This is a genomic window from Luteibacter sp. RCC_6_2 (genome assembly GCF_041360655.1).
In the GTDB taxonomy this organism is placed as follows: Bacteria; Pseudomonadota; Gammaproteobacteria; order Xanthomonadales; family Rhodanobacteraceae; genus Luteibacter.
Map to the genome: position 1 here is coordinate 57,672 of NZ_JBFUPQ010000010.1, position 115,343 is coordinate 173,014.

Here is a 115,343-nt window from a genome sequence, read left to right on the forward strand (position 1 = left end):
TCCTGGCAAGCACCCATCGCCGCTGAAGCGGCTCCCACAAAGGTCAGGCCGCCCCTCAAGCCAGGTAAGGGTCCGCAATCCCCAGTCCCGCCAGCACACGGGTCTCCAAACCCTCCATCGCCTCGGCTTCGGCCTCTTCGATGTGGTCGTAGCCGAGCAGGTGCAGCGTGCCGTGGATGGTGAGGTGTGCCCAATGATCGGCCGGCTTCTTGCCTTGTTCGGCGGCCTCGCGGGCCACCACCGGAGCGCAGATCACCAGGTCGCCGATCAGCGGCAGGTTCAGGCCGGGTGGCAGGTCGGCGGGAAACGAGAGGACGTTGGTGGCGTAGTCGCGCCCGCGATACTGCAGGTTCAGCGCGCGGCCCTCATCGGCATCGACAATACGGATCGACACCTCGGTGGCCTTGCGCCGCCGCGCTCCTTTGAGCGCAGCCTCCACCCATCGGCGAAAACTGACCGGCGCAGGCACGCCGCGACGCGACGTGGCATAGCCCACGGCCACATCCGGCGAACTCACCGCTCGTCGTCCTGCTTCTGCTCGAAGGCCTCGTAGGCGCGAACGATCTTCGCCACCAGCGGATGGCGAACCACGTCGCGCGAGGTGAAGAAGGTGAAGCTGATGCCCTCGACGCCGCGCAGCACCTCGATGGCGTGGCGCAGTCCGGAGCGGACATGACGCGGCAGGTCCACCTGGGATACGTCGCCGGTGATGACCGCCACCGAGCCGAAGCCGATGCGGGTCAGGAACATCTTCATCTGCTCGACGGTGGTGTTCTGCGCTTCGTCGAGGATCACGTAGGCATCGTTGAGCGTGCGGCCGCGCATGTAGGCCAGCGGCGCGATCTCGATCACGTTGCGCTCGATCAGCTTGGACACCTTCTCGAAGCCGACCATCTCGTAGAGCGCGTCGTAGAGCGGGCGCAGGTAAGGATCGATCTTCTGGCTGAGGTCGCCGGGCAGGAAGCCGAGCTTCTCGCCCGCTTCCACCGCCGGGCGCACCAGCAGCACGCGCTGCACGCGGTTGGCTTCGAGCGCCTCCACGGCGCTGGCCACGGCGAGGTAGGTCTTGCCCGTGCCGGCCGGACCCACGCCGAAGTTGATGTCGTGCGTGGTGATCGCGTGCAGGTAGCGGGCCTGGTTGGGGCCACGGCCCTTGATCACGCCACGCTTGACCTTGATGACCACGTCTTGCGCGGACTCGGCGGCCTGCTCGTTCAGCGCATCGATGCCGGATTCGGCCAGGCGGACGTTGATCGTCTGCCCGGTGAGGGTCTCGGTCTCGGTGGCGTCGTAGAGCACGCGCAACACCTGTTCGCCGGCCTTGGCCGAGGCTTCGTCGCCGATCACGCGGAACAGGCTGCCGCGATGGTCGATCTCGATGCCCAGGCGCAACTCGATCTGCCGGATGTGCTCGTCGAGCGGTCCGCAGAGATTGGCGAGGCGGGTGTTGTCTTCGGGATCGAGGGCGAAATCGCGCTGGGAAAGGGTCATGGCGTTCACGAGGCGAGCGCCACCTCGTCGTCGAGGCGGACACGGCCGCGCAGCGAGTTCGACATCGCTTCGGTGATCACCACATCGACGAACTGGCCGATCATCCGCGCATGGCCAGGGAAGTTCACGTAGCGCATGTTTTCGGTGCGTCCGGTCATTTCGTTCGGATTCTTCCGGCTGGGTTTCTCGACGAGCACGCGTTGCACCGTGCCGACCATCGCTTCGTTGATCTTGCGCGCGTTCTCGTTGATCGCCGCCTGCAGGCGGGACAGCCGCGCATGCTTGACCTCGGCCGGGGTCTCGTCGGCGAGGTTCGCCGCCGGCGTTCCGGGACGCGACGAGAAGATGAAGGAGAAGCTCTGGTCGAAGCCGACGTCGTCGATCAGCTTCATGGTCTTCTCGAAGTCTTCGTCGGTTTCGCCGGGGAAGCCCACGATGAAGTCGGACGATACGCAGATATCCGGGCGCACCGCGCGCAGCTTGCGGATGCGCTGCTTGAACTCGAGCGCCGTATAGCCGCGCTTCATGGCCGCGAGGATGCGATCGGAGCCGGCCTGCACCGGGAGGTGCAGGTAGTTGGCCAGCTGCGGCACGTTGGCATAGGCCTCGATCAGCGAGTCGGAGAACTCCAGCGGATGCGAGGTGGTGAAGCGGATGCGGCCGATGCCTTCGATCTGCGCGATGGCGTGGATCAGCACGGCGAGGTCGGCGACGTCGCCGTCGTGCATGGGGCCGCGATAGGCGTTGACATTCTGGCCCAGCAGGTTGACCTCGCGCACGCCCTGTTCGGCGAGCTGGGCCACTTCCACGATCACGTCGTCGAAGGGGCGGCTGATCTCTTCGCCGCGGGTGTAGGGCACCACGCAGTAGGAGCAATACTTCGAGCAGCCTTCCATGATCGAGACGAAGGCGGTGGGGCCTTCGGCGCGCGGCTCCGGCAGGCGATCGAACTTCTCGATCTCCGGGAAGCTGATGTCCACCTGCGCCTTACCGCTGGCGCGCTGCGCCTCGATCATCTCGGGCAGGCGGTGCAGGGTCTGCGGACCGAAGACGAGATCGACGTAGGGCGCACGCTTGATGATCGCCTCGCCTTCCTGCGAGGCCACGCAGCCACCGACGCCGATCAGCACGGGCTTGCCGCCCTGCTTGTGCGCCTTCCAGCGACCCAACTGGCTGAAGACCTTTTCCTGGGCCTTTTCGCGGATGGAGCAGGTATTGACCAGGATGACGTCGGCCTCGGCCTCGTCCTGGGTCAGTTCCAGCCCATGCGACGCACGTAGCACGTCGGCCATCTTGGCCGAGTCGTACTCGTTCATCTGGCAGCCGTGGGTCTTGATGAAAAGCTTGCCGCTCATGGGCCGGGATACCGTGATTCGTGGGAGTTGACCGAACCGCGCAGTTTACGCCGCCCCCGGCCGCCTTGCCAGATGCCCGCCATGGATCAATGACTTGCGTGAACATCGTCACGTTCACAGCCCTTGGCAGGGGAGGGACCCTCGGGCACACTCGCGGCCATGGTCCACGACGCGACGCCAGGGGAAAGCGCCGGCCATGCCGCCCGCCGTTTCCTGACATGCCGGCCCGCATTGCGCAGGGCCGCGGGCGCCTGTGTCTTGCTGCTGGGTCTGCTGTCCGCGCCCGCCGTGGCCGGTTCCCTCTATAGATGTGTCGGCAGCACGGGCGAGACCGTGTTCTCCGGCAGCACGGCGGGTTACAAGGACTGCAAGCGCCTCGCCAACATGGGGCCGGCGCGTCCGGCGAAACCGGCCGCCGTGGCCGTGGCCGCGAAAGCGCCCGTCTTCGAACCGGTGGCCGAGGCGCCTTCATTGAAGGGCGTTTCCGGCAGTGTCGTGTCGGCCCCTGTGGCCGCTTCATCGCTCGCCGGGGTGACCGGTTCGGTCGTGGGTGCCGAGGGCGATGCTCCCGCACTGCCGCCGGTGACCGCACCCAAGGGCAGCTGGGATTACCGCGAATCGGCCACCAGCGACCTGACCGCCGCGGCGGCGCCCGCGTCACCGAAGGGGTCTCGCGTGTTGCGCGGTGCCGTCTACCGGATCACGCGCGCCGATGGCGGTGTCGAATACACCAATATCCCGCCGGGCGGTGGCGCGAAAGGGCAGAGCATCAAGATGCTCTTCACCTATATCGCCACCTGCGCGGCCTGCGACGTCCATTCGAAGATCGACTGGAACAGCGTGGCACTCAACCTGACCTCGTATGGCGATGCGATCCATGCGGCCAGCAACGAGTTCGGCGTGGATGAAGCCTTGCTGCGTGCCGTGATCCATGCCGAGAGCGCGTTCAATCCGCGGGCGCTATCGGTCGCGGGGGCGCAGGGACTGATGCAGTTGATTCCGGGCACCGCGCGCGACATGGGCGTGCTGGATGCCTTCGACGCCGATCAGAACATTCGTGGCGGGGCGCGTTATCTCGCCTTGCTGTTGCGCAATTTCAACGGCAACGAACGTCTCGCTGCGGCGGCGTACAACGCCGGGCCGGGTGCGGTGCAGAAGTACAACGGCGTGCCGCCGTATGACGAGACCCAGGTCTATGTCGAGCGCGTGGGCGTGCTGCGGAAGCGCTATGGGGAGACGTTGCGGCATCGGGCGAGTGCCGGGGTGCCGTTGGCCGAGCGGGGGGCTTGAGGAAGAGCATCGCCGGCCAGCCGGCTTCCCACCAAGGGCTAAAGGGCATTACCGGCCAGCCGGCTTCCCACCAGGGGCTTAGGAGCATCGCCGACAGGGTCGGCTCCCACCAGATCACGGCTACCCCTGTGGGAGCCGACTTTGTCGGCGATCCCGCGGCAGCGGGCAAGCTTGCCGCCAGCCTGCTATCGCCGCTGAAGCGGCTCCCACAGTCGGCGAATCAGGTCACAGTCGGCCATCGGGTCACAGTTGGCGAATCGGGCCACAGTCGGCGAATCGGGCCACGGTCGGCGATCAGGGTTGCCGCAGGGCCTGCATCGGCGCGCTGGGTGGCCGCTGTGTCGGGGTGACCGTGGTGGCGAACGGCGCGCCCGAGCGCAAACCCGACACCTGCACCGGAACGCCCGGCTTCAACGAAGCCTCATGCCGGCGCAGGTCCGACGGGTCGAGGATGTCCTCGTCGCCCAGGCGCAGCAGCACGTCGCGCTGCTGGATGCCGGCCAGGGCGGCCGGGCCACCGGGCGAGACTTCGTTGACGACCACGCCGCGCGCCGCCGAGGGCAGGCCGCTGTCCGCCGAAACCGGGACGGCACCATAATCCGCGCCGATCCACCCGCGCACCACGCGGCCGGTCTGCACGATCTGGTCGAGCACGTCGCGCGCGCTCTGCACGGGAATGGCGAAACCGATACCCTCCGCACCCACCGCCTGGCCGATCAGCGAGGTGTTGATCCCCACCAGCTCGCCATGGGCGTTGACCAGCGCGCCACCGGAATTGCCGAAGTTGATCGCCGCGTCGGTCTGGATGAAGTTTTCCAGGCTGGAAAGGTTGAGCTGGCGGCCGATGGCGCTGACGATGCCCATCGTCACCGTCTGCCCGATACCGAAGGGGTTGCCGATCGCCAGGACCACGTCGCCCACGCGGGGGCGGCTGTCCGCATCGGTCATGCGGATGGCCGGGAGGTTGCCCGCATCCACCTTGAGCACGGCCAGGTCGGTCTCGTCGTCGGAGCCGACCACGCGGGCCTTGGCCACGCGCCCGTCGTACAACAGCAGCTGGATGTCGTCGGCGTTGGCGATGACGTGGTTGTTGGTCAGGACGTAACCATCGTCGCTCACGATCACGCCCGAGCCGAGGTTCTGCTGCCGCCGCGTACGCGCCGGACCCGTGGGAACGCTGAAGATGCGCTGGAGTACGGGGTCCGAATACAGCTCGCGCGGCTGCTCGGTCACCAGCTTGTTGGCGTAGATATTTACGACCGAAGGGGCGGCCTTGGCCACGGCATCGGCATACGATGCCGGCCCGCCGCTGGCGACGGAAGTGGTCGTCGAGGCCTGCCCATCCACCGGGGCGGGAGAAAAACGCTGACGGAGAAAAGCGCCGCTGCCGGGCCAGAACAGGCCGATCACGAAGGCGACGGCGAGGCCGAGCACGACGAAGCGGGCGACGAAGGCGAGCGTGCGGGCGGCGTGTTTCATGAAAGAGCGAAGGGGTCCTGTCGTCGTCGCATCGCCTTGCCCACGCGGTTCCGTGGCGGCCCCGACCCCCGTAGGGGACAGGGTGGCGTTCAGTTTATTGTACGTGGCTGGTGCTGACGTTACACTGACGCGATTTGCGGAAGCCGATTTCCGAAAAGAGCCGGCGTTGGGGTCCGCATTCTCAATGGCATAAGTTCCGGAGAGCCTGATGGCGAACGAAGTCGTCGATCACGGGCGCCGTCGCTTCCTAACCGTTACGACAGCAGTTGTCGGCGGGGCGGGAGTGGTCGCGGCGGTCGTGCCCTTCATCAAGTCGTGGGAACCGAGCGCAAGGGCAAAGGCAGCGGGGGCGCCTGTCACGGTCGATATCAGTGCCATCGAGGCCGGCCAGAAAGTCACCTTTTCGTGGCGCAGCCTTCCGGTCTTCGTCGTCAATCGCACCAAGGACCAGCTGGCCCAGCTGAAGGGCCTCGAGCCCCGCTTGCTGGACCCGCAGTCGTCGGATGCGGCGCAACAGCCCAAGTACGCGACCAATGAAAACCGCTCCATCAAGCCCGAGTGGCTGGTGGTGATCGGCCTGTGCACGCACCTGGGTTGCGTGCCCGACTTCGTGCCGGACATCAAGCCGGAGCCGTTCGACGCGAACTGGAAGGGCGGCTTCTACTGCCCCTGCCACAAGTCGCGCTACGACTTGTCCGGCCGTGTCTTCAGCGGCGTGCCCGCGCCGAAGAACCTGCCCGTGCCGCCGTACCACTTCGTGGACGACACGCACATCCAGATCGGCGTCGATCCGAAGGAGGCAGGCTGATGGCTAACGTCCTTACCCGCATCGGCGACTGGGTCAACGAGCGCGCGCCCAACCTGGCGCCGACGTACCGGAAGCACATGACGGAGTACTTCGCGCCGAAGAACTTCAACCTCTGGTACTACTTCGGCTCGCTGGCGCTCCTGGTCCTGGTCAACCAGATCGTGACCGGCATCTTCCTCACCATGAACTACAAGACGAGTGCGCTGGAAGCGTTCAACTCCGTCGAGTACATCATGCGCGACGTGGAATGGGGCTGGCTGATCCGCTACATGCACTCCACCGGGGCCTCGCTGTTCTTCGTGGTGGTGTTCCTGCACATGTTCCGCGGGATCATGTACGGCTCGTTCAAGCGTCCGCGCGAGCTGGTCTGGATCCTCGGCATGCTGATCTTCCTGGTGCTGATGGCCGAGGCCTTCATGGGCTACGTGCTGCCGTGGGGCAACATGTCGTTCTGGGGCGCCAAGGTGATCATCTCGCTGTTCGGCACCATTCCCTACATCGGCAGCTCGCTGGTGGAATGGATCATGGGCGATTTCCTGCCCGCCGATGCCACGCTCAACCGCTTCTTCGCGCTGCACGTGATCGCGTTGCCGCTGGTGCTGCTGCTCCTGGTGGTGTTGCACCTGGCCGCGTTGCACGAGGTGGGTTCGAACAACCCCGACGGCGTGGACGTGAAGCACGGTCCGAAGGGCAACCGCTGGAATCCGGAAAAGCCGGCCGATGCCATCCCGTTCCACCCGTACTACACGGTGAAGGACCTGGTGGGCGTGGGCTTCTTCCTCACCATCGCCGCGTTCATCATCTTCTTCGCGCCGACCTTCGGTGGCTGGTTCCTCGAGCACGACAACTTCACTCCGGCGAACAACCTCGTCACGCCGAGCCACATCAAGCCGTCGTGGTACTTCACGCCGTTCTACGCGATCCTGCGCATGATCCCGTCCTTCTTCGGCACGGCGATCTGGGGCGTGATCGGCATGTTCGGCGCGATCCTGCTGCTGGCCCTGCTGCCCTGGATCGACAAGGGCGAAGTTCGCTCGGTCCGCTATCGCGGCCTGGGTTTCCGCATCGCCCTGGGCGTGCTGGTGTTCTCCTTCCTTGCCCTGGGCATGGTCGGCGCCGGCGTCACCGCCGAGCTCATCCCCGAGTGGTTCCCGGGCGCGGACGTCACCACCTGGGAGAACGCCTTCGGCCGGCTCATGGTGCTGGGCTACTTCGGGTTCTTCGTATTCCTATGGATCTACACGCGCTTTGGCTTCGAGAAGACCAAGCCGGTTCCGGAACGGGTGACGCTGCATGATTAAGCGCTATATCTACTCCCTCGCCCTGGCGCTGGGCCTCGCGGCCGCCACGATTCCCGCCCTCGCCGCCGAAGGCGAAGAGGGCCTGGCGCCCGCCGGCACCAACGTGTCCGACCGGGCCTCGCTGCAGCGTGGCGCCAAGCTGTTCTTCAACTACTGCGTCGGCTGCCACTCGTTGAAGTACGTGCGCTATTCGCGCCTCGCCACCGACCTGGGCCTGTCCGAAGAAGAGGTGATGACCAACCTCAACTTCACCGGCGCGAAGTTCGGCGAGCCGGTGATCTCGCACATGCCGGCCGACAGCGCCAAGACCTGGTTCGGCAAGGATCCGCCGGATCTCTCGCTGGAAGCCCGCGCCAAGGGCGTGGACTTCATCTTCAACTACCTCAACTCGTTCTACCTCGACCCGAGCCGTCCGGTCGGCTGGAACAACACGGTGTTCCCGAACGCCTCCATGCCCAACCCCCTGTGGGAGTTGCAGGGTTTGCAGTCCGCCGTCCATGGCGAGGCCAAGCCGGGCGAGGAAGCGGTGGTGGAGAAGCTGGAAATCACCACGCCGGGCCGGATGACGCCGGAAGAGTTCCGTGGCGCGACCCGCGACCTGACCACCTTCCTCGAATACGCGGCGGAACCCGCGGCGCTCGAGCGCCAGTCCATCGGTGTCTGGGTGATCCTGTTCCTGGCCGGCCTGACCTTCCTCCTGTACCTTTTGAAGCATGAGTACTGGAAGGACGTTCACGAGAGTCACTGATTGATGTCCCGACGGGGCGGCTTCGCAGTCGCCCCGTTTTCGTTCAGGTAGCAGGGAGGGAGATCGAAAGCATGGTCCAGAACGCACGTTCGCGCTCGGCACTGACGCTCTATACCAGTGCCGACGATATCCATTGCCACCGTACGCGCCTCGTGTTGGCCGCCAAGGGCGTCGCCTACGACCGGATCATCCTGAAGCCCGACGAGCCCACGCCGGACCTGCTCGAACTCAATCCCTACGGCACGCTGCCGACCCTGGTCGACCGTGACCTCACCCTCTACGACCCGGCCGTGGTCGTCGAATACCTCGACGAGCGCTACCCGCATCCGCCCTTGATGCCGATCGACCCCTTGTCCCGCGCCCGCCTGCGCCTGGGCACGTGGCGGATCGAGAACGACTGGCTGCCCGAGATCGAGGCCATCGGCGAGGGTGGCAAGGCGGCCGACGGCGCGCGCAAGCGCTTGCGCGAACACCTGTTGCTGTCCGTGCCCCTGTTCAGGGCGTCGCGGTTCTTCCTCAACCCGGAAATGAGCCTGATCGACTGCCTGGTCGCCCCGGTGGTCTGGCGCTTGCCCCATCTGGGCGTGGACCTGGGCAAGGAGGGCAAGCCGATCGTCGACTATGGCGAACGCCTGTTCCACAGCCAGGGCTTCGCCCGCAGCCTCACGCCTGAAGAGCGCGATATGCGCCCGGACTTCAACTTCAGCGCCGGTTAGTCCTCAGGCGGCTCGTATCCCGTAAACTCTCTTCTTGGCCTTGCCCTGCCGGGGCTGGTGATTCCCGACCGACCGGCGGGTACGACGAGGACACTTTCCATGGATACGAACGAAAACGCGGGCATGACTTCGAACCGGCCCTACCTGCTGCGCGCCATCTACGACTGGATCAGCGACAACGGCTTCACGCCGTATGTACTGGTCGATGCCGCCCAGCCCGGCGTGCAGGTGCCGGCCCATGTCGTGAAGAACGGGCAGGTCGTGCTGAACCTCGCGATGCGGGCGGTGGCCAATCTCGACCTGGGCAACGACCGCATCACCTTCCAGGCACGGTTTTCCGGTGTCAGCCAGTCCATCGTCATCCCGATGCACGCCGTGCTTGCCCTTTATGCGCAGGAAAACGGCCAGGGCATGATGTTCCCCGCCGACGAGAACGAAGCGCTCTCGGCGAGTACGTCCGAACCGGGCGACGAAGCCAATGAAACCCCGCCGCAGGCCGGTGGCGACGACGACCGCCCGAAGCGGGGCGCGCCGCACCTTCGGGTGGTCAAGTAATACGCGGGCGGCTCAGTGGAGCCGCCGACGGTCCGCCAGCGAGATGACGTTGCCGGTGTGTACCACCGAGTCGGTCGCCACGACGGTCTCCAGTTCCGGCGACCCCGACAGCGGCAGCGAGAAACTGGCCACCTCGTTGCCGGCCATCCACAGGCGTGCCGCCTGTCGCGATTGGCCATCCTCGCTCACCTCGAACCCGTAGCAGCGTTCCAGCCGGCGCACGCCGTCGACTCCTTGCCAACGGATCGAGCGCAGGCCGACGCTCTGGTCGAGCAGCTGCAGTCCGTGCCGCTTGCACAATGCCGTCGCCGCCTTCACGGCGACTTCGCGTGCACGGGTCAGCCGGTACCAGCTTGCGATGCCGGCGGCGAGGGCGAATAGCCAGAAGAGGTCGGTGAAGGAAGACATGGGGTCAGTGTGTGGCCCGGTTGCGCCGACCACAAGCCCCCGGGGCGCCTCAGTGCTTCACGTCCAGCCGCAGGGAAAGGTCGATCGCCCGGACATGCTTGGTCAGGGCGCCGCTGGAGATGAAATCCACTCCCGTTTCAGCGATCGCACGCACGGTGTCGAGCTCCACGTTGCCGGAGACCTCCAGCGGAATGCGTCCCGCGGTGTAGTCCACGGCTTCCTTGAGCATGGCGGGCGTGAAATTGTCCAGCAGGGCGCGGTCGGCGTCGGCGGATATCGCCTCGGCCAGTTCGTCCAGGGTTTCCACTTCCACGATCAATGGGAGGGAAGGGTGGATCATGCGCGCGGCGCGCACGGCGGCCGGGATGCCGCCGGCGGCGATGATGTGGTTTTCCTTGAGCATCATCGCGTCGAACAGGCCGATGCGATGGTTCGTGCCGCCACCGCAGCGCACGGCGTATTTCTGCGCGCGCCGCAGGCCGGGGATGGTCTTTCGCGTGTCGAGGATGCGCGTGCGGGTGCCCGCCAGCGCATCCACGTAACGCGCGGTAACGGTCGCCGTCGACGACAGCAGTTGCAGGAAGTTGAGCGCCGAACGTTCGGCCGTGACCAGTGCCCGCGCCTTGCCCGCCAGGAGGCACACCGTCGCTCCCGCCGCCACGCGGTCGCCATCGTGGGCCAGCCATTCGACCCGCACGTCCGGATCGAGCTTGCGGAAACACGCCTCGAACCACGCCGCGCCACACAGCACGGCGTCCTCGCGGCAGGTCAGCACGGCGGTGGCGGTCGCCTTGGCATCGAGCAGGTCGGCCGTGGCGTCGCCCGGTCCCACGTCCTCGGCGAAGGCGCGTTCGACATCGGCAAGGATCTCGCTCGCCGGCGGTAGCGCGTCGGCCAGGTGTCGCGGATCGGCAGGGCTCATCGGCTGGAGGCGTCCGTGGAAGAGGCCGCTACCTTATTCGGGTTGGCGAAGCTTTTCCACGATCGCGTCCATCGCGCGGTCGAACAGCAGCGTGGAATCGAGCACGCGCGCCGTGCCGCTGGCGAAGGCCTGCGCGAGCCCGGCAAGGCTGTGGTCGGCGACCTTCAGGCCGCGACGGTTCACGAACAGGTAGCGGCCGCTGATCGGGCTGATCCACGACAGCTTGGCGCGATCGGTGGTGCCATCGGCGGCGGTGAATTCCAGCCACTGGCCCACCTTCAACTCACGCGCCTGCGCGAGATTGCGCTCGTCGAAGGCTTCGTCGAGCAGGGACTCGACCTCGTCGTCCGGTTCCGGTTCGGCCACCGGTTCCTCGATGGCCTGGATGGCCTCGGGCAATGGCATCACGCTGGCGACGATGGTTCCCGATACGGTCTCGCCCACCGCTTCGCCGAGTTGCTGGCGGTAGAAGGCGTGCAACTGGCCCAGCAGTTGTTCCGTGTCCGTTTCCTGGAAGGCCACGGCGGCGAGGCCGCGGCGCAACGAGCGTTCGATGCCGGGAAGCATCGCGCGGAGGTCGCGCCGGCCATTGAGGTCGTGCGCCGGCCGCGCGCTGGCGATGAAATCGTCGATGAAGCGCAGCGAGTCGCGGAATTCCTGGGATTCCTCGCCCTGGCGCAGCAGGGTGAGCACGATGTAGTTGGCCCATGCACGGGTCAGCACGCCATAGATGAGCGGCGGCAGCGAAGCCCCGCCGATACGGCCGACGATTTCCTGCGCGGCACGGCGGCGTGCCTGCTCGAGCTTCTCGCGGCCGCGCGTGGATTCGGCGACGCGTTGCTCGGCCAGTTCGGCGCGCTTGCGGCTGACGTCGAGGAAATCCTGCAATTCGGCGGCGAGGCGGGTGAAGATCGCGGTGTCGTCGTCGAAGTCGTGCAGCAGGCGTTCGACGATCGACTTCATCTTGTCGAACAGACGTCCGTCGCGGTCCGCTTCGGCCGACCATCCCTTGGCCGCATCGGCGAGCGCATCGAGCAGCTGGCGCGCGGGATGCGACTTGTGCGCGAACATGCGACGGTCGAGCAGGGCCACCTTGAGGTAGGGAATCTGCAGGCGCGCGAGCAGCACCTGCATTTCCGTCGGCAGGTTGTCGTCCTCGAGGATGAACTCGAAGAGCATGCCGACGAGATCGATGGTGTCCTCGTCCATGCCCGACACATGCGCGGTCTGCTGGCCACGCAGTTGCCCGATCTGGGCGAGAAGCTGTTCCTTCAGCTGGGCGACGTCACGACTGACGTCGGCCTGGGTGGCGAGCGGCGCGGCGGTGTTCGGCAGCGTGGCGATCTGGCTCTGCAGCAAGGTCAGCGCGCCGAGCAGTTCCGCCGGGCTGGGCAAGGGGCCCGTCGGCAGCGGCGTTCCCATCGGTCCGCCCATCGCCGGCACGCTGTCGCGGCGCGCCGAGAACAGCGCGTGCAGCGATTGCATGAACTCCGCGGCGGCGGCATCCGTCACGGGCGTGGCGGCGGCCTGCGGCGCGGCGGCGGTGGAGACCGGGCCGATCGGTGCCGGGGCATCGCTGCGCCGGGTCGAAATCTCATGGCGCAGCTGCGGCAGCACGCCGGCGCTGGCCAGTTCGTTGTTGATGTCGTCGTAGAGCTCGTCGATGCCGGCGAGCACGTAGCGATCGAACAGCTTGTAGATGATCAGCTTGACGCGGACCTCGACCATCAGCTCGCGCATGGCCTGGCGGAAGGCGCCAGCCAGCGAGGCCGGCCCGACGGGGTTGGACGCGTCGTCCATCTTGTTGCCGCCGCAGATCACCGACAGCCGCTGGTTCACGGCGAACAGGGCGCGCGCCAGGCGCTGCTCGTTCTTGCCGATCATGCTGGTGATCGCGAGGGATTCTTCCAGTTCGTTCTCGCCGACGAGGCTGAGTTCGATATTGGCGAGCGGGCGGCCGGCGCCGTCGGCATCCGGGGCCCGGGTGCGGCCCGCGGAAAAATCGGCCAGGTCGCGCGCGACCTGGCCGAGGAAGGTGCGCTCGACGATCGCCCGCTTCTTGCGGACCTCGCGCATGCCGTCGAAGAACTGGGTCTGGGCCGCGTTGTTCTCGGCCTTCTCGGCGAGGTCGAACAGGGCGTCGTCGATGTTCTCGAACATGTTCGACGCCAGCGCGTGCAAGCGCTTCGTGGCCAGCCCACGCACCGTCACCAGCAACGCGCCCACGCTCTCACTGCGCGGGTCCAGGCGCTGACTGAGATCGACGACGTTGGACGGCTCGCTCGCGTTGTTCATCGCGCATCCTGGATATTCTGGCCCCCGCCTGAAGCGTCATTGTGCGGGAACCAATGCTTTATAGCGTGACTCGCGTCACGGAATTCAGGCGCGACCCGTTTCTGGCGCGAAGCCCGACAACTGGAGGGTGCCGATGCCTGCCTCGGGCAACATGACGGGGATGCCGTCTTCCACCCGGTAGACCAGCTGGCCGTCGGTGGTGATGAGCCCCTCGGTGATCGGCTCGGCGACTTTCTCGCCGGCGACCGTGTCGACCGCCCCGGCGCGGATCGCTCCGTTGAGTTGGTCGCGCTCGGCCGCCGTGAGGGGGCGCAGCGGGCGTTTGCTGACAGGGCAGCAGAGGATGTCGAGTAGACGCTTGTCCATGGGAAGTGGCCGCCGGCGGCCAACCTGATAAACGGGAATGCCTTTACAATAGCGACTTTTGGGTGCTCCGGCCATGACTTCCAACGAGGGTAACGAAGCGAACGCGCCGCGCGTGGGCGTGGTGATGGGTTCGCGTTCGGACTGGGAAACCATGGAGCACGCCTCCACCACGCTGACCCGGATGGGCATCGTCCATGAGGTCCGTGTCGTGTCGGCGCATCGCACGCCCGACTTGCTCTTCGACTACGCCGAGACGGCCCGCGCCCGGGGCATCCAGGTGATCATCGCCGGTGCCGGCGGGGCGGCCCATCTGCCGGGCATGATCGCGGCGAAGACGGCCCTGCCGGTGTTCGGCGTGCCGGTGCAGTCCAAGGCCCTCAACGGCATGGATTCCCTCCTTTCGATCGCCCAGATGCCGGCCGGCGTGCCGGTCGGCACCCTGGCCATCGGCCGCGCGGGCGCCACCAACGCGGCCTTGCTCGCCGCGTCCGTGCTCGCCCTGCACGATCGGGCCGTGGCCGAGGCCCTGGATGCCTTCCGCGCCGCGCAGACCCGGTCCGTCCTCGACCATCCGGACCCGCGCACGTGAGCCGCACGCTCCCCACCGTCGGCATCCTCGGTGGCGGGCAGCTCGCCCGCATGCTGGCCCTGGCGGCCGCCCCGCTGGGCATCCGTACGCTCGCGGTCGACGGCGCCGCCGATGCCTGCGCCGGGCAGGTGTCCGGGCTGGTGGTCGCCGCGTGGGACGACGAGGCGGCATTGGCGGGGTTCGCCAGGCAGGTGGACGTGGTCACCTTCGACTTCGAGAACGTGCCCGCGGCGACGGCCGAACGGCTCGCCGGGCTGGTCGACGTGTTTCCGAACCCCCGCGCCCTGGCCGTGGCCCAGGACAGGCTGTCCGAGAAAACCTTGTTCCGCGAGTCCGGCCTGAATACGCCGGAATTCGCCGTGGTCGATACCCGCGACGACCTGGTCGCGGCGGTCGGGCGCATCGGCCTCCCCGCGATCCTCAAGACGCGCCGCCTCGGCTATGACGGCAAGGGGCAGTTCCGGTTGAAGGTTCCGGCGGATATCGATGCCGCCTGGGCGGCACTCGGCGACGCCGCGTCCCGGCATGGGCTGATTCTGGAGGCCTTCGTCCCGTTCGACCGCGAATTGTCCGTGGTGGCCGTGCGCGGCCGCGACGGTGCGTTCCGCACCTGGCCGCTCACGCGTAACTGGCATGTGGATGGCGTGCTCTCGCTGAGCCTGGCGCCGGCGCCGGGTACCTCCGATGCGTTGGAACACGAGGCTGTCGCGCATGCGCGGGCCATCGCCGAACGGCTGGACTACGTCGGCGTCTTCGCGCTGGAATTGTTCGTCCGCGGTAACGAGCTACTGGGCAACGAGATGGCGCCGCGTGTGCACAACTCGGGGCACTGGACCATCGAGGGCGCGCATACCAGCCAGTTCGAGAACCATATCCGCGCGGTGCTGGGTCTTCCCCTGGGGGATACCGGCGTGCGCGGGGCCAGCGCCATGCTCAACTGGATCGGCGAGATGCCCGATCCGGCGCCGGTGCTGTCCGTCGTCGATGGCCATTGGCACGACTACGGCAAGGAGGCTCGGCCCGGGCGCAAGGTAGGGCACGCGACGATCTGCGCCACCGATGCAGGGAGCCTGCGGGCGAAGCTGGTGGAGGTGGGCGCGGCATTGGGGCGGGAAGGGCAGGTGGCGCCGGCTGTCGAGGCGCTGGGCTAGGCGGTCGAGGGCTTGGGCTAGGTGGTGAGGCCTTGGGCCGAGAAAACCTCTATGAAAAGCCCTATGGAAGGCCCCTATGGAAAGCCCTGTGGGAGCCGCTTCAGCGGCGATGGGTGCTTGCCTCAGGCTGGCCCGCTAGCGCGGGATCGCCGCTGAAGCGGCTCCCACAGAAGTAGTTCCTACAGAAATGGCTCCCACAGAAGTGGTTTCCACAGAGGTGGCTCCCACAGAGGTGGTTTCCACAGAGGTAACGAAAAGGCCGGGTCTCGCGATCCGGCCTTTCTCATTTCGTTGCCGGGGCTCTAAAACCGCCCAGGCGGAATCAGGACCCTCCAGAGGAAATCAGGCGAGGTTCTTCGCCGCGAAGTCCCAGTTCACGATGTTCCAGAACGCTTCCAGGTACTTCGGACGGGCGTTGCGGTAATCGATGTAATACGCGTGTTCCCACACGTCGGCCGTGAACAGCGGCTTGTCGCTACCCGTGATCGGGGTGGCGGCGTTCGACGTGTTGACGATCGCCAGGGAGCCATCCGGGCGCTGCACCAGCCAGGTCCAGCCCGAGCCGAAGTTGCCGGCGGCCTGCTTGTTGAACTCTTCCTTGAACTTGTCGACCGAGCCGAAGGCCTTGGTCAGCGCGTCGGCGAGCTTGGCCGGCGGCTCGGCGCCGCCTGGGGCCCGCATCGAGTGCCAGTAGAAGGTGTGGTTCCAGATCTGCGCCGCATTGTTGAAGATGCCGCCGGACGAGGTCTTGATGATGTCTTCCAGGCTCTTGCCCTCGAACTCCGTCCCCTTGACCAGGTTGTTGAGGTTCGTGACGTAGGTCTGGTGGTGCTTGCCGTAGTGGAACTCGAGGGTCTCAGCGGAGATGTGCGGCTCGAGGGCATTCTTTTCGTAGGGGAGCGGGGGAAGTTCGAACGCCATTGCGGGACTCCTTAGCGGTGGCTGGGGGGAAAGGGCGTAGGCAGGGGGCCTGAGGCCGTGCGCTGCTACACTATGCAACTAGTCGCATTCTAATGATGAAAACCGAGCTATGGACGTCGTAGACGAGATCAAGGCCATCGTGGCGGCCCACCCGATCGTGCTTTTCATGAAAGGCACACCGGAATACCCGACCTGTGGCTTCTCCGATCGCGCCGTGAAGGCCTTGCAGGCCGCCGGTGCGGCGTTCCATTCGGTGAACGTGCTGGCCGATCCACGCATCCGCGCCGGCCTGCCGCATTACTCGAACTGGCCGACATTTCCGCAGCTGTTTCTGCTCGGTGAGTTCATCGGTGGTTGCGACATCGTCGAAGACCTGCACGCCGCGGGCGAGTTGAAGCGCATGGCGGCGGACGTGGCCGGGGCCGCGACGTGAACGCCTCGCACTCCGCACGGCTGCCCGAGGACTGGTCCGTGGCGCCGGGAGCGCTCGCGGGCCGCGTGGTGATCGTCACCGGCGCCACTGGAGGCCTCGGCGGCGAAACGGCGAAGGCGGTGGTCCGCGCGGGAGCCACGGTGGTGATCACCGGGCGCAAGGTCCGCGCGCTCGAGAAACGCTACGACGAGCTCGTCGCGCTCGGGGGTAACGAGCCGGTGATCCATCCGCTGGACCTCGAAAGCGCCACGCCCGCGGATTACGCCGCGCTGGCCGAAGGCATCGAGGGCGAGTTCGGCCGTCTCGACGGCATCGTGCATGCCGCCGCGCATTTCAACGAATTGACCCCCATCGCGATGCACAAGCCCGACGACTGGCTGCGCGCGATGCAGGTGAACGTGTCGGCGCCGTTCGCATTGACGCAGGCATGCATGCCCTTGCTCACGCGAGCCGATGACAGCGCCGTGGTTTTCGTGCTCGACGATCCGGACCTGCTTTCGCGCGCCCACTGGGGCGGTTATGGCGTCTCCAAGGCCGCGGTGGAACGCATGGCCGCGGTGCTGCACGCCGAGAACGGACGCGGCCCGATGCGCGTGCATACGCTGTTGCCGATGCCGATGCGCACGGCCTTGCGCCGCGCGGCGTACTACGGCGAGAACACGCTGGAAAAACCGCTGCCCACCGCCGCGGCCGACGCCATCGTCTACCTGCTTTCCGGTGCCGGCGCGGATGCGCGCGGCGCCGTGCTCGATCTACGCCCCACCCACTGACCTACCGCAGGAGTTCTCCCCCATGGAAGCGCAGATGACGACGTTGTCCGCGGGCATCCTGCTGTTCCTGATCATGGATCCGCTGGGCAATATCCCGTTGTTCCTCGCCCTGCTGAAGGACGTGCCGCCGCAGCGCCGGCGCAAGGTGATGGTGCGCGAGCTGCTCATCGCCCTGGCCGTCCTGGTCGCCTTCCTGCTCGGCGGCCAGTACATCCTCAAGGTGCTGCAGCTGCGCCAGGAATCGGTGAGCATCGCCGGCGGTATCGTGCTGTTCCTCATCGGCATCCGCATGGTCTTTCCTCCGGTGGAAGGCGGCGTGTTCGGCAAGACGGGGGAGGGCGAGCCCTTCATCGTGCCGATGGCCATCCCCGGCGTCGCCGGCCCCTCGGCCATGGCCGCCCTCCTGCTGCTGACCAATTCCCAGCCCGGCCGCACGGCGGAATGGGGCATCGCCCTGTTCCTGGCCTGGCTGGCCACCGCGATCATCCTGCTCAGTTCCACCTTCCTGTTCCGCTGGCTGGGCGAGAGCGTCCTCACGGCGCTGGAGCGGCTCATGGGCATGCTGCTCATCGCCTTGTCGGTGCAGATGTTCCTCTCTGGGATTTCGGCCTATCTGCACCTGGCGGTTTGATACGTAAGGGTGATTGCCGCAAGAACATACGTGGCGGTAGGGTTACTGTCATAATTGCCCGCGAGCATGGCCGGGGTCAGGAACGCTCCTGGCACCGGGCATGGGTCGAGAGCCCTCTCAGGGGCAAAGAGGATGTTCGAAGGCACTATGAGAAATCACGACTCCGCACCGGCCCGGCAAGGTAGCCATCGTTCGACGTCAAGGGATCCCAAGTCATGCTGAGCATCGATCAGACCCTGCTGGAGCGCATGCCATGGCTGGCCCAGCACCCTCGTCTCCGCAAGCCGCTCGTCGGCATGCTGGAAACCCTGGCCCACGAAGACCGCTTCAATCGCACGCTGGCGTTCGCCGGCCCCGCGCAAGGCTTCGAATTCTGTGAGAAGACGCTGGATTACCTCGGCGTCAGCTGTCGCGTCACCGAACGCGAGCGCGAGAACATTCCCGTCGAAGGGCCGCTGATCGTCGTGGCCAACCATCCGCTGGGCATGGTCGACGCGATCGCCCTCATCCAGCTGATCGGTTCGGTTCGCCGTGACGTCCGCATCCTCGGCAACGACGTGCTGTCGGCGGTGCCGCAGCTGGGTTCGTTGCTGCTGAAGGTGGACGTCTTCGGCAAGGGTGCCACCTCGAAGATGCGCGCCGTATTCCGCGCGATCGAGGCGGGCGAGGTGCTCATCATGTTCCCGGCGGGCGAAGTGTCGCGCATGCGCCCCGGTGGCGTGCGCGACGGCAAGTGGTCGGACGGCTTCGCGCGCATCGCCCTCCGCGCCGGCGTACCGGTGCTTCCCGTGCATATCGCCGCGCGAAATTCGGTCGCGTTCTACGGGCTGTCGATGCTGGCCAAGCCGCTGAGCACGGCGATGCTTCCGCGCGAGGCCACCTCGGGCAAGCAGCGGGTGGGTTTCCGCATCGGCAAGCTCGTCGACTCCGAGGAATTGAAACAGGCCAGTGGCGGTTCGTCGGAGCGTGCGGCCAAGCTGATGCGCCGGCACGTGTATCGCGTCGCACGCCAGCGTGGTCTCGTGTTCGGTGGGCAAACCCCGCTGGCGCACCCCGAACCCGTCGAGCGAGTGGTCGCCGAACTGGACAAGGCCGAGTTGCTGGCCGAACTTCCCGATGGCAAGCGCATCCTCCTGTTGCAAGGTTCCAGTGACAGCTACGCCATGCGCGAGATCGGACGCTTGCGTGAGTTGACCTTCCGACGTGTGGGCGAGGGTACCGGCAAGCGCCGTGACCTCGACGCCTACGATCCGCTCTACGAGCACCTCGTGTTGTGGGACGCCAAGGCCTTGCGCGTCGTGGGCGCCTACCGGTTCGGTCATGGCGGCCGTCTCATCGAAAAGCACGGCATGAGCGCGCTGTACACCTCCAGCCTGTTCGATTATTCGCCGGCGCTGGAGTCGCGCCTCGCCCAGGGCCTGGAGCTCGGACGCAGCTTCATCGCACCCGCCTACTGGCGCTCGCGTGCGCTCGACCAGCTCTGGCAGGGTATCGGGCTCTACCTGCAACGGCATCGCGAACTGCGTTACCTGTTCGGACCCGTGAGCATGTCGGTCAGCATGCCGCGCGAGGCGCGCGAATGGATCGCCGCGGCGCACCAGCATTTCTTCGGCGTGCAGGGCCTGGCCGCCGCACGCCAGCCGTTCGTGATTCCGGAAGCGACCATCGAATCCGTTCGCCGCGAACTCGAAGGCCTCGATCCCGCCGAAGGCCTCGGCAAGCTGAAGCATCGCCTCGACGCTTTGGGCGTGACCCTGCCGGTGCTTTACCGCCAGTACGTCGACCTGGTCGAACCGCAGGGCGTGCAGTTCCTCGCGTTCGGTGAGGACCCGGATTTCGCCGGCTGCGTCGATGGGCTCGTGATGCTCGACCTCGCGTCGCTCAAGCCGGCGAAGCGCTCGCGTTATCTCGGGAAAGACTGACTCGTCTTAACCGACCGGCCGGAAGGTATTCCGGCCGGTCTTTTTTTTAGGTTCTTCGCGCATTTCCGGAGTTCGCCTAGTGGGAGCTCGGCAGCTCCCCCGCGACGCCGCACACGGGTGGGAAGCGGGCTGGCCCGCGAGTCCTCAGTTCTGTGCAAGCGAAAGAAGCTTTGCAATCTTTTTAGCGGCGCGTTTTCTCGTGTAGAAATAGCCTATTTCCCGCCGATGGGAAGTGTCGGATAATCGCTAAACTGTCATTCGGCAGTGTTAGGGTATTGCCTCGCTAAGAGATAAATGTCGCCCAGGTCAGTGACTTGGGCGCTCAGTGGATCATTCGGTGTTTTTTCGTCCCGGCCATGCCGCCGGGCGATTCGCCGTGTCCGGAGAAAACGTTTTTTCTTGCGCAAACGTAATAACTATCGACGCAGAGATAATCGCCAATTAATTACGAAAACCATTATTTCCAGTGATGGATCGAATGATTTCGCGCGGCCTCGGGAAGGGCCGCCACCAAACAAAACATCCTCTTCAGGAAACCAGTCGATGAACCGCAATTCCCTTTCGGCCGCGATCGCCGTGACGCTTTTCGTGGCCGCAGGCACCGTGCTGGCCCAGGACGCGCAGAACGCCCAGGCCAACGACACGCAGCCACAACGCTCCAACGTGGCGAGCAGCTCGAACACGACGAACGACAACGCCACGCGCCGCGCGACGCAGCAGATGAGCGAGGTACAGGTGAAGGCCAACTCCCTGGCCCTCGGCGGCGGCCTGATGTCCATCCAGGACGCGCCGAAAGCCGTTTCCACGGTGTCCCGCGAGGCCATCGTCAAGGCGGCGCCGGGTGCCACCTTCGTGCAGGCGATAAATTCCATTCCGGGCGTGGTGTCGTCCACCGACGACTACACCGGCCTCAATGACGGCAACGCCAGTGTCCGCGGGTTTCCGCTCGACGAGGTCGGTGTCACGGTCAACGGTGCGCCGATCAACGACAGCGGCAACTACAAGATCTACTCGTCCGAATACGGTGATACCGAGAACATGGGCGACATCACCGTCCAGCAGGGATACCCGGACAATGATTCCCCGATCGCCGGTGCCGCCGGTGGCTCCATCGCGTGGGTGACCGTCGACCCGTCGCACCAGGCCGGCCTGGACTTCAGCCAGACCCTCGGCGGTAACAGCTACCACCGCACGTTCATGCGCCTCAATACGGGCGACCTCGGTCCCGTGCGTTCGTGGTTGTCGTATTCCAACAACGAGACGAACCTGTGGCGCGGGCGCGGCAAGTCGAAGGTGACCAAGGTCGACGGCAAGTCGGTCTGGCAGATCGACGACAAGAACTCCATCTCGTTCTCGTTGCAATACAACCGCGAGGTCAAGACGAACTACGAGTCGCTGACCAAGGCCCAGGCTGCCGCCGACTACAAGCAGAGTTACCTCGGCACGTATACCCCTGGCAGCACCAGCAGCAATTACTACGCGCTGCACCAGAACCCGTTCCGCAATTACCTCGCCAGTCTCGACGGCGAGTTCACGCTCAGCGACAGCACGCGCCTGTCCGTGGTGCCGTACTTCCAGTATGGCTACGGCGGCGGTGGCAGCGGCAGCACGGTCACCGAGAACCCGCTGGCCAACGACAACTACTTCAAGTCGGTGAACGTCGACCTCGATGGCGACGGCAAGATCAGCGGCACGAAACTGGTCAACTCGCTGAGCTATTCGTACACCTACCGTCCCGGCGTGATCGCGAAGCTCAACCAGGACCTGAGCGATAACAACAGCCTGGAATACGGCGTGTGGTACGAGCGTCCGCGCCAGCAGCAGGGCCAGGTGCTGGTTCCCGTGGACCCGGCCACCGGCATACCGGTCGATACCTGGGGCAAGGACGTGTTGATCCGCTATCCCGATGGCAAGGTGCAGAAGGTCTACGACCAGTACACCACCACCACGAACGAGAAGGCTTTCATCACCGACAACTGGACGCCGAACGACCAATGGACGTTCTCCGGCAGCCTCGCGTATGTATGGACCAAGCGCGATGGTTATATCGCGGAGTATCCGAACTCCATCGGCTCGATCAGCGCGGCAGGGAAGGTGACCGCGACGAATGCGCAGTTCGATGCGTCGCCGACGGCGACCTTCCACAAGTTCACGCCCACGGCGGGCGCGAAGTACCAGCTCGACGACGAGAACCAGTTCTACTTCGGCATCGGCAAGACATTCCGTGCGCCGATCAATGGTGCGCTGCTGAGCAATGCCCTGTACGGCTACGGCACGTCGGCAGCCGCCACGCTGCCGAACAAGCCGGAAACATCGACCACCGCCGACCTGGGCTGGCGTTTCTACGGTGAGCGCATCTCGGCGAACGTCGACGCTTATGCGTCGAACCTCAATAACAAGCAGGTCTCCGGTTTCGACGAAGCCACGGCGCTGACTGTTTACACACAGCTGCCGAAGGTGCACATGCGCGGCCTCAACGCCGAGAGCAGCTTCAAGCTGGACGACCACTGGACGGTGTACGCGAACTATTCGTACACGCGTGCACTGATGCAGGGCAACCTCGACTCGTTGGGTGACGGCATCTACAACACGAAGGGCAAGACCTTGCTCAACGTGCCGAAGAACTCGGGTTATGTCGCGGTCGACTACGGCAACGGGCCGTTCTGGGCCTCGCTTAGTGCGAAGTACCAGGGTGCGATCTGGGGCGACTGGTCGAATACCGAACGGGTGGGTGGGTACGCCACGATCGACCTGGGCACCGGCTGGAATTTCGACGACTTCTCGCCGTGGTTCCGCAAGCCGTACATCAAGGTCAACCTGTTCAACCTGGCCGACCGCAAGGCGCTCACGTACGCCGGCAACGTTTCCGCTTTCCTGGCCAGCAACCCGGCCAAAATCAAGGATGCGAACGGAACGACGCTCTATGCCTCGGCCCCGTACTACTCGATCCTGCAGGAACGCACCTTCATGGTGACCTTCGGCGCCTCGTTCTTCTGACGAAGCCGCCAGCCGCTGGCCGCCTATAGCCATAGGGGCATTACGCAGGTCCACGCGACCGACCACCGACGCCCCTCGAAAGAGGGGCGTTTTTTCTTAGTGGGCTCCACCTCAAGTGGGGCTCGCCTAAAGTGGGACCCACCTCACCCTGGTGGGAACCGCCTCAGTCTGGTGGGAGCCGACCTTGTCGGCGATCCCGCGGCAGCGGGCCGGGTTACGGCAAGCACCCATCGCCGACAAAGTCGGCTCCCACCCAAGCTGACCCCCACCAAGCTGACCCCCACCGAGAAGGACCCACCGCCAATGCCTGCGACTGCCCCGCGAAACCTCGTGGGCGGGCGGAAGGACCTTGCGACGGTGGCCCGATGTGACACCCTACGAGGGCGTACGGTGGCTTCTCCTCCCTCGCTAACAGCCTTCTCGGGTAAAAATAAATATCCATAAATAACAATAGAATAGGAAGAAAATCAGCCCACGTAGGAAAAAGTGGTATTTATCAAACTGGCGTGAAAACGTTACAAATCTGTCATACAATGCCGTTAAAGTTGGCTTAACAACTGTCGCCACCGGGCTCATGGATGTGACCGGGATCACACGAGACGACACAGCCAAAGATTGGGGAAAGCTCAAACGAACGCAGCACCCGGCCCACCGCCAGGTAGCCATTCGTTTGGCCAAAACTTTTTTCGTTGCAAGCCACAGGGTCGACCATTAGATGAATAGCCGAATCCGCGCCAAACTCCTGCCGCTGGCGATCGCATCGCTCTTCGCGGTACCTGCGTTCGCGCAGGAAACGTCCTCGACGATCAGCGGCCGCGTGCTGGACGCCGCCGGCCAGCCGGTGGCCAATGCCACCGTCGTGATCGTCCACGAGCCCTCGGGCACCACGAAGACCACCACCACGGACGCGAGCGGCCGTTACTCGGCACAGGGCCTGCGCGTCGGCGGTCCGTTCGACGTGACCGCGACGAAGGAAGGCAGCCCCTCGGTTCGCCAGGACAATGTTTACCTGCAGCTGGGTAGCGACACCGCCGTGAACCTGACCGTCGGCGCAGCCAGCGCCGCCGATGCCACCGCGCTGGGCGCGGTCACCGTGTCGGCCGTCTCGGGTCAGTTCACTTCGGAGAACAAGGGCCTCGGCACCAACATCTCGCAGCGCGAGTTGAAGGCCGCTCCCTCGCCGAGCCGCAACATCGCCGACATCGCCCGCCGCGACCCGCGCGTCAACGTCGACCACGGTACCGGCGCCATCTCGGCCAACGGCCAGAACACCCGTCTCAACAACATCAAGGTCGACGGCCTTGGCGTGGGCGACCCGTTCGGTCTGAACTCCACCGGCATGCCGACCGTCGGTTCGCCGGTGTCGCTCGACACGATCGACTCGTTCAACATCTCGACCGCCAACTACGACGTCGCCTCCGACACCGTCGGCGCCGAAATCAACGCGGTGACGAAGTCGGGTACCAACGACTTCCACGGTTCGGTCTACTACGGCTTCAAGAACGCCAGCAGCATGGTCGGCAAGGCCGGCTGGCTGGACGACAACCGCGATTACACCGAGTTCGATCGTAACTGGACGGCCGGTGCCACTGTCGGCGGCCCGATCATCAAGGACAAGCTGTTCTTCTTCGCGGGCTACGAGAAGGAAGAAGTCACCGGCCTGAGCTCGGGCGCAGTCAATGGCCTCGATCCGACGCTGAGCCGCTCGACGATCAACAAGGTGTCGCCGGGCGACCTGCAGAGCATCATCAACGCCGCGAACGGCCTCGGCCTCGTCCCGGGTTCGACCGGTGCCAACGCCGGCACGCTGGAAGACAAGCGCTACATTGCGAAGATCGACTGGAACATCACCGACGGTCACCGCATGAACCTTGCGTACTCGCGTACCAAGGAAACCAAGCCGAACCCGCAGGGCAACGGCACCTCGTCGATCGGCCTGTCGAGCTACTGGTACACGGTCAACACCGATATCAAGAACTATACGTTGCAGTCGTTCGATGACTGGAACGACGTGTTCTCGTCGGAGACCAAGGTCGGTTACAGCGACTACCAGCTCAACCGTTCGGTGGACAACCAGCAGCCGCAGATCACGGTGCGCCTGAACAACACCGGTTTCGGTAGCAGCGCCACCGGCCCGACGATCAACCTCGGCGAAGACCAGTTCAGCCACTACAACTCCGCATCGGTGAAGAGCCTCAACGCGATGTGGGCGGGCACGCTGTACCTCGGCGACCACACCATCAAGGGTGGTTTCGAGTGGGAGCGCAACCGCATCTACAACCTGTTCGGCCGCACCGAGTTCGGCGCGTACACCTTCGGCAACAACGGCCTCGCCAACTTTGGTAACGGCCTGTACAGCAACTACTCGCTGTACCAGCCGGCTCCGGGTTACTCGCTCAACGATATCGCCGCCAAGTGGGAACTGCGCCGTCATACGTTCTTCCTGCAGGATACCTGGCAGGCTACGGACAACCTGTCGGTGCAGTATGGCTTCCGCGTCAACAAGTACCTTACCGACGATAAGCCGCTTTACAACGCGTCCTTCGAGCGGAAATTTGGCTTCAGCAACGCCAACACGATCAACGGCAGCCAGCTGGTCGAACCGCGCCTGTCGTTCAACTACACCTTCGACAGCGAATACAAGACGCAGCTGCGCGGTGGCGTTGGCTTGTTCCAGTCCGACCCGCCGACCGTGTGGATGACGAATCCGTACCAGAACAACGGTATCAACATCGTCACCTACTCGTACGACCGGCAGGCCAATGGTCTGTGCAACCTCGGGTCGCAAAGGAATATCGCTTGCCCGGTGTTCAGCCCGGACCCGCACAACCAGCCTACCAGCGGTGCGGGCACGATTCCTCAGCAGGCCGTCGATACGGTCGACAAGAACTTCAACTTGCCGAGCGTCTGGAAGTCGTCGTTGGCGTTCGACCGTGAGTTGCCCTGGCAGGGCATCATCGCGAGCATCGAGTGGCAGCACCTCGACGTCCGCGACGGTATCCTGTATCAGAACCTCAACCTCGGTGCCCCGACCGGCGTCATGCCGGACGGGCGCTACACGTACGCCGGCTGCATCGGTGGCTCGACTGCCGTCGGTGGTCCGACTGGCGCGAACTGCGGGACGAACCTCAGTGGCTCGAACACCGGCGGTTCCTTTGCCCGTGCCCGTGCGGATGGCCGCTTCGCCCAGGGCGTCACCTACCTGACCAACACGAAGAAGGGTGGCGCGGACACCGTCACGCTCTCGTTCTCGAAGCCGATGGCCGATGGCTGGTCCTGGAGCGTCGCGGCGACCGGCGGTCACTCGACCGAGGTCAACCCGGGCACCTCCAGCCAGGCCACGTCGAACTACTCGAACAGCGCCTGGTACAACCCGAACGAAGACGTCGCCTCCACGGCGAACACCAACATCTCGAAGCGCCTCAACGCGTCGATCACGTGGCAGCACAACTTCTTCGGCGATTACGCCACTACCGTCAGCATGTTCTACGACGGCCACACGGGCGTGCCGTACAGCTGGATCTTCGGCAACGATTCGAACGGCGACAGCTATTCGAAGGATCTGGCGTACATTCCGACCCGCGGTGACGGTACGATCTTCCGCAACTCCGGTGGTACGGCGGCGGCTTCGCAGCAGCTGGTCAACCAGTTCTACGACTTCATCCAGAACGACAACTACCTGCGCAAGGAGCAGGGCAAGGTTGCCAAGCGCAATGGCGCCACGTCGGCCTGGGTCAACCAGATCGACCTGAGCCTGAGCCAGGAAGTGCCCGGCATCTTCAAGGGCAACAAGGGCGAGATCCGTCTCGACATCTACAACTTCCTGAACCTGGTGAACAAGGATTGGGGCCAGCAGTCGTACATCGGCTTCCCGTACACCCGTAACCTCGCCAACTTCGGTGGCGTGGACCCGACCACGGGCAAGTACATCTACAACCTGCCGACCGATGCCAACGGTAATTACCAGCCGGGCCTGAAGGGCATCTACGACGCCCCGACCGACAACAGCGCGACCAAGGTCAACCCGGTCTCGCGTTGGTCCGCCATGCTGACCGTGCGCTACACGTTCTAAGCGAAGGATTCGCTGCGTGATCCAAAGGCCGGTACCCGCGAGGGTGCCGGCCTTTTTTTGCCTCTTCCCCGTCACATGGGTGGGATGCGGGCTGGCCCGCGAACCCTCGACATCTCCGCTGGCGAACGAGGCTTTGTGATGATCGGGCGAGGCCTGTCACCGCTGGCTTGACGCGATGCATTGCTCGTTCGCTCGTCCTAGGGTGACGGTTCGCGGGCCAGCCCGCTTTCCACCCCACGCGGTCTCGGCAACTGCGCTGTTCCCCCGCCGGTCTTGACCCCTTGGCGCCGGACGCGTGATCCTAGGCGGTCCGCTCCCACCCCGGGGCGGGGTTCGCCGCTAATTCGCGGTCAGAAGGACAGTAACTCCATGAATGCCATCCAGTTCGGGGATCCGGTTTCCGGCAAGACCGTCAGTGCGCGTGTCTCGCCGGCCGGCGGTCTCGACATCCTCTCCCGCAACGAAGTCGCGCGCCTGCGCGACGCGAGCGGGTCCGGGCTGCATCAGCTGCTGCGCCGTTGCGCGCTGGCGGTGTTGACCTCGGGCAACCTTTCCGACGATCCGGGCTCGATGTTCGAGCAGTACCCGGACTTCGACGTGCAGGTGCTGCAAGAAGACCGCGGCATCAAGATCGAACTGAAGAATGCACCCGAGCAGGCCTTCGTCGATGGCCGCATCATCCGCGGCATCAATGAACTGCTCGTGGCCGTGGTACGCGACATCGTCTACGTGTCGACGCAGCTGGAAACCGGCGGCTTCGACCTGGACGACACCGTCGGCATCACGCATGCCGTGTTCGAGATCCTGCGTAACTCGCGCATCCTGCGTCCGCAGGTGGACCCGAACCTCGTGGTCTGCTGGGGCGGCCATTCCATTTCGCGTGACGAATACGAGTACACCAAGCGCGTCGGTTACCAGCTCGGCCTGCGCAGCCTGGATATCTGCACGGGTTGCGGCCCGGGCGCGATGAAGGGCCCGATGAAGGGCGCGACCATCGCGCACGCGAAGCAGCGCCGCAAGGGCAATCGTTACATCGGCGTGACCGAGCCGGGCATCATCGCGGCCGAGTCGCCGAACCCGATCGTCAACAACCTGGTGATCATGCCGGACATCGAGAAGCGTCTCGAGGCCTTCGTACGTCTTGGCCACGGCATCATCGTGTTCCCGGGTGGCGTCGGCACGGCGGAAGAAATCCTCTACATGCTCGGCATCCTCCTGTTGCCGCAGAACAAGGGCATTCCGTTCCCGCTGATCTTCACCGGCCCGCAGAACTCGGCGGCGTACTTCGAGCAGATCGACCGCTTCCTGCGCCTCGCACTCGGCGACGACGTGGCGAAGCACTACAAGATCATCATCGACGATCCCGCCGCGGTGGCGCATGCCATGGTCTCGGGCATCGACAAGGTGCGCAACCACCGGCTGGACAACAAGGACGCCTTCTTCTTCAACTGGGCGCTCGATATCCCGCTGTCCTTCCAGCAGCCGTTCCGCCCGACCCACGAGGCGATGGCCGGGCTCGCCCTGCATCGTGATCGTCCGCGGCACGAACTAGCCGCGGATCTTCGCCGCGCGTTCTCGGGCATCGTCGCGGGCAACGTGAAGGAAGAGGGCGTCAAGGCCATCGAGGCACGCGGCCCCTTCGTGATCGACGGCGAGAACGACATCATGCGTGCCCTCGACGACTTGCTGAAGGCCTTCGTGGAACAGCACCGCATGAAGCTCCCCGGCGGCACGGCGTACGAACCCTGCTACGTGGTTCGCACCTGATACGCCGGCCGGCGCCCTGTCGGCGCCGGCCGTCCGTTCGCTGAACGTGATGCGGAACAAGGCGTTCCGCGTCACGCGTCCTAGACGGTGACGCGCGCGACGATGCGCTCGCAGCCTCACCGCCGGGAGACAGTCATGCTCGTCACGATCCTTATCATCGTCCTCATCATCGCCCTCATCGGCGGCCTGCCGACCTGGGGCTATTCCAGTTCCTGGGGTTACGGTCCCAGCGGCGGCATCGGCGTCATCCTGGCCATCATCCTGATCTGCTGGCTGCTTGGCGTATTCTGATCGGCGCACGCGCCACAGGAGAGCCCCATGCCACGACCGCATCGTCCCGTGCCGGACAGCGAGATCCCGCTGCCCGGTACCTCGCCGCCGCCTTACGACCACGAGCCGGTGGAGCGGCCGGGGCCCGATCCGGATACCGATGGCGAGACGCCGGAGACCTGATGGCACCCCGTCGACCTCGCTGGCCCGGTGACATCCTTGCCCGCTCGTTCTTCCACCGTGATCCCCGGATCGTGGGGCCGCAGTTGCTCAACAAGGTGCTTGCCTGCGCCGACGGACGCGCGGGACGCATCGTGGAGGTGGAAGCCTATTGCGGTGCCATCGATCCCGCCGCTCATACCTATCGCGGCAAGACGAGACGCAACGCGGTCATGTTCGGTCCGCCCGGGCATATGTATGTGTACTTCACCTATGGGATGCACTGGTGCTGCAACACCGTCTGCGGCGATGACGGCGAGGGGGCGGGCGTGCTCATCCGCGCGCTCGAGCCACTGGCCGGGATCGAACTCATGCGTGAGGCGCGGCCGAAGGCCCGGCGAGATCGGGAACTGTGCAGTGGGCCTGCGCGACTGACCCAGGCGCTGGGGATCACCGGGGCGCAGAACGGCATCGACCTCGTGAAGGCGCGCGAGGGGTATACGGTGGTCGACGACGGCATGCCGCCGCCGGAGTTCGTGCCGGGTTCGGCGCGCATCGGTATCCGCGAAGGCACGGACCTGCTCTGGCGCTGGTTCGTCGCGGGCAATCCCCACGTGTCGAAGGCCTGAGCCCGGCTTTACAAAGGGTGTCGCCATCTTGGCCGAATGGTCACCGGGGTATACGCTTCGTGCCAACGCAGACAAGGAACCCGCCATGAAGCGTGTCGCCGCTATCCTCATCCTCGCCGTGTTTTCCATCGGTGCCGCCGCCGCGGATACCTACCGCTTCGGCTCCCAGGTCATTTCCACGGGCGACAGCGAAGGTCGCCTGCGTCAGGTGGCCGGCAAGCCGGATCGCGAGACGCCTATGGAGACCCGCCACGGCGGGTTGGAAGGCTATCGGCTGGAGTACTTCCAGCGCGGCAAGTCGATCCAGTTCGAAGTGGTCAAGGGCCGGGTGACCTCGATCACCCAGATCGACAGCTGATCCTGATTGGCCCGGCCGTGAAGACGCCTTCACGTTTTCGTGAGTGGGGCGCTATTACGTTGCCGCGCTGAGCCAGGGGCCTCCGATGAAGCACGACGATCTAGAAGAACTCCGACGCAGCCACGAACAGTTCCGCCTCCTCGTCCAGGGAGTGGCGGACTATGCCATCTACATGCTCGATCCCGAGGGCAACGTTTCCAGCTGGAACTCCGGCGCCGAGCGGATCAAGGGCTACCTGCCCGACGAGATCATCGGAAAGCATTACTCCGCCTTTTTCTCGCCGGACGATGTCGCCCGCCGGGAGCCCTGGTCGAACCTGCAAGCTGCGAAAGAGGTGGGCCGCCTGGAAACCGAAGGCTGGCGCGTCCGCAAGGACGGCAGCCGTTTCTGGGCCCACGTCGTGCTCGACCGCATCGACGACGAGTCGGGCAAGTTCGTTGGCTTCGCGAAGGTAACGCGCGACGTCACCGAGCAGCGCAACGCGGCCCGAGCCCTGGAACAGGCCCGCGAGGCCCTGTTCCAGTCGCAGAAGCTCGAGGCGGTAGGCCAGCTCACCGGTGGCGTGGCGCATGACTTCAACAACCTGCTCATGGCGATCCACGGCAACCTCGAACTGCTGACGCAGCGCGAGGATCTTCCGGCGAAGGCCCGGACCCTCGTCACGAACGCCTTGAGCGGTGTCCGCCGCGGCGTCGCGCTCACCCAGCGCATGCTCGCTTTCGCGCGGCGGCAGCAATTGCACCTGGAGCCGGTGAACCTGGCGGACCTCGTCTACGGCATGGCCGACCTGATGCGCACGTCGCTCGGTCCCTCCATCGTCGTCGAGGCCAGTTTTCCCTTGTCATTGCCGACGGTGCTCGTCGACCCGAACCAGTTCGAACTCTGCCTGTTGAACCTTGGCGTCAACGCGCGCGACGCGATGCCGGACGGCGGAACGGTCACGATCTCGGGACGCCCTGAAGTTGTCCGCGATCCCGATGCGTTGGCTATCGCTCCTGGTGACTACGTGCGACTTTCCATCTCAGACACCGGTGAGGGCATGGACCCGGCGACACTGGCCCGTGCCACCGAACCCTTTTTCACGACCAAGGGCGTGGGCAAGGGCACCGGCCTGGGACTGTCGATGGTGCATGGCATCGTCCAGCAGTGCGGAGGTGCCTTGCGTATCAGCAGTTCGCCGAATGAGGGCACCACCGTCGACATGTGGCTTCCCGTGGCCAACCAGGTGGTGCGGCCGGGTGAACAGACATCGGCCGGCAAGACGGGTGTATCGATGCAGGAATCGTCCTCGGCCGCTGCCATGCCCGTTGCCGCCAACGCCACCTCCGTCCTGGTGGTCGACGACGACCCGCTCGTGCTGTCGACCACGGTCGAGATGCTCTCCTTCGAGGGTTACGACGCCGTGGGAGCGTCATCCGCGTTGCAGGCACTGAAGCTGATCGACGGGACGTCGCCGTTCTCCATCGTGGTCACCGATCACGCCATGCCCGGCATGACGGGTGCGGAACTGGCGTCGCATCTCGCAGATTCGCACCCGGACATCCACGTGATCCTGGCCAGCGGTTACGCCGAATTGCCTGGCGACACGCCTGGTGTTCGTGCGCGCTTGCAGAAGCCGTATGGGCGGGCGGATCTGCTCGCGGCGGTGCGGGCGGAATAGACGGACAGCCAAAGAAAAAGGCCGTGCATCGCTGCACGGCCTTTCAAAACCTGGCGCCCGAAGTTGGACTCGAACCAACGACCCCCTGATTAACAGTCAAGTGCTCTAACCGGCTGAGCTATTCGGGCGGGGAGCCACGTATTTTGTGGAAGTGGGGAGGGGCTGTCAAGCGCTCTTAACGTTTTCGTGACAGCTGGGAGGCGCATGCGGCGGCGTCCTCGGGCGTGGCGGTTTTGCGCCGCGCGCGGCCCGACTTGGCGACGACGATCGAGATGGCGGTGGCGGGACGGCCGGTGACGCAGAGGGTGATCGTCTGGTTGCTTGCCGGGCAGGTGCCGTTCGGATCGAACGTGAAGGCGTGGCGGCCGGGGCGGCGCCCGACCGATAGCCTGCCGTCGAGAGGCCCCATCGCCTCGAAGATCGTCGATAGTTCCTTGTCCTTCCCGATCCACCCCTGGGTCCAGTCGGAGGAGGGCGCACAGGCACGGCCGTCGCGACTGGCGCAGAGGGTCGTCGGGTGATTCCGGCGGACCGCCGTGGCGCGAGTCCTGGCCAGGGCGTCCATCATGTCGTTGGCGGCGGCGCGGAGGTGATGGCGGGCAAGGGCTTCACCCAAGGCCGGCAAGGTGACGCCAGCGAGGATGCCGGCCACGGCCAGGACCGCCAGCAGTTCCGTCCAGGTGAATCCATGGGGGCGAGGAAGGGGCATGGGTGGGGCACGAGAGCGGCGCCCGAGCTTGCCCGCCACCCCCAAAGGCAGCCATCGGTGCGGCGCGTCACGGCGTGTAGGCCGTGACGCTTTAAACTTGGCATCCAAACCTGCATATCGTCAGCCATGACCGATCGCTTCCAGCTCGTCTCCCCGTACAAGCCCGCCGGCGACCAGCCCGAGGCCATCCGCCGCCTCACCGAGGGCTTCGAGTCCGGACTGGCCGCGCAGACCCTCCTGGGTGTCACCGGCTCGGGCAAGACCTTCACGATCGCCAACGTGGTCGAGAAGATCCAGAAACCGACCATCGTGCTGGCGCCCAACAAGACGCTTGCCGCGCAGCTGTACGGCGAGTTCAAGGAGTTCTTCCCGCACAACGCGGTGGAGTACTTCGTCAGCTACTACGACTACTACCAGCCGGAAGCCTACGTCGTGGCCTCGGATACCTTCATCGAGAAGGATTCGAGCATCAACGACCATATCGAACAGATGCGCCTGGCCGCGACCAAGGCCCTCCTGTCGCGGCGCGATTCGCTGATTGTCGCGACGGTGTCGGCGATCTACGGCCTGGGCGATCCCGAAGACTACATGAGCCTTCGCCTGATCCTGTCGCGCGGCGAGCACATCGAGCAGCGCGCGTTGATCCGCCAGCTCACCGAACTGCAATACGTGCGCAACGAGATGGAACTGCGCCGCGGTACGTACCGCGTGCGCGGCGAGGTCATCGATGTGTTTCCGGCGGAGTCGGAATCCGAGGCCCTGCGCATCGAGTTGTTCGACGGCGACGTGGAAAACCTCTCGCTGTTCGATCCACTGACCGGCGAGGTGCTGCGCAAGGTGCCGCGCTACACCGTGTATCCGAAGACGCATTACGCCAGCACGCGGCAGAGCGTGCTGAACGCGATGGAGACGATCAAGGTCGAGCTTTCCGAGCGCCTGGAGCAGCTGTACCGCGACAATAAACTGGTCGAGGCCCAGCGCCTGGAACAGCGCACGCGATTCGACCTGGAGATGATGGCCGAGGTGGGCTTCTGCCAGGGCATCGAGAATTACTCCCGCCACATGACGCGCCGTGGCCCGGGCGAGCCGCCGCCGACGCTGTTCGATTACCTGCCGCCGGACGCGCTGATGGTGGTGGACGAATCGCATGTGACCGTGCCCCAGCTGGGCGCGATGTACAAAGGCGACCGCTCGCGCAAGGAGACCCTGGTGGAGTTCGGTTTCCGCCTGCCTTCGGCGATGGACAACCGGCCGTTGCGCTTCGAGGAATGGGAGCGTCGCGCGCCGCGCGCGATCTACGTGTCGGCGACGCCGGCCAAGTACGAGCTGGAACGTTCCGACGACAACGTCGTGGAACTGGTGGTGCGCCCGACCGGCCTGATCGATCCCGAGGTGGAGGTGCGCCCGGTACGTACCCAGGTGGACGACCTGCTGGGCGAGATCCACAAGCGGGTCGCCTTGGGCGACCGCGTGCTGGTGACGACGCTGACCAAGCGCATGGCCGAGAACCTCACGGACTACCTGTCCGAGCAGGACGTGAGGGTGCGCTACCTCCACGCCGACATCGACACCGTGGAGCGCACCGAGATCATCCGCGATCTGCGCCTGGGTGAGTTCGACGTGCTGGTGGGCATCAACCTGCTGCGTGAAGGCCTCGACATGCCCGAGGTCTCGCTGGTGGCTATCCTCGATGCGGACAAGGAGGGCTTCCTGCGCTCGACCCGTTCGCTCATCCAGACGATCGGCCGTGCGGCGCGCAACGTGCGTGGCAAGGCGATCCTCTACGGCGATGAGATCACCGGTTCCATGAGGGACGCGATCGACGAGACAGCCCGCCGCCGCGAGAAGCAGATCGAATACAACGCCGCCCACGGCATCACCCCCACGACCGTGGTCCGGCGCATCGCCGATATCATGGAAGGGGCCCGCGCCGACGTGGGCTCGCGTGGCGGCAAGGGCAAGAAGGCCCGCGAGGCGGCGAAGAAGGTGGCCGAGGAGGCCGCCGATTACGCGGCGCTCAGCCCCGAGCAGGCGGGGGCGACCATCAAGAAGCTCGAGGCGCGCATGTACAAGCATGCCCAGAACCTGGAATTCGAGGAGGCGGGCAAGATTCGCGACGAGATCCACCGCCTGCGCGAGCGGGCGCTGCGCTGAGTCCCGGCCGGGCAAAAAATCCCGGCCGGACCCTTGCGAAGCCGTGCGGCGGCCGGTAAACTGCGCAGCTCTTCGGGCGGTTAGCTCAGCGGTAGAGCACTACCTTGACATGGTAGGGGTCACAAGTTCGATCCTTGTACCGCCCACCACTTTCCCTCAGGCGAGTGGCACGAAGATCGCAAAAAGGAGCCCTCGGCTCCTTTTTTATTGCCTAAACTATGGCCTTTCCCGACGGAGCGCTGCCGGTGCTGGCCTACCCGCTGATCAAGTCCCTGCATATCGTCTTCGTGATCGCCTGGATGGCGACCGTGTTCTACCTGCCGCGCATCCTGGTCAACATCGCCGAGGCAGGCAGCGAGCCCGCGGTGAAGGCGCGGCTCGAACTCATGGGCCGCCGCCTGTACAAGTTCGGCCACAACATGTTCGGCCTGGCCTTCCTGTTCGGGCTCGTCCTCTGGCTGTACTTCCATATTTCCGGCGGCTGGCTGCACGCGAAGCTGGCGCTCGTCGTCGTCATGCTCGGCTATTACATCTGGTCCGGCCGCCTGCTCAAGCGCAGTATCGCCGGCGGCGCGCTGCCGCCGACGAAGACGCTGCGCATCTTCAACGAACTGCCGGTGCTGGTGCTGCTCGCGATCGTCTTCCTCGTCGTCGCCAAGCCGTTCTGAAATCTCGCCCGGCGAGACGTGGATCGGCGATGATCCACGCTGACGTTTTTCGCCCTGGAGCCGCCCGTTGAGCGACGTGGACGACATCGCGCCGGGCCTGATGGTCCTGCACGGCAACCGCCTGGAGGAACTGCGCGACGTCCTGGTCGCGTGGCTTCGGCGCGCGCCGCTGGCGCCGCTCGAGGACGAGTGGGTGCTGGTGCAGTCCAACGGCATCGCGCAGTGGTTCCAGATGGCCCTTGCGCGGGCGGTCGATGAGGGCGGGCTGGGTATTTCAGCGGCGGTGAACGTGCAGCTCCCGGGCCGGTTCCTCTGGAAGGCCTATCGCGCGGTGCTCGGGCGCGATGCCGTGCCGCAGGAATCCCCTTTCGACAAATCACGGTTGGTCTGGCGCTTGATGCGCCTGTTGCCATCGCTCTCGCAGGAACCGGATTTCGACTCGCTCGCCGCCTACCTGGGCCACGAGGACGATCCGCGTAAATGCCACCAGCTCGCCGAGCGCCTGGCCGACCTCTACGACCAGTACCAGGTGTATCGGGCCGATTGGCTAGATGACTGGGCGGCCGGGCGCGATGTATTGCGCGACGCGCGCGGCGGTGCGCCCGCCATGGCCGCCGGCGACCGCTGGCAGGCCGTGTTGTGGCGGCGCCTGCTGGACGATGTCGGGCCGCTCGACGCCCACGGCCATCGTGCCGCCGTGCACGAGCGGTTCCTGAGCGAGATCGCCTCGGCGGGTTCGCGACCCGCGGGGCTGGCGAGGCGGATCGTGGTGTTCGGCATGTCGTCGCTGCCCCGGCAGACGCTGGAGGCGCTGTCCGCCATCTCCCGCTGGTCGCAGGTGCTGCTGGTGGTGATGAATCCGTGCCGACACTACTGGGCCGACATCGTCGACGATCGCGAATTGCTCCGCGCGGAGCGCCGGCGCCAGGCGTTGAAGCCCGGCATGCCCGCCTTGCCCTCCGATGCCGACATGCACCTGCATGCGAACCCGTTGCTGGCGGCGTGGGGCAAACAGGGGCGCGACTACATCCGCATGCTCGACGAGTTCGACCATCCGGAGAGTTACCGCGAACGCTTCACCGCGTGGGACCAGCGTATCGACCTGTTCGCCGAGCCGTCGTCACGGCGCCTGCTCGGGCGGGTGCAGGCGGCCATCCTCGATCTGGAACCCGTGCCGGCGACCCCCGCGACGGTCGATCCGGGCGACACCAGCATCGCCTTCCACGTCGCCCACGGCCCGCAGCGTGAAGTGGAGATCCTCCACGACCAGTTGCTGGCGCGCTTCGAGGCCTCGGCGCGAGAGGGCGACCCGATCCTGCCGCGCGACGTGATCGTGATGGTGCCCGATATCGAGACCTATGGTCCGCATATCGACGCGGTGTTCGGCCGCGTGCCGCGCGACGATCCGCGCTACATCCCTTTCAGCGTGGCCGACCGTGCTTCGCGTGGCACCGTGCCCCTGGTGATGGCGCTGGACATGTTGCTGGGCATGACGGAGTCGCGCTTCGCCGCCGGCGATCTCGCCGACCTGCTCGACGTGCCGGCCATACGGAAGCGGTTCGGGCTTGGCGAAGACGACCTCTCCCTCGTGCACCGTTGGATCGAGGGCGCCGGCATACGCTGGGGACTGGACGCCGCGCAGCGCGCATCGCTGGGATTGCCTGCGCTCGAGCAGAACACGTGGCGTTTCGGCTTGCGGCGCATGCTGTTGGGCTACGCGGTCGGGCGCGGCGACGCGTGGGGCGACATCGAGCCCTACGACGAGGTCGGCGGGCTCGACGCCGAACTTGTGGGGCCCTTGTCCGATCTGCTGGATAGCCTCGGGGCGTACTGGCGATCGATGGCCGAACCCGCGCCGCCCGCGGTGTGGGGTGCACGCCTGCGAGCGATGATTCGGGAATTCTTCGAGGCCGCCGAGCCCGATGACAGCATGCGCATCCAGCGCCTGCAGGAAGCCCTCGACACCTGGGAGCGCGCCTGCGCGGAAGCGGCGTTCGAGGAACCGCTTCCCGTGGACGTGGTGCGCGAAGCATGGCTGGGACAACTCGACGACGATGGTCTGTCGAAACGCTTCCTCGCCGGTGCGGTGAGTTTCGGCACCTTGATGCCGATGCGCGCCATCCCGTTCCGCCTCGTGTGCCTGCTGGGCATGAACGACGGCGATTATCCGCGCGCGCGTCCGCCGATGGATTTCGACTTGATGTCGCGTCCGGGTGCCTGGCGTCCGGGCGATCGCTCGCGACGCGAGGACGACCGCTACCTGTTCCTCGAAGCATTGCTTTCCGCACGCGACGCGTTGCACATCGGCTGGGTCGGACGTAGCGCACGGGACAATGCCGAGCGCGCGCCGTCGGTGCTGGTGGGACAGCTACGCGATTATCTCGCCGCCGGTTGGCGGGCAAGCGATGGCGGGCCGTTGTTGCCGCACATCACGGTCGAGCATCCACTGCAGCCTTTCAGCCGCGCTTATTTTGGACTCGGCGACGAACGGCTGTTCACCTATGCGCGCGAATGGCGGCAGGCCCACGACGGCGGCGAACGGGTGGTGGACGAGGCATTGCCACCTGTTTCCATCGAGCGGCCGCTCGGTCTGGCGGTACTGCGTCGTTTCCTGCGTCATCCCGTGCGTGAATTCTTCCAGTCGCGCCTGGGCGTCCGCTTCGATGCCGCCGAGGTCGCCACCGATGAGCTCGAGCCGTTCGCCATCGACGGGCTCGGCCGGTTCAGCATGACCGACGCGGTGTTGCGTGCCGCGATCCACGGCGAGGGTGACGCGGCTTCGTCGATCGATGCCGCCGCCGCCCGCCTGCAACGCAGCGGCGTGTTCCCGATGGGCGGTTTCGCCGGACCGGTCCGCCGTGAAATCGAGGCCACCGCGACGACCGTGTTCGCTCGCTTCGTCGCCGAACGACGCGCATGGCCGGTCGATGCCGGCAAGCGCGAGGTTCGCATCGAGGCCGCCGGCATCGTCATCGAGGACTGGCTGGCGGATCTTCGCGCCGATACCGGCGGGAGGCTCGCCGCCTTCCTGTTGTCGCCGTCGAACGTGCTGGATAACGAAGGGGCGGTGCGCGCGCACCGCCTGGTGATGCCCTGGGTCGATCACCTCGTGGCCCAGGCCGCCGGCCTCGCCTTGGAGACGCGTTATATCGGGCCGGACGCCACCGTGGTTCTTGCGCCCATCGATGCCGGCCATGCCACGCGCATGCTGGAGACCTTGGTGAGCGCCTGGCTCGAAGGCATGCGCGCGCCTCTACCGGTCGCCGTGCGGACGGCGCTGGCGGCGCTGGCCACCGCCTCGCCGGACGACGCTATCGCCTCAGCGCGCAGGACCTACGACGGCGTGCACGAGCGTTCGCGTGGCGAAGTGGACGGCGATCCCTACCTGCTTCGCGCCTATCCGGATTTCGCCGCGCTCGAACAGGCGGGCTTCGAGCATGGGTTGCAGCCGTACCGTGATTTCATCGGCAGCCTGCGCGTGGAGCCCGCATGAGCGCGGACGTGCTGCCGCTGCAACCCCTGTCGATGCCCCTCGATGGCGTGCGCCTGATCGAGGCGAGCGCCGGCACCGGAAAGACCTGGACCATCGCCGCGTTGTACGTGCGCGCCGTGCTCGGCCATGGCATCGCGGAGCCACTGCTGCCCCCGCAGATCCTCGTCGTGACATTCACCGAGGCGGCCACGCAGGAACTGCGCGAACGCATCCGCACGCGCCTTGTGGATGCGGCGCGCGCCTTCCGGGAAAACCACGCCGACGAACCCTTCCTCGCGGGATTGCTGGATGCCCAGCCTGCGGAACGCCGTGCGGCGTGTGCGCGCCGGTTGGAACTGGCCGCGCAGTGGATGGACGAAGCGGCCATCTTCACCATTCATGGCTGGAGCCAACGCATGCTGACCCAGCACGCGTTCGGCAGCGGCCATGCGTTCGCGCAAACGCTGGAGCCCGACGAAAGCGAGTTGCTTGCCGAATGCGTGCGCGATTACTGGCGACAGGCTTTCTACCCGCTCGACGAGGCGCGGCTGGCGCCGATCATCGAGGAATGGACCTCGCCCGACGCCTTGCTGCGCTCGCTGCGGCCACTCCTGGCGGGCGGGGAGACCACCTTGCGGGTCAATGGCGAGGTACTGCCCGAGGCGGTCGATGTCGCCGCCACCCTTGCCGGACGGGCTGCCTGGGACGAGGAAGCGGTGCGCCGGAACGCCGACGCTGCCGCGGCATGGGCGGCGGACGTCGACGTGATCGAGGCAACGATTTCCACGGCCGCACGCGACAAGGTCCTGCACAACGGTTGGTACAAGCCGGAGCGCATGCCAGCCGATCTCGCCGCGATGCGCCGCTGGGCACTGACCGGCGATGCGGCCGGTTTCGACATCGCACGTTATTCCGCGACCCGCCTGGCCAAGGCCACCGGCAAGGGCAAGACCTCGCCGGCGCATCCGGCGTTCGCGGCACTCGATCGCTGGCAGGAATGGCAGTCGGGAAAGGTACCCGTTCGCCACGCCGTGCTGGCGGATGCCTTGCAATGGGTACGCGAACGTTTCGCCGCGCAGAAGCGCCGCCGGGCGCAGATCGGCTTCGACGACCTGCTGCTGCGCCTGGACCGTGCCTTGGCATCGCCGTCGGGAGCCAGCCTGGCGGCGACCCTGCGCCAGCAATTCCCGCTGGCGTTGATCGACGAATTCCAGGATACCGACCCGCTCCAGTACCGGATCTTCCGTGCCGTGTATGCGGGTGCGCCGGCGGTGGGGTTGTTGCTGATCGGCGATCCGAAGCAGGCGATCTACGCGTTTCGCGGCGCGGACATCCATACCTACCTCGCCGCGCGGGGCGAAGCGCAACCGCCGCACTACAGCCTCGATACGAACCATCGATCCAGCGAAGGCATGGTGGCCGCGGTGAATGCGGTGTTCGAGCATGCGGAGCGTCATGCCACGGGGGCGTTTCATTTCGCCGATCGCGGGTTGCCCTTCGTCCCCGTGAAGGCGCGCGGCCGCGCGGAAACCTTCGTGGTCGAGGGGCGGCCACAACCCGCCTTGCGCCTTTGGCTGCTCGACGACGAGGCGCCGGTTGGGGTGCGTGTGTATCGCGAGCAGATGGCTGGCGCGTGCGCGGCAGGCATCGTCGACCTCTTGCAAGCGGCGGAACGTGGCGAGTGCGGATTCGTGTCGACGGATGGCACGTTCGCATCGCTCAAGCCGGCGGATATCGCCATCCTCGTGCGCAGTCATAACGAGGCGGCCGAGATGCGTGTGGCGCTCGCGCGGCGCGATGTGCGCAGCGTCTTCCTGTCCGATCGCGATTCCGTGCTCGACAGCATCGAGGCGCACGACGTGCTGCTCTGGCTGCGGGCGGTGGCGGAGCCCGCGTCGGATACGGCGATGCGCGCGGCGCTCGCCACGCGCAGCCTCGACCTCGGCTATGCCGAACTCGAACGCCTCAACGTGGACGAGCGGCACTGGGAACGGCGTGGTCAGCAGTTGTTCGAGCTGCGCGAGACCTGGCGCCGGGGTGGCGTGCTCGCGATGCTGCACCGCTTCCTCCACGTCTTCGATTTGCCGGCGCGCCTGCTCCCGTCGCCGGGCGGCGAGCGTGCGCTGACCAACCTGTTGCACCTGGCGGAACTGCTCCAACAGGCGGCCGCCACGATCGAGGGCGAGCAAGCGTTGATCCGCCATCTCGCGGAGCGCATCGCCGATACCTCCAGCCATCATGGCGACGACCAGATCGTCCGCCTGGAAAGCGACGACGACCTGGTCAAGGTCGTGACGATCCACAAGTCGAAGGGCCTGGAATATCCGTTGGTGTTCCTGCCGTTCGCCTGTGCGTCGGGCGGCGCCCGCGCGGGCCAGGGCTACCGCTATCATGATGTTGGCGGTGCGCAGCTGGAACTGCTCGCCGCCAGTCACGATGGCGCTGGCGAGCCCGTGCGCGAGGCCAAGGAAGCGGCCGAGCGTGCGGCGCTGCAGGAAGACCTGCGCCTGCTCTATGTCGCGATGACACGTGCGCGTCATGCGTGCTGGGTCGGCGTGGCGCCTGTCTGCCATAACCCGGCGAAGAAGCCGCAACTGCATCGCGGGGCCTTCGGCCACGTGCTCGGTGGCGGCCGGGAGATCGACAACGGCGCGATCGAAGGCCTGTTGCGCGAGCTTGCCGAAGGACATCCCTCGATCGCCGTGGAGTACATGCCGGCCCCGCACGAGCGGCCTTACCAGCCGGCCACGCAGGACGAACGGCCCCAGCCGGCACGTGAACCCCATCTCGCCCGTGCCGCGCCGTGGTGGATCGCCAGCTATAGCGCGTTGCGCTATACCGACGAGGCCGTGGCCGCGCCGGAAACCGCGGCGGACGACGTGATCGTGGAATACGCCACGGAGCCGGTGGCGACCGCCGCCGACGTCGCCACCATCCATGGTTTCGAGCGCGGCGCCGAAGCGGGCACCTTCCTTCACGACCTGCTCGAATGGGCTGCGGAAGAGGGCTTCGCCGAGGTCGCCGCCGATCCGGCGAGTCTTCGCGATACCGTGGCCCGCCGGTGCGAGCGTCGCGGCTGGGAACGCGCGATCGACCCGCTCACCGACTGGCTGCTGGGCTTCCTGCGCACGCCGCTGGCCTTGCCGGATGGCCGCCACCTCGTGCTGGCCACCCTCGACGATCCACGCCGTTATCGCGCCGAACTCGAATTCATGTTCGAAGCGCGTGGCGTGGATACGCTGGCGCTGGACCGCATCGTGCGGGAGTACACGCTCGGCGGCGCGGCGCGTCCGTCGCTGGCGGCGGACCGGGTCAATGGCATGCTCAAGGGGTTCATCGACCTCATCGTGGAACACGAGGGCCGTTGGTACGTGGCCGACTACAAGTCGAACTGGCTGGGTGTCGACGAGCAGGCTTATACGTCCGCCGCCATGCGCCGGTCGATCCTCGATTCCCGTTATGAACTGCAGTACGCGCTCTACCTGCTCGCGCTGCATCGACAACTGCGCGCGCGGCTCGGTGCGGCATACGACTACGACACGCATGTCGGAGGCGCGGTGTATCTCTACCTGCGCGGCATCGACGGCAAGGGGCATGGCGTCCATGTGGAGCGTCCGCCGAAGGTGATGATCGACGCGCTCGACGCCTTGTTCGAAGGAGCGGCCGCATGATCGCCGATATCGCGGGTTGGCTCGACACGGCCGTGGCCGAGGGTCGCCTGCGCTCCATCGACCGCGCGTTCGCACGCTTCCTCGCCACACTCGAACCCGATGTGGATGCGCGCGTGCTGGCGATGGCCGCCCTGGTCAGCCGCGAACTCGGCGAAGGGCATATCTGCGTGGACGTCGGCCGCCTCGGCGAGATCGAGGCGTCGCTCGCGGAGCCGGAGCGCTGGATCGGCACGTCGTCCCTCGTGGCCGGTCCCGCGGGCGATACAGCCGCTCCCTTGGTGCTGGACGGCGGCTGGATCTACCTGCGCCGCTTCTGGCGCGACGAGGCCCGTGTCGCCGACGCGGTCGTTTCCCGCTTCGGCAGCCTGCCCGTGCCGGCCAACCTCGATGTCGAACTCGACCGCCTGTTCCCGCGCGACGGCGACGGGCCCGATTGGCAGAAGATCGCCTGCGCCATCGCCATACGCGGTGCCTTCGCCGTGGTGACGGGTGGACCCGGCACGGGCAAGACCACCACCGTGGTCCGCGTGCTGGGACTCTTGCAGGCGTTGGCCCATCGCGAAGGCCTGCCACGCCTGCGTATCCGCCTCGCGGCACCCACGGGCAAGGCCGCGGCACGATTGAACGCATCCATCGCCGGGCAGATCGAACGGCTCGACGTGGAGGCCGCCGTCAAGCAGGCGATTCCCGCCGAGGTCACGACCTTGCACCGGCTCCTGGGTAGCCGGCCGGACAGCCGTGCTTTTCGTCATGACCGCGACAATCCCTTGCACGTGGATGTCCTCGTCATCGACGAGGCGTCGATGATCGACCTGGAGATGATGGCGGCGACGCTGGACGCCTTGCCCACCGGAGCGCGCCTCATCCTGCTGGGTGACAAGGACCAGTTGTCGTCGGTGGAAGCGGGCGCCGTCCTCGGCGATCTGTGCGCACGAGCGGAGCGTGGCTACTACGACGCGGAGACGCATGCATGGTTGGCCGATGTGTGTCACGTGGATGTCGGGCCGTGGACGATACCTGGGGAGGCGCGTGCGCTCGACCAGCATGTCGCGATGCTCCGGCGCAGCCGCCGCTTCGGTGACGACAGTGGTATCGGCGCGCTGGCCGCCGCGATCAATGCCGGCGACCTGGCAGGAGTCCGTTCGGTGTTCGAGCGCGGTGACGCCGACGTCGCCGCGTTGCCGCCGTCTCCCGAGTCGGTCGCCATGCTGGCGATCGAAGGACGAGGCGAAGCGCCCGGCTATGCGCATTACCTGGATCGCATCGAGACGGCGCGTCCGGCGGCGGATGCATCGTTCGCGCACTTCGAGGACTGGGGAGCGGACGCATTGCGGTCGTACGCCCGGTTCCAGTTGCTATGCGCCACGCGGCATGGCGACAACGGTGTCGTGCGGCAGAACGAACGCATCGCGCAGGGCCTGCTTGAACGCGGCCTCATCGAGACGGTGGACGGCTGGTATGAAGGCCGACCGGTGATGGTCACCCGCAACGATTACGCGCTGGGCCTGATGAACGGCGATGTGGGCGTCACGCTATGGGTGCCGGACGGGCAGGGCGGCATGGCCTTGCGCGTGGTGTTCGCGGTGATGGACGAGCGTGGCGGTGAACGCATCCGTTTCGTCGTGCCGAGCCGCCTCGCGGCAGTGGAAACGGTGTATGCGATGACCGTGCACAAATCGCAGGGCTCGGAGTTCGAGCACACCGCGCTCGCGCTGCCCGCCGAACCGTCACCCGTGCTGACACGCGAACTGGTCTATACGGGCGTGACCCGTGCCAGGCGCTGGTTCACCTCGCTGGCCGCGCCGGACATCCTCGGCTATGCGGTACAGCGGAAGACACAACGAGCCTCCGGCTTGCTACGCCGATTGCTCTGACCCGCACGGCAGGGCACGCGATGCCACACGTCCATCGCCGCTGAAGCGGCTCCCACAGGGGCTTGCATCCCCTCGGATCAGGACCAGACCTGGTGGGAGCCGACCTTGTCGGCGATCCCGCGGGAGCGGGCCAGACCGAGGCAAGCACCCATCGCCGCTGAAGCGGCTTCCCACCACGGCATCGGTCCCACCACGGCATCGGTCCCACCACGGCATCGAGTAGATCAGGCAGGAATACACCTGTGGGATCAGGACCAAAAAGCGGACTCTCACAGGCGCTACGCAACCTCCTGTGGGAGCCGCTTCAGCGGCGATAACGGCGCCGCGATCAACCCACCTTGTAAAAGTCCTTGTACCAGGCCGCGAACTTCGCCAGCCCCTCGTCGACCGAGGTCGACGGCGCATAACCCACATCCCGCCTTAGCGCCGACACATCCGCCCACGTATCGGGCACATCGCCCGGCTGCATCGGCAGCAGGCGCTTCTCCACCGTACGCCCGAGGTGCTTCTCCAGCAGACCGATGAAGTCGAGCAACTGCACCGGCTCATCGTTACCGATGTTGTACACGCGGTAAGGTGCGGCCGAGCTGCCCGGATTCGGCGCCACCGGGTCGTACGACGGGTCCGGCACGGCCGGGTGGTCGAGCGTGCGGATCACGCCTTCGACGATGTCGTCGATGAAGGTGAAGTCGCGGCTGTGCTGGCCGTGGTTGTACACGTCGATCGGTTCGCCGCGGACGATGCGGTTGGCGAACAGGATCGGCGACATGTCCGGCCGGCCCCATGGGCCATACACGGTGAAGAAGCGCAGGCCCGTCGTCGGCAGTCCGAACAGGTGGCTGTACGTATGCGCCATCAGCTCGTTCGACTTCTTCGTGGCCGCATAGAGACTGACGGGATGGTCTACGGCGTCTTCCACCGAGAAGGGCATCTTCCGGTTCGCCCCATAGACCGAACTCGACGAGGCGTAGACCAGATGCCCCACCTGATGCCGCCGGCAGGCCTCGAGGATGTTCACGAAGCCGACCAGGTTGCTCTGCACATAGGCGTGCGGATGGGTGAGCGAGTAACGCACGCCGGCCTGGGCGGCGAGGTTCACCACGCGCTCCGGCTGGAAATCCGCGAACGCCTTGTCCACCGCCGCCTGCTCGGCGAGGTCCGCGCGCAGGTGCGTGTATGCGGGGTGCGCGGCGAAGCGGGCGAGGCGCGCTTCTTTCAGTGCCGGGTCGTAGTAATCGTTGTGGTTGTCGAAGCCCAGCACGGTGTCGCCGCGCGCGAGGAGGCGCTCGGTGAGGGCCGAACCGACGAAACCGGCGCTGCCGGTGACCAGGATGCGCATGGTGGGGACCTGCGGTTTGGGCGGCCCCACAGTGTAGCGGACGCCCGGATTGACACGGCAGCGGCGCTGATCTAGTTTTTGCGCGATATCCACGAGACGAAGGTGGCCCGCGGTAACGCCGGCCGAGTGTGCGACATGCGGACTACTCGCTTCCCAACCTGAGCCCCCGCCACGTCTTCGTCACCTTTCGAAGGGCGCCTGGCGCCCTTTTTGTTTGTCCGGAACACCATTCATGATCCAGATCACGCTACCCGACGGCAGCCAGCGCCCGTTCGACCATCCCGTCACGGTGCAGGACGTCGCCGCCTCGATCGGTGCCGGCCTGGCCAAGGCCACGCTCGCCGGCAAGGTCGACGGCAAGCTCGTCGATGCCAGCTTCACCATCGACCACGATGCGGCCCTCGAGATCGTCACCGAGAAGAGCCCCGAGGCCCTGGACATCCTGCGCCACTCCACGGCGCACCTGCTCGGCCAGGCCGTGCAGCGCCTGTTCCCGGGTGCGCAGGTCACGATCGGTCCGGTGGTCGATAACGGCTTCTACTACGACTTCGCCTACGAGCGGCCCTTCACGCCGGACGACCTCGACGCCATCCAGGCGGAGATGGAGAAGATCGTCAAGGAACAGATCCCGGTCACCCGCTCGGTGAAGAGCCGTGACGAGGCGATTCGCTTCTTCCGCGACATGGGCGAGGAATACAAGGCCCAGATCATCGAGAGCATCCCGGCCAACGAGGAGCTTTCGCTCTACACGCAGGGCGAGTTCACCGATCTCTGCCGCGGCCCGCACGTATCCAACACGGGCAAGCTGCGCGCGTTCAAGCTGATGAAGGTGGCCGGTGCCTACTGGCGCGGCGATTCCAACAACGAGATGCTGACCCGCATCTACGGCACCGCGTGGCTGAACGACAAGGACCTCAAGGCCTACCTGCACCAGCTGGAGGAGGCCGAGAAGCGCGACCACCGGCGCATCGGCAAGCAGCTGGACCTCTTCCACATGCAGGAAGAGGCCCCGGGCATGGTCTTCTGGCATCCGAAGGGCTGGGCCATCTGGCAGGCGGTGGAGCAGTACGTCCGCGGCGTCTACAAGAAGAGCGGCTACCGCGAGGTCCGTGGGCCGCAGATCATGGACGTGAGCCTGTGGAAGAAGTCCGGCCATTGGGACAACTACCAGGAAAACATGTTCTTCACCGAGTCGGAGAAGCGCACGTATGCCCTGAAGCCGATGAACTGTCCGGGCCACGTGCAGATCTTCAACACCAACCTGCACAGCTACCGCGACCTGCCGGTGCGTTACGGCGAGTTCGGCGGCTGCCACCGCAACGAGCCCTCGGGCGCGCTGCACGGCATCATGCGCGTGCGCGCCTTCACCCAGGACGACGGCCACATCTTCTGCACCCCGGCCCAGATCGAGGACGAGGTCGCGGCCTTCCACGGCCAGGCCATGAAGGTCTACGAGGATTTCGGCTTCAACGACATCGCCATGAAGATCGCCCTCCGCCCCGACAAGCGGATCGGCTCGGACGAGGTCTGGGACAAGGCCGAGCACGCCCTGCGTGGGGCCCTGTCGGCGGCCGGGGTGGAATGGGAGGAGCTGCCGGGCGAGGGCGCCTTCTACGGTCCGAAGATCGAGTACCACATGAAGGACTCGATCGGCCGGGCCTGGCAGGTCGGCACCATGCAGGTCGATTTCATGATGCCCGAGCGCCTGGGCGCCGAGTACGTGGACGAGAACAGCCAGCGCCGGCACCCGGTCATGCTGCACCGGGCCATCGTGGGCTCCATGGAGCGCTTCATCGGCATCCTGATCGAGCACCACGCGGGCTTGCTTCCGACCTGGCTCGCCCCCATTCAGGCAGTCGCCTTCAGCATTACCGACGCGCAGGCCGATTATGTGCGTGAAGTGACGCAAGCCCTTGTCGGACAAGGGTTCAGGGTGGAAGCCGATTTGCGCAACGAAAAAGTCGGATATAAAATCCGCGAGCATACGTTGCAGAAGGTGCCCTATCTCATCGTGATCGGCGATCGCGAGAAGGAAACGGGTACCATTTCCGTACGTACCCGCGGCGGCGAAGACCTCGGTACCATGCCGGTGGCACAATTCGTCGAACGTTTGGAAGCCGAGACCCGCCGCTAGGCCGCGGGTCCGGTATTGGGATCATTCTTCTGGAGGATAGCGGTATCGCTACGACCGATAACAAGGGCAATCGCAAGAACAACGACATCCGCGTGCCGCGGGTGCGCGTGCTGGGCGCCGAGGGCGAGCAGTTGGGCATCATGGAGACCCGTGACGCCATTCGCGCCGCCGAGGAGCTGGGCATGGACCTCGTCGAGATCCAGCCGAACGGCGATCCGCCGGTCTGCAAGATCATGGATTACGGCAAGTTCAAGTTCGAAGCCCAGAAGAAGGCCTCGGCCGCCAAGAAGAAGCAGAAGCAGGTCGAGATCAAGGAAGTGAAGTTCCGCCCCGTCACCGACGAGGGCGACTACCAGATCAAGCTGCGCAAGATGCGCGAGTTCCTGGAAGAAGGCGACAAGGTCAAGGTCACGATCCGCTTCCGCGGCCGTGAAATGTCCCACCAGGACCTCGGCCAGAACCTGGCCCGCCGGGTCCAGACGGACATCGGCGAAGACGGCGTGGTGGAGTCCTTTCCCCGCCTGGAAGGCCGCCAGATGGTCATGATGATCGGCCCGAAGAAAAAGGCCTGATCCAGAAAAGGCGCCCCGGCGCCTTTTTTGTGGCCGATTCTTTTGTGGGAAAGCACCAGGGTGGGAAGCGCGCTCGCGCGCGATGGCTCTTGCCCCAAGCCCCATCGCGGCCGAGGCCGCTTCCCACCAGGATTCGGTTTGCCGGGCAGGGGCCAGATTCAGTTGCCGGGCAGGGGCCAGATTCGGTTCCCCGGCAGGTTGGCTGCCTCTGGCGGAAGCCCCCACGATTCGGTATCATCGCCGGCTCGGCCCGTATGGATGGGCCGAATCACCGTACCCGGCAGGAAGGAAAGCGCGTTGCCTCCCAAGGCTCGCCGCCGGATCAGTCAGCAACCGAATACGGAGCATTCCGATGCCCAAGATCAAGACCAACCGGGCGGCCGCGAAGCGTTTTCGCAAGACCGCATCCGGCAAGTTCAAGGCCGGTCACGCCTTCAAGTCGCATATCCTGACCAAGAAGTCGACCAAGCGTAAGCGCGGCCTGCGCGCTCCCAACCACGTCAAAGCTTGCGACACCAAGGGTGTAGCTCGCATGTTGCCGTATCTCTGAGGGAGGGTTGAACCATGGCTCGTGTTAAGCGTGGCGTTACCGCCCGTCGTCGTCACAAGAAGATCATCGGCCGTGCCAAGGGCTATTACAACGCCCGCCGCAAGGTATTCCGCGTAGCCAACCAGGCCGTCATCAAGGCCGGTCAGTACGCCTACATCGGCCGCAAGCAGCGCAAGCGTCAGTTCCGCGCCCTGTGGATCGTCCGTATCAATGCCGCCGCCCGGCAGTTCGGCCTGTCGTACAGCCGCCTGATCAATGGTCTGGCCAAGGCGCAGATCACCGTCGACCGCAAGGTCCTCGCCGACCTCGCCGTGCACGACATCAAGGCGTTTGGTGCGATCGCAGAGAAGGCCAAGGCCAGTCTGGCTGCGTAATCCGCTTTACCACGCGCGGTAGTCTTATCGCGCGATGATGGATGACGTGGGGAGAAGGCTTGCCTTCTCCCCACACTTTTTTGCGTGCCCGGAAAAAGCAGGAAAACCGATGGAATCGATCGAGCCTATCGACGCGTCCCTACGGGACATCGAATCCGCCCCCTCGCTCGAGGCGCTGGACGCCGTGCGTGTGGCCTTGCTGGGCAAGAACGGGGCGGTCACCGCGGCCCTGAAGGCCCTGGGTCAGCTTTCCGGCGACGAGCGCAAGGCGCGTGGCGCCGAGGTCAACCGCGCCAAGGAACGCCTCACCGACGCCATCGCCGCGCGCAAGCAGGCGCTGGAGCAGGCCGAACTGGACCGCCGCCTCGCTTCCGAGCGCATCGACGTGACCTTGCCGGGCCGCGACGGGGAATACGGTGGCATCCACCCGATCACCCGCGCGCTGGAGCGCATCGCCGACATCTTCGGCCGGCTCGGCTACCAGCGCGCCGACGGTCCCGAGATCGAGGACGACTGGTACAACTTCGAGGCGCTGAATTTCCCGCCGCATCATCCGGCGCGCGCCATGCACGACACCTTCTATTTCGGCGACGGGCGCCTGCTGCGCACGCATACCTCGCCGGTGCAGATCCGTTCGATGCAGGGCCGCCAGCCGCCCATCCGCATCATCGCGCCGGGCAAGGTCTACCGCAGCGATTCGGACCAGACCCATTCGCCGATGTTCCACCAGATCGAAGGCCTGCTGGTCGACGAGACCTCCAGCTTCGCCGACCTGAAGGGCACGCTGGCCGAGTTCGTGCGCGCGTTCTTCGAGCGCGATTTCGAGATGCGCTTCCGGCCGAGCTACTTCCCCTTCACCGAGCCCTCGGCCGAAGTCGACATCCGTTGGGATGCCGAGGACGGCAGCACGCGCTGGCTCGAAGTGCTCGGTTGCGGCATGGTGCATCCCACCGTGCTGAAGAACTGCGGCATCGATCCGGAGCGCTACACGGGTTTCGCCTTCGGCCTGGGCGTGGAGCGCTTCGCCATGCTTCGCTACGGCGTCGGCGACCTGCGCGCGTTCTTCGAGAACGACCTGCGATTCCTGCGCCAGTTCGCCTGACCCGCATCGACGCGAGGCCGGCTCTCCGGCCGGCCACGACTCCACGTTCAACGAGCTCGCTCCCATGAAATTCTCTGAAAACTGGCTGCGCGAACTGGTCGCCATCGACGCGGATCGCGCGGCGCTGGTCCACGCGCTCACGATGTCCGGCCTGGAAGTGGAAGAGGTCACGCCCCTGGGCGAAGGCCTCGACGGCGTCGTCGTCGCCGAGATCGTCGAGGCGACGAAGCACCCCGAAGCCGACCGGCTGCAGGTATGCAAGGTGGATGCGGGGCAGGGCGAACCGCTGCAGATCGTCTGCGGCGCACCCAACGCCCGTGTCGGCATCCGCGTGCCGCTGGCCACCGTCGGCGCGACGCTGCCGGGTGGAATCCAGATCAAGGCGGCGAAGCTGCGCGGCGTCGAATCGTACGGCATGCTCTGCTCGGCCAAGGAACTCGGCATCGACGCCGACGCCTCCGGGCTGCTCGAACTGCCGTCCGATGCGCCGGTCGGCAAACCGCTGGCCGAGTACATGGGCCTGCCCGATGCCAGCATCGAACTGAAGATCACCCCGAACCGTCCCGACGTGCTCGGCCTGCATGGCCTCGCCCACGACGTGGCGGCACTTTTCGGCAGCCAGGTGAAGGCGATCGGGACGACCGACGCGCCGGTCACCTCCAGTGCGTCCCGGTCCGTCAGGCTCGAAGCCGGAGCTGACGCGCCCCGTTACCTCGGCCGCGTGATCGAGGGCGTGGACGCGACCGCGCGATCGCCGCTGTGGCTCGCCGAGCGCCTGCGCCGCTCCGGCATCCGTCCGATCAGCGCCATCGTCGACATCACCCAATACGTGATGCTGGAACTCGGCCACCCCATGCACGCCTTCGACAACGACACCTTGTCGGGGGCCATCGTGGTTCGCCATGCCGACGTCGGCGAGCCCCTTAAACTGCTCGACGGCAGCGAGGCGACGCTCGATCCCTCGTTCGTCGTGATCGCGGATGAAGCGCATGCGCTCGCCGTCGGCGGCGTGATGGGCGGCCTCGATTCGCGCGTGACCGACACCACCCGGAACATCTTCCTGGAAGCCGCCCATTTCGCCCCCTCGGCGATCATGGGTCGCGCCCGCAAGCTTGGACTGCATACGGATGCCTCGCACCGCTACGAGCGCGGCGTCGATCCGGCGCTGCCGAAGCGTGCGATGGAGCGGGCCACCGAATTGATCCTGGCCATCGCGGGCGGGAAGGCCGGTCCGGTGACGGTCGCCGAGCGGCTGGAAGACCTGCGCGAGCACGCGCCGGTCCTGCTGCGTCATGCGCGCCTGCGCCGCGTGCTCGGCATCGAAGTGGCGGCCAACGAGGTCGCGCGCATCTTCACCGCGCTCGGCATGGGCGTGGTCGAGGTGGCGGACGGCTGGCGCATCACGCCGCCGAGCAGCCGTTTCGACATCGAGCGCGAGGAGGACCTCATCGAGGAGGTCGCCCGCATCCACGGCTACGAGCGCATTCCGACCCACGTGCCCGCCGGCGAGATCGCCCTGCGCGCCGAGCCGGAGGCCCGTCTCACCGAGATGGCCCTGCGCGACCAGCTGGCCGCCCGTGGCTATTTCGAGGCCGTGACGCTCTCCTTCGTGAGCGCCGACCTGCTGAAGACCTGGGGCGTGGACAAGGACCAGGTTCCCCTGGCCAACCCGCTGTCGGCCGATCTCGCCGTCATGCGTACCTCGCTCCTGCCGGGCCTGGTCGAGGCGCTGCGGCACAACCGCGCGCGCCAGCAGGACCGCGTACGCCTGTTCGAGGTCGCGCGCAGCTTCCATGCCACGGGTGGCGCACCCGATGAAATCGGCCGCGTCGCCGTCGTCGCCTCGGGTGGCGCGCGGGCGGAACAGTGGGGCGAGGCCTCGCGTACCGTCGACTTCTTCGACCTGAAGGGCGATCTCGATGCGTTGGTCGCCCACACGGGCGAGCCGGCGCGCTGGTCGGTGGACACCGCCGACCTGCCGTCGTGGCTGCACCCGGGCCGCGGTGCCCGCGTACTCCGCGATGGCCACCAGGCCGGCTTCCTGGGCGCGCTGCACCCGGCGCTGGCCAAGGCGCTCGACCTCGGCCCGGATGTCCACGTGATGGAACTGGCGTTGGAACCGATCTTGGCCCGTCGCTTGCCCAGCGCCAGCCGCGTCGCCCGTTTCCCGGCGGTTCGCCGCGACATCGCCGTGGAATTGCCGGAAGAAGTGTCCTGGGCTTCGGTCGAGGCCGCCGTGCGCAGCGCGCTGGGCGAGGTGCTCACGGAGATCCGCCTGTTCGACCGCTACGCGGGCAAGGGGATCGATGAAGGGCGAAAGAGTCTCGCTATGGGCTTGATTTTACAGGACGCTTCACGCACCCTTACCGACGACGATGCCGACGCTCGCGTGGCAGAAGCGGTGGGGGCATTGGAGAAGACATGCAAGGCAAGACTGCGAGGATAAGATGGCGCTGACCAAGGCGGAAATGGCCGAGCGGCTTTTCCTCGACGTGGGCCTCAACAAGCGCGAGGCCAAGGAATTCGTGGACGCGTATTTCGAGGTCGTGCGCGAGGCGCTGGAGCGGGGCGAGCAGGTGAAGTTGTCGGGCTTCGGCAATTTCGACCTTCGGCAGAAGAATCAGCGGCCCGGTCGGAATCCGAAGACCGGTGAGGAAATTCCCATCTCTGCCCGGCGGGTGGTCACCTTCCGTCCCGGCCAGAAACTCAAGGTAAGAGTCGAGGGCTATGCTGGATCCAGGGAATAACACCGAACTTCCGGCGATCCCGGCGAAGCGCTACTTCACCATCGGTGAGGTCAGCGAGCTTTGCGGCGTCAAGCCGCACGTCCTTCGCTACTGGGAGCAGGAGTTCCCGGCCCTCAAGCCCGTCAAGCGCCGCGGCAATCGCCGCTACTACCAGCGCCACGACGTGCTCATGATCCGCCAGATCCGTTCCTTGCTGTACGACGAGGGCTTCACCATCACCGGCGCCCGCGCCCGGCTGGAAGGCCCGCAGGCCCGCATGGAAGCCAGCATGTCGCACCAGATCGTCCGCCAGGTACGCCTGGAGCTCGAAGAAGTCCTGTCCCTCCTTCGTCGCTGATCCGCCTTCCGCAGATCGCGATGTTGCTGCTACAATCGTTTGCTCGTCGGGGTGTAGCGCAGCCTGGTAGCGCACTACGCTGGGGGTGTAGTGGTCGCGAGTTCGAATCTCGCCACCCCGACCATTATTCGAAAAGGCGTCCTTCGGGGCGCCTTTTTTCGTTTGCGAGGCAGCACGGCACATTGGTGCGAGGCGATCATCATCGTGGTTCGCTCCACATGGCTACCCCGCCCACCCGGCCCTGACTAGGCTGCGAGTCGTCGGCAATCCCTTCAAGGTCGGGATCGCCCGGTTCGACTCATGGCCGCCAAGGGGCACTCTCATGCGTTTTACAGCTATCGCCACGGCCTGCCTGCTCGGCCTGTCCATCGACGCCTACGCGGCCGACGTCACTTCGATTTCCCGCCTCGCCGCCGGACCGGGCGACACCCTCTTCGTCGCTGACTGGAAGGCGGCGAAGGTTCACGCGCTCCAGTTGCCCCCCGCGCCACGGCAGCCGGCGGGCACCGCGTTCAATATCCTCGACCTGGAGGCCCTGCTCTCGTCGCAGGTCGGCAACGCGAAGGTCACGATCGAGGACATGGTCGTCCGCCCGGGCACGGCCCAGGTATATGTCGCCACCAGCTATGGCCCCGATAAGGCGCCCGCATTGTTCGTGGTGACCAGCGACAAGCGTGCGCGTCGTATCGACTTGAAGTCGGCGCCCTCGACATCGGTCGCGCTTCGTGACGCGCCGACCTCGAACAGCCGGTTCTGGAAGCAGACGCCCGAGCGGAGCTTCACCGTCACCGACATGAAGTGGCGTGACGGCGAACTCTTCGTCGCCGGCCTTTCGAACCAGGATTTCGCCTCGACGCTCCGTCGGGTGCGTTATCCCTTCGACGCGAAACAGTCGATCACGTCCATCGAGATCTTCCATGGCGGCCACAACCTCATGGAAACGCGCGCACCCATCCGCGCGATGAGCTTCGCCAACCTAGGCGGCAAGCCCTACCTGGTCGCCGCCTATACGTGCACGCCCCTGGTGATCATCCCGCTCGATGACCTGAAGGACGGCGCGCACGTTCGCGGAAAGACCGTCGCCGAGCTGGGCTACGGCAATACGCCGGCGGGCATGGTCTCGTTCACCAGGATGGAGCAGGGCAAGGCGAGCGACTTCGTGATGCTGGTGAATTTCAACCGCGTGTCCGACGTCGTTTCCGTGGCTGAACTGGACGCGGCGCGCGCCCGGCCCGGTATCGAGAAACAGGTGCCGTTCGGCGAGATCACCGGCGTCAACGTGACCGAAGCGCCGCTTGCCGGTGCATTGCGCATCGATAACCTCGACGACAAGTCGTTCGCCGTCGTTCGCCGCGACCTCCAGCACGATGCGCTTCAGCTGGTGTCGATCGGGAAGGACCTGAGCTTCCGCATGTCCGACCACGTTTCGGAATACGCGTTCCCCGACTTCAGCTTCAAGGGTAACGAATTCCAGCAGCGGAACATCAAGCCGAGGCAGGACATGCTGCTGAAGGATGAAGAACTGCCGGACCTCGTCAAGGCGCCGGAGTGATTCGTGCACCTGCATCGGCTCCTGCTGGGCACGATCTTCGCGCTGGTGCTTCCGCAGGTCCAAGCGTGGCCGTTGGAGGCACCCGTCGTGACGGTACGGCCGTCCGCCACGGTGGTTCCCGCCAATATGTTGCGGCTTTCGCTCGAGTTCGCCACGGCGCCCGAGGGCCCCGTGCTTCCACGCATCGCACTGTCGCGTACTGATGGAAGCGAACTGCGGGAACCCTTCCTGGCCCAGGAACTGTGGTCGCCTGACGGACGCATCCTGACGCTTCTCATGCATCCCGGGCGCGTGAAGAGCGGCCTGGTTGCGCGGGAGGCGCTAGGACCGATCCTCGTGCCGGGAGACGATGTGGTGCTCACGCTCGACGGCCGTCCGCTCAAGCGATGGCACGTCGGGCCACCGGACCTGCATGGTCCGGTCGCGTCGGCGTGGAGCGTATTGCCGGTGTCGCCCTCGTCGAGGCAGTCCCTCGTGGTGCGGCTGGATGCGCCGGTCGATGGCAGGGATGCCGACTACATGGCCATTGCCGACGCGGATGACCGTCCCGTGGACGGCCATGCCGAACTGCTCGACGGCGAATCCACCTGGACCTTCACACCCGAGGCGCCTTGGCGCGCAGGCCGATACAAACTGATGGTTCGCGGCACTCTCGAAGATCCCGCAGGCAACCGTCTGAACGGCCACTTCGAGACGCCGCTCGATACACCCGATGCACCTGCCGTGGACGCCTCGGTCGTCTTCGACATCGGGTCACCTCCAGACGCTCCCTCTTCCCCAAGGACTTTCCGATGATTCGCACTCGCCGTTTCGCACGCGCTTGCCTCGCCGGCGCGCTGGCTTGTGGCATTGCCGCCGCCTTCGTCCCCGTCTCGACCTTCGCCGCCGCCCCGATCGTCCACACGCAGGCGCCGGGTTACTACCGCCTGATGGTCGGCGATGTCGAGGTTACCGCCCTGAATGACGGCACGATCGACTTCCCGATGGAGCAGCTGTTGATCGGCATTTCGTCCGAACAGATCGCGGCGGCGTACCGCAAGGCGTTCCAGACGCTGCCTGCGGAGTCGTCGATGAACCAGTTCCTCGTCAACACGGGCGCCAAGCTCGTGCTCGTCGACGCCGGTGCGGGTTCGTTCTACGGCCCGACCCTCGGCAATACGATCGACAACCTCAAGGCCGCGGGCTATTCACCCGACCAGGTCGACGAGGTCGTGATCACGCATATGCATGCCGACCATATCGGTGGCTTGCTGCGAAACGGCGAGCGCGCCTTTCCGAACGCGACCATCCGTCTCGACAAGGCCGAATACGATTTCTGGATGAACCCGGCCAATCGTGCGAAGGCGCCCGAAGGCGTACGGGTCAGCTTCGACGTCGCCCAGAAGGTCTTCGCGCCGTACATCGCCGCCGGCAAGGTGCAGGTCTTCAAGGGCGCCGCGGAGATCGCGCCCGGTATCCGTGCCGTCGCCGCGCCGGGGCATACGCCGGGACACAGCTTCTATGTCGTGGAAAGCAAGGGAGCCACCCTGGTGCTGTGGGGCGATGTCGTGCATTCCGCGGCGGTGCAGTTCCGCGATCCCTTCGTGCGGATCGCCTGGGACAGCGACAACCACGAAGCCGAGCGCGCCCGCGAGGCGGCGTTCGCCGACGCGGCGAAGAACGGCTACATGATCGGGGCGGCGCACTTGCCGTTCCCCTCGTTCGGGCATGTCGCACGGGCGGAAGACGGCAAGGGCTATGTCTATGTGCCACTGAACTACACGCAGAACCGCCCGGGCAGGTAACGGGGCTCAAGCTTCCGGCTCCCCCGCCGCTAAACTTGCGAAGCCGCAAGGCCAGCCCGGGGGCGCCATGAGCATCGAAGACATCATCCGCGAGGAGGACATCGGGGTCTACAAGACCCTGCTGGAGTCCACGCGCGCCATCCCCTGGAAGATCGAGTGGGAGACCCTGCGCTTCGCCTACATAGGCCCGCAGATCGAGGAATTGCTGGGTTGGGCGCCCCAGTCGTGGGCCACGGTGCAGGACTGGGCCGATCGCATGCATCCGGAAGACCGCGCATGGGTCTTCGACTTCTGCGTCGCCCAGTCGCAGGCCGGGATCGATCACGAAGCGGATTACCGTGCCTTACGCAAGGATGGCGAGTACGTCTGGATTCGCGACGTCGTGCACGTGGTGCGCAATCCGGATGGAACTCCGAACGCGCTGGTCGGCTTCATGTTCGACATCAGCGAGCGCAAGCGTACTGAAGAACGCCTGCTCGACATGCAGCGTGAGCTCGAGGAATTGTCGTTCAAGGACGGCCTCACCGGCGTCGCCAATCGGCGCCGCTTCGACATGATCGTGGAGAACGAGTGGCGGGATGCGATGGCGGCCAGGCAAGCCATCTCGGCCGTCGTGCTCGACATCGACTTCTTCAAGCAATACAACGATCACTACGGGCACCTGGAAGGCGACGAGTGCCTGAAACGCGTGGCGGCGACACTCGCCGGCATCGTACGAAGCCCACGCGACCTGCTATGCCGGTTCGGTGGCGAGGAATTCGTGCTGTTGCTGCCGGACACGGACGAAGCCACCGCCATGGCGCTGGCCTGGCGCTGTCTCGACCTGGTCGACAAGGCACTGATTCCGCATGCCGGCGTGGGCCCCGGAAAGCGCCTGACCCTGAGCGCGGGCGTGCACACCGCCATTCCCACGGAACGCGATGAAGTTCTGCCGTTCATCGCGGTAGCCGACCGCCGCTTGTACCTCGCCAAGGAACGTGGCCGCGCTCGCGTCGTCGCCGATGGTGGCTTTTAGGCGGATTCTTTCGTCGTCAGGCGCAAATCCGGGTGGGAACCCGCGTCCGGGTAGGTAACCCACAATCCGGGTGGGAAGCCGCTTCAGCGGCGATGGGTGCTTGCCGTAATCTTGCCCGCTGCCGCGGGATCGCCGACAGGGTCGGCGCCCACCCCGCTCGGCACCGCTCTCCGTCCCTCAGTAAAGCGCGCGAGCCCGCAACGTCCCCTCGATCGCCGCCAGTTCGTTACGCAACGCGGCGGCGTGTTCTTCAGTGGTGGTGACGTCGATCACCACGTAGCCGACCTGCGACGAGGTTTGCAGGTACTGGCCATCGATGTTCACGGCGGCACGCGAAAACACCTCGTTCACGCGTGACAACACGCCCGGGATATTGCGGTGGATATGCAGCAGGCGACGGCTCGTCGGATGCCCCGGCAGCGACACCTCCGGGAAATTCACGGCCGATAGCGTGCTGCCGTTGTCGCTGTAACGGACCAGCTTCGAAGCCACTTCGATGCCGATGTTCTCCTGCGCCTCGGCCGTGCTGCCGCCGACGTGCGGGGTCAGGATCACGTTGTCCATGCCGACGAGCGGCGAGACGAAAGGATCGTCGTTGCCCTTGGGTTCCACCGGGAAGACGTCGATCGCCGCCCCGGCGAGATGCTTCGAACGCAGGGCGGCGGCCAGCGCGTCGATGTCGACCACCGTGCCGCGCGAGGCGTTCACCAGCATGGAGCCGGGGCGCATGCGTGCGATTTCCGCCGCGCCGATGAGGTTTCGCGTCTGCGGCGTTTCGGGTACGTGCAGCGTCACCACGTCGGCGCGTTCGAGAAGGTCGTCGAGGCTCGCCGCCGGGCGGGCATTGCCGAGCGAAAGCTTCGCTTCGACGTCGTGGAAGATCACGCGCATGCCCAGCGATTCCGCCAGAACGCCGACCTGGGTGCCGATGTGGCCGTAACCGACGATGCCCAGCACCTTGTCGCGCACCTCGAAGCTGCCCGCCGCCGACTTCGACCAGCCACCCCGATGGCATTCGGCGTTTTTCTCGGGAATGCGGCGGACCAGCATGATGGTTTCGGCGATGACCAGTTCGGCCACGCTACGGGTATTGGAGTAGGGGGCGTTGAACACCGGTACGCCCAACCGTTCGGCTTCGGCCGTATCGACCTGGTTGGTGCCGATGCAGAAGCAGCCCACCGCGATCAGGCGCCGCGCCTCCGCCAGTACCCCGGCGGTGAGGTGGGTGCGCGAGCGGATGCCGACGATATGCGCGTCCGCGATGCGCTCGCGAAGATCGTCCTCGGGCAGCGACTTTTCGTGGAACTCGATCTGCGAGTACCCGGCCTGTCGGAAGGTATCCAGGGCGCTCCGGCTGACGCCTTCGAGCAGCAAGACCTTGATGTCTTCTTTCGGGTACGACGTGCGCTTCATGATTCGGGGCGGTCCTTGGACGAAGGCTCCACTATGCCAGATACCCGCGGAGAGGCGGACCATGGACGGTCGCCGCCTTGGCTGGCACGCTGGGGCCCCCGCCGAGCGAATCGCCCCATGACCGACCCACGCCTGTCCGAGCTTGCCCGCCTCCTGCCGGAACTGAAGATATCGACCGACCCCGGCGACCTGGAGCATCACGGTCGCGACTGGACCCGGCGCTGGACGCCGGCGCCGCTCGCGATCGCCTGGCCCTCGTCCATCGACGAGGTGCAAGGCGTCGTGCGCTGGGCGAACGGGCAGGACGTCGCCATCGTGCCCTCGGGTGGCCGTACCGGCCTGTCGGGCGGTGCCGTGGCGGCGAAGGGAGAACTGGTGCTCAGCCTCGACCGGATGAACCGGGTACTCGATTTCGACCCGATCGACCGCACGCTCACGGTGCAGCCGGGCATCGCGCTGGAGGCGGTTCACAACGCCGCACGTGAGCGGGGGTTGCTCTACCCGGTCGACTTCGCCGCCCGCGGGTCGTGCCAGATCGGCGGCAATATCGCCACCAATGCAGGCGGCATCCGGGTAATCCGTTATGGCAATACCCGCCAGTGGGTCGCCGGACTCAAGGTGGTGACCGGCACGGGTGAGGTGCTCGACCTCAATCGAGGCCTGGTCAAGAACGCTTCCGGCTACGATCTTCGCCACCTCGTCATCGGATCGGAAGGCACGCTCGGCATCGTGGTCGAGGCCACGTTGTCGCTCACCTCGCCACCGCCAGCTTCGCAGGTGATGCTGCTGGCGGTGCCCGCGATGGATGCGCTGATGAAGGTCTTCGCGGAAGCGCGGCACCGGCTTCGCCTGGAGGCCTTCGAGTTCTTCACCGACAGGGCATTGCATCATGTGCTCGCGCACGGTGCGCAACGGCCATTCGACGAGACGTATCCTTTCTACGTGGTCACCGAGTTCGACGCGGCCGACGAGCGCGCGGAAGCCGATGCGCTGGCCTTCTTCGAGTCCTGCCTCGGTGAGGGCTGGGTGGTCGATGGCGCGATCAGCTCGAGCGAAGGGCAGGCCGCCGCGTTGTGGCGCCTGCGTGAGGGCATCACGGAAAGCCTGGCGCCGCACAAGCCCTACAAGAACGATGTGTCGGTGCGGATTTCCGCCGTGCCGGCGTTCATGGCGGAGATGCAGGACCTGCTGTCCGCCGAGTACCCGCATTTCGACGTGGTGTGGTTCGGTCACATCGGCGATGGAAACCTGCATATCAATGTGCTGAAGCCGGCCGATCTCGACAACGCGATGTTCGTCGCGCAGTGCGAGCACGTGACCTCGATGCTGGTGGACACCCTGGCACGGCACGGCGGCTCGATCTCCGCGGAACACGGCATCGGGCTGGTGAAGAAGCCCTGGCTGGGCAGCGTCCGCAGCGAGGCCGAGATCGCCCTGATGCGCGGCATCAAAGCGGTGTGGGACCCCAACGGCATCATGAACCCCGGCAAGCTCCTGTAGAGCCGCATCCGCCGCTCCGGCGAGAGTGCCTCGATGCCGATGCCGATGCCGATGCGCTGCTGCGACCCGACCCTGTCGGCGATTCCGCAGTGCTCGGGTGGGAAGCCGCTTCAGCGGCGATGGGTGCTTGCCTCGACCTGGCCCGCTGCCGCGGGATCGCCGACAAGGTCGGCTCCCACCACAGCTCTCCACCACGATCCTCACCACGTGTGGCGTCCCGCCTCCCGCCCGGTTAGCCTTTCCTTCTTCCCAACTCCCCAGGACCCCGCCTCATGGCCCAGGATTCCCCCGCCCTTTACCCGGCGATCGAGCCGTACAACAGCGGCATGCTCAAGGTGTCGCCGCTGCATACCCTCTACTACGAGGAAAGCGGCAACCCCAAGGGCAAGCCGGTGGTCTTCCTGCATGGTGGACCGGGCGGTGGCACGAATCCGCGCTGCCGGCGTTTCTTCGATCCGGCGAAATACCGCATCGTGCTGTTCGACCAGCGCGGATGTGGCAAGTCCACGCCACACGCCGAACTGACCGACAACACCACCTGGGACCTCGTCGCCGACATCGAACGCGTGCGGGAACACCTGGGTATCGATCGTTGGCAGGTGTTCGGCGGATCGTGGGGTTCCACCCTGGCCCTGGCCTACGCAGAAACGCATCCGGACCGCGTCACCGAACTGGTGTTGCGCGGCATCTTCATGCTTCGCCGTTCGGAGCTGGAATGGTTCTACCAGGACGGTTGCAGCCAGCTCTATCCCGACGCATGGGAAACCTACCTTGGCGCGATCCCGCAAGCGGAACACGGCGACCTCATCAGCGCCTACCATCGCCGCCTGACCAGTGCCGACCCGGCGGTACGTGTCGCCGCGGCGCGCGCGTGGTCGGTGTGGGAAGGGGCGACGAGCTACCTCTACCAGGACCCGGGCCATATCGCGTCCAGCGGCGAGGACGAGTTCGCTCTGGCCTTCGCGCGGATCGAATGCCATTACTTCGTCAACGCCGGCTTCTTCGAGGTCGACGGGCAGTTGCTTCGCGACGTGCACACGATCCGGCACATCCCGACGGTGATCGTGCAGGGGCGTTACGACGTGGTATGTCCCGCGCGCAGCGCGTGGGATTTGCATCGCGCTTTCCCGGAAGCCGACCTGAGGATCGTGCAGGATGCCGGGCACTCGGCGTTCGAGCCGGGTATCGCGCGGGAGTTGGTGAGTGCGACGGATCGCTTCGCCGGCTGACGAAGTCGGTAGCGGGCCGCTCTACTGTGGGAGCCGCTTCAGCGGCGATGGGTGCTTGCGGGAACCTTGCCCGCTGCCGCGGGATCGCCGCTGAAGCGGCTCCCACCAGGTTGAGGCAATCCCACCAGGTTGAGGCAATCCCACCAGGTTGAGGCAATCCCACCAGGTTGCCCGGAAGGGAAGGGGCGCCCGGCGGGATCGCCGGGCGCCGTTGGATCAGAACAAGCCGAGCGGCAGGGTCAGCAGGTCGACCACGAAGCCGTCGTGGTCGGACGAGCCGATGGCCTTGTGCACGTCGGTGGCCGATGCCGAATCGTCCAGCGTCTGTACCGGCGCGTCGAGGTTGCCGCGGCCGTACTTCATCTGCAGGAACAGGCCCTGCGCGACCGTGTTGAGCAGCGCGTGGTCGAGCACCTGGTGGGTCGGTACCTGGCGCGGGCTCTGGCCCTGGATGTTGCCGAAGTTCTCGGTGAACAGGAACGAATAGCGGTCATCCGGCGGCACCGAGTTCACGGCGTTCCAGAGTGCCGGCTTCACCAGGTTCGTGCCGAGCTTCAGCAGGTTCTGGCTGTCGTCGTAACGGCCGGAGATCAGGCCGACCACGTCGGTGAAGCCGTCGCTGAACTGGTAGGCGTTGAAGTCGCCGACCACCAGCAGGGGAGCGAGCCGGTTCTTGCGGTCGGTCTGGATCGCCTGCACCTGGGTCGCCAGCGACTTCGCTTGCAGGAAGCGCTTCTGGCGGTCGCGATCGGCCGTGCTGCCGGTCTTGTCCACGTTCTGGCGTGCCTTCGGATGGACCGCGATCACGTTGATGCGCATCCGTCCGACGATCGACGGCACTTCCGCGCTCAGCAGCAGCGGCGGGTGGTCGTGGATGAACGCCGTCTGGCCCTGGTCCTGCCAGGTCTCGTCGGCGCCGAGCTGGCGGACGTCGAGCACGCGCACGCGGTCCGTGCGGACGAGGAAGCCCACGTTGATGCCGCTGGGATCGTGACCCGGCTGCAGGATCGCTTCGTACTGCACCGGATAATCGTCACCCAGCTGCTTGGCCAGGCCCTGCAACACCTGCAGGCTCTTCACTTCCTCCACCGAGAGGATGTCCGGCAGCTTCAGCACGCCGCCGATATAGGCCGACAGGCGCTGGGTCTTCAGCTTCACCTCGTCCGCCGTCGGCTCGGTGTCGCCGCCGCTGCAGGTGAAGGTCGTGTTGAAGTCCGTGTCGCAGAAACGCTCGGTATTCAGTCCACCAACGCGCACCGCGTAGAACGGACGCGGATCGACCGCGCGCGGTAACGTGGCCGCCTTCTTGATGTCGACCTTCGTCGGGATGAAGGTGTACATGCCGAAGGCGTACGACATCACGCCTTCCGCGCGGAAGGTGGTGCCCGCGTTGAAGGGCGTGTTCGGTGCGACGGCGCCGAAGTCGGCGGTGTTCATCTTGAACACCTGCGGGTTACCCGACCAGTTCGGCAGGTTCACGCCGTCCGGCACGGGTACCGTGTAGCGCACGCCCGGCTCGCGCAAGGAACGTTTGCCGTTGGCGGTGACGTACACCTCGGCGAACGGTTCGTTGCTGAAGCGCAGGTTGCCCGTGGTGATCATGCCGTTGTCGATCGTGACGCGCATGCCGACATAGCACTGGAAATTCGTCTCGCCGCAAGACAATGCATTCGGGTCCGACGACGGCACGTTGTTGCCGAACGTCACGGCCTTCGGCAGGCGGGCGCCATGCATCGTGGTGGTGATGTCGGCGTTCTTCAGTTCGGGCAGGTTGAAGTAGTTGTCGACCGTCGCTTCGACGTCGACCACGTCGCCGGCCTTCACGCCGGGAGCCTTGCTGGTGAAGACGTAGATGCCGTTGGAGGTCAGGCGGTCGTCGTCGGCGCGGTTGTCCGGCGTCTGCATCGTGAAGCCGGCGGGACCCACGGCGGTGACGATGTTGCCGTGCGTCGCCACGCGCTTGCCGACCAGCGGCGACACCTGCCCGCGGCCGGTGACCTGCCAGATCTCGGCGGCGATGGGGATCTCGTTGAGGATGGCGCCGATGGCGGAGGCCTTGGCGATCGTCACGTCGCCGCCGGAGACGTCCGACAGGTTCACGCGGAACGCCTTGTCCGGACCGGCGGCCTTGGCGCCGTGCACGGTGACCTCGACGGTGCCGCTGGTGGCACCGGCCGGGATGGTCAGCGTGGTGTCGATGGCGTCGTAATCGCCGGCGGCGACGGTGGCCGTGTCGTCGGCGGTCGCGGCATGGACGGTGACGTCGGTCGGGGCAGGCTCGCTCAGCGACACCGTGAACGGCATCTGCTGGTCGTCGCCGTTACGCACGCTGATCGTCGCATCGGCGATCGACAGGCTGCGGCCCAGCACCGCGCACGGCGACGTGCTGGCGCGGGGCGCGGTCGGCGCGACCTTCACCCAGTCGGCCGAATTGTCGCCGGTGGATTGCGGCAAGCCGTTGCCGGTGGTCTTGCGGGAGTAGCCCTGGTCGGTGTTCGAGCTGCCGAGGCTGGTCAGGGGCGTGCCGAGCTTATAGGCCGAGCCGGCGCTGAGGCCGACCTGGTCGATCGTCGCACCCGATCCGTCGAGCAGGGCGATGCCGCCGTCGTCGGTGACGCCGGTCGAATACTTGACGTCCGGCACGACGCTGCCGGAGTAGCCCGAACTGGCGCCATTGGCCAGCAGCAGGAAGCAGCCCGGCGCCACCGTGGTGCCGGCGGGAAGGGTCAGGCGCGTGCCGGTGGTGCCGCTGGCGTTCGAGGCGTTGAGCTTGTAGCCCGAGACGTCCAGCGGTGCGGCGCCGGTGTTCTGCAGCTCGACGAATTCATCGTTGCCGCCGGCCGGGCCGCGGACGCGGAACTGGGTGATGGATAGATCGGCCGCCTGCAACGGAAGTACGGCGGTGAGTCCTGCCAGCGCTGCCCAGATGGCGCGCCGTGACGTGGTCGAACGCATTCGATGTCCCCTCGAGTCGTTGATGGTCGCGACCCGAAAGCACCGCGCCAACCCCTGGCGTAGCGTTCCCCTGCCGGTTCGCTCGCGGAGTGTGCCTCAGTTTTATGACAGCGGGATGTGACGGAAACGGCGACTCCGGCGCTCAGGCCGGTTTTTGCTTGGTCCCGAAGATCTTGTCGCCGGCATCGCCCAGACCGGGGAGGATGTAGCCCAGTTCGTTCAGGCGATCGTCGATCGAGGCCACGTAGATCTCGATGTCGGGATGGGCGGCCTCGATGCGCTTCAGTCCTTCCGGGGCCGCGACCAGGAACAGGCCCTTGATCTTCCGGGCACCGGCGGCCTTGAGCATGTCGACGGTCGCGACCAGGGTGCCCGCGGTGGCGAGCATGGGGTCGACGATGATCGCGGTGCGCTCGTCCATGCCCCCGCTGAGCTTCTCGTAATAGGTGACGGGCTCGAGGGTTTCCTCGTCGCGCTGGAGGCCGACGACGCTGACCTTCGCGGCGGGAATCATTTCCAGGACACCCGTGAGCATGCCGAGGCCGGCGCGCAGGATAGGCACGATGGTGACCTTCTTGCCCTTGATGTGGGTGACCTCGACCGGGCCTGCCCAGCCTTCGATGGTCTTGCACTCCGTCTCCATGTCCGCCGTGGCCTCATAGGTCAGCAGCGCCGCGACCTCGGAAGCGAGCTCACGGAATTCCTTCGTGCTGATCCCGGCGCGGCGCATGAGGCCGAGCTTGTGCTGGATGAGGGGATGGCGGACTTCGACGATTTTCATGGGGGCGCGGATTCGGCGGCGATGATGCGGGAATTGTCGCATGGTGGCTCTGGTGGGAGCCGACCTTGTCGGCGATCCCCCGGCAGCGGGCCAGGTCACGGCAAGCACCCATCGCCGCTTAAGCGGCTCCCACAAAAGCGGCTCCCACACGAAGGCAGTGCTCTTGTGGGAGCCGACTTTGTCGGCGATCCCGCGGCAGCGGGCCAGGTCACGGCGAGCACCCATCGCCGCTGAAGCGGCTCCCACAAAAGCGGCTCCCACACAAAGCGGCTCCCACAAAAGCTCAGCCCTTGAGGCAGGTGCTCATGAACGCCTTGCGCTCGTCGCCTTTCAGGGTCTTCGCGGAAGCATCCTTGTTGCAGGATTTCATCTTGTCCTGCTGTGTGGTCTTGGCCGGCGACTCGCCTTTCAGGCAGCTGCTCATGAACGTCTTCCGCTCGTCGCCCTTCTTGCCGGCGGCTTGCGAATTACACGCACCCATGCGCTGCTGTTGCGGCGTGAGGTCCTTCTTGGCGGGTGCTTGCTGCGGCGCGGCGACCGCGCCGGCAGCGAAGGCGAGGAGGGAGGCAACGGCGATGACACGAAGCTGCGTACGCATGGCAAACCCCTACGTGACGCCGGCAATCCGGCCGGTGGAGCTTACGCCGGTCAGGCCGCCTTCGTCGACGAGGCCGAGCGGCGCGGGCCTTCCTTCAATGCGTGGCGGATTTCGTCCACGATGAGGTCGACCTCGGCACTCGTGACGCGGAAGTGCGGGGTGAAGCGCAGCGAGTTCGCGCCGCCGTGGATCACGCCAATGCCGCGCTCGCGCATGTATTCCTCGGTGGAACCCTCGCCATAGCACTTGAACTCCGGCGCCAGTTCGCAGGAGAACAGCAGCCCCGTGCCCTGCACCTTGGTGATCAGGCCACCGAGCTCGCCCTTCAACGCCTCGACCTTGCGGACGAATTCCTGGCCGCGTTCGCGGATATTGCGGCGGACCTCGTCGGTGAGTTCCAGCAAAGTGGCCACGGCGACGTCGAGCGCGCGCGGATTCGCGGTCATCGTGTTGCCGTAGATGCCCTTGCGGTAGAGGCCCGCCACGCGGTCGGTCACGGCAAGCACGGAAAGCGGGTATTGGCCGGCATTGAGTGCCTTGGAGAAGGTCTCCATGTCCGGCGCTTCCAGCGACTCGAAGCCCGGGTAGTCCACGATCGACAGGACACCGTGAGCGCGCAACCCCGCCTGGATCGAGTCGACCAGCAGCAAGGTGCCGTGCTCGCGCGTGAGTTCACGCGCGGCGGCATAGAACTCCGGCGTGAGCGCGCGGCCCGGATCGCCTTCGCCCATCACGGGTTCCAGGAACATCGCTTCGATGAACCAGCCCTGGCGGTCCGCTTCGGCGAACGCCGCCTTCAACTGGGCCACGTTGTACGGCTCGACCGTGATCAGGCTGTCCTCGTTGCGGAAGCTCGCCAGGTGTTGCTGGTAGTTCCGGCGCGAGGAATCCGAATAGAGGGCGGGACGTTCGGTGCGGCCGTGGAAGGCGCCCTTCACGGCCAGCCGCTTGATCGTGCGCGCCGCATGGCGCGCGCCCGGGTCCGTCATCAGGCGCGCATTGACGTCGGCGATGCGCGCCGCCAGCGTGACCGATTCCGACCCGGAGTTGAGGAACATGAAATGGGAATAAGGGCTGCCGCCGCGCGTCCGGCCCAGTTCCTCGAACAAGGCGTTGGACAGCCGCAACTGCGAGACGTTGGCCGTCATCACGTTGGCCATCACTTGCGGACGCGACATGGCCTCGACGATGTGCTCGGGATTGTGGCCGAAGCCGAGCATGCCGTAGCCACCGTTGTCGTGCAGCACGGCGCCCTTCAGCGTCACGATCCATGGCCCGCGCGCGGCGGCCGGCACATAGGGGTTCACGCCGTCGTCGGGATAGAAGTTGACCAGGGACGACTGCACGCGCTGGATCTGTTCGGCCTCGTCGAGGCGAAGCAGGTCGCCGAAGTCGGCGCGCAGGGCCTGGTGATAGGCGGCGGCGTCTTCGATGGCGCGAACGAGGGTGGGATCGGTCGCGGCGAAACGCTCGATCGTTTCATCCGGCAGGCCACGCGTGCGCGGCGTGCCGCCGAAGTCGCGCATACCGCGCAGAAGATCGATGACGCCCATAACCCACTCCTCGACTGGTGACGCGGCCCTGTTTCGATCCAATCCCTAAGGGCTCGCTAAGTATCTATATGTAAAGGGATTATTCGGCCAGCATAACATGCGGGTTTTGGCCGCGTAACCCCCGGGTGACGCTTGTCACATCCGCACAATGACGCAAGCGACTGCCGCCAAGGACTTGCGCTGGAATATGTTGCGACGCAAGGGAGGGCACATGAACAACCACACTCGCATCGCACGCCTCGAACACGTTGGAAAACGTTATGGCGCGGTCGTCGCGCTCGACGGCATCGACCTGGACATCCACCGCGGCGAACTGCTGGCCCTGTTGGGTCCGAACGGCGCCGGCAAGAGCACGTGCATCGGCCTGCTTCTGGGCCTGCATCGCGCCGACAGCGGCTTAGTGACGCTTTTCGGCGAAGATCCACAGGATATCGCTCCGCGCCGGCGTATCGGCGTGATGTTGCAGGCGGCGAACCTGCCGGCGACGTTGAAGGTGGGCGAACTGCTTCGCCTGACGGCGAGCTATTACCCCGACCCGCGCCCGCTGGCCGAGTGCGCGGCCCTCGCCGGGGTCACCGACCTGCTCGGCCGCCGCTATGGCGCCCTCTCGGGTGGACAGCAACGACGCGTCCAATTCGCCATGGCGATGGCCGTGCGCCCCGAAATACTCTTCCTCGACGAGCCGACGGTCGGCATGGACATCACGGCGCGGCAGTCGCTATGGGCGGCCATCCGGGAACTCGTGGCCGGCGGCTGCGCCGTGGTGCTGACGACGCATTACCTGGAGGAAGCCGAGGCGCTCGCGGATCGTGTCTGCGTGATCGCGAAGGGCAAGGTCGTCTCCGAGGGCAGCGTGGACGCGCTCCGTGCGCGCGTGGCGTTGCGGCGGATTCGCTGCCTGACCTCGCTCGATCCGGGCATGGTGGCGGGCTGGCCGGACGTCGCGTCGGTCGAGGCGCGGGACGATCGGCTGGCGATCGCGACCACCCAGGCGGAGGTGGTCGTAAGGCGGTTGCTGCACGCCGATCCCTTGCTGTCTGAGCTGGAAGTGCAGCGCGCCGGCCTCGCCGAGGCCTTCACCGAAATCGCCCGCGACGCCGATGCCGCACAGGAGGCCGCATGACCACCATCGACACCGCCATCGACCGCGCCGCCACGGTCGCCATGACGCCGCGACGCCTCGTCGACGCATACGTCCAGGAGGCGAAAGCCGAGTGCCTGCGCTACCTGCGCAACCCAGGATTCCTGCTGCCGACCTTGCTGTTTCCATCGGTGTTCTACGTGATGTTCGGCATCTTCCTCGGCCATGCGAACAGCGCGGACGCGCCGCGCTACCTGCTGGCCTCCTATGGCACCTTTGGCGTCATGGCGCCGGGCCTGTTCGGCTTCGGCGTATCGTTGGCGCTGGAACGCGACAGCGGCTTGCTGACGCTGAAGCGCGCCTTGCCGATGCCGCCGGGCGCGTACCTGCTGGGCAAGATGTGCATGGCCTTGCTCGTGGCGGCGATCGTCTCGGCGATCCTGTTGTGCCTGGCCATCTTCGTCGCCGGCGCCGCCTTGCCGCCTTCCCGCGCCGCCATGTTCTTCGGCGTGGAGGTGCTCGGTTCGCTGCCGTTCTCCGCGATGGGCCTGCTGCTGGGTACCCTGGTAAAGGGGCAGGGCGCGCCCGGCGTGGTCAACCTCATCTATCTGCCGATGGCGTTCCTCTCCGGCCTGTGGTTTCCGCTGTCGGTGATGCCGCCCTTCCTTCAGTCGATCGCGCCGCTGTGGCCCGCCTACCATCTCGACCGGCTCGCGCTTTCGGCGGTGGGGTTGGGCGAGGGCGGAAACGCCATGCACGTGGCCGTCCTGGCCGGCTTCACGGTCGCCTTCGTCGGCATCGCGGCGCGTCGTTTGCGCCGTCACGGTTGAAGTAGCATGAGCGCACGCCTTTTCACGGACACCCCCATGGCTTCCTCGTGGTTCCAGCCAGCCCCGGATTCGCTCTGGAACCGCTACCGCGACAAGCCGAGGCTGCGGTTCGGCAGCCTGTTCCACCTCGTGTGGACGGTGTACGTCTTCGGCGACCTCGTCTTCGCCGAAAAGCTCGGTCCGCACTGGGTCCTGGCGACGGCGACGACGTTTCCTCTCTTCCTGTGCCTATACGGCCTGAGCTACGTGCGCCCGATACGCGAGGCGAGGCTGTACGCGATCGCGGTCGCCCTGATGGGATACGCCTCGCTCAAGTTCAACACCAGCGGCGGCGCCTGCTATGTGATCTACGCCTGCGCGATGATGGGTTTCGACGGGGCGCCCAGGCGTTGCTTCATAGGTATCGCGGCGGTCATCGCCGGTTTCATGGCCACGGCATGGTTCCTGCTGTCGTGGCCGTTCGCGGTCATGGCCACGCTGTCCTTCATCGCGTTGTCGGTCGGCTCGGTCAACGTCATCTACCGCTTCAACGCGCAACGCGACGCCGAACTGAAACTGTCGCACGACGAGGTCCGCCGGCTGGCCGCGGCGGCGGAACGCGAGCGCATCGGACGTGACCTGCACGACTTGCTCGGTCACACGTTGTCGTTGATCACGTTGAAGCTGGAGCTGTCGCGCCGCCTGCTCGACCGTGACGCCGCGGCGGCACGGCGTGAAATGGAGGAAGCCGAGCAGGTGGCACGGGACGCGCTGGCGGAAGTGCGCTCGGCCGTGACCGGCATCCGCGCCTCGGGCGTCGTCGCCGAGCTGGCCGCGGCGCGGCTGCTGCTCAACACCGCCATGATCGATTTCATCTACACCAGCGAGATGCCCGTGCTTCCCGCGCGTGTGGACGCCGAACTCGCCCTCGTCCTGCGCGAGGCCGTGACCAACATCCATCGTCATGCCGGCGCGTCGTGCGCCGAAGTGACGGTGGTCATGGACACGCGAGCCTGCACGATGACCGTCAAGGACAACGGGCGAGGCGTGGACGGCGGCGAAGGCAATGGCATCTGCGGCATGCGCGAGCGCGTGCGTGCGCTCGGCGGCACGCTCATCTTCGAATCGAGCCGGCAGAAAGGCACGCTCCTGCGCATCGAAGTGCCGTTGACGCCGACGGATCGCTTGTTGTCCCGGGCGGTAGCCGCGGCGGCGGCGTTGCCTCCGGCGGGGACGGGCAGGCTGGCCTCGTGATGCGTATTCCCCCGCCGCGTCCGGATTCCCTGCTCGGCGGCCTGCGCTCGCCGGTGTACCTGCGTTGGCAGGCGGGCTTGCAGGTGTTCTGGCTCATCGCGCTGATCCAGGCACCGCTCGCGGTGAAGGGGTTCGACTGGACCTGGTTTGGCCCCACCGTCGCTTCGATCCCGGTCTACCTCGTCTGCTACGTGGCGGTGTTCGTGGCGCCGTTGTCGCGCCTGCCGTTCCATGCCGGCGCCATCGTGGCGCTCGGCTTCGTCCTGTGGGCGGTGAACCCGGTCTCGCTCGGCTACGTCGTGATCGGCGTGACCCTGCTCGCCTATGCCCGGCGGGCGCGGGTGTGGCTGCTCGGCGTGGCGATCGCGACGCTGCTCACGCTGGGCTGGGTCTACGTTTTCCACGTGCCGATGGTGCATGTGCTGGTCGTGTTCGGTGTCGGCCTCATGGCCGGATTCAGCAACTATCTCTACGTGCGCGGCGCGCGGCGCGACGTCGAGTTGCGCTTGTCGCAATCGGAAGTTCGCCGGCTGGCGACACTGGCCGAGCGCGAGCGCATCGGCCGTGACCTGCACGACCTCCTCGGCCATACGTTGTCGCTCATCACGTTGAAGTCCGAGCTGGCGAAACGCCTGGCCCTGGCCGATCCCGCACGCGCGCAGCAGGAGATGGAGGAAGTGGAGCGGGTAGCCCGCCACACCCTCGCCGAGGTGCGCAGCGCTGTGACGGGCCTGCGCGCCGGCGACCTCGCCAGCGAACTCGTATCGGCGCGGCTCATGCTCGAAGCCTCCGGTATCGCGCTGAGTGTCGAGTTGCCCGACGGACTCGACTTGCCCGAGCAGACGGAGGCGTCGCTGGCGCTCGTGTTGCGCGAGGCCATCACCAACATCCATCGCCATTCGCGTGCCACCGAGGCGCGCGTGATCATCACCCGGAACGGACAGGAATTTTCGATGCGCATCGTGGACAACGGCTGCGGCGGCCTCGCCGCGCACGGCAATGGCGTATCCGGCATGCGTGAGCGCGTGCGCCAGATTGGCGGACGCCTCGCCATCGACTCGCCGGCGAAGCAGGGAACGGCGCTCGAGATCGGCATTCCCGCACACGGCCGGCATGCGGGAGGTTTCGCATGATCCGCGTGCTGCTCGCCGAGGACCAGGCCATGGTTCGCGGCGCGTTGACCGCGCTGCTCAGCCTGGAATCGGATATCGAAGTGCTCGGTTCCGCCGCCGATGGCGAATCCGCCTGGCGCGAACTCCAGCGGCTCAAGCCCGACGTGCTGGTGACGGATATCGAGATGCCGGGGCTTACCGGCCTGGAGATCGCCCAGCGGGTCCGCCGGCACGAGCTGCCGGTGAAGGTCATCATCGTCACCACCTTCGCCCGGCCCGGCTTCCTGCGCCGTGCGCTGGACGCCGGCGTGGGTGGCTACCTGTTGAAGGACGCGCCCGCCGAGAACCTGGCCGAAGCGCTGCGGACCGTGCATCGCGGCGGCCGCGCCATCGATCCGCAACTGGCGCTCGAGGCATGGTCGGACGCCGATCCGCTCAACGACCGCGAGCGGCAGGTGCTCCGCCTGGCCGGAGAAGGGCAGTCCGCCAGCGAGATCGGTGCCCAGTTGAACCTCTCGCACGGCACGATCCGCAACTATCTGTCGGAGGCGATCGGCAAGCTCGGCGCGGCCAACCGGATCGAGGCCTATCGCCTGGCCCGGCAGAAGGGCTGGCTCTAGGGGCACCGGCGGGCACGCGATGGGCGATAATCTCCCATCCATCGCTCCGCCCCGGTTGTCTCCGTGAAAAAATCCGACTTCGACTTCGATCTTCCGCCCGAACTCATCGCGCAGGCCCCGCTGGTCCGGCGCTCGGGCAGCCGGTTGCTGGTGATCGACGTCGCGGCGCACACGAAGAAGGACCGCAAGTTCGCCGAATTGCCGGAGATGCTCCAACCGGGCGACCTGCTGGTGTTCAACGACACCCGCGTCCTCCCGGCGCGCCTCTACGGACGAAAGGAATCCGGTGGCGCGGTCGAGATCCTCATCGAACGAGTCACCGGTTCGCACGAGGCGAGGGCGCAGCTGGGCGTCAGCAAGAAACCGAAGGAAGGCGGACGCATCGAGCTCGCCGACGGCAGCATGGTGACCGTGCTGGGCCGCGACGGAGAATTCTTCCTGCTGCGCTTCGAAAGCGACGAGCCGCTGGAGCGCCTTCTGTCGCGCCTGGGCGAGATGCCCCTGCCGCCCTACATCGAACGGGGTGCCGACGAGGTGGACATGGAGCGCTACCAGACCGTGTTCGCGCGCGAGCCGGGTGCCGTGGCGGCGCCGACCGCCGGCCTGCATTTCGACGAAGAGTTGCTCGGAAAGCTGCGGGCACGCGGCGTGGAGATGGGCTACGTCACCCTGCACGTGGGCGCGGGCACGTTCCAGCCGATGCGCGCGGAAGACGTTCGCGATCACGTCATGCATCGCGAATGGTTGAACGTGGGTGCGGGGCTCGTCGAGAAGATCCGCGCGACCCGCGCCGCGGGCCACCGCGTCGTGGCCGTGGGCACCACCGTGGTGCGCGCCCTGGAGAGCGCCACGGTCGAAGGCGTGTTGCGTCCGTTCGCCGGCGAGACGCAGATCTTCATCTTCCCCGGCTACAAGATCACCAGCGTCGATGCGTTGATCACCAACTTCCACCTGCCGCAATCGACCCTGCTGATGCTGGTCTCGGCGCTGGCGGGCAAGGAGGTGATCCTGGACGCCTACCGCTACGCGGTGTTGCAGCGCTACCGCTTCTTCTCCTACGGCGACGCCATGCTGATCATGCCGCCGAGGCCTGGCTTGACGCGCTAGGGCTGACCCGGCGCGCCGTGCGACAGGTCGACCGAGATGTCGGCCGCGGCGGCCACGAGCAAGCGCGCGGTGGCCTTCATGTCGATCTTCGCGCCGCGGCGTTCGATGAAGGGCACGGTCAGCGCGCAGACGGCGTGGTTGCCCTCGATGATGGGGGCGGAAAGATCGGTCACGCCATCCACCACTTCGCTGGGTATGGTGGCAAGCCCGGCGCCGCGGACTTCCTTGAGGGTGTTCTCGATACGCGTGCGCTTCAGGCCCGGCTCGTGATCGAGCATGGTGCGGAACCAGCGCTCGCGGGTGTCGTCGGTCTGCCAGGCCAGGAGGACGTAGCCCGACGCGGAATGCGATATCGGGCGGCGGTGTCCCACGCGGACGACGAGACCGGTTTCGCCGGGCGGGTCGACGCGCGCGATCACCACGATCTGTTCCTGCGAGGGCACCACGAGGTGACAGGACTGGTCGATCTCGTCGGCGAGGCGGTGCATCACCGGCATGGCCGTTTCCACGAGGTTCCTCACCGGCGGCTGCTCCATGCCGAGGCGGAACAGGCGTGGCGTGAGCGAATAGGAACCTTCGCCATCGGGCCGGGAGATATAGTCCCTTTCCTCGAGCACCTGGAGCATGCGGAAGATTTCGCCACGGGAACGGCCGACACCGTCGGAGATCTCGGCGATGGAAAGGGGTTGCGTCGCCTTGGCGAGCAACTCCAGGATGTCGAGGCCCTTGTCGAGGGCGGGGGCGCGATACTTCGGCGAATCTGTAGGCATGGCATTCCGTGGCGGTGACGAAGATGGCTGGACGAGTCTAGCCTGCCCATGCTGCGGAGTCGCACACGCGGCGGCCGACGGCTATGTTGCAGCGCAGCTTGTTATGCAGGTGAATTATAAGTTCATATTTGCACACTGGGGCCGGCCACGGTAGAGGAGACACGCATGCAGCTGCACACGCCGTTGGAGGTGCCCGCCATGCGCGAGCCCGCCCGGGTTCCGTGGTTTCCGCTGGCGTTGATCGTCAGCCTGTTCTTTCTCTGGGGCGTGGCGAACAACCTCAACGACGTGCTCGTCGCGCAGTTCAAGAAAGCGTTCACCCTCTCGGATTTCCAGGCGGGGCTCGTCCAGAGCGCTTTCTACCTCGGCTATTTCCTCGTCGCCATACCCGCGGGCGTCTTCATGCGCCGCTATGGCTACAAGGCGGCGGTGGTGTTCGGCCTGCTGCTCTACGGAGCTGGCGCCTTGCTGTTCTGGCCCGCCGCCGCCACGGCGACGTATGCCACCTTCCTCATGGGCCTATTCGTGATCGCGGCAGGGCTGGCTTTCCTGGAAACCTCGGCCAACCCGTACGTCACCTTGCTGGGGCCGCGCGAGTCGGCGGCATCGCGGCTGAACCTGGCGCAGGCGTTCAATCCCCTGGGCTCGATCACCGGCGTATTGATCGGCCAGCATTTCATTTTCACCGGTGTGGAACGTTCGCCCGCGGAACTCGCGGCGATGGACGTGATGGCGCGCACGGCTTACATGAAGAGCGAGGCGGCGGCGGTACAGATGCCGTACCTGGTGATCGGGCTCGGCGTGATCGCGTGGGCCGTCATCATCGCCGTGACACGCTTTCCGCGCACGGCTTCGACCGATGACGGAGGCGAGGTGGTGGAGCGGGGCGTGCTCGGCCGCCTCCTGCGCGATGGCCGGTTCATGTCGGCGGTGGCGGCGCAGTTCTTCTACGTGGGCGCCCAGGTCGCCGTCTTCAGCTACATGATCCGCTATGCGCAGGCGACGATGCCGGGGACGGCGGACAAGGCCGCCGCCAATTTCATCACGGCGGGATTGCTGTGTTTCATGGCCGGCCGTTTCGCCGGAGCGGCGTTGATGAAGTACCTGCGGCCGGCGCGCGTGCTGAGTACTTTCGCGCTGGTCAACATCGCCCTGGCGACGACCGCGGCCTTCGTTCCCGGCAGCGTCGGCATCTATGCGCTGGTGGCTTCGAGCTTCTTCATGTCGATCATGTATCCGACCATCTTCGCCCTCGGCGTCGAAGGGCGCGGCGACACCGAACGCAAGTTCGGTGCCTCGTTGCTGGTGATGTCGATCGTCGGCGGCGCGGTGGTCACCGCGGCGATGGGCGCGACCTCCGACCGCTTCGGCATCGCCCACGCGATGCTGGTGCCGATGCTCTGTTTCGTGGCGATCTTCCTCTTCGCCTGGCGGCGTTCGCGGGGACACACGGAGGCCATCGCATGACCTGGCAATGCCTCGCGCTCGACCTGCGTGACGATCCCGCGGCGATCGCCGAATACGAGCGTTGGCACCGGGCGGAATTCATCTGGCCGGAAGTGGTCCGCTCGATCCGTGACACGGGCATCCGGGACATGCGCATCTTCCGCACCGGAAACCGCTTGATGATGCTGATGCGTGTGGGCGCGGAGTTCGACGCCGGGGCCAAGGCGGCGGCCGACGCGGCGAGCGAGCGGGTGCAGGCGTGGGAGGCGTTGATGTCCACCTTCCAGCAGCCGCTGCCGTGGGCGGAACCGGGGCAGAAGTGGGTGCCGATGCGGCAGATCTTCGATCTGGCCGATTGCGGCTGATCACCCGCGCCAGAGGATATCCGGTGACACCTTCGCCGCGTCGAGCGTTCCCGTCAGCGCCATCGTCACGCTCAACTCCCTGCGAATCAGTTCGATCGCCTGGGTGACGCCGGCTTCGCCGCCCGCGCCGAGCCCATAGAGGAAGGCCTTGCCGATCAACCCTGCGCGCGCACCCAGTGCGAGCGCCTTGAGCAGGTCCTGCCCACTCGTGATGCCACTGTCGAGCAAGACCTCGGTGCCGCCGGCGACCGCGTCCACGATGGATGGCAGGACGTCGATGCTGGCCGGTGCGCCGTCCAGCTGGCGCCCGCCGTGGTTGGATACGACGATGGCGTCCACGCCATGGGCGACGGCCTGGCGGGCGTCCTCGGCGTCGAGGATGCCCTTGAGGATGAGCTTGCCGGGCCAGAGATCGCGAATCCACGCCAGGTCGTTCCAGTTCAGCGTCGGATCGAACTGGCTGGCGATCCATTGCGCCAGCGTGGTCAGGCTGTCCGCGCCCTGGATATGCCCATCGAGGTTGCCGAACGACCGGCTCGGCGCACGCAGCACGTTCCACGCCCAGCGCGGCTTGCTCGCGATGTCGAACAGGTTGCGCAGGGTGATCTTCGGCGGCACGGACAAGCCGTTCTTGATCTCGCGGTGGCGCTGGCCCTGCACAGTCAGGTCGACGGTGAGCATCAACGCCGAACATTCCGCGGTACGCGCACGGCGGATGAGCTCGCGGGTGAAGCCGCGGTCGCGCATCACGTAGACCTGGAACCAGAACGGCGTGTCCGTGGCGGCACGCACCTGTTCGATGGAACAGATCGACATCGTGCTGAGGCAGAACGGTATGCCGGCTTTCGCGGCGGCACGTGCGCCATGGATCTCGCCGCTGCCGTGTTGCAACCCGGTGAGACCGGTAGGCGCGATGGCCAGCGGCATGCTCAGCGCCTGGCCCATCACCGTGGTGGCGAGCGAGCGGTTGTCCACATCGCGCATCACGCGCTGGCGGAAGCGCAGGCGCTCGAACGCGCTGCGATTCTCGCGAAGCGTCGATTCGTCGTAGGCGCCGCGATCCGCGTACTCGAAGAACGCCCGGGGCACGCGGTGCCGGGCGAGGTCACGCAAGTCGGCGATGTTGGTGACCGGCTTCATGCGTTCAGCCGTCCACCGTCAGCGACAGTTCGCGCCAGACGAGTCCGTCAGGAAACAGGTGATCGGTGACCGAATCCGGATGCATCTGGGCGGAAAAGCCCGGTGCGGTCGGCGCCATGTAGCGGCCGCGCTCGATCCGCACGGGGTCGACGAAGTGCTCGTGCAGGTGGTCCACGTACTCGATGGCGCGGTCTTCCTTCTTGCCCGTGATCGCCACGAAGTCGGCCATGGCCAGGTGCTGCACGAGTTCGCACAGGCCCACGCCACCGGCGTGCGGAAACACGCGCACACCGAAATGCGCCGCCAACAGCAGGATGGCGAGGTTCTCGTTCACGCCGCCGACGCGGGCGGCGTCGATCTGGATGAGATCGACCGCGCCCGCTTGCAGGAACTGCTTGAACATCACGCGGTTCTGCCCGTGTTCGCCGGTGGAGATGGGCGTGGGTGCGACGGCGCGACGGATGGCGGCATGACCGAGCACGTCGTCGGGGCTGGTCGGTTCCTCCACCCAAGCGAGGCCCACGTTCTCCAGGGGTTTCAGCCATTCGATGGCGGTGTCCACGTCCCAGCGCTGGTTGGCGTCGACGGCGATGGCGATGTCCGGGCCCACGGCGGCACGTGCCAGCCGGCAGCGGCGTATATCGTCCTCCACGCGAAGACCGACCTTGAGCTTGATGGTGCGGAAGCCATCCTGCACGGCCTGTCGCGCGAGCCGCAGCATCTTTTCGTCGGAATAGCCGAGCCAGCCGGGGGAGGTGGTATAGGCGGGATAGCCTTCGGTTTCCAGTTGCGCGATGCGCGCCTGCTTGTGCGGCTCGGCCTCGCGCAGGATCGCCAGCGCCTGTGCGGGCGTCAGGGCATCGGTCAGGTAACGGAAGTCGATCTGCGCGACGAGTTGTTCGGGTGTCATGTCGGCGATGAAACGCCACAGCGGCTTGCCTGCGCGGCGGGAGGCGAGGTCCCAGGCGGCATTGACGACCGCGCCGATGGCCATGTGCATCACGCCCTTCTCGGGCCCGAGCCAGCGCAGCTGCGAGTCGCCATTGAGTTCGCGCGCGAAGTCGCCGAGGCGGTCGACGATGTCCGCGATGGGACGGCCGACCACCATGTGTTCCAGCGCGGCGAGGGCCGCGGTCTGCACGTCGTTGCCGCGTCCGATCGTGAACACGAGCCCGTAGCCCGAGAGACCGTCCGGGCTATCGGTGCGGAGGACCACATAAGCCGCGGAGTAATCCGGGTCCGGATTCATCGCGTCCGAGCCATCGTGGTCGAGCGAGGTCGGGAAGCGGACATCGAACGTGTCCAGCGCCGTAATTTTCACCATGCGATCCGGCCTCCTTAGCCGGCGACGTATCGATCCGTAACGATGGAATTCAGGACGGGCGGCCTGGATGCGCCACGACGTCCTGGCGCTGGCGGCCGAGCCCTTCGATGCCCAGCTCGATGACGTCGCCGGGCTTCAGGTAGGTGGGCGGCTTCAGGCCGAGTCCGACGCCGGCCGGCGTGCCCGTGCTGATGACGTCGCCCGGCATCAGCGTCATGTAGCGGCTGATGTAGCTCACCAGTTGCGCCACGCCGAACACCATCGTTCGCGTATTGCCGTTCTGGTAGCGGTGGCCGTTGACCTCGAGCCAGAGCGACAGGTCCTGTGGATCGGCCACCTCGTCGCGCGTGACCAGCCAGGGGCCGATGGGGCCGAAGGTGTCGCAACTCTTGCCCTTCACCCATTGGCCGCCGTGCTCGAGCTGGAACTCGCGTTCCGACAGGTCGTTGATGACGGCGTAGCCGGCGACGTGCGCCATCGCTTCATCGACCCGCACGTCCCGGGTGACCTCGCCGATGATGACACCCAACTCCACTTCCCAGTCGGTCTTCACCGAACCGCGCGGAATCACCACGGTGTCGTTGGGCCCGCCGATGGCGGAGGTCGCCTTCATGAAGAGCACCGGCTGTTCGGGTACCGGCGCGTTGGTTTCGGCGGCGTGGTCGGCATAGTTCATGCCCACGCAGATCATCTTGCCGATACCGCCGACCGGCGTGCCCAGGCGTGGTTCGCCTTGCACGATGGGGAGCGTCGCGGGGTCGATGGCGGCGAGGCGGCGCAAGCCCGCGTTGCCGAGTACGCCGCCGGCGATGTCGGCGACCACGCCGGAGAGATCGCGCAATTGGCCGCTATCGTCGACGAGGCCGGGTGTTTCCTTGCCGGGGGCGCCGAAACGGACGAGTTTCATCGGAGTGCGTTCCTCAGTTCGACCAGCCACCGTCCACGACGTGGACGGTGCCGGTGGTGAATGACGATTCGTCGGAGGCCAGGTAGACGGCCAGCGCGGCGATTTCGCGCGGCTCGCCCAGCCGGCCCATCGGCTGGCGATCGGTGAAGCCCCGCCATGCGGCTTCTTCGTCGCCGCCGAGCGCACGGACACGCGCCGCCAGGGAAGGCGTCTTCACGGTGCCGGGACAGATGGCGTTGCAGCGCACGCCGCGTGCCACGTAGTCGGCGGCGATGGACCGGGTGAGGCCGATGACGGCGGCCTTGGTCGTGCCATACGCGAAGCGGTTCGGTACGCCCTTGATGCTGGACGCGACCGAGGACATGTTCACGATGCTGCCGATGCCGCGTTCGAGCATGCCGGGCAGTACGGCGCGGCAGGTGTGGAACATGCTGTCGACGTTGATCGCGAACGAACGTCGCCATGCGTCGTCGTCGGTGTCGAGCAGGGTGCCCGCATGCACGTAGCCCGCGCAGTTGAACAGGATGTCGATCGATCTCGCATCGGCGACGACGCCGGCGATCGCCGCCGCGTCGGTCACGTCGAGGCGTCGCGTCGTCACGTTCGGGTGTTCGGTGGCGAGGCTGGCCAGTTGCGTCTCGTCGATATCGGTCGCCAGCACCGTCGCGCCTTCGGCGGCGAAGGCCAGGGCGGTGGCGCGGCCGATGCCCGCGCCGGCCGCGGTGACCAGTGCGCGCTTCCCCTCGAGGCGGCCGCTCGTGGATGGAGAGGGTATCGTCATGCGGGTTTCCTCGATGCGTCGTAGGCCGAGTAGAGGGTTAGTGCGTTGCCGCCGAATACCGCGTCCACCGCCGTTGGCGCATGGCGGTGAACGAGTTCGCTGGCGCACGTCTTCCACGCGCCATAGGTGGCGTGCGTCGTGAGCACGGGCCAATCGCTGCCCCATACGAGACGGCCGGCGCCGAATGTCTCGAACAGATGGGCGACGTAGGGTTCCAGCGCGCGCGGATCGGCCGATGGGCCGGTGAGCGTGAGCAGGCCGGAGAACTTGCAATACACATCGGGCATCTGCGCGAGACGTGCGATGGCGCCGGACCATTCGGCAAACCCGTCCGCGGCGATGCCGGGCTTGGCGGCGTGGTCGATCACGGTACGCAGGCCGGGATGTTTTCCCAGCCGCTCGTAGAGCGCGCGCAGGTGCCGGGCGTCGACGAGCGCATCGAAGACGAGACCGCGTTCGGTGATGAGGTCGAACGCGGCGTCGAGCGACGATGACGCCAGCCAGTTCGTATCGGGGATGTCCTGCACCATGGGCCGGACGCCACGGAGCAGGCCGCCGCCATCGGCGATCAACCGGTCGAGACGGGCTTCGACATCGGGACTTTCCAGGTCGACCCATCCCACCACGCCGATGACACCGGGCATCTCGCGGGCAAGCTCGAAGAGGAAGCGCGTCTCGGCTTCGTCCGGCGCGGCCTGGACGAGGATGCAGGCGTCCGCGTTCGCGGGCAGGTCGCCCGGCAGGAAGGCGCGGCGCAGCGCCGCCGGCGCATCGGCCAGCCATGCGTAATCGAGCCGCGAGGGGTCCCAGTAGTGGCGATGGGCGTCGACGATCACGGCGTGGGCACTCCCGCGGCAAGCAACCCTTCGTCGCGCAGCGTCTTCCATGTGGCCGGGGGAATCTCGGCACGCTGGCGGAGCAGGGCGGCATCGACTTCCGCGACGGAACGCAGGCCGCAGACGACGCTGACGACCGCCGGGTGGGCGAGGGGGAATTGCAGCGCGGCCGCACCGACATCGGTCCCGGTGCGCGCGCACGCATCGTAGAACCGTTGCGCGCGCGCGAGCACGCCGGGCGTGGCCGGCGCGTAATCGTAGGTCGCGCCGGGGCCATCGGTGCCTCCGAGCAGTCCGGAGTTGTACGGACCGGCGACCAACACGGATACGCCCTCGGCCTGGGCCCGCGCCATCACCGCCTTGCTGTCCGCCTGTTCGAACAGCGTGTAGCGTCCGGCGAGCATGATCGCGTCGAGGGGAAAGCGGGGCATCACGTCCAGGCATACCGCTTCTTCGTTCACCCCGATGCCGATGGCGCCGACAAGGCCTTCCTCGCGCATGCGTGCCATTTCAGGCAGCGCTTCATCCAACGCCTGGGCCAGTACGAGGGGATGACGCTCGCCGTGGGTGAGCGCGCCGATATCGTGCAGGAAGAGGATATCGATGCGATCGGTGCGCAGGCGGCGCAGGCTCGCTTCGAGGGCCCGGCGTACACCGTCGCGGCTGTAGTCGAAGCGTGCGGCGAGGCCGTCCACGGCGAAGCCGTCGGCTTCGCCACGCCGGCCCGCGGCGTTTTCGATCACGCGGCCTACCTTCGTGGAAAGCGTGTAGCTGTCTCGCGGGACGCCGGCGAGTGCGTCGCCGATCCGCGTTTCGCTGAGCCCGTAGCCGTAATAGGGCGCGGTATCGAAGTGACGGATGCCACCGGTCCAGGCGTGGAGGATCGTCCGGCGCGCGGCCGCCTCGTCCACCTCGGCGTAAAGATTGCCTACCGGAGCTCCGCCGAATGCCAGCCGCGACAACGGCCTTGGCCTGCGTCCTGGTGGCGGGGTGGGAGTCTGGCTCGCGTGCTGCGATGGCATGAATGCTCCTTGGCGCGTACTGCGCAGGTATAAATACTACGTTTATATGTGAACTTGTCTAGAGCCCTGAACCCTTTCAAGAAAATGGTGCAGTGCAACTTGAATAGGTTGAAACATATCTGAATACTGAGTTCGCCAGTGAACGGATCGCAGGAACTTCTGCATCCGCAAAATGACAACGTTGTCGGCGTGGGGCCGGCCCGTTTCATCGCTGGATGCGAGGGGTAACGCCCGCGCCGTCGCCAACGGCGCGGTTCCACAAGACAAGCATGCGCTGCCCGGGCAGGGCGGAAGGCGTGTATCCGGAATACAGCGTTCGGGGAGATCATCCATGACCATCAGCAAGACCCTGTTGTGCGCGAGCATCCTCTGTGGACTCGCCACGGCCGTACACGCGCAGGACGCCACACCCGCCCCGGCGGATCCTCCGAAGACGGCGCAACAGAAGGCGGCCGATAAGCGCGTGGAGGAATTGCAGGCGGTGACCGTCACCGGTTATCGCGGCAGCCTGGAGAAGGCGATCGACGTCAAGCGCAACGCCAACGCGGTCGTGGATGCGATCAGCGCGACCGACATCGGCAAGTTCCCGGACACGAACGCCGCCGAATCGCTCTCGCACCTGCCCGGCATCACGGTGGACCGCCAGTTCGGCGAAGGCGAGAAGATCAGCGTCAACGGCACCGACGCGGCGCTGAACCGCGTGCTCCTGAACGGCCAGACCATCGCCTCGGGCGATTGGGGCGGCAACCCGACGGATACCAGCGGCCGCACGTTCAACTATTCGCTGCTCTCGCCCGAGATCATCGGCCTGATGGAGGTCTACAAGTCGCCCGAGGCCCGCATCGACGAGGGCAGCATCGGCGGCACGGTCATCATCCATACGCGCAAGCCGCTCGACCTGCCGGCGAACACGCTGCGCGGCTCGCTCGGCTACAACTACAACGACCGCTCCGCGGAGGGTAATCCGCGCGCTTCCGCGTTGTGGAGCTGGAAGAACGCCGACAGCACGTTCGGCATCCTCACCAGCGTGACCCACGACAAGGAGAACCTGTCCCGCGCGGGCATCGAGTTTTTCGGCTATACCACCGGCGCGAACATCACCGGCAACCCGAACGTCACGGGCGACCAGAACTACGCCAACGCGAAGATCCCCGTGGGCATCAACAGCGCGTACTTCCAGCAGACGCGCGAACGCAACGGCTTGCAGTCCACCTTGCAGTGGCGCCCGGACGACCACAACGAGTTCAACCTGACCGGCCTGTACGTCAAGGGCAAGTACGACAACTTCAGCGAGTCGCGTTACGTCTGCCCCGGCTGCGGCGACCTCAACAAGCTGACCGACATCAACGTCGCCAACGGCTACATCACCTCCGGCACGGTGTCCTCCACCACGGGGAACGGGCAACCGTACGCCGAACTGGACGCGAACTACCGCAAGACCGAGGTCTCGACCAAGAGCATCAACCTGCGCCATGACTTCAACGGCGACGCCTGGGTGTTCACCAGCCAGGTTGGCTATACCAGCGCCAGCGGCGGCAAGGACCCCGAGTACCTCATGAAGTACCTGCTCCAGAACGGCGGGTACAACTTCGGATACGACGGGCGCAACACCAGCGTGGGTTACCAGAACGGTTCGGCCGCGAACTGGGGGCTGGTCGGTTCGCCGGCGGGTTCGCCCCCGGGCGACACTTCGCTGCCGGGCCAGAACCAGGCCGGCGGCATCTACTACGAGACGACGACGGATCGCGAGCGCTATGCGCAGTTCGATGCCTCGCGCGACCTCGAGTGGGGCCCGATCAACCAGATCCAGATGGGCGTGAAGTACACCAACCACTTCAATGGCACGCAATCGCGCGGCAACCGCATCAACACCACCGATCCCATCTCGCTGACGGACTTCGCTCCGGGTTCGACCCCCAGCGGCCTGTTCGACGGCCTGCATGCCAGCGGGGACCTCACCGATTGGCCGACCGCAAGCCAGAGCAGTGTCGTCGACTACCTGAAGTCGCAGCCGCAGGGACCGTTCAACCCGAACTACCCGGCGATGTTCGGCGTGTCCGAAATCACCAAGGACGCGTACGTGCAGATGAACTACCAGTCCGGTAGCTGGCGCGGCAACGTGGGCGTGCGCTATGTCGACACGAAGGACACGTCGAACTACTACGTCAACAGCGACGGCGGCACCTATAACCGCGTTTCCAACAGCACGCATTATTACAAGCCCTTGCCGTCGGTGAACGTGGCCTATGACCTCGACGAGGACAAGGTCCTGCGCCTGTCCGTCGCCAAGGTGATCGCACGTCCCCGTTACGGCGACCTGGCCGGCGCCACCTCGCTCAACGGCGCAGCCACGGGCAACTTCACGGCCAGCGCGGGCAACCCCGACCTCAAGCCCTACCAGTCGACCAACTTCGACCTGTCGGCGGAGTGGTATTTCGCGCCGGCCAGCTTGTTGTCGGTCGAGGGTTTCGTGCGCAAGATCGACAGCTACATCGTCACCACGACATCCGAGCGCTCGCTCACCGATCCGACCACCGGCCAGACCAACGTGTATTCGGTGACCTCGCCGATCAACGCATCCAACGCGAAGGTGTCCGGCCTCTCCCTGATCTACCAGCAGGACCTCGGCCACGGCTTCGGCATCCAGACCAACTACACGTACAGCAAGGCCACCACGCAGACCCAGACGAACGGCGATAAGCTGAACCTGCCGTACCTGTCGAAGAACACGATCAACATCATCCCGTACTACGAGCACGGTCCGTGGTCGGCACGCATCAATTACAGCCGCCGCTCGCCGTACTTCACCCAGGTGGGACGGCTCAACTCCAACGTGTTCGCCGACGCGTACAAGGAACTCGACCTGAGCGCGTCGTACCAGATCAACGAGTGGGCCGGCATCACGCTCAGCGCGACGAACCTGCTGGATTCGACGTACTACCAGTACGCCGACATCAAGTACGCTCCGATCGGCGAGTACAAGAGTGGACGTACCTACTCGATGACCCTGAACTTCAAGCTTTAGCGCGCACCGGCGGTGGCTGCCTCCCTGCGGCGCCGCCGGTTCTTTTTTGCCGGAAGGAGTCCCTGCATGCGACGACGATTGGTGTTCCTTGTGGCGGGCCTTCTGGCCGGCGCTGTCCACGCCGACGGGGCGACCGCGCCCACGGCAGCCAAAATGTCGCCGCAAGCCCAGGACCTGGCCTGGCAGAAGGCCTCGGCGAAGTTCGCTCCCGAGCGCCGGGCCATCCTGGATCGGGTCGCGAAGGGTTCCGGCCAGGGGCCGTTCCGTCCCGACTGGACGTCGTTACAGGCTTATCGATCGCCCGCGTGGTACGACGACGCCAAGTTCGGCATCTTCATCCACTGGGGTGTCTATTCGGTGCCGGCGTTCGGCAGCGAATGGTATTCCCGCAACATGTACCAGCAGGGCACGAAGGAATTCGCCCATCACGTGGCCACCTATGGGCCACAGTCCCGCTTCGGCTACAAGGATTTCGTGCCGATGTTCAAGGCGGAACATTTCGACCCGGATGCATGGGCCGCGTTGTTCCGTGAAGCCGGTGCGCGCTACGTCGTGCCGGTGGCCGAGCACCATGACGGCTTCGCCATGTACGACTCGAAGCTGTCCGACTGGACGGCGGTGAAGAAGGGTCCGAAGCGCGACGTCATCGGCTTGCTGGCGAAGGCCGTGCGCGGGCAGGGCATGCGCTTCGGTGTCTCGTCACACCGCGCCGAACACGACTGGTTCTTCGACGGCGGCCGCCACTTCGATTCGGACGTGAACGACCCGGCGAATGCGGAGTTGTACGGTCCGGCCGTGGACCACCTCAGCAAGAAGGACGAGAACCTCGCCGACGACTGGACCTACGTCTCGCAGGCCTGGCTCGATGACTGGCTCGCGCGCACGGCCGAACTGATCGACGACTACCACCCGGATCTCATCTATTTCGACTGGTGGATCGGGCACCCGACCTTCCGAAATACCCTGCCGACGATGCTTTCGTATTACTACAACGACGGCGCGAAACGCGACGGCGTCGTGGTGAACTACAAGCTCGGCGACTTCCCCGAGGGTGCGGGCACGCTGGATATCGAGCGCGGCCAGCTCACCGGCATCCACGCCACGCACTGGCAGACCGATACCTCGATAAGCAACGACTCCTGGGGCTATATCGAGCACGACACCTATAAGTCGCCGGCCTTCATCATCCACCTGCTCGCCGACGTGGTAAGCAAGAACGGCAACCTGATGCTCAACATCGGCCCGCGTGCGGATGGAACCATTCCGCAGGGCGCGCAGGACACCTTGCGCAGCGTCGGCCGCTGGTTGAAAGCCAACGGCGAGGCGATCTACGGCAGCAAGCCGTGGCGCGTGTTCGGCGAGGGCCCCACCGAGGTGGTGGGCGGTACGTTCCAGGACACCAAGACCAAGCCATACACGGCCGAGGATTTCCGCTTCACCACGGGTAACGGCAAGCTCTACGCCATCGAACTGGGCTGGCCCGCCAAGGGCACGGCCACGGTGCGTTCGATCCAGCCCGGCGATACCGTGACGCGCGTGGAACTGCTCGCCGACGGCAGCGACGTCCCGTTCACCCAGGATGCCGGCGGCCTGCACCTTCGTCTTCCCTCCCATCCCGTCGGCAGCGATGCGTACGTGTATCGCATCACGCTGGCGAATCCGCCCAAGGCCACCCCATGAAACGACCGCTCATCGCGCTGCTCGCCTGCCTCCTGTGGATGCCGCTCGCCGCATTCGCCAAGGCGCCGGTGGCGCTCTTCTACATGATGGAATCGCAGAAATCGATCGCTTCGTTCGAGGCCCACGTCGACAAGATCGACGTGCTGGTACCGACGTGGTACGGCGTCGACGAGAACGGCCTGGTTTCGGGCGCACCCGATGCCTACGTGCTGAAGATCGCCAAGGCGCACAAGTTGCCGGTGATGCCGATCATTTCGGCCGGCGGCGACCGTGCGAAGTTCCACGCGCTTCTGACCAGCGAGACCGCGAAGAAGGCGATGATCGGCAGCATGATCGAGCAGGCGAGGCTGCACGGCTTCAGCGGCTTCCAGTTCGACTTCGAGAACATCGCCTGGACGGACCGCGATGCGCTCACCCTGCTGACGAAGCAGACCTACGAGGCGCTGCACAAGCATGGGCTCCAGTTGAGCATGGCGGTCGTACCGAACGCACCGGGTTATGCCGGCCGCGGCGCCTTTGGCAAGTGGATGTGGGAATACTGGCGCGGCGCGTATGACTTGAAGGAGCTGGCCAAGGTGCTCGACCTGGTCTGCCTGATGACCTACGACCAGCACACGCGCTGGACCACGCCCGGCCCGGTCGCGGGCATGCCGTGGGTGATGGAGCACCTGGAGTACGCGATGAAGGTGGTGCCGAAGGAGAAGCTGTCGCTGGGCATCGGCCTCTATGGTTACCACTGGTTCGCCGGGAATCCGGTGGGCGCGGACGGCAAGGAGAATTCGAATATCTCGGCGGAGTACATCGATGCCGATGCGTCGTTCCCGCTGGCCAAGCAGTTCGGTGCGACGATGCAGTGGGACCCGGTGGAACACGAGTCGTGGTTCTACTTCTACCGCGACCAGATGCGTGAGTGGGTGTTCCTGCCGGATGCGCGCGCCTTCCGCGACCGGTATGAGGTGGCGAAGCAGTATGGGCTGCAGGGATTCTGCGCCTGGGTGCTCGGGGCGGAAGACCCGAAGATCTGGGACGAGCTGCCTGATGCGGTGCGGTGAGGGAAGGGCGCGCCGGTATCGGCGCGCCATCGCCGGCATAGCCGGCTCCCACACAAAGCGAAAGCTGCGATAGCGGAATGTGGGAGCCGCTTCAGCGGCGATATCGGCCCCTCTCCGTTCGACGAAGGGCGCTCTTCAGCGCCCCACCTCGAACAGCTTGAACTCCCGAATCCGCACCGTCCCCACCGCGGAGAGGATGTTCAACCGCACCCGCCGGGCCGTCACCGGTGCGAAGGCATCGATCTTCATGTGACCGATGGCCTGCGCCTGCGCCACCGTCTTCCATCCCTTGCCATCCCACACCTGCACGGCATAGCCGTGGACGTTCTGCCCGCCGTCCAGCCACTCCATGCTCATGGCATGGTCGAAGGTCACCTCGCGGCCGAGGTCGACCTCGAGGATGGCATTCGCCGAGCCGGCCGGCGCCGACCAGAACGTGGCCGGATCGTTGTCCAGTGCCGCGGCGACGTTGTCGTCGACGGTGCCATGCTTCACCGCCAGGTTGGCCTCGTCGCCATAACGCGCCTTCAGCGCCTTGCCGAACTCCGCCAGTCGCCGCACATCGGCATCCGGTAGCAGGCCGTGCGTATCGGGCGCGACGCCCAGCATGAACTGGCCACCCTTGCCGACGCTGTTCTCCCAGTTGTCCATGAGTTCGTCGACCGTCTTCAACGACGTGGCGAAATCCGGTTTCGAACTGAAGAACCAATGGTTCTTGTGCAGTGGCGTGTCCACTTCGAGCGGACGCCAGCGCAGCTGGCCGTGCCGGTCGATGACGTTCCAGTTCTCACCCTGCACCACGCCCTGTTCGTTACCGACCCAGCGGATGTCGCCATAGTCGAACAAGGCCATATCCGCGAAGACCATGGTGTTCGGCTGGTAAGTGCGCAGGGTCTCCACGTACTTCGCGAAGTCGTAGACGTGGCCCGCGCTGCCGGCGCCGTCGAGCCACCATTCCGTCAGAGGACCGTAATGCTGGACCAGTTCCTCCATCTGCGAGAGGTAGTACTTGTCGTAGGCCGCCGAATCCTTGTAGCGCGGATCGTGACGGTCCCACGGCGACAGATAGACACCGAAGCCGAGACCGTTCTTCCTCGCCGCATCCGAGGCCATGCGCACGAGGTCACCCTTGCCGCCTTTCCAGGGGCTGGCCTTCACCGAATAGTCGGTCTGTTCCGTGGGCCACAGCGCGAAGCCGTCATGGTGCTTGGCGACCAGCACCATGTAGCGCACTCCCGCCGCTTTCACCGCGCGTGCCCACTGGTCCGGGTCGACCTTGTCGGGACGGAACACGGAGGCGGGCGCCGTGCCATCGCCCCATTCCCGATCGAGGAAGGTATTGGTACCGAAATGGACGATCACGCCGAATTCCAGGTCTTGCCATGCGACCTGTTGCGGCGAGGGCTTCACGTCGGTGAATGATTCGGCGCGCGGCACGCCAGGCAGGGATGCCATGAGGGCGACCGCGAGGCAGGATGCCAGGCGGCGGAGGGAGGGGTGCTTCGTCATCGAACGGATCTCCTTGACGGCGGCGCGAACGGGAAAGGATTCAAGGCGTCTTCGGCGGCTCGGACCACAGGCGCCGGTCGACGCCACGCATGACGGGGTGGTCGCGCGTCTCGAAATCGAACACCACCACGGTGTTCACGCCATGGTGGAACCATGGCGCCGGGGCATATAGATCGTGTTGCGGCCCGATGGACCAGATCCGGCCGAGGTTGGCGTCGTTGAGCCAGGCGAAGCCTTTGCCGAAGGCGCGGACATCCAGGAAGGTATCCGCCGGCGTGTCGATCGTGATCGATCCGCGATGGAACGCAGGGCCCTCGACCTTGGCGCTGGTCCACCCGCGCAACGTGCCGGGCGATGTCATCGGCAGCGGGAACACCTGCCAACCATGCAGGATCGTGTCGCCGAGCATCACGGGGTCGACGAGGCCGGCCCGGCCGTCTTCCAGATGGGGGCCATAGTTCACGCGTCCTGAGTTCTCGACCAGGATGTCGAGCGTGTGCTCGCCGGCGGCGACGTCGATATCGACGGCCACCTGCTTCAGCCTGCGCTCTACCGTGCCGCGCGGCTGTCGATCGAGATAGACGGCCGCATAGTCGCGGACGTCGCCGAGGTAGAGCGAGCCGTGGAAGGGGCCGCGTACCGTGGTCCGGTAAAGCGTGTAGCCATAGGCCTGACCGTAGGCCTCCATGGGCTTGGGAAGGTCGGAGGCTTGCGGGGCGGGCAGGTTGTCCCACAGCGATGCGGATTCGCCCAGGGTGAAGGCGGGAAGAGCGCGCACGGGAGGCGACGTAGGCAAGGGAGGCGGCGTCGTTCCCGTGGCCTTGGCGATGATGTCGCGGAATCGCGTGAACTTCGGCGTCGGTCGCCCCGCTTCGTCGAGCGCGGCATCGTAGTCGTAGCTCGTGGTCTGCGGTGCGTAGTGATCCGCGGGACCGCCCTGGAAGTTCGCGCCATTCATGAAACCGAAACTGGTGCCACCATGCACGAGGTACACGTTCACCGAATACCCTTGCTTCAGCATCCAGGCCAGTTCGTCGCCCTGCTGCTTCGCATCCGTGGCCGCGTGCTTGCCGCCCCACTGGTCGAACCAGCCAGCCCAGTATTCGCCCGCCATGCGCGGCGAGCCGGGACGGAACCGTTCGAGCATTTCGAAACTCTTCTTCGCCTCGCCGGGCGAGAAGTCGATCACCGCGGTCACGCCGGGCAACGTGCCGTTGGCGAGCAGATCCGGACCGTCGTAGGTCAGCAGGAGGTCGTCGGCGAGCCCCGCACGCCCAAGCATGGCGCGGATATCGTCGAGATAGACCTTGTCGTCGTTGTACGAGCCGTACTCGTTCTCCAGTTCGGTGGCGACGATGGGTCCGCCGTGGCTCGCCATCAGCGGCGCCAGTTCCTTGCCGAGACGTTGCAGATATCGGTCGGAGGCGGCCAGGAAGCGCGGATCGCGCGAGCGCACGCGCAGGCTGGGATCGGCGAACAGCCATGCGGGATAGCCGCCCGCGTCCCATTCGCCGCAGATGTATGGGCCCGGCCGCAGGATCACGTTCAGGCCTTCCGCCTGGGCCGCCTTCACGAAGGCGGCGACGTCGTTGCCGCCACTGAAATCGAAGCGGCCGGGCGAGGGTTCCAACAGGTTCCAGAACACGTACGTGGTGATCGTGTTGAGTCCCATCGCGCGCGCCTTGCGCAGGCGATCGGTCCAGTACTCCCTCGGTATCCTCTGGAAATGCATGTCGCCCGAGATGATCTGGTATGGCTTGCCCTCGCGCATGAAATGCGCGCCGGACACGCTGACCGGGGGATTGGCGAAGGCGGAGGGCGCCGTGCCGACGAGTGCCGCGAAGGCGACGGCAAGCCGCGCAAGGATAGGGTGTTTCATCCGATGTCCTGTCATCGCGGCAGTGCCTGCCGCCCGCGTATCGTGAAACCGGCACGCTCGCCGGTGGCATCGCCCGGCTGCCCGCCACCGAGGAAGACGCCGTACTCGCCTGGCAGGACCGCGCGCTGGCCGGTGGCGTCCACCGAACTCAGGCGGCGCGGATCGAGCTGGAAGCTCACCCGGCGGCTTTCGCCGGGCGCGAGGTGCACGCGCTGGAAACCGACGAGGGACCGTTTCGGTGCGAACGCATCGCCTGGCGGATAGCCGAGGTAAGCCTGCACGACTTCATCACCCGCGCGCTGCCCGTTGTTGCGCACCTCGACGCTCACCGTGACGTTCTGTCCCGCGTCGATGTTGTCGGTGGACACGTTGGCCTTCGCGTACGAGAAGCGCGTGTAGCTGAGCCCGTGGCCGAAGGGATACAGCGGCGTTCCTTCGAAGTAGCGATACGTTCGGCCCTTCATCTGGTAACTGGTGAACGGCGGCAGGTCACGCACCGAGCGGTAGAACGTCACGGGCAAGCGGCCGCCGGGGTTGTAGTCGCCGGCCAGCACCTGCGCGATGGCCGTACCGCCGCTTTCGCCGGGGTACCAGGCGGCGACGATCGCCGACGCATGTTCCTCGGCCCAGTCGAGTGCGACCGCGCTTCCGGACATGAGCACGACGACCAGCGGTTTGCCATTCGCTGCGGCACGCTCCAGCAAGGCCTGTTGCGTGGCGGGGAGGCCGATGTCCGTGCGGTCGCCACCGTCGAAGCCGGGCACGTCCACATGCAGTTCCTCGCCCTCCACGTCGGGCGACAAGCCGACGAAGGCCACCGTGACATCGGCCGCCGCGACCGCGCGTTCGGCCTCGGCGAGTTGTGCGGCGGCAGGGGCCAGCCATTGCAGCCGCACGCCCTGGTCTTCGCCGCCATGGACGAGTTCGAGGCGCAGGTCATGCGGGCGGGTGTCGTCGAAGTGCAGGATCGCCTGCGTGTGCTTGTCGTCCCCTTTATCGTCGATCACCGGCTTGCCGTCGACGAAGAGCCGCACGGCGTCATGGCCCGCGCAATCGAAGCAGCGCTCGACATGGACGGCCAGTGTGTAGTCACCGGGGCCCGGTGGCACGATTGCGCCGGTCCAGCGCACGGCGTAGCGGCCCTTGGGCAGGCCGGCGGGTGTGACGTGGTCCCAGTCGAAATCGACGCTGCGATCCACGCGCGTCGTACGTGGCGCGCCATCGAAGGTCATGTTGTCGAAGTAGTGACCGGTGAGGCCAACCGCGGCGTCGGCGGCGGTGCTCGTCCGCAACGCCGTCTCCGGTACGGGCACGGGCACACCGGCGGCGACAGGTGCGCCTTGCGCGTAGCTCACGTGGTCGGCGCCGAATCGTGCGCGGAGGCCTTGCAGTGGCGTGACCGGCGTGCGCGGCGTGCCGTGGTAATTGGCTTCCAGTGTCTCCACCGTATCGGCGTTCGGGCCGATCACGGCGATGCGCGGCGTGCCTCGCAAGGGCAGCGTGCCGCCGTCGTTCTTCAGCAGCACCATCGATTCCAGCGCGGCACGGAGGGCCAGCGCCGCGTTCGCCTTTACATCGACGGTGGTGGGTTTCGCGGTCGAGGGACCGAGTTCGCCGAGCCGGTAACGGGCCGCGAACAGGCGAACGAGCGAGGCGTCGAGCACGGACTCGTCGACGTCGCCGCGTTTGACGGCCGCGGTCAGTTCCGCATAGGCATAACCACAGTCGAGGTCGGTGCCCGCGCGGATCGCCGCGGCCGACGAGGCGGCATTGTCCGCCTTGTAGTAATGGAACTTCGTCATGTCGTCGACGGCGTCGCAATCGGACACCACATAACCGGTGAAGCCCCAGGCCTTGCGCAAGGTATCGCCCAGCAAGCCGGCATCGGCGCATACCGGCGTGCCGTGCAGCGCGTTGTACGCGCACATGACCGAACCCGCCTGGCCTTCGGTCACCGCCGCGCGGAACGCGGGCAGGAAGGTGGCTTCGAGATCGTGCGGGGAAACGTCGATATCGAAGCCGTGGCGTCCCGCCTCGGGGCCGCTATGTACGGCGAGGTGCTTGGGCGTGGCGATGGCGCGCGGATGCGCCGGGTCCGGCCCCTGGACGCCTCGCACGAATGCCACGGCGAGCTTTCCGGTGAGATAGGGGTCTTCACCGTAGGTTTCCTGCCCACGTCCCCACCGTGGATCGCGGAAGATGTTGACGTTCGGCGACCAGATGGTCAGGCCCTCGTAGCGGCCGTGATCGCGCCCCGCACCGATGGCGTCGAAGCGGGCGCGCGCTTCGCGTGAGACGACCTCGCCCACCTGCCGCATCAGTTCCGGATGCCAACCCGCCGCCAGGCCGATGGCCTGGGGGAACACCGTCGCGTAACCGGCTCGCGCGGCACCATGGAGGCCCTCGTTCCACCATTCATAGGCGGGAATCCCGAGTCGGGGCAATGCAGGCGCCGCGCTCTGCAACTGGGCGACCTTTTCTTCCAGGCTCATGCGGGCGACGAGGCCGCTCGCTTTCTGCTCCGGCGTGGCCGGTGCCGCCGCGTGCACGGTGCCGGCCAGCGCGATGGTGGCGGCGCATGCGAGCAGGCGGCGGGCGAGGCGTGCGTACGTCATCGTGGATGGCTTCCTGTCAGCTTCACCGAATCCAGACCATACAGCGGCCCGTCCGTCGGCGCGGTCACGCGCAGGCAAAGATCGTGCTCCCCATGCGATGCGGGCAGGTCGCCCTGGAGCACGATCGACTCGCCCAGCGCCTTGCCGGCCGGCAGCGGAAAGCTGGCGAGCATCGGGCCGGCGCAGTTGTCCTGATGGACTTCGAGTTCGCCGTGGGCCGTTTTCGCGGGATAGGACACGACCTTCGACAGCTCGTGCGCCAAGCCATAGTTGCGTGCCAGGCGCGCCGCCTCGATGCGTATGCCCGTCACCCCATCCGACGGCGCCTTCGGGTAGACCCAGCAGGCGTGGAACAGGTCGACATCGTAGACGGGCGTATCCATCGCGCCCAGGTCCGGCAGCAGGGGCATGCGCAAGCCGAGGCTGCCGTCGGGGCACTTCATGAGCTCGCCGGTACGCCGTGTCAGCAGGTTGTCGCGATCGATCGTCCGTGTACGCACGCCGGCCATGGGTGTCCCGTCCGGCGCGAAGGTGACGGCGCGTACCGTCGTGGGAAGGCTCACGGTGAACGGCGCGGCATAGGCTTTCGCATCCGTTCCGGGCGTGCTGCCGTCGGTGGTGTAGCGCACCGTGCCGAAGGCGGTCTGGTTGTCGATACGTATCGACGCCTTGCGGTCGTGGAGGATCGTGGCTATGTCGCCATCCACGTGGATGGCGGGAGCGAACGCGGTGTCGGATGCGCCGATGTCGAGCGACGCATAACGCCGCATCTGCGCGGGAAGGCGTTGCAGGAAACCCTGCCAGTCGCGTGTTCCGCGCGGCGACCAGGCGATTTCGGCCATCGCGTCCACCCGAGGGAAGAGGGCGTGCTGTATGTGCCGCGCCGACGGAATGAACTCGCTCCACAGCGTGGCCTCGGCGCCCAGCACATGACGTGCCTGTTCCGGCGTGAGCGAGGCGTCTACCGGCTCGAAGCCATAGACGCGCTCCAGCGCCAGCACCGAGAGACGCCCATTGGGTTCGTCCGCACGGTCGCTTTGCAGGTTGTCGAAGTACATCCAGCCTGCCGGCGCGAGCACCACGTCGTGATTCTTCTTCGCCGCGTCGATGGCGCCCTGCACGCCGCGCCACGACATGACGGAGGCGGTGCGCGGAAGGCCGCCTTCGAGGATTTCGTCCCAACCGATCAAGCGGCGGCCGTGTTTCGCCAGGTAGTCGCCAAGGCGGTCGGTAAACCAGCTTTGCAAGGCGTTCTCGTCGGTGATCCCCAGCGACTTCATCCTGGCCTGGACGGCTGGCGAGTCCTTCCATTGGTCCTTCACCGCCTCGTCGCCGCCGAGATGGATGTACGTCGACGGGAACAATGCCATCACTTCGTCGAGCACGTTCTCGATGAAGGTGAAGCTCTTTTCATCGACGTTGTAGAGGTAGGGATTGACGCCCCAGTCGACGGAGACGGAAGGGTGGTCGCCGTTGACACCCACGATGTCCGGGTACGACGCGACCGCAGCCTGCGCATGGCCGGGCATGTCCAGTTCGGGTACGACGGTGATGTGGCGGGCGGCGGCGTAGGCCACGACGTCACGAATCTGTTCCTGTGTATAGAAGCCGCCGTAACGTGCCGGCTCGCCATGGGTTCCCGCGCCCGGCGGCGTCCGCCATCCACCGACGCTGGTCAGCAGGGGATAGCGCTTGATCTCGATACGCCAGCCCTGGTCATCGCTGAGGTGCCAATGAAAGACGTTGAGCTTGTGCTCGGCCATGGCGTCCAGCACCTGCTTCACTGTCGCCACGTCGTGGAAGTGGCGGGCGACGTCGAGCATGAGGCCGCGCCACTCGAAGCGCGGCCAGTCGCGGATCGATACGCCGGGGACGCGGGTCGAGCCCTGCTTGCCATCGGCGGTGGCAAGCTGCCAGAACGTCACCGCTCCGTAGAACAGTCCTGCCGCGTCGCGCGAGACGACGCGGGCGCCGTCGCCATCCACATCCAGCGAGTACCCCTCGCGTTGCTCCACCGACGCCTTGGGATCGCCGCGGAACACGATGGAGCGGGCGGCCGGACGTGCCGTGGCGGTTACCGCCAGGGTAACGCCACGGCTGCGGCGCAGCTCCTCGGCGAGGTAGCGGGCCGCCGCTTCGGCCTTCGTGTCGCCCGGCGCGTAGGCGATCATCGTGTGCGCGTCGACAGCGAACGATCCGCTCGCCGCGCGTACTTCCGCCGGTATCGGGATGAGGGGTGGAGCGGTGGCATGGGCGACACCGCCACCGAGGCATATCATCCCGATGGCGAGGAGAGAACCCCAGCGGCGCGCGCCGCGGATGATCGGAGCCTGTGTCATGGGGTCGCTTCCTTACTGGAACGTGTAGCGGAGCACCATGCTGGTGGTGCGGGGAATCTGCCACGTGGCGGCGTGATAGTTCACGCTGTCGATCGACGTGTTGTCGGCGTTGAGCGTACCCGTGTCGTAGACCTGGTTGATGTCGATGGTGCCTTGCCGGTTGGTCACGTTGGTCACCCGCAACTGCAAGCTCAGGTCGTTCGCCTGGTTGATCTTCCAGTGGTACGAGGCGGACAGGTCGAGCTGCCAGAAGAACGGCAGGCGCTTGTCGTCACCCTGTTTCTCGATCTGTCCGTCGCAATAGTGCGAGGCGGCACCCGGCTGGTAGGCGGGATCGTCGCGGTTTGGGTAGGTGCCGATACAACTGGTCGGCGCACCCGAGTGCGCCGAGAACACGCCACCGAGCGAGAAGCCGTTGGCGAAGTCGTAGGTGCCCGTTGCCGTGAAGCTGTGGCGGATGTCGCCGGCAAGGTCGCCGTTGCTGCCGACCATGATGCCGGGGTAGTTGAAGGCCGTGGTCTGGCCGATCCAGCCCGCGTTGCGGCGCTCTTCGTCGATCAGGCCGTTGGTGTTGCCGTACTCACGGGCGTAGGTGTAGCTCAGGTTGAGGAAGTACGGCTCCGCCGGTGTGGAAGCATGCGTGAGGCCGAGCTTGAGGTTGTAGTACTTGTGCTTGGGCTTCGGCAGGCCTATCGCGGCGCCCGGAATGGACAGCGGTTCGACCTCGCCGTCACCGTCGTAATCGCGTTTTAGGGTGAAGTTCTCGCCGGGATTGACCAGCCAGCACGTCTGGTTGTTCTGCTCGTATCCGGCGTAGCCCTGGCTTTGCGCATAGGCCTGCACGCCGCCGCCGTAGCAGGTGTCCTCGACCACGCGGCGCAGGTCCACCCAGCCCAGCTGGACGAGGCCGGACCATTCGGGCGTCAGCTGTTTCTGTGCGTACAGCTGGGCTTCGTACTGGTAGGGCGCCTTGATGTTGGTCGCGGCGATCTGCGCAGGTGTCGGCACGCCCTGGTTGGTGATGTAGGAGCTGCCGATCTGGCTGAGTCCCAGCGGCGCCTGCGTGGCCGGATCGACGCCGGTATAGGTGTAGTAATTGGTGTAGGTCGTGCGCGGTTCGGCGACACCGAAGCTGAAGGACGAGGGCAGGGGGATGGTGTACTTGCCGAGGCTGCCACCCACCTTGAGCGAACTGTCGCCTTCCACGTCCCAGGAAAAACCGAGCCGTGGCGAGGTGATCGGCAGGCGCATGAACTGGTTGCCCACGCCGTCCTTGTAGATGTAGTTGTCCCAGCGGATCGCGCCGTAGAGCAACAGGCGATCGGCGGCCTGCCAGTAATCCTCCACGTAGGCACCCTTGTTGATGGTCTGGAACGACCCGCCTTCCAGGTCGACGTACTGCGTGACGTAGCGGCCGTCGGCGGGTGAGATCGACCCGTTCTGCAACGCGACGTTGGCCTGGTTGTAGTACGTGAACCATCCCGCGGGCACGGAGTTCGTACTGCTCTTGAGCGAGTGCTTGTAGTACTCGCCGCCGAAGACCAGCTTGTGATCGCCCAGCTGCCAGGTGAGGTCGCCCTTGTAGCCCCGGCGCCAGTAATCGGAAGGCGAATAGCTGAAGGGGTTGTTGTTGTGGCCGATGTTGGTCTGGACCTGCGTGGCCGAGTCGTACGAGGTCACATACGGAAAGCCGGCGTTTTCGTCGCTGGAATTGGGCGAGTAGACGATGGAGCCGAGGTAGCCGCCCATCAGGCGCAGCGCCAGGTCGTCGTTGATCTGCCAGTGGTAATTTCCGATCAGGAAACGGCTGTCCGTTCGCGTCTGGCTCCAGGACAGATAGTCGCCGGCCGACTTCGGATCGTAGTTTTCTTCGAGCTGGTAGAAGTTGTTGAACGACTGGCTGTAATCGCGGTGTGCCAGCACGTTCAGCGACTGGTCGTTGCTGATGTTCCAGGTGAGGTTGAGCAGGTAGTTCTTGTCGCGGCTGCTCGTGGTTTCCTTTTGCGTCTGGTTGTATGCCTGCGCCCGCGACGCCGGCTCGTTGCCGAGCAGGGCGAAGAAGAACAACTTGTCCTTCACCAGGGCGCCGGACGCCCAGAGGTATTGCTGGGCGATGCCGTCGTGGTTGTTGGCCGAGGCATAGCTGTAGTAATCGCCGATGCTGTTGAGCGTGTTGTGTCCGCGCGGGTTGAGCCAGCGCGACGTCGGCGGAGTGAAGTACAACGAATAGCCCGCGCGGAAATCGTTGGTGCCCTGCTTGATGGTCGAGGACAGCACGCCGCCGGTGGCGTTCGTCCAGGAGGCACCGGCGCCGTTGGTGATGAGTTGCGTGTCGCTGATCGCCTCGGCCGGCAACGTGGTCGAGCCCAACGATGTCTTGTCGTTGGTGACGTCGAATTCGTTGTAGTAGTAGCGGTTCTCGGCCGGGCTGGCGCCACCGATGGAAACGAAGCCCGTGTTGTGCTGGTCGAAGCGCACGCTCGAGTCCAGGCGCGCGACGCTTTCCGGGCTGCGATCGACGGGCAGGGCGTCGATCAGCTTATAGTTGTAGCTGGTGCTCAGTTCGGGCGTGCTGACGTCGATCGGCGTGATCGTGCTCGCCAACGTATTCGCCGAGACCTGCACGCCGCCCAGGTCACGTGCTTCCGCGGTGGACACCGTGGTGGGCGCGGCACCGAGTTCGGGCACGGACGAGTTTCGGTTCGGGTTCACGACGACGTCGTACGAACCCAGCGGCTGCCCGTCGCGGACCAGGCTCACCTGGTACTGGCCAGGATTGAGGCCGTTGAGCGAGTAGCGTCCGTCGGCATCCGGTAGCACGTCCTTGCTGAAGCCCGTGGCACTGCTCGCCACGCGCACCGTCACGCCGGCACCCGCGGATTCGTGGCCGTAGAGGCCGCCAGTCAAGGATTGCGCCATCGCACCGTGTGCGAACGCGAGTGCGACCGAAGCGGCCAGCATGCGACGTGCGAATCGGCCCGCGGCACGGGTTCCGTTGACACTCTTCATCTGATTCGACTCCCCACCAAGGCCCCCGATCGGCGATTCGTTGCGCTGGGCCGGGCCGCAACGAACGAGGCAACACCCTTGCGGGTGTCGCCATCGGCTTGTTCAGTGACTGGAACCCACGCGGGCCGCGGCGTGCAGCGTGGCGGCACCCACGACGCCCAGTTGCCCATGCTCGACGAGGCGTACCGGCACCTGTTCGAGGAAGGGGCGCATCACGCCCTTGTTGAAGTAGCGTTCGCGGAAACGGCTGGCGAGGAGGAAATCGCGCATCTGCGGGAGGAATCCGCCAGCAAGGAAGGCGCCTCCGCGCGCACCGTAAAGCATCACCAGGTCGCCCACGAACCCGCCGAGCACGCCGCAGAACACATCCAGCGCGGCATGCGCGGCTGGATCGGTGTGGGCCATGCCCGCCGCGCTTACCGCGTCGGGCGTGGTAAGCGTGGCTTCGCGACCCGACAATTCCGCGATGGCGCGATAGGTGTCGAGCAGGCCTGGGCCGGACAGGATCGATTCGTAGGAGACGTACGGGCGCGTGCGCGCGAGGATCCGCAGGATCTCGATCTCGAGGTCGTTACCCGGCGCGAGCGCGATCTGGCCCGCTTCGGTGGGCAAGACCTGCGCGTAAGGAGCGCCAGGCAGGAGCACGGCGGAGCCGAGACCGGTGCCCGGCCCCATGACGAGGACCGGTCCGCCGGCGCCGCCGGTCAGGCCGGGAAGGATCGTGGCGGTGTCGGCGTGGTCGATGAACTGACTGGCGTAGGCCACGGCTTCGAAGTCGTTGACCACGTCGAGCGCCTCGATGCCCGGCACCGAGCGGATTTCCGGGAGCGAGACGCGCCAGGGCAAGTTGCTGTTGGCGACATGGTCGCCCAGCACGTAACCGGCGATGGCGATGGCGCAGCGCTCGATGCCGAGCGGGGCCAAGTGGGCATGGGTGGTCAGGAAGTCGTCGAGGATGGCTGCGAGGCTGGGCCAGTCGGCGCCGACATAACGATGGTGGCCGAGCACCTGGACTGGCGAACGTGAGTCTCCCTGGCCAAGGACCAGCGCGACACGCGCATGGGTCCCCCCGACATCCGCCGCCAGGACCGGCCGCCGCGACGGCGCGGCTTGCGCGAACACTGGCTGGTTAACCACCTTCCCCATGGACTACTACCCCGTGCGTGGAAGCGATCGCGCAGGGGACGAGAAGCCCGTCGTAGCGCGAAAAGACCCATGGAGTCTTTCCCGCGCATGACAACGTTGTCAATGAATTTAATGTTTACTGGTGAAAACCACTAAATATCACAATAGAGAAAGCAATTTTCATAACCCTCTCACGGCAACGGAGCAGGTTACGGCAAACCCGGGGGAGCCGACCCTGTGGGAGCCGACTTTGTCGGCGATCCCGCGGCAGCGGGCCCGTTCACCGCAAGCACCCATCGCCGCTGAAGCGGCTCCCACAACAGCATCGAGTAGACCGGGTGGGAGTAGACCCTGTGGGAGCCGACTTTGTCGGCGATCCCGCGGCAGCGGGCCAGATTTGAGGCAAGCACCCATCGCCGACAGGGTCGGCTCCCACCGGTCTTTGGGGACCTGATGGCACCGCCGCCTAAAGTTTCACTCCTTCCAGCCGATCACCTGTTCCCGAAGAGCCGGGGCACGGCCGCTCGAGAGAGTTACCGCGTCCCACGTACCAGGATGGTAGGAGCAGTACGCGATGAGGGTTACAGGGGAAGGTCGTTGGCGCGCAACGACATACGGGCTGATTTCCCTGCTTGCGATCGGTGCCAGCGGTACGGTGCCGGCGCAGCAGACCACGTTGGACAAGCAAGAGCAGCTGCGTCGCGCACAGCGGCTCGAACAGAAGGAAACGGAGCGTAAGGACGCGCCGTTCCAGGCAGGTCCGCCGGCGAACGTCGAGCGGCTCGATGCACCCTTGCCGAAGGAAAAGCCTTGCTTTCCCTTGCAGAGCCTGCGCCTGGAAGGTGAGCGCGTGGCGGATTTCGCCTGGGCGCAACGTTACCTCGACCGCTTCGTGGGCCAGTGCGTGGGACGCGACGGCCTGGAAGCGCTGCAACGCCGCCTGTCCAACCTGATGATCGCGCGTGGCTTCGTGACCACGCGCGTCGGTGTGCCGGCCCAGGACATCTCGCAGGGTCACCTGCGCATGTTGCTCGTGCCCGGCACCTTGCGGCACATCCGATTCGCTCCCGGCTCGCCGGAACTCGACTGGCGCACCGCGTTCCCCATCCGCGAAGGCGACCTGCTCAACCTGCATGCCATCGAGCAAGGCCTCGAGCAACTCAAACGCGTCCCGTCGCAGGACGTGACCATGGACATCGCGCCCGCCGAGAAGGTGGGTGAATCCGACGTGGTGCTCACGGTGCACACCACACGCCGGTGGCATGTCGTGGCCGATGCGGGCGACTCGGGGCTCAAGGGCACGGGCAAGAACCAGGGCAACCTCAATGTGTCCTTCGACAATCCGCTTGGTCTGAACGACCTTTTCTCGATCGGCGCGGGCCACGCGTTGTTCACCCATGCCGACGGCGGCAGCACCTTCAGCGAGAACGCGACGTACAGCGTTCCCTGGGGGTGGTGGACCTTCAGCGGCTCGATCTCCACCTATCGCTACAGGCAGTGGATCGAAGGCTTCAACAGCCGCTTTCGTTCCACCGGCACCTCGACGTCGAGCGACATCACGGTGCAGCGCCTGCTCACCCGGGGCACGTCGAGCAAGACCTCGCTCGAAATGCGGCTGGCCGCGCGCAGTGCGCACAGCTACATCCAGGGCGTGGAAGTCGGCATCCAGCGCCAGCGCGTCGCCAGCGCCGAACTCGCCCTCGTGCATCGACATTACATCGGCCAGGCACAGCTGGACGCGCGCCTCGGTTACCAGCGTGGCACGCCGTGGTTCGGCAGCCAGTGGATCGGCTACGACCCGCAGGTGGGTTTCCCCACCAACCGCTACGGCCTGACCACGCTCGATCTTTCGTTGAGCCAGCCACTGAACCTCGCCGGACGGCAGGCCATCTGGGACAGCAGCCTGCGATTGCAGCGTTCCACCGACCATCTGCCCGCCGCCGAACTGATCACCATCGGCGGCCGTTATTCGGTGCGCGGTTTCGATGGCGAACAGACGCTGGCCGGCGAGCGCGGCGCGTACCTGCGCAACACCGTCACGCTGCCGCTCGGGGTGCTCGCGCCGTACCTCGGGATAGACATCGGCCGCGTCGCGGGACCGTCCACGCAAGAGGGACATCGCCAGTTGACGGGCGCGGTCCTCGGCTTGCGCGGCAGCTATCGCGGATTGAGCTGGGATCTTTTCGCCGGGCGGCGCATCCACGCGCCGCGTGGGTTCGACACGGAACAGCCGGCGACCGGCTTCCAGCTGATCTACCAGTACTGAATACGGGCAAGGGTGCCGGAGCCGGCACCGACAAGGGGCATGGGTCATGAAGACGATCAAGGAAACGATGATGCGCCAGCAGGGTGAAGTGGCAATTTCCATAGCGCGCACGCTCGCGCTCGCAATCGCCCTGGCGACCCTGGGCATACCCGTCGTGTCGTGGGCGCAGCAGGTGCCTGACGCTGCGGCGGGCGCGCACCGGCCAACGATGGATTCGGCGGCGAACGGCGTGCCCGTGGTGAATATCGTCGCCCCGAACGCGAAGGGCGTATCGCACAACAAGTACCAGCGTTTCGACGTCGACCAGCGCGGCGTGATCCTCAACAACAGCGCGGGCATCGTGCGGACCCAGCTCGGTGGCTACGTCGCCGGCAACGACAACCTCAAGGGTGGCGAAGCATCGCTGATCCTCAACGAGGTGACCTCGACGCTCCCGAGCAACCTGCGCGGCTATATCGAGGTGGGCGGCAAGGCGGCCCCGGTGGTGATCGCCAACCCGTATGGCATCACCTGCGACGGTTGCGGCGTGATCAACAGCCAGCGCTTCACGCTCACCACGGGCACCCCCGTGTTCGGCGGCAGCGGTAGCCTCGACGCCTTCCACGTCACCGGCGGCAGCATCGCCATCGGTAGCGGCGGCCTGGACGGCTCGGTGGTGGATCGCACCGACCTCATCGCTCGCGCGGTGCAGGTGAACGGCAGCCTCTGGGCGAAGGACCTCAACGTCGTCAGCGGTAGCAACGACGTGAACTATGCCGACGCCGGCGTGCGCGCCAATGCGGCCGACGCGGCTCGTCCGGCCGTCGCCATCGACGTGGCGGCGCTTGGTGGCATGTATGCGGAGAAGATCCGCCTCGTCGGTACCGAGGCGGGCGTCGGCGTGGTCAGCAGCGGCGCCATCGCGGCCCAGGCGGGTGACCTCACCCTGAGCAGCGCGGGCGAAGTGCGAATCGGTGGTACGACGGTGGCGCTGGGCAACGCGTCCCTCGACGCCACGGGTCCGGTGACCGTGGAAGGCACGTTCGGTACGCAGAATGGCAATGTCTCGTTGACCGCCCGCGACTCCCTCGCGGTGCCGGGCCGTGTCATCGCGGGCAGTGGACTGGCTGTGAATGTCGCCGGCGATACCGACGTATCGGGTCGACTGAGCGCAGGCGGAAACCTGGCTGTGTATGCGGCGCAGGAACTGCGCAACACCGGGTTGATCTACAGCGACGGGTCGTTCGACCTCCGCGCGGGCAACCTGCGCAACGTCGGCACGCTCTACGGCCTGGGCGGCGGTAACGTCGCGGCGGCTGGCCTCCTCGAGACCACCGCGGCGAGCACGCTGCATGCGGGTAACGGACTCGCCCTGGAAGCGGGCACGGTGAACAGCAGCGGTATCGTCGATGCCGGTGGTGCGTTGGCCCTGTCGAGTCGTGGCGACGCCAGCCTGCAAGGTGCCGTGCAAGGCGGTGGCGACGTGGCCGTGCGTACGGCTGGCCAATTGAACAACGGCGCGGTCATCGTGTCGGGAGGCCGGCTCGACCTGCAGGCGGCGAACCTCACCAACCAGTCCGCGGCGATCGTCTCCTCGGGCGCCGATCTGGCGGTGAATACGGCGGGCACGCTCTTCAACCAGGGCACGCTGTACGCGCTCGGCGGCGTGATCGTGAATGCGGCATCGCTGACGCAGGGCGTGAAGGGCCAGCTTTACGGCGTGCATGGCGCACGGATCGCCGTGGCCGGCGACGTGGACAACGGCGGCAGCCTCGTCGGTGGCGATGGCTTGTCCTTGACCGCGTACGCGATTACCAGCCGCGGGGAACTCGGCACGCGGCAAGGCGACGCATCGCTGGCCAGCGCCTCCGATGTCACCCTGGCGGGTAACACGGTCGTGGGGGGCACGCTGAGCCTGCGGACACCGGGTGCGCTTCGCCAGCAGGGGCAGCTCACGACGGGCAACCTCGACGCTGACGTCGGTTCACTCGACAACAGCGGCGAAACCTATGCGCGCGGCGATGCGCAGGTGCACACGGTGCGCGATGTCGCCAACGCGGGTTCGCTCTACGCGGATGGCCGGCTCACGCTGGGCGCGGATGGTGCCGTGGGCAACACCGGCACGTTGCACGCCGGCACCGACCTCGATCTGCGCGCGGCTTCGGTGGAAAGTTCGAAGCAGATCGATGCGGGTGGCGACGTCGCCATCGACGCGCAGTCGCTCCGTCTCGCGGGCAATGTGCAAGCAGGCCGGGACGTTTCACTATTCACGCCGGGCACGCTAGTCAATGCCGCCACGGTGGTCGCGGGACGTGATGCGATGGTCCGCGGCGGCGCGATGGCGAACAGCGGCGAGCTGTCCGCTACCCGCAACCTGACCGTCTCCATGGACGGCAACGTCGACAATACGGGGAAGCTCTACGCGGGCGGCGTGCTCGACCTGACCGCCGATGCCATGTCCGTTGGGGCGGAGGGTTCCGCCAGTGCCGCCGGTACAGCGGCACTGCATTTACGCGATGCCCTCGACAACGCGGGAAGCGTGGTCGGCGGGCAGGCGCTGACCGTCGACGCGGTGCGCATCGAATCCCAAGGTTCACTCGGGAGTACGGCGGGTTCAGCGACGCTGACCACCACGGGCGATCTGCATCTCGGCGGCGTGGCATCGGCGGCATCTGTCTTCCACGCCCGTTCGGCCGGCGACATGCTGGTCGATGGCAGTCTCACCGCCGCCACGATCGACGTGGCATCCGCACAATCGATGACGCTTGCCGGTTCGATCTACGCGTCGGGCAACGCGGTGTTCGACGCCGCCCAATCGATGGTGCTTCGTGGCGATGTCTACGCCGATGGCGCACTGACCCTGCATGCGTCGAGCCTCGACCAGGCTGGTACGACCCATGCCGGCGGCGATCTCTCGGTCGATGCGGCAAACATCACGACGTCGGGTACGCTGGATGCGGGCAACGACCTCATTCTCAAGGCTGGCACGGCTTCGCTCGCCGGCCGCGTGCAGGCCGCCCGTGACGTGCGCGCGGACATCGCCGGCACGTTGTCGCAGGCCGCGGCGATCGTCGCCGCGCGCGACGCCGCCGTTCATGCGGTGCGTGTCGATGGCGCGAAGGGTTCGGCGCTCAGCGCGGGACACGACCTCGCCTTGACCGTTTCGCAAGACATCGCCAGCGCCGGATCGCTCTACGCGGGCAACGTGTTGGCCTTCGATGCCGGAAGTTTCAGCCAGACCGGCGATGGGCAGGTCAACGCCGATGGTGCCCTGACATTGTTAGTGGCTGGGGCGCTCGACAGCGCCGGTGCCATCGTCGGAGGCCATGGCCTGGACGTCCACGCGGGCAGCCTGAACAGCACAGGGCAGCTCGGCAGCACCGCTGGCGATGTCTCGCTCGTCACCAGCCAGGGCGACCTTTCGTTGGGCGGCAAGACCGTCTCCGCCGGCCGGCTGGATGTGACGTCGGCGGGCGGCCTCGTGCAGTCCGGCTCGATGAGCGCCGGCGCCGCGAAGCTCGTGTCGGCTGGCGACATGGTCCTCGGAGGGGACACCTCGTCGACGGGTGCGCTCGCCGTGGATGCGGGCGGCGACCTGCACAACACGGGCAGTGTCTACACGACGGGCGCACTCGACGTGCGCTCGACCGGGAATGTGGACAACCGCGGCGGTCTCGCCTCCGAACAAGGCCTCACGGTCCAGAGCGGCGGCGCCTTGACGCAGGATGCCAACGGAAAACTGCAAACCAACGGTGACCTGTCGATCACGGCGAAAGCTATCGACAGCAAGGGCACGTTGGCGAGCGCCCGGAATCTGACGCTGGCGACGCAGGGCGACATCGACCTGTCGGGAACGACCCAGGCGGGCGGTATGCTCGGGATCGACGCGGCGGGCGCGGTGAACAACGCAGGCCGACTGCTGGCATCGAACGCCTTGTCGGTCACAGCGGGCAGCATCGGCAATACCGGCGCCATCTCGACCGATGGCAGCCTCGACCTGCATGCGGCGAACGCGCTGAGCAATGGCGGCACCGCTTACGCGGGTGGGAAAGTCACGCTCGGGGCCGCCAGCTTCACGCAGGGTGCTTCCGCGGAACTCTCTGGTGCGGCCGACGTAGCCATCGATGTGGCGGGCGCGGTCGCGAACGCCGGCAAGCTCGTCGCCACGATGTCGCTCGACGTGAAAGGCGGCAGCGTCACCAGCACGGGCACGCTGGGTACACAGCAGGGCGGGATGACCTTGCAGGCCCGGCAGGGCGATCTCGTCCTGGGTGGCACCGTGGTGTCGGCCGCGGGCCTCGACGGGACGGCCACGGGTGCTATCCGGCAAAGCGGCCAGCTTGCCGCAACGGACCTGACGCTTCATGCCGACGGCGACCTTGAAACCAGGGGCGACATTTCCGCACAGACCGCGTCGCTGACCAGCGGCGCCACCCTGAGCCAGGCGGGCACACTCTCCGCCAGTACCATCACGCTCGACGGTTCCGCCGTGAAGAACGACGGTCGCACACTGTCGTCGGGTGACCTGACCGTGCACGGCGGCAGTATCGATGCCTCCGGTGTATTGGCGGCTGGCGTGGAGGACGACGGTACGCTGGCCACCGTGGGCGACCTGCATGTGTCGGCGGATTCGGCGCTGAACGCGCATGGCAGCATGCTCGCGGGTCATGCATTGAGTGCGGCGGCGAACGCAATCGACCTGTCCTACGGTACGCAGCGTGCCGGCGGCGACGCGACGCTGATCGCACGCGCAGGGAACATCGACCACACGGCCGGTGACCTCGCCGTGGGTGGTGTGCTCACGGCCCAGGCCAGCGGCGCGCTGGTGAACCGTGGCGTGGACGGCCACGACGCACGCATGCAGGCGAACGCGCTGCTGCTCACCGTCGCCTCGATCGACAACGGTCGCGGCCGGCTGTTGCAGACCGGAACGTCGGCCTGGACGCTGGGCACCAACGGAACGCTCGACAACAGTGGCGGCACCATCGCCACAAACGGCAGCGATCTCACCGTGCACGGCGCGCGGGTGGTCAACAACGGCGGCAGCATCCAGTTGGCAGGCAATGGCCTGCTCGACGTGAAAGCCGACCAGGACATCGACAACCGCCAAGGCACCCTAGCGGGCAACGGCGCCACGCGCGTCACGGCGGTGACGGGCATCGCCAACGATGGCGGCCTGATCAACGCGCATGGCAACACGACCGTTGCCGCCGCTTCGCTGAGCAATACCGCGAATGGCGCGATTTCGGGCAATACGCTCGGCGTGACGATCACCAGTGGCGTGAATAACGCGGGCGGATTGCTTCAGGCGACGGCGGGTGATCTTTCCCTCACCGCGGCGAGCCTCGCCAATGCGGGTGGCACCATCCAGTCCGCACTCGGCGCCGTCACCCTTGGCGTCGGCGGCACCCTCGACAACGGCAGCGGTACGATCGCCGCGGGAACGCTGGCCAAGCTCAACGCTACGCGCGTGAACAACGCCGGCGTCATCTCCGGCGGCCAGCTCAACGTGCAGGCCACGGACACGCTGACCAACACAGGTGGTCACCTGCAAAGCCGTGGCGCCATCGACTTGCGTGCCACCAACGGCCTCAACAACAACGCGGGCAGCATCGAGGCCAACGGCGCGACGACGCTGAGTTCGGCGTCGATCTCCAACGTCGGTGGCCGCATCGCCAATGCCAGCGCCGCGCTCACCCAGGTCACATCGGGCGGCATTATCGACAACCGCGGCGGCACGCTGGGCGGGCAGGGAGATGTGAACCTCTCGGGTGCGTCGGTCTCGAATGCGCAGGGCGGCACGTTGGTCGCCGCGGGCAACATGACCCTCGGCACCGGCCAGCTGGATAACAGCAGCGGCACGGTCTATGCCGGCAATACGTTCAACTTCGTCAACGCGGGCGCGTCGGCCATCAATGCCGGCGGCAAGATCACGGCGGGGCGCCAGCTCAACCTCACCCTCGCCAGCCTGAACAACAGCGGTGGCACCGTACAGGCAGGCATCGACGGCGTCGCCGGTGTCGGCAACGTCGTGCTCGACATCCGGAATCTCGTCGGCCAGGGCGCCATCGTCGCCAACAACACGCTGGGCATGCACCTCGTGGGCGACTACGTCCAGGCAGCGGGTTCCAGCATCAAGGCCAATGGCGGCTTCAGCCTCGCGGTGGACGGGCAGTTCGTCAACAACGGCAGCATCCAGGCGGTGAATGGCCTGACCATCAGCGCCGCCAACATCACCAACAGTGCCGGCGCGTTGCTCAATTCGGCCAACACCCAGCTCAACACGGGCGGGACGATCACCAACGCGGGCAGTATCCAGGGCAATACCGTAGGTTTGCACGCGGGCACGGTGAACAACACCGGCAGCATCATGGGCACCAACGTGACCATCCAGGCCGGAACCGTGATCAACGGCGCCGATTTCGGCCAGGCCACCGGTAACGCGGCCCACCGGAGCGGCACGATCGCCGCGACGAACAACGTCGACATCTATACCAATTACCTGCTCAACCGTGACGCGCAGATCTTCAGCCTCGGCAACATCAACGTGGCCGGCGCGGCGCGCAATGGGCAAGGGCTGTTCGACACGCGATCGGGGCAGATCGACAACATCTCCGGGTCGATCCAGGCGCAGGGAAGCATCCTGCTGGCGGCGAACCAGATCAACAACGTGCGCCGCGTCCTGAATACGACCAGCCATGTGCTGACGGCCGAGGAGTCGGCAGCGTCGCAGCCGTTGCCGCGCTCGGATTACAAGTACGCGATCAACAAGGTGCAGGAGTACGAAACCTGGACCGAGTACCACACCATCGACGAGACGGTGGTGAATGCGGCCAGTGCACAGTCGCAGATCGTCGCGGGCGGCAACATTTCGTTGTACGGTTCCGTCACCAATAGCACCTCGACCATCTCGGCCAATGGCTTCCTCGCCGTCAACCAGCAAGGAGCGGGTGGCGGTACGGGGATGGTGTTCGGCAACGAGAACGTCGCGAACCAGTCGTTGGCCGCGGGCCGCACCATTCAGACCGTCGCCGTCACCCATCATATCGGCTGCGGTACGGACCAGAGTCTGTGCGACAACGCGGGCGGCGACACGGAATCGTATACGCGACGCCCGAATACCGATCCCTCGACTTACATCCATGACAACTACACCGCGCTGGGCGCGGTGATGTCAGGCTCCGCGGGTGTCGCCATCGGCGGGCTGAATGTATCCAACGGCGGTGTCACGGCGGATGGGCGCCCGGTCGGCAACACGCGCCTCGATCCGAACGCGCAGGCCATCGGCCTGGCATCCGTGAACAAGGGCAATGCGCAAGGTGCGGCAGGTCTGCCTGTTGGCGCGCAGGTCGATCCGGCCACCGGGCATGCCCCGCAGGTGCTCGGTGGCGCAGGTCAGCCCCTGGCTGGCGTGACCTTGCCGACGGGTGGCATCTATAGCGTCCGCGGTGGCGGCGCGGGTGAAAGCGTCGCGGTGGATGGGCCTTCTGTTGGGGGCCAGATCACCGCTGCCTCGGCGGGCGAGCGCAGCGCGGTGGGCAATGTGGCCGCGGACTCGCTCTCCGCCCTCGCCAACGGTGCGTCCGCGCGCAACGTCGGCTTGCTTGGCAATGCCTACCTCACGGCATTGCTCGGCCATCCGCCGAGTGGCAACTACCTGATCGAAACCAACTCCCGCTTCATCGACTACAGCCAGTTCATCAGCAGCGATTACCTGCTGGACAAGCTCGGCGTCGATCCGGCGCGCACGATGATGCGTCTCGGCGACGGCTTCTACGAGCAGCAGCTCGTCACCCAGCAGGTAACCCAGCTCACCGGACGCACCTACCTGGCCGACTACTCCAGTGGCCTGGAGGAATACCAGTCGCTGATGAACAACGCCACGCACGTCGCCCAGGCCATGAACCTGAGCGTGGGCGTAGCCCTCACCGCCGCCCAGGTCAGCGCACTCACGCAGGACATCGTCTGGATGGTGCAGCAGAACGTGGATGGCCACGAAGTGCTGGTGCCGGTGGTGTACCTGGCCAGCGGAAGCCTCGGGTTGACCGCGCAGGGTGCGGTGATCGCCGGCAAGGACGTGAGCATCGAGGCGTCGGGCAAACTGTCGAACGACGGCCTGATCAAGGGCCAGAACAGCACGCTGCTTACCGCGCAGGACTTGCTCAACACCGGCCGCATCTCCAGCGACGGCCTTACGGCGATCAGCGCCACCGGGAACATCACGAACATCAATGGGCGCATCGACGGTGCGGGTGTCAGCCTGATCGCCGGCGGCGATATTCGTTCGGAGAACGTGGGTGGACTGGTCGGTCGCGGCATGGATGGGGCGAGCATCACCGCGACGCAGGGCTTGCAGATCAGCGCGGGCAACAATCTGTCGCTCGACCACACGAAGGTCACGGCGGGCGGTGACGCGCTGCTCACGGCGGGGCACGACCTGACGCTGAGCGGGAAGGGGGTATCGGCTGGCGGCAGTCTGGCGCTGGGGGCGGGGAATAACCTGTCGTTGGAATCGACGGTGACCACGACCCATCCCTATGCCTGGAGCAGCACGCTTACCGGGACGCAAGCCGAAGGCCTCACGCTTAGTGCTGGGAAGGATCTTTCGCTGGTTGCGGGTAATGATCTGAGCTTGTCCGTGTCGACGCTGAAGGCCGGTGGCAACGCGGCGCTGCAGGCAGGCAACGATCTCACCCTGGGCGCGGTGCAGAGTGGGACGCGCTGGACGACGCAGACGCAGGGGAGCTCGGTGGATGCGGGTGGTTCTCTCTCGCTGCAGGCGGGGCACGACCTTGCCGTGCAGGCGGGCGGACTCAAGGCCGGCGGCGACATGGCCTTGCTGGCGGGCCACGATCTTTCGTTGACGGCGGCCGCCAATGGCTCGTCGGGCAAGGTGACACACGATGTCACGAGTCTGGACGCCGGTGGCAACCTGGCCGTTGCGGCGGGCAACAACGCGTTGCTCGAAGGTACGCAACTCAAGGCCGGCGGCACCGCTGCGCTACAAGCGGGGAATGACCTCGATCTGACGACGGTCACCGACAGCAGCACGACGACGGCAAGTTGGAAGGAGGGCAAGAAGCACGTCACCCAGACCACGACGGACGAGACCGTACGTGGCGTCACGGTGGACGCGGGCACAGGCGTCCAGATCGCAGCGGGCCACGACGCCACGCTGGACGCGACGACAGTCATGACCAAGACCGGCGACATCACGCTGGCAGCGGGTCACGACTTGACGCTCGCGGCCGAGGACGAGACGCACACGGTCGTCACGGATACCAAGAAAAAGAAGAGCGGTCTTTTCGGCAGCAAGACGACGACCACGCACGACACCAGCGAGCAGACGCTGGCGATCGGCACCTCGCTGAGCGGCGACAACGTCCATATGGTGGCGGGTAATGACCTGACGACGATGGGGGCGACTGTCGAGGCGACAGGAGATATCGCCTTGGCCGCCGGTCACGATATCGATCTTCTGTCTACCACCGATACCTACAACGAGACCCACGACAAGACGGTCAAGAAGTCCGGCTTCACCCTCAATCGGGGTGGTGGCATCGTGCAGGCAGGAAAGAAGACGGTCACCAACGACGACACAGCCCAGCACGTCGCCAATGGCACGCTGCTCAGCGGCGACTCGATTTCCGTTGCCGCAGGCCATGACGTGCTTGGCGAAGGCGCCAAGATCGCGGGCACGCACGACGTGATGATCGCAGCGGGCAACGATCTGCAGCTGACCACGGCCGTCGATATCTACGACGACAGCCACAGCAAGACGGTCACGAAGACGGGTTATTCCCAGAGCGGCATGAACGAGCTGTATGGGCAGGCGAAGGACAGCCGTTCCGAGAGCTCCCACCAGGTGACGCACACGGGTAGTGTCGTGGGTTCCACCGATGGCGAAGTCACCTTGACGGCGGGTGGCGATCTTCACCTCACGGGAACGGACGTCATCAGCAACACGGGCACGACGATCGTCGGCAAGAACGTCACGATCGATGCGGGGCTGGATACGCTTGATACGCAGCAGTCGCAGAAGCATAGCGAGGGTGGTGTTACGGGTGGCTTGGGTGGTGGCCTTTACGACCTCGCCATGGACGTGCGCAACTCCGCCGTCCGGGCGAATGATACCGATGATGATCGGTTGAAGGCGCTTTATGCCGCCAAGGCCGCCTATGAGGTTAAGGATGGCGTCCAGGCGATCCAGGGTATCAGCGGGGTCACGAGTGCACGGGGCGCTGCGGGCGCAACGGGGATCAATATCCAGGTTGGCATCGGTGGCAGTAGCGCCAGTAGCAAGACCACGACGCATGACAGCACCTCCTATGGTGGTCACATCACCAGTGGCGGCAACGTCACCATCGGCGCTACGGGAGGCGATCTAACGATCATTGGCGGCGAAGTCACCGGAAGAAATGTGGCCTTGGCAGCGACCAACGATATCAACTTGTTGAGCCAGTCCGAGGACCACAGCCTCAAGAACGATTCGAAGAACGCCTCGGGAAGTATAGGCGTCAGCTTCGGCTCCGATGGCTTTGGCATCTATGCGTCGGCGAGCGTGGGTAGCGGCAAGGCCCATGGCAACGGGAGTACGCATGCGGAGACGACCATCAATGCCGACGACAAACTGACCATTGTCAGCGGTAACGACACCACGATCGAAGGTGCGCAACTGAAGGGCGATCAGGTAGTCGCCAACATCGGCAACGACCTGATCATCCGCAGTGAACAGGACACGGACGACTACGCCAGCAAGACTATGCAGGCTGGTGGAAAGGTGATGGTCGGCCTCACGCAGAGTGGCTTTGTCAGCGGTAGCGCCTACTACGCCGCGAGCAAGGTGGATAGCCACTACACCAGCGTCAACGAGGTCAGCGGCATCAAGGCAGGTGAAGGCGGCTTCCAGATCGATGTGGGCGGAACGACGCACCTTGTCGGTGGGCAGATCGCCAGTACGGCGGACCCGTCGAAAAACGTGCTGAACACAGGTGACCTGATTTGGGAGGACCTGCATAACGAGTCGAAGTACAGCGCCAGCCAGGTGAGCATCAGCGGCGGCAGCACGATGTCCAGCAATATCGCTGGCGCTATTGGCGGAGCTATTTCCATGGCGACGCCGCAGCACGGCAACAGCAGTAGCGATACAAAATCGGGTATTGCTGAAGGAACGATCATCGTCCGTAACAATCCGGACAAGGATCTGAGCGGGTTGGATCGTGGACCCACGCTCGACGACGCCGCGCTCAAAAACGGCTTCGACGAAAAGAAGATTCAGGAGCGTCAGGAGCTCGGGGAGATTGCCGCGGAAGTTGGTTTTCGCGCTGCTGGTGACGTCGCCGATAAGATGCAATGGGCCGAAGGAAGCCCTCAACGAACAGTGCTACACGGTGCAGTGGCTGCAGCCGTTGCCGCGTTGGGTGGAGGTGATGTAGGTAAGGCGGCCGCAGGAGCCATGGCCAATCAACTTGCCATCAACACGATGGCAGACTATCTGCAGAGCCATGGAGTGGAGCGGACCGACCCTGAGTTCAAGGCTCTCATGCAGGCAGGTAGTGCGGCCATCGGTGCCGTGGTGGGCGGTGACAGCGGGTCAACGGCGGCTCTCAACGGAACCAAATACAACTATCTGACGCACGCTCAGATCGATGACCTGAACAACGCGTTGGCGGCGTGTACTACCGAATCCTGCCGTTCCAATGCTGTTGCTGAGGCAAAAAAGCAGTCGGTGCAGAACGATGTGGCGCTGGCAATTGTTTGTAACGCGGGAAAGGGTTCCGCTTGTTACCAAGGGCTCGGTGCACTTGAGTCGTACTACGACAGCCCTGTCGTGCCGCACGATATGCGCGGCGATCAGATAACAGATCGTCAGCTCGAGAAGTCAGGTTATTTTGGTGATGTTGGGTTTTTCGGTGGTGTTGCATCTTCGGTCTATGCGAATCTTCCCCAAGCAGGCGAGACCGTTGCTTACTTGTCTGGTGCCGGAGTCAAGTATGGCAATGCTTTACTACCTTTCGTAGGAAATGATGAGGGTGTGAATCCCAATAACCCATTTATTCCGAAGCAACTCGATGGTTCCCTCCCACAATTTACTAATGGCATGTCCGCGGGCGCGGCCCAAGGCACGGGGCTTGGAAATGTCTTG

81 protein-coding genes and 3 tRNA genes (1 of these 84 only partly in view) are annotated in these 115,343 nt (G+C 65.9%); 54 read left to right on the top strand and 30 right to left on the bottom strand.

All coding sequences use genetic code 11. The features are described from left to right. Positions 1-55 precede the first annotated feature (55 nt). Genes ybeY through miaB form a run of 3 tightly spaced genes read right to left on the bottom strand, consistent with a single transcriptional unit; the run spans position 56 to position 2,846 of the window. Positions 56-517 carry an rRNA maturation RNase YbeY gene (gene ybeY / locus AB6730_RS12435; RefSeq protein ID WP_371023923.1) on the bottom strand — a complete coding sequence of 154 codons (462 nt, stop codon included), beginning with the start codon at positions 515-517 and terminating at the stop codon, positions 56-58. Next, positions 514-1,491 (bottom strand): PhoH family protein, encoded by a 978-nt coding sequence (locus AB6730_RS12440; RefSeq protein ID WP_371024007.1) that lies wholly within the window; start codon positions 1,489-1,491, stop codon positions 514-516. The genes ybeY and AB6730_RS12440 overlap by 4 nt, the downstream gene beginning before the upstream one ends. Before the next feature lie 5 nt (positions 1,492-1,496). Next, positions 1,497-2,846, bottom strand: a complete 1,350-nt coding sequence (miaB, locus tag AB6730_RS12445; RefSeq protein ID WP_371023924.1) for a tRNA (N6-isopentenyl adenosine(37)-C2)-methylthiotransferase MiaB — start codon at positions 2,844-2,846, stop codon at positions 1,497-1,499. 159 nt (positions 2,847-3,005) lie between these two features. Here miaB and AB6730_RS12450 point away from each other — a divergent pair, with 159 nt between their 5' ends. Continuing rightward, complete coding sequence (locus AB6730_RS12450; protein WP_371023925.1) at positions 3,006-4,136, top strand: lytic transglycosylase domain-containing protein; 1,131 nt, start codon at positions 3,006-3,008, stop codon at positions 4,134-4,136. A 294-nt stretch (positions 4,137-4,430) separates the two neighbouring features. Here AB6730_RS12450 and AB6730_RS12455 read toward each other — a convergent pair whose 3' ends face one another. Then, a complete protein-coding gene (locus AB6730_RS12455) occupies positions 4,431-5,615 on the bottom strand; it encodes a S1C family serine protease (protein WP_371023926.1) in 1,185 nt (394 codons plus the stop codon). A gap of 208 nt (positions 5,616-5,823) precedes the next feature. Between AB6730_RS12455 and petA the strand changes: the two genes are divergently transcribed. The 5 genes from petA (at position 5,824) to AB6730_RS12480 (ending at position 9,743) form a co-directional block, all read left to right on the top strand. Continuing rightward, entirely contained in the window at positions 5,824-6,423 is a 600-nt protein-coding gene (petA, locus tag AB6730_RS12460; RefSeq protein ID WP_306850281.1) for a ubiquinol-cytochrome c reductase iron-sulfur subunit, read from the top strand. Beyond that, the gene (locus tag AB6730_RS12465) at positions 6,423-7,724 is read left to right on the top strand and encodes a cytochrome bc complex cytochrome b subunit (protein WP_371023927.1); all 1,302 of its coding nucleotides are present in this window, start codon (positions 6,423-6,425) and stop codon (positions 7,722-7,724) included. The genes petA and AB6730_RS12465 overlap by 1 nt, the downstream gene beginning before the upstream one ends. After that, complete coding sequence (locus AB6730_RS12470; RefSeq protein WP_371023928.1) at positions 7,717-8,472, top strand: cytochrome c1; 756 nt, start codon at positions 7,717-7,719, stop codon at positions 8,470-8,472. Before AB6730_RS12465 ends, AB6730_RS12470 begins: the two co-directional genes overlap by 8 nt. Before the next feature lie 71 nt (positions 8,473-8,543). Then, entirely contained in the window at positions 8,544-9,188 is a 645-nt protein-coding gene (locus AB6730_RS12475; RefSeq protein WP_371023929.1) for a glutathione S-transferase N-terminal domain-containing protein, read from the top strand. A gap of 123 nt (positions 9,189-9,311) precedes the next feature. Continuing rightward, complete coding sequence (locus tag AB6730_RS12480) at positions 9,312-9,743, top strand: ClpXP protease specificity-enhancing factor (RefSeq protein ID WP_371024008.1); 432 nt, start codon at positions 9,312-9,314, stop codon at positions 9,741-9,743. A 12-nt stretch (positions 9,744-9,755) separates the two neighbouring features. Here the strand turns inward: AB6730_RS12480 and AB6730_RS12485 are convergent, their stop codons facing one another. The 4 genes from AB6730_RS12485 to AB6730_RS12500 all read right to left on the bottom strand — a co-directional run bounded on the left by AB6730_RS12485 (position 9,756) and on the right by AB6730_RS12500 (position 13,734). Beyond that, positions 9,756-10,151, bottom strand: coding sequence for a DUF3301 domain-containing protein (locus AB6730_RS12485; protein ID WP_371023930.1), 396 nt, complete (start codon positions 10,149-10,151; stop codon positions 9,756-9,758). A 49-nt stretch (positions 10,152-10,200) separates the two neighbouring features. Then, complete coding sequence (gene nadC, locus AB6730_RS12490) at positions 10,201-11,073, bottom strand: carboxylating nicotinate-nucleotide diphosphorylase (protein ID WP_371023931.1); 873 nt, start codon at positions 11,071-11,073, stop codon at positions 10,201-10,203. A 33-nt stretch (positions 11,074-11,106) separates the two neighbouring features. Then, the gene (locus tag AB6730_RS12495) at positions 11,107-13,368 is read right to left on the bottom strand and encodes a DUF1631 domain-containing protein (RefSeq protein WP_371023932.1); all 2,262 of its coding nucleotides are present in this window, start codon (positions 13,366-13,368) and stop codon (positions 11,107-11,109) included. A gap of 84 nt (positions 13,369-13,452) precedes the next feature. Further along, entirely contained in the window at positions 13,453-13,734 is a 282-nt protein-coding gene (locus tag AB6730_RS12500; RefSeq protein ID WP_371023933.1) for a Trm112 family protein, read from the bottom strand. A 73-nt stretch (positions 13,735-13,807) separates the two neighbouring features. Here AB6730_RS12500 and purE point away from each other — a divergent pair, with 73 nt between their 5' ends. Continuing rightward, positions 13,808-14,323, top strand: a complete 516-nt coding sequence (purE, locus tag AB6730_RS12505; protein ID WP_371023934.1) for a 5-(carboxyamino)imidazole ribonucleotide mutase — start codon at positions 13,808-13,810, stop codon at positions 14,321-14,323. A gap of 50 nt (positions 14,324-14,373) precedes the next feature. Next, entirely contained in the window at positions 14,374-15,474 is a 1,101-nt protein-coding gene (locus tag AB6730_RS12510; protein ID WP_371024009.1) for a 5-(carboxyamino)imidazole ribonucleotide synthase, read from the top strand. A 342-nt stretch (positions 15,475-15,816) separates the two neighbouring features. Here AB6730_RS12510 and AB6730_RS12515 read toward each other — a convergent pair whose 3' ends face one another. Continuing rightward, entirely contained in the window at positions 15,817-16,395 is a 579-nt protein-coding gene (locus tag AB6730_RS12515) for a superoxide dismutase (RefSeq protein WP_371023935.1), read from the bottom strand. A gap of 109 nt (positions 16,396-16,504) precedes the next feature. On the opposite strand from AB6730_RS12515, the gene grxD reads away from it, so the two are divergent. The 12 genes from grxD to AB6730_RS12575 all read left to right on the top strand — a co-directional run bounded on the left by grxD (position 16,505) and on the right by AB6730_RS12575 (position 32,063). Continuing rightward, entirely contained in the window at positions 16,505-16,828 is a 324-nt protein-coding gene (gene grxD, locus AB6730_RS12520; protein ID WP_371023936.1) for a Grx4 family monothiol glutaredoxin, read from the top strand. Then, complete coding sequence (locus tag AB6730_RS12525) at positions 16,825-17,598, top strand: SDR family NAD(P)-dependent oxidoreductase (protein WP_371023937.1); 774 nt, start codon at positions 16,825-16,827, stop codon at positions 17,596-17,598. The genes grxD and AB6730_RS12525 overlap by 4 nt, the downstream gene beginning before the upstream one ends. Before the next feature lie 34 nt (positions 17,599-17,632). Continuing rightward, a complete protein-coding gene (locus AB6730_RS12530) occupies positions 17,633-18,229 on the top strand; it encodes a YhgN family NAAT transporter (protein WP_371024010.1) in 597 nt (198 codons plus the stop codon). 215 nt (positions 18,230-18,444) lie between these two features. Next, the gene (locus AB6730_RS12535) at positions 18,445-20,151 is read left to right on the top strand and encodes a lysophospholipid acyltransferase family protein (RefSeq protein ID WP_371023938.1); all 1,707 of its coding nucleotides are present in this window, start codon (positions 18,445-18,447) and stop codon (positions 20,149-20,151) included. Between the two features lie 543 nt (positions 20,152-20,694). Next, entirely contained in the window at positions 20,695-23,148 is a 2,454-nt protein-coding gene (locus AB6730_RS12540) for a TonB-dependent receptor (RefSeq protein WP_371023939.1), read from the top strand. Positions 23,149-23,863: 715 nt separating this feature from the next. Continuing rightward, positions 23,864-27,220 (top strand): carboxypeptidase regulatory-like domain-containing protein, encoded by a 3,357-nt coding sequence (locus AB6730_RS12545; RefSeq protein ID WP_371023940.1) that lies wholly within the window; start codon positions 23,864-23,866, stop codon positions 27,218-27,220. A 369-nt stretch (positions 27,221-27,589) separates the two neighbouring features. Beyond that, on the top strand, positions 27,590-28,987 hold the full coding sequence (gene ppnN, locus AB6730_RS12550; protein ID WP_371023941.1) for a nucleotide 5'-monophosphate nucleosidase PpnN: 1,398 nt from the start codon (positions 27,590-27,592) through the stop codon (positions 28,985-28,987). A gap of 135 nt (positions 28,988-29,122) precedes the next feature. Next, positions 29,123-29,278, top strand: coding sequence for a DUF3309 family protein (locus tag AB6730_RS12555; protein ID WP_371023942.1), 156 nt, complete (start codon positions 29,123-29,125; stop codon positions 29,276-29,278). A 27-nt stretch (positions 29,279-29,305) separates the two neighbouring features. After that, on the top strand, positions 29,306-29,440 hold the full coding sequence (locus tag AB6730_RS12560; protein WP_371023943.1) for a hypothetical protein: 135 nt from the start codon (positions 29,306-29,308) through the stop codon (positions 29,438-29,440). Continuing rightward, entirely contained in the window at positions 29,440-30,045 is a 606-nt protein-coding gene (locus tag AB6730_RS12565; protein WP_371023944.1) for a DNA-3-methyladenine glycosylase, read from the top strand. Before AB6730_RS12560 ends, AB6730_RS12565 begins: the two co-directional genes overlap by 1 nt. 85 nt (positions 30,046-30,130) lie before the next feature. Continuing rightward, positions 30,131-30,403 carry a DUF2845 domain-containing protein gene (locus AB6730_RS12570; RefSeq protein WP_371023945.1) on the top strand — a complete coding sequence of 91 codons (273 nt, stop codon included), beginning with the start codon at positions 30,131-30,133 and terminating at the stop codon, positions 30,401-30,403. A gap of 85 nt (positions 30,404-30,488) precedes the next feature. Next, positions 30,489-32,063 (top strand): ATP-binding protein, encoded by a 1,575-nt coding sequence (locus AB6730_RS12575; protein WP_371023946.1) that lies wholly within the window; start codon positions 30,489-30,491, stop codon positions 32,061-32,063. A gap of 51 nt (positions 32,064-32,114) precedes the next feature. On the opposite strand, the gene AB6730_RS12580 is transcribed toward AB6730_RS12575, so the two are convergent. Next, positions 32,115-32,191, bottom strand: a tRNA-Asn gene (locus AB6730_RS12580). 47 nt (positions 32,192-32,238) lie between these two features. Next, positions 32,239-32,772 carry a GspH/FimT family pseudopilin gene (locus tag AB6730_RS12585; RefSeq protein ID WP_371023947.1) on the bottom strand — a complete coding sequence of 178 codons (534 nt, stop codon included), beginning with the start codon at positions 32,770-32,772 and terminating at the stop codon, positions 32,239-32,241. Positions 32,773-32,898: 126 nt separating this feature from the next. On the opposite strand from AB6730_RS12585, the gene uvrB reads away from it, so the two are divergent. From uvrB to recD, 6 genes are all read left to right on the top strand, one after another. Continuing rightward, the gene (gene uvrB, locus AB6730_RS12590; RefSeq protein ID WP_371023948.1) at positions 32,899-34,926 is read left to right on the top strand and encodes an excinuclease ABC subunit UvrB; all 2,028 of its coding nucleotides are present in this window, start codon (positions 32,899-32,901) and stop codon (positions 34,924-34,926) included. Between the two features lie 74 nt (positions 34,927-35,000). Continuing rightward, positions 35,001-35,075: transfer RNA gene (locus AB6730_RS12595), tRNA-Val, on the top strand. Between the two features lie 96 nt (positions 35,076-35,171). Further along, positions 35,172-35,594, top strand: a complete 423-nt coding sequence (locus AB6730_RS12600; protein ID WP_371024011.1) for a CopD family protein — start codon at positions 35,172-35,174, stop codon at positions 35,592-35,594. Between the two features lie 76 nt (positions 35,595-35,670). Then, positions 35,671-39,087, top strand: a complete 3,417-nt coding sequence (gene recC, locus AB6730_RS12605; protein WP_371024012.1) for an exodeoxyribonuclease V subunit gamma — start codon at positions 35,671-35,673, stop codon at positions 39,085-39,087. Continuing rightward, positions 39,084-42,737, top strand: coding sequence for an exodeoxyribonuclease V subunit beta (recB, locus tag AB6730_RS12610; RefSeq protein WP_371023949.1), 3,654 nt, complete (start codon positions 39,084-39,086; stop codon positions 42,735-42,737). The genes recC and recB overlap by 4 nt, the downstream gene beginning before the upstream one ends. After that, positions 42,734-44,611 carry an exodeoxyribonuclease V subunit alpha gene (gene recD / locus AB6730_RS12615; RefSeq protein WP_371023950.1) on the top strand — a complete coding sequence of 626 codons (1,878 nt, stop codon included), beginning with the start codon at positions 42,734-42,736 and terminating at the stop codon, positions 44,609-44,611. Before recB ends, recD begins: the two co-directional genes overlap by 4 nt. A 328-nt stretch (positions 44,612-44,939) precedes the next feature. On the opposite strand, the gene AB6730_RS12620 is transcribed toward recD, so the two are convergent. After that, the gene (locus tag AB6730_RS12620; RefSeq protein WP_371023951.1) at positions 44,940-45,950 is read right to left on the bottom strand and encodes an NAD-dependent epimerase; all 1,011 of its coding nucleotides are present in this window, start codon (positions 45,948-45,950) and stop codon (positions 44,940-44,942) included. Positions 45,951-46,182: 232 nt separating this feature from the next. Between AB6730_RS12620 and thrS the strand changes: the two genes are divergently transcribed. From thrS to AB6730_RS12685, 13 genes are all read left to right on the top strand, one after another. Then, entirely contained in the window at positions 46,183-48,084 is a 1,902-nt protein-coding gene (gene thrS / locus AB6730_RS12625; RefSeq protein WP_371023952.1) for a threonine--tRNA ligase, read from the top strand. A 44-nt stretch (positions 48,085-48,128) separates the two neighbouring features. Then, a complete protein-coding gene (gene infC / locus AB6730_RS12630) occupies positions 48,129-48,656 on the top strand; it encodes a translation initiation factor IF-3 (protein WP_371024013.1) in 528 nt (175 codons plus the stop codon). 352 nt (positions 48,657-49,008) lie between these two features. Further along, entirely contained in the window at positions 49,009-49,206 is a 198-nt protein-coding gene (gene rpmI, locus AB6730_RS12635; RefSeq protein WP_036114929.1) for a 50S ribosomal protein L35, read from the top strand. A gap of 14 nt (positions 49,207-49,220) precedes the next feature. Continuing rightward, the gene (gene rplT, locus AB6730_RS12640) at positions 49,221-49,580 is read left to right on the top strand and encodes a 50S ribosomal protein L20 (RefSeq protein WP_306850326.1); all 360 of its coding nucleotides are present in this window, start codon (positions 49,221-49,223) and stop codon (positions 49,578-49,580) included. Positions 49,581-49,689: 109 nt separating this feature from the next. Next, the gene (gene pheS, locus AB6730_RS12645) at positions 49,690-50,682 is read left to right on the top strand and encodes a phenylalanine--tRNA ligase subunit alpha (RefSeq protein WP_371023953.1); all 993 of its coding nucleotides are present in this window, start codon (positions 49,690-49,692) and stop codon (positions 50,680-50,682) included. A 64-nt stretch (positions 50,683-50,746) separates the two neighbouring features. Further along, positions 50,747-53,128 carry a phenylalanine--tRNA ligase subunit beta gene (pheT, locus tag AB6730_RS12650; RefSeq protein WP_371023954.1) on the top strand — a complete coding sequence of 794 codons (2,382 nt, stop codon included), beginning with the start codon at positions 50,747-50,749 and terminating at the stop codon, positions 53,126-53,128. Position 53,129: 1 nt separating this feature from the next. Further along, complete coding sequence (gene ihfA, locus AB6730_RS12655; RefSeq protein ID WP_036114917.1) at positions 53,130-53,429, top strand: integration host factor subunit alpha; 300 nt, start codon at positions 53,130-53,132, stop codon at positions 53,427-53,429. Continuing rightward, a complete protein-coding gene (locus tag AB6730_RS12660; RefSeq protein ID WP_306850338.1) occupies positions 53,410-53,766 on the top strand; it encodes a MerR family transcriptional regulator in 357 nt (118 codons plus the stop codon). The genes ihfA and AB6730_RS12660 overlap by 20 nt, the downstream gene beginning before the upstream one ends. A gap of 47 nt (positions 53,767-53,813) precedes the next feature. After that, positions 53,814-53,890: transfer RNA gene (locus AB6730_RS12665), tRNA-Pro, on the top strand. 198 nt (positions 53,891-54,088) lie between these two features. Further along, positions 54,089-55,318 carry a hypothetical protein gene (locus AB6730_RS12670; protein ID WP_371023955.1) on the top strand — a complete coding sequence of 410 codons (1,230 nt, stop codon included), beginning with the start codon at positions 54,089-54,091 and terminating at the stop codon, positions 55,316-55,318. 3 nt (positions 55,319-55,321) lie between these two features. Beyond that, positions 55,322-56,113, top strand: coding sequence for a hypothetical protein (locus AB6730_RS12675; protein WP_371023956.1), 792 nt, complete (start codon positions 55,322-55,324; stop codon positions 56,111-56,113). Then, positions 56,110-57,102 carry an MBL fold metallo-hydrolase gene (locus AB6730_RS12680; RefSeq protein WP_371023957.1) on the top strand — a complete coding sequence of 331 codons (993 nt, stop codon included), beginning with the start codon at positions 56,110-56,112 and terminating at the stop codon, positions 57,100-57,102. The genes AB6730_RS12675 and AB6730_RS12680 overlap by 4 nt, the downstream gene beginning before the upstream one ends. A 67-nt stretch (positions 57,103-57,169) precedes the next feature. Beyond that, positions 57,170-58,117 (top strand): GGDEF domain-containing protein, encoded by a 948-nt coding sequence (locus tag AB6730_RS12685; RefSeq protein WP_371023958.1) that lies wholly within the window; start codon positions 57,170-57,172, stop codon positions 58,115-58,117. Between the two features lie 177 nt (positions 58,118-58,294). Here AB6730_RS12685 and serA read toward each other — a convergent pair whose 3' ends face one another. Next, positions 58,295-59,530, bottom strand: coding sequence for a phosphoglycerate dehydrogenase (gene serA, locus AB6730_RS12690; RefSeq protein WP_371023959.1), 1,236 nt, complete (start codon positions 59,528-59,530; stop codon positions 58,295-58,297). Between the two features lie 117 nt (positions 59,531-59,647). Here serA and AB6730_RS12695 point away from each other — a divergent pair, with 117 nt between their 5' ends. Next, on the top strand, positions 59,648-61,030 hold the full coding sequence (locus AB6730_RS12695; protein WP_371023960.1) for an FAD-binding oxidoreductase: 1,383 nt from the start codon (positions 59,648-59,650) through the stop codon (positions 61,028-61,030). Positions 61,031-61,302: 272 nt separating this feature from the next. Next, entirely contained in the window at positions 61,303-62,259 is a 957-nt protein-coding gene (gene pip, locus AB6730_RS12700; RefSeq protein ID WP_371023961.1) for a prolyl aminopeptidase, read from the top strand. Between the two features lie 216 nt (positions 62,260-62,475). On the opposite strand, the gene AB6730_RS12705 is transcribed toward pip, so the two are convergent. From AB6730_RS12705 to AB6730_RS12720, 4 genes are all read right to left on the bottom strand, one after another. After that, on the bottom strand, positions 62,476-65,214 hold the full coding sequence (locus tag AB6730_RS12705) for a lamin tail domain-containing protein (RefSeq protein WP_371023962.1): 2,739 nt from the start codon (positions 65,212-65,214) through the stop codon (positions 62,476-62,478). A 142-nt stretch (positions 65,215-65,356) separates the two neighbouring features. Continuing rightward, a complete protein-coding gene (gene upp / locus AB6730_RS12710) occupies positions 65,357-65,995 on the bottom strand; it encodes a uracil phosphoribosyltransferase (RefSeq protein WP_371023963.1) in 639 nt (212 codons plus the stop codon). Between the two features lie 283 nt (positions 65,996-66,278). Further along, complete coding sequence (locus tag AB6730_RS12715; RefSeq protein WP_371023964.1) at positions 66,279-66,593, bottom strand: PsiF family protein; 315 nt, start codon at positions 66,591-66,593, stop codon at positions 66,279-66,281. A 50-nt stretch (positions 66,594-66,643) separates the two neighbouring features. Next, positions 66,644-68,146 (bottom strand): aminotransferase class III-fold pyridoxal phosphate-dependent enzyme, encoded by a 1,503-nt coding sequence (locus AB6730_RS12720; protein WP_371023965.1) that lies wholly within the window; start codon positions 68,144-68,146, stop codon positions 66,644-66,646. A 211-nt stretch (positions 68,147-68,357) separates the two neighbouring features. On the opposite strand from AB6730_RS12720, the gene AB6730_RS12725 reads away from it, so the two are divergent. The 6 genes from AB6730_RS12725 to queA all read left to right on the top strand — a co-directional run bounded on the left by AB6730_RS12725 (position 68,358) and on the right by queA (position 74,129). Beyond that, positions 68,358-69,269, top strand: coding sequence for an ABC transporter ATP-binding protein (locus AB6730_RS12725; protein ID WP_371023966.1), 912 nt, complete (start codon positions 68,358-68,360; stop codon positions 69,267-69,269). Then, on the top strand, positions 69,266-70,057 hold the full coding sequence (locus AB6730_RS12730) for an ABC transporter permease (RefSeq protein WP_371023967.1): 792 nt from the start codon (positions 69,266-69,268) through the stop codon (positions 70,055-70,057). Before AB6730_RS12725 ends, AB6730_RS12730 begins: the two co-directional genes overlap by 4 nt. 6 nt (positions 70,058-70,063) lie before the next feature. After that, on the top strand, positions 70,064-71,290 hold the full coding sequence (locus tag AB6730_RS12735) for a sensor histidine kinase (RefSeq protein ID WP_371023968.1): 1,227 nt from the start codon (positions 70,064-70,066) through the stop codon (positions 71,288-71,290). Next, positions 71,290-72,423, top strand: a complete 1,134-nt coding sequence (locus tag AB6730_RS12740) for a sensor histidine kinase (RefSeq protein ID WP_371024014.1) — start codon at positions 71,290-71,292, stop codon at positions 72,421-72,423. Before AB6730_RS12735 ends, AB6730_RS12740 begins: the two co-directional genes overlap by 1 nt. Further along, positions 72,420-73,022 (top strand): response regulator transcription factor, encoded by a 603-nt coding sequence (locus AB6730_RS12745; RefSeq protein WP_306850354.1) that lies wholly within the window; start codon positions 72,420-72,422, stop codon positions 73,020-73,022. Before AB6730_RS12740 ends, AB6730_RS12745 begins: the two co-directional genes overlap by 4 nt. 63 nt (positions 73,023-73,085) lie before the next feature. Continuing rightward, entirely contained in the window at positions 73,086-74,129 is a 1,044-nt protein-coding gene (gene queA / locus AB6730_RS12750) for a tRNA preQ1(34) S-adenosylmethionine ribosyltransferase-isomerase QueA (RefSeq protein ID WP_371023969.1), read from the top strand. Here the strand turns inward: queA and AB6730_RS12755 are convergent. Beyond that, positions 74,126-74,899: an IclR family transcriptional regulator gene (locus AB6730_RS12755; RefSeq protein ID WP_371023970.1), complete on the bottom strand. Its 774-nt coding sequence runs from the start codon at positions 74,897-74,899 to the stop codon at positions 74,126-74,128. The two genes, queA and AB6730_RS12755, sit on opposite strands and share 4 nt — an antisense overlap. 165 nt (positions 74,900-75,064) lie before the next feature. Here AB6730_RS12755 and fucP point away from each other — a divergent pair, with 165 nt between their 5' ends. Both fucP and AB6730_RS12765 read left to right on the top strand, forming a co-directional pair. After that, a complete protein-coding gene (gene fucP / locus AB6730_RS12760; protein WP_371023971.1) occupies positions 75,065-76,366 on the top strand; it encodes an L-fucose:H+ symporter permease in 1,302 nt (433 codons plus the stop codon). Next, on the top strand, positions 76,363-76,710 hold the full coding sequence (locus tag AB6730_RS12765) for an L-rhamnose mutarotase (RefSeq protein ID WP_371023972.1): 348 nt from the start codon (positions 76,363-76,365) through the stop codon (positions 76,708-76,710). The genes fucP and AB6730_RS12765 overlap by 4 nt, the downstream gene beginning before the upstream one ends. Here AB6730_RS12765 and AB6730_RS12770 read toward each other — a convergent pair whose 3' ends face one another. The 6 genes from AB6730_RS12770 to AB6730_RS12795 are packed head-to-tail and all read right to left on the bottom strand — an operon-like array spanning position 76,711 to position 82,720. Continuing rightward, complete coding sequence (locus AB6730_RS12770; RefSeq protein WP_371023973.1) at positions 76,711-77,850, bottom strand: L-lactate dehydrogenase; 1,140 nt, start codon at positions 77,848-77,850, stop codon at positions 76,711-76,713. 4 nt (positions 77,851-77,854) lie between these two features. Further along, positions 77,855-79,174, bottom strand: a complete 1,320-nt coding sequence (locus AB6730_RS12775; protein WP_371023974.1) for an L-fuconate dehydratase — start codon at positions 79,172-79,174, stop codon at positions 77,855-77,857. 49 nt (positions 79,175-79,223) lie between these two features. Then, positions 79,224-80,081, bottom strand: coding sequence for a fumarylacetoacetate hydrolase family protein (locus AB6730_RS12780; protein ID WP_371023975.1), 858 nt, complete (start codon positions 80,079-80,081; stop codon positions 79,224-79,226). A gap of 13 nt (positions 80,082-80,094) precedes the next feature. Next, positions 80,095-80,862, bottom strand: a complete 768-nt coding sequence (locus AB6730_RS12785) for an SDR family oxidoreductase (RefSeq protein ID WP_371023976.1) — start codon at positions 80,860-80,862, stop codon at positions 80,095-80,097. After that, positions 80,859-81,698 carry an amidohydrolase gene (locus tag AB6730_RS12790; protein WP_371023977.1) on the bottom strand — a complete coding sequence of 280 codons (840 nt, stop codon included), beginning with the start codon at positions 81,696-81,698 and terminating at the stop codon, positions 80,859-80,861. Before AB6730_RS12790 ends, AB6730_RS12785 begins: the two co-directional genes overlap by 4 nt. Continuing rightward, a complete protein-coding gene (locus tag AB6730_RS12795; RefSeq protein ID WP_371023978.1) occupies positions 81,695-82,720 on the bottom strand; it encodes an aldo/keto reductase in 1,026 nt (341 codons plus the stop codon). Before AB6730_RS12795 ends, AB6730_RS12790 begins: the two co-directional genes overlap by 4 nt. Positions 82,721-83,051: 331 nt before the next feature. Between AB6730_RS12795 and AB6730_RS12800 the strand changes: the two genes are divergently transcribed. The 3 genes from AB6730_RS12800 to AB6730_RS12810 all read left to right on the top strand — a co-directional run bounded on the left by AB6730_RS12800 (position 83,052) and on the right by AB6730_RS12810 (position 88,477). Further along, positions 83,052-85,745 (top strand): TonB-dependent receptor, encoded by a 2,694-nt coding sequence (locus AB6730_RS12800; RefSeq protein WP_371023979.1) that lies wholly within the window; start codon positions 83,052-83,054, stop codon positions 85,743-85,745. Positions 85,746-85,811: 66 nt separating this feature from the next. Next, on the top strand, positions 85,812-87,425 hold the full coding sequence (locus tag AB6730_RS12805; protein ID WP_371023980.1) for an alpha-L-fucosidase: 1,614 nt from the start codon (positions 85,812-85,814) through the stop codon (positions 87,423-87,425). Beyond that, positions 87,422-88,477 (top strand): glycosyl hydrolase family 18 protein, encoded by a 1,056-nt coding sequence (locus tag AB6730_RS12810; protein ID WP_371023981.1) that lies wholly within the window; start codon positions 87,422-87,424, stop codon positions 88,475-88,477. Before AB6730_RS12805 ends, AB6730_RS12810 begins: the two co-directional genes overlap by 4 nt. Positions 88,478-88,612: 135 nt before the next feature. Here the strand turns inward: AB6730_RS12810 and AB6730_RS12815 are convergent, their stop codons facing one another. From AB6730_RS12815 to AB6730_RS12840, 6 genes are all read right to left on the bottom strand, one after another. After that, positions 88,613-89,986 (bottom strand): alpha-L-fucosidase, encoded by a 1,374-nt coding sequence (locus AB6730_RS12815; protein WP_371023982.1) that lies wholly within the window; start codon positions 89,984-89,986, stop codon positions 88,613-88,615. A 40-nt stretch (positions 89,987-90,026) separates the two neighbouring features. Beyond that, positions 90,027-91,865 carry a beta-galactosidase family protein gene (locus AB6730_RS12820; RefSeq protein ID WP_371023983.1) on the bottom strand — a complete coding sequence of 613 codons (1,839 nt, stop codon included), beginning with the start codon at positions 91,863-91,865 and terminating at the stop codon, positions 90,027-90,029. Positions 91,866-91,876: 11 nt separating this feature from the next. Beyond that, on the bottom strand, positions 91,877-94,480 hold the full coding sequence (locus tag AB6730_RS12825; RefSeq protein WP_371023984.1) for a glycoside hydrolase family 3 C-terminal domain-containing protein: 2,604 nt from the start codon (positions 94,478-94,480) through the stop codon (positions 91,877-91,879). Next, positions 94,477-96,819: a beta-N-acetylhexosaminidase gene (locus AB6730_RS12830; RefSeq protein WP_371023985.1), complete on the bottom strand. Its 2,343-nt coding sequence runs from the start codon at positions 96,817-96,819 to the stop codon at positions 94,477-94,479. The genes AB6730_RS12825 and AB6730_RS12830 overlap by 4 nt, the downstream gene beginning before the upstream one ends. A gap of 12 nt (positions 96,820-96,831) precedes the next feature. After that, complete coding sequence (locus tag AB6730_RS12835) at positions 96,832-99,828, bottom strand: carboxypeptidase regulatory-like domain-containing protein (RefSeq protein WP_371023986.1); 2,997 nt, start codon at positions 99,826-99,828, stop codon at positions 96,832-96,834. A gap of 102 nt (positions 99,829-99,930) precedes the next feature. Continuing rightward, the gene (locus AB6730_RS12840; RefSeq protein ID WP_371023987.1) at positions 99,931-100,974 is read right to left on the bottom strand and encodes a glucokinase; all 1,044 of its coding nucleotides are present in this window, start codon (positions 100,972-100,974) and stop codon (positions 99,931-99,933) included. A 553-nt stretch (positions 100,975-101,527) separates the two neighbouring features. On the opposite strand from AB6730_RS12840, the gene AB6730_RS12845 reads away from it, so the two are divergent. Further along, positions 101,528-103,219 carry a ShlB/FhaC/HecB family hemolysin secretion/activation protein gene (locus tag AB6730_RS12845; protein WP_371023988.1) on the top strand — a complete coding sequence of 564 codons (1,692 nt, stop codon included), beginning with the start codon at positions 101,528-101,530 and terminating at the stop codon, positions 103,217-103,219. A gap of 46 nt (positions 103,220-103,265) precedes the next feature. Beyond that, positions 103,266-115,343 carry the 5' portion of a hemagglutinin repeat-containing protein gene (locus AB6730_RS12850; protein WP_371023989.1) on the top strand. 414 nt of this gene lie beyond the right edge of the window, so the window shows 12,078 of its 12,492 coding nt (coding positions 1-12,078); it begins with the start codon at positions 103,266-103,268; the stop codon falls past the right edge of the window.

Coding starts and splice junctions, on each gene's coding strand:
- AB6730_RS12440 (WP_371024007.1), bottom strand. CDS start 1,491: ATGACCCTTTCCCAGCGCGATTTCGCCCTCGATCCCGAAGACAACACC.
- miaB (WP_371023924.1), bottom strand. CDS start 2,846: ATGAGCGGCAAGCTTTTCATCAAGACCCACGGCTGCCAGATGAACGAG.
- AB6730_RS12450 (WP_371023925.1), top strand. CDS start 3,006: ATGGTCCACGACGCGACGCCAGGGGAAAGCGCCGGCCATGCCGCCCGC.
- AB6730_RS12455 (WP_371023926.1), bottom strand. CDS start 5,615: ATGAAACACGCCGCCCGCACGCTCGCCTTCGTCGCCCGCTTCGTCGTG.
- petA (WP_306850281.1), top strand. CDS start 5,824: ATGGCGAACGAAGTCGTCGATCACGGGCGCCGTCGCTTCCTAACCGTT.
- AB6730_RS12465 (WP_371023927.1), top strand. CDS start 6,423: ATGGCTAACGTCCTTACCCGCATCGGCGACTGGGTCAACGAGCGCGCG.
- AB6730_RS12470 (WP_371023928.1), top strand. CDS start 7,717: ATGATTAAGCGCTATATCTACTCCCTCGCCCTGGCGCTGGGCCTCGCG.
- AB6730_RS12475 (WP_371023929.1), top strand. CDS start 8,544: ATGGTCCAGAACGCACGTTCGCGCTCGGCACTGACGCTCTATACCAGT.
- AB6730_RS12480 (WP_371024008.1), top strand. CDS start 9,312: ATGACTTCGAACCGGCCCTACCTGCTGCGCGCCATCTACGACTGGATC.
- AB6730_RS12485 (WP_371023930.1), bottom strand. CDS start 10,151: ATGTCTTCCTTCACCGACCTCTTCTGGCTATTCGCCCTCGCCGCCGGC.
- nadC (WP_371023931.1), bottom strand. CDS start 11,073: ATGAGCCCTGCCGATCCGCGACACCTGGCCGACGCGCTACCGCCGGCG.
- AB6730_RS12495 (WP_371023932.1), bottom strand. CDS start 13,368: ATGAACAACGCGAGCGAGCCGTCCAACGTCGTCGATCTCAGTCAGCGC.
- AB6730_RS12500 (WP_371023933.1), bottom strand. CDS start 13,734: ATGGACAAGCGTCTACTCGACATCCTCTGCTGCCCTGTCAGCAAACGC.
- purE (WP_371023934.1), top strand. CDS start 13,808: ATGACTTCCAACGAGGGTAACGAAGCGAACGCGCCGCGCGTGGGCGTG.
- AB6730_RS12510 (WP_371024009.1), top strand. CDS start 14,374: ATGCTGGCCCTGGCGGCCGCCCCGCTGGGCATCCGTACGCTCGCGGTC.
- AB6730_RS12515 (WP_371023935.1), bottom strand. CDS start 16,395: ATGGCGTTCGAACTTCCCCCGCTCCCCTACGAAAAGAATGCCCTCGAG.
- grxD (WP_371023936.1), top strand. CDS start 16,505: ATGGACGTCGTAGACGAGATCAAGGCCATCGTGGCGGCCCACCCGATC.
- AB6730_RS12530 (WP_371024010.1), top strand. CDS start 17,633: ATGACGACGTTGTCCGCGGGCATCCTGCTGTTCCTGATCATGGATCCG.
- AB6730_RS12535 (WP_371023938.1), top strand. CDS start 18,445: ATGCTGAGCATCGATCAGACCCTGCTGGAGCGCATGCCATGGCTGGCC.
- AB6730_RS12540 (WP_371023939.1), top strand. CDS start 20,695: ATGAACCGCAATTCCCTTTCGGCCGCGATCGCCGTGACGCTTTTCGTG.
- AB6730_RS12545 (WP_371023940.1), top strand. CDS start 23,864: ATGAATAGCCGAATCCGCGCCAAACTCCTGCCGCTGGCGATCGCATCG.
- ppnN (WP_371023941.1), top strand. CDS start 27,590: ATGAATGCCATCCAGTTCGGGGATCCGGTTTCCGGCAAGACCGTCAGT.
- AB6730_RS12555 (WP_371023942.1), top strand. CDS start 29,123: ATGCTCGTCACGATCCTTATCATCGTCCTCATCATCGCCCTCATCGGC.
- AB6730_RS12560 (WP_371023943.1), top strand. CDS start 29,306: ATGCCACGACCGCATCGTCCCGTGCCGGACAGCGAGATCCCGCTGCCC.
- AB6730_RS12565 (WP_371023944.1), top strand. CDS start 29,440: ATGGCACCCCGTCGACCTCGCTGGCCCGGTGACATCCTTGCCCGCTCG.
- AB6730_RS12570 (WP_371023945.1), top strand. CDS start 30,131: ATGAAGCGTGTCGCCGCTATCCTCATCCTCGCCGTGTTTTCCATCGGT.
- AB6730_RS12575 (WP_371023946.1), top strand. CDS start 30,489: ATGAAGCACGACGATCTAGAAGAACTCCGACGCAGCCACGAACAGTTC.
- AB6730_RS12585 (WP_371023947.1), bottom strand. CDS start 32,772: ATGCCCCTTCCTCGCCCCCATGGATTCACCTGGACGGAACTGCTGGCG.
- uvrB (WP_371023948.1), top strand. CDS start 32,899: ATGACCGATCGCTTCCAGCTCGTCTCCCCGTACAAGCCCGCCGGCGAC.
- recB (WP_371023949.1), top strand. CDS start 39,084: ATGAGCGCGGACGTGCTGCCGCTGCAACCCCTGTCGATGCCCCTCGAT.
- recD (WP_371023950.1), top strand. CDS start 42,734: ATGATCGCCGATATCGCGGGTTGGCTCGACACGGCCGTGGCCGAGGGT.
- AB6730_RS12620 (WP_371023951.1), bottom strand. CDS start 45,950: ATGCGCATCCTGGTCACCGGCAGCGCCGGTTTCGTCGGTTCGGCCCTC.
- thrS (WP_371023952.1), top strand. CDS start 46,183: ATGATCCAGATCACGCTACCCGACGGCAGCCAGCGCCCGTTCGACCAT.
- rpmI (WP_036114929.1), top strand. CDS start 49,009: ATGCCCAAGATCAAGACCAACCGGGCGGCCGCGAAGCGTTTTCGCAAG.
- rplT (WP_306850326.1), top strand. CDS start 49,221: ATGGCTCGTGTTAAGCGTGGCGTTACCGCCCGTCGTCGTCACAAGAAG.
- pheS (WP_371023953.1), top strand. CDS start 49,690: ATGGAATCGATCGAGCCTATCGACGCGTCCCTACGGGACATCGAATCC.
- pheT (WP_371023954.1), top strand. CDS start 50,747: ATGAAATTCTCTGAAAACTGGCTGCGCGAACTGGTCGCCATCGACGCG.
- ihfA (WP_036114917.1), top strand. CDS start 53,130: ATGGCGCTGACCAAGGCGGAAATGGCCGAGCGGCTTTTCCTCGACGTG.
- AB6730_RS12660 (WP_306850338.1), top strand. CDS start 53,410: ATGCTGGATCCAGGGAATAACACCGAACTTCCGGCGATCCCGGCGAAG.
- AB6730_RS12670 (WP_371023955.1), top strand. CDS start 54,089: ATGCGTTTTACAGCTATCGCCACGGCCTGCCTGCTCGGCCTGTCCATC.
- AB6730_RS12680 (WP_371023957.1), top strand. CDS start 56,110: ATGATTCGCACTCGCCGTTTCGCACGCGCTTGCCTCGCCGGCGCGCTG.
- AB6730_RS12685 (WP_371023958.1), top strand. CDS start 57,170: ATGAGCATCGAAGACATCATCCGCGAGGAGGACATCGGGGTCTACAAG.
- serA (WP_371023959.1), bottom strand. CDS start 59,530: ATGAAGCGCACGTCGTACCCGAAAGAAGACATCAAGGTCTTGCTGCTC.
- AB6730_RS12695 (WP_371023960.1), top strand. CDS start 59,648: ATGACCGACCCACGCCTGTCCGAGCTTGCCCGCCTCCTGCCGGAACTG.
- pip (WP_371023961.1), top strand. CDS start 61,303: ATGGCCCAGGATTCCCCCGCCCTTTACCCGGCGATCGAGCCGTACAAC.
- AB6730_RS12705 (WP_371023962.1), bottom strand. CDS start 65,214: ATGCGTTCGACCACGTCACGGCGCGCCATCTGGGCAGCGCTGGCAGGA.
- upp (WP_371023963.1), bottom strand. CDS start 65,995: ATGAAAATCGTCGAAGTCCGCCATCCCCTCATCCAGCACAAGCTCGGC.
- AB6730_RS12715 (WP_371023964.1), bottom strand. CDS start 66,593: ATGCGTACGCAGCTTCGTGTCATCGCCGTTGCCTCCCTCCTCGCCTTC.
- AB6730_RS12720 (WP_371023965.1), bottom strand. CDS start 68,146: ATGGGCGTCATCGATCTTCTGCGCGGTATGCGCGACTTCGGCGGCACG.
- AB6730_RS12725 (WP_371023966.1), top strand. CDS start 68,358: ATGAACAACCACACTCGCATCGCACGCCTCGAACACGTTGGAAAACGT.
- AB6730_RS12730 (WP_371023967.1), top strand. CDS start 69,266: ATGACCACCATCGACACCGCCATCGACCGCGCCGCCACGGTCGCCATG.
- AB6730_RS12735 (WP_371023968.1), top strand. CDS start 70,064: ATGAGCGCACGCCTTTTCACGGACACCCCCATGGCTTCCTCGTGGTTC.
- AB6730_RS12740 (WP_371024014.1), top strand. CDS start 71,290: ATGCGTATTCCCCCGCCGCGTCCGGATTCCCTGCTCGGCGGCCTGCGC.
- AB6730_RS12745 (WP_306850354.1), top strand. CDS start 72,420: ATGATCCGCGTGCTGCTCGCCGAGGACCAGGCCATGGTTCGCGGCGCG.
- AB6730_RS12755 (WP_371023970.1), bottom strand. CDS start 74,899: ATGCCTACAGATTCGCCGAAGTATCGCGCCCCCGCCCTCGACAAGGGC.
- fucP (WP_371023971.1), top strand. CDS start 75,065: ATGCAGCTGCACACGCCGTTGGAGGTGCCCGCCATGCGCGAGCCCGCC.
- AB6730_RS12765 (WP_371023972.1), top strand. CDS start 76,363: ATGACCTGGCAATGCCTCGCGCTCGACCTGCGTGACGATCCCGCGGCG.
- AB6730_RS12770 (WP_371023973.1), bottom strand. CDS start 77,850: ATGAAGCCGGTCACCAACATCGCCGACTTGCGTGACCTCGCCCGGCAC.
- AB6730_RS12775 (WP_371023974.1), bottom strand. CDS start 79,174: ATGGTGAAAATTACGGCGCTGGACACGTTCGATGTCCGCTTCCCGACC.
- AB6730_RS12780 (WP_371023975.1), bottom strand. CDS start 80,081: ATGAAACTCGTCCGTTTCGGCGCCCCCGGCAAGGAAACACCCGGCCTC.
- AB6730_RS12785 (WP_371023976.1), bottom strand. CDS start 80,862: ATGACGATACCCTCTCCATCCACGAGCGGCCGCCTCGAGGGGAAGCGC.
- AB6730_RS12795 (WP_371023978.1), bottom strand. CDS start 82,720: ATGCCATCGCAGCACGCGAGCCAGACTCCCACCCCGCCACCAGGACGC.
- AB6730_RS12800 (WP_371023979.1), top strand. CDS start 83,052: ATGACCATCAGCAAGACCCTGTTGTGCGCGAGCATCCTCTGTGGACTC.
- AB6730_RS12805 (WP_371023980.1), top strand. CDS start 85,812: ATGCGACGACGATTGGTGTTCCTTGTGGCGGGCCTTCTGGCCGGCGCT.
- AB6730_RS12810 (WP_371023981.1), top strand. CDS start 87,422: ATGAAACGACCGCTCATCGCGCTGCTCGCCTGCCTCCTGTGGATGCCG.
- AB6730_RS12815 (WP_371023982.1), bottom strand. CDS start 89,986: ATGACGAAGCACCCCTCCCTCCGCCGCCTGGCATCCTGCCTCGCGGTC.
- AB6730_RS12820 (WP_371023983.1), bottom strand. CDS start 91,865: ATGAAACACCCTATCCTTGCGCGGCTTGCCGTCGCCTTCGCGGCACTC.
- AB6730_RS12825 (WP_371023984.1), bottom strand. CDS start 94,480: ATGACGTACGCACGCCTCGCCCGCCGCCTGCTCGCATGCGCCGCCACC.
- AB6730_RS12830 (WP_371023985.1), bottom strand. CDS start 96,819: ATGACACAGGCTCCGATCATCCGCGGCGCGCGCCGCTGGGGTTCTCTC.
- AB6730_RS12835 (WP_371023986.1), bottom strand. CDS start 99,828: ATGAAGAGTGTCAACGGAACCCGTGCCGCGGGCCGATTCGCACGTCGC.
- AB6730_RS12840 (WP_371023987.1), bottom strand. CDS start 100,974: ATGGGGAAGGTGGTTAACCAGCCAGTGTTCGCGCAAGCCGCGCCGTCG.
- AB6730_RS12845 (WP_371023988.1), top strand. CDS start 101,528: ATGAGGGTTACAGGGGAAGGTCGTTGGCGCGCAACGACATACGGGCTG.